We start from the raw sequence: 112,669 nt of genomic DNA on the forward strand, positions 1-112,669 counted from the left end.
CCTCCTTCACGACAGGACGCTGGAACTTGCAGTCGGCCGCGAACTGCAGCAGAGTGCGCGGCCCCTGATCGCCCCCGGAACTTCCCATGCGCCTCGGCATCGACTTCGGTACCAGCAACTCCGCCGCCGCCATCGTGCATGAGGGGAAACTGCTGCCGATCCGCTTCGGCGACGCCGAGCAGTTCCGCACCAGCGTGTACTTCCCCGGCGTGGTGCCCGACCCGGACGACTTCCAGCTCGACGACGGCCAGGAACACCAGCTGCAGCAGATGATCGACAGCGCCGCCCGCGCAGCGCGTGCCGCCGGCCAGGAACGCACGCCACAGGCGCTGCGCCGCGAAGCCCTGCGCGCGCTGCGCCGCGAGTGGATGGAAGCCCGTGCCGGCCAGGAACGCAGCGCCAGCGACCTGCTGCAGAACGCGGTCTACGGTGATGAGGCACTGGAAGCGTATTTCGAGGAACACGAAGGCAACCTGGTGCAGAGCCCGAAGTCGATGCTGGGCTACAACCTGCACCCGCGCGCCAGGCAGACCATCACCGGCATCGCCGCGCACATCCTTGAACACATCCGCCTGACCGCCAGCGCCCAGCTCGGCCGCCCGCTGCGTGCCGCCCTGCTCGGCCGCCCGGTGCAGTTCCGCAGTTCGATCGGCGCGGCCGGCAACGACCAGGCGCTGGACATCCTGCGCGAAGCCGCCACCCAGGCCGGCTTCGACCAGATCGATTTCCTCGAAGAACCGGCGGCGGCGGCCATGCACTACCACGCCGAAAGCCGCGAGCGGCACCAGGCGGTGATCGTCGACATCGGCGGCGGTACCACCGACATCGCGCATGCCGAAGTCGGCGGCGACGACGCACCGCGCATCCACCGCGCCTGGGGTATCGCCCGCGGCGGTACCGACATCGACCTGGCACTGAGCCTGTCCAGCTACATGCCGCTGTTCGGCCGCGGCATCACCCGCGTACCGGCCCACCACTATGTGGAAGCGGCCACCGTCCAGGACATGACCCGCCAGCGCGATTTCCGCCTGCACAAGTACGACCATGTGGACGCGCCCTGGGGCGACCGCCTGCAGGCCCTGCAGGACACCGGCAATACCGCGCGCCTGTACCGCGATGTCGAACGCGCCAAGATCGCCCTGAGTGCTGCCAGCGAGCACCGCAGCACGCTGGACTACATCGCCCGCGATCTGCATGCCGACAGCAGCGCCGACGGCCTGGCCGCCGCCGCACATGGGTACCTGGAGCAGATCCGCGAACTGCTGGCCCAGGTCCGCAGCGACATCGGTGGCGACCCGGATGCGGTGTTCCTGACCGGCGGCATGTCCCGTGCCGGCTACCTGCGCCAAGCCGTGGCCGAGGCCTTCCCGGGCGCCCGCATGGTCCACGGCGAACCCTCGCTGGGCGTGGTCCAGGGCCTTGCGCTGGCGGCAGCCAGCCAGGATTAACAAAACGTTACGCGGTCTAAGTTACTCTTGGTCGGCTAGAACCCTGCTGCACCTTCCACCGGCCACGCCGGTGCGTGTCTTCCGTGCAGCCCGGCCCGCCCTGCGGGCCTAGCGGCCATGCCTTCCTGGCTCGTTCATGGTCCGCGCACCACCGGAGCCGCCATCGAGACCCGCTTTGGGCACCCGCCAGGCCCCAGAGGCCTTACAACCTGACGCAGCACCTGCACCCATCGACTGCCGCCGTTGTGACGCGGTCTGTTGCCGGCTGCCCGTGCTGCTGCAGCCCGGCGACCACGTGCCTGGCCAGTTCCTTTCGCGCGACGCGCACGGCCGTGCCGTGATGGCACGCAACGAGGAAGGCTGGTGCGCGGCGATCGATCCCTATCACCTGCGCTGCACGATCTATTCGCAGCGCCCGGCGATCTGCCGCCAGTTTTCGATGGGCGGCGATGACTGCCGCCGCGAGCGGCAGGACTACCTGCGCCAGGCTGATGCCTGGTCGCTTTCCTCCCCTTCCACCTGACAGGAGCAACCATGCCCCGCAAGGCAAAGACCCCCGCGAAGGCCAGCAACAGCATCCGCAGCGAACGCAAGGGCGCGGCCGCCAGCACCGTGGTCAGCAGTGATTCGATCGCTTCGGACCTGGCTGCGTTCCGCAAGGCCGGTGGCAAGATCGAAGTCCTCGGCACCACCTGGGCGCTGAAGAAGGCCAGCTGACCCAGTACCGACCGCGGCGGCGCTGCCGCCGCGGCCTGCCGGACCGCGTTCAGCGATCCAGGCGTACCTGCACACTGCCCGAATGCGATTGGATGCGGATGTCACCATCACCGCCGCCCAGTCGCGTGTCGAGGTGGCTGCCCGGCCCGTAGCGCGGCCGCTCCACCTGCCCGGCATCGCTGTTGATCGAACCGCTGAAGCTGTTCACCGATAGCTGCGCCGACACCGTGCGCGGCAGGCTCAGCGTCACCGAGGCGCTCACCGATTCGACGTTGATGCGGCCACCCGGTGCCAACCCGGCCGCTGCCAGCTCGATGCTGCCCGACACGGTCTCCACCGCCAGCCGCTGCACGCGCCCGGCGTCCACCTCGACCCGGCCGGACACGGTCTGCGCACCGATATCACCGGATACGCCGCCACCGGCCTCGATCCGGCCACTGACCGTATTGACGTCAAGCTTCGGGGTCTGCAGGCGTGCACTGACACTGCCGCTGACCGTGTTGAGCTTGCTGTCGCCACTGCGCCCGGCCGCGCTCAGGCTGCCGCTGACCGTATCGGCCTGCAGGCGGCGCACGTCGATGCCGCTGATGTCCTGGCTGGCGCTGACCGTACTCAGCAGCAGTTCCACCGAGCGCGGCACATTCAGCACCAGGGTGGCGCCACCGTTGTTGTTGCGGCGCGGGTACTCGATCTCCCAGCGCACGCGGTTGGCGCTCTTCTCCTGGCGCAGCTGCAGGCCGTCACTGAGCGTGCCGGTGAGTTGCACATCGTTGCGGTCCCAGCCGCGCACGGTCACCTTGCCGGCGACGTTGCTCAGTTCGATGCGGCCGCCGGCGGCCAGCGTGTGGCGTTCGTCGATACGGGTGTCGGCCAGCGCCAGCGAGGGTGCCAGCAACAGCGCCACACAGCAGCAAATCAGGGTTCGGGTCATGGGGGTCTCCTCAGGTTGCCAGGCCGGACTCGGCGGCATAGGCCGCCTGCCGGGTCAGTTCCAGACGCAGCGCATAGGTGCGCTTGAGCTGGCCAAGCAGGTGCGGCGCACGTGGGTCCTGCGCCAGTGCGGCGCGGATCTGCGCCGCACTTTCATCGAGTTCGTGCAGGGCCGGCTGCCATTCCGGTGCGCGTCCATCGGGCAGCGAAGCGACGGCCTGCTGGTACTGCTCGGTCATCGCCGCGGCCTGCAGCTGCAATGCGGACGGCGCCGGCATGCCGGGTTGCGCATGGCGCCACGGCGCCACCGCATACACCGCCAGGCTGGCCGCCAGCGCCGCGCCCACCGGCAGCCACCAGCGCCGCCTCGGACGCATGGGCAGGGCCACCACATTGCCATCCGCTGCAGGTGCCGACGGTGGTTCACGCGGTGGCAGCCGGGCCGACAGGCGCTCCCAGCCATCGGCGGGCACGCTGCGTTCGCTGGACAGGGCACGCAGGCGTGCCAGCAGCGCGGAATCGGAATCGTGGTCGTGTGTCGTCATGTCATGTCTCCCAGCCGTGCACGCAACAAACCGCGCGCACGATGCAACTGTGCCTTGGAACTGCCGACAGCCATCTGCAGCTGCTCGGCGATTTCCTGGTGTTTCCAGCCTTCGATATCGTGCAGTACCAGTACCGCACGTGCCCGTGGTGGCAGCGTCGACAGCGCGCGCTCCAGGTCGCGCTCGGTGCCGGCACAGCGGTCATGCACCGCCAGTTCCTGCAGCCCGCCGTCGACCTCATCCAGACTGTCGTGGTCCTGCCCGGCCGCGCGCCCACGCAGTTCCATCAGGGCGGCATTGACGCCCAGCCGATGCAGCCAGGTCGACAGGCTGCTCTCGAAACGGAACCCCGGCAGCGCCCTCCAGGCCTGCAGGAAGGCTTCCTGCAACGCATCTTCGGCACGCGCCTGCTGCCCCCCACACAGCCGCCACAGCACGGCAAATACACGGGGCGCGTGGCGCCGGTACAGCAGTTCGTAGGCGGCGGTATCGCCAGCGGCCGCCGCCCGCACCAGGGCGGATTCGTCGACGGTGTCGTTGGCGGCAGGCGGCGCGGGCATGGTGGTGTCGAGCATATCGCTTGGATGCGCCGGCCCGGAAAAAGGTTTAGAGCCAGGCGATGATCGATTCCCTGCAACCTTTTCGGCGGCCGCTGCATCCATGCAAGGTCCTTCGTGAAAACGCCGTCCGGGAGTCCTGCCATGTCCAGCCCATCCTGCGCCGCCCTGCTGGTGATCGCCGCCTGCGTCCTGTTGCAGGTGCTGGGCCTGTCGCTGCAGCTTCGCCCCGACAACGGCCGCGCCTGCCTGCAGCAGCATCGCAAGGAGCTGGTCTGCCTGGCCTGGACGCCCACGGTCGAATCCGCCGCACGCGCCGGGTAACATCGGGGGCCGTTTCCCCCTCCGTAGTCGTCCCATGATGTTGTCGCTGAAGGACCACCTGCCGCCCTGGACCCACCCTTGGCTGAACTACGCCGGCGTTGCCCTGCAGATCGTGCTGGTGCTGCTGGTCGCCTGGCTGCTGCGGCTGCTCGCCCGTCGCCTGATCCGCCGCTTCGCCGAGCACTACACGCTGCCGCCGGAAATGGTGATGGGCGCACGCCGGATCACCAGCTTCGTGGTCTATTTCAGTGCGCTGCTGTACATCCTCAGCCTGCTCGGCGCGAAGCCGTCGGTGCTCTGGACCGCCTTCACCGGTTTCGCCGCGGTGGGCGCGGTGGCCTTCTTCGCGGCCTGGAGCGTGCTGTCCAACATCTTCTGCACGCTGCTGATCTTCACCACCCGTCCGTTCCGCCTGCACGACTACATCGAGGTGCTGGAGAACGGCGAGAAACCTGGGCTGAAGGGCCGGGTGATCGATGTGAACCTGATCTACACGACGCTGCAGGAAACCGGTGACGGCCACGAAGGCACGGTGCTGCAGCTGCCGAACAACCTGTTCTTCCAGCGCACGGTGCGTCGCTGGCGCGACCCGGCGCAGGCCCCCGGCGGGATCCAGGGCGACGGCTGAGGGGGGGGTTCTTTGCAGGGCTGCGCCCTGCACCCGCCGAGGCAACGTCAACGTCAAAGGCTGGCTTCCTGTGGGATGGCGGGGTGGGTCCGGTGGCGGGAGACGCCGTAAACCCGTCCATGGGGGCTTGGCCGCGGCATCCATGCCGCGGACACTCCCGCCACCGGACCCACCCCGCCTTCGACAGTTTCCCGCGATCTGCCGGAACGGCGTTCCGCTCTGGTGGGTGTCGACCTTGGTCGACACAGTAGAGCCGCGCCATGCGCGGATGATTCATTCGATATCTGACAGAAAAGTCGTGTCGACCAAGGTCGACACCTACCAACAGCCGCGCGTTCCAACGGCCGCCGTTGCCAACAGCGGCGTGAACCCGTCGAAGGTGGGGCGGTGTCGGAGTGCGGGGTGTCAGCCGCATGGGCCCGAGGCATGCCTCGGGCGGGTTGGGCAGGACGCCCAACCCCGGTCTTGCCGTGTGCGCAAGGAACGCGCACACGAGCAAGCGGCTGCCAAGCCTACATGGACGTACTTGCGGCGTCCCCGCACTCCGACACCGCCCCGCCAACCCGCGGAATGCCAGCTTTTGCTTTTGCTGTTGCTGTTGCCTTGGCTTGAAGCATCTGCGGGTGCAGGGCGCAGCCCTGCCGAACATCCCCTACCTCAGCTGGCTGTCCTTGCTGCCGCGCCGGTTGTAGCCGCTGTGCGCGTGTTCCTCATCATCCAGCGCCTGCTGGCAGGCCACGCACAGGCGTACCCCGGGCACGGCCTGACGCCGCGCCAACGGGATCGGCGCGTCGCATTCCTCACAGTGTTCCAGGCCCGGCCCCTGGCGCAGCTGGCGCCGCGCGCGGGCAATCGCATCATCAACGGTGGCGTCGATCTGGTCCTGGACCGCACCATCTCCCGCCCAACCGGTGGCCATGGCCATCCTCCGCAGGTGTGTCGCCTGATATGGGGACGATACACGCCGGCAAAAAGACAGGCCTTAATGTGGAGCCGAGCCGTGTTCGGCTGCTCTTCAGGAAGACGAACAGAACGCGGACGGGTTCGATCGACCCGATTGCGGCTTAATCCCCTCCGTCCCCTTTTTGCTTACCAGACCAGGTCATCCGGCACCTGGAACTGGGCGTAGTAGGCGTCGTCCTCGGCGTTGCCGGTGGAGATCTCGGCGGTCGAGCCCGGCTGGCCGTGGTCGACGATGATCGCTTCCGGGGCGCGTTCACGCACCTTCTCGGCGGCGGCTCGCGGCAGCAGCGCGTAGCCCTCGCCATGGGCAACGATGACCAGCACGCCCACCGACAGTGCCTTGCGCAGCTTGGGGTCGATCAGCAGGGTGCGGATCGCCGCGCCGTCGCTGAAGCGGTATTCGTCATCGCCCTTGTGGGGCACGGCGTGGGCGCTGATGATCTGCCTTGCCTGGGCCTTCTGTTCAGCCTGCCTGGCCTGGGCATTGCGCTCGGCGGCCAGTGCGCGGTCACGCTCGACCTTCTCGGCGCGGGCGCGTTCAGCTTCGCGCTGGACCTCGGCCGAGGTCGGTTCGGCCTTGCCCTGGCGGGCCTTGGCCTGCGCGCTCGCGGCGGCGCTGGCCTGCGACTTCTTGGCCAGGCCGGCCTTGAGCAATTGTTCCTGCAGCGCGTTGGGCTTTGCCATGGTCGATGCGTACCGCGTGTAATCTTGGAGGCTCCATTCTACCGACGCCCCGCCGCCCCTGCATGGCAGTGATGAAGTACCTCACCGGCTATCCCGAGCCCCTGGTCGCCCAGGTCAGCGAACTGCTGGCGCAGGGCAAGCTGGGGCCCTGGCTGCAGCAGCGCTACCCGGACCCGCACGAGGTGCGCAGCGACCGCCAGCTGTACGACTACACCCAGGAACTGAAAGACCGTTACCTGCGCAAGTCGGTGCCGCTCAACAAGGTCTGCTACGACAACACGCTGGAAGTGATCAAGCACGCGCTGGGCACCCACACCGCCATCTCCCGCGTACACGGCGGCCGCCTCAAGGCCAGCCGCGAGATCCGCATCGCCACCGTGTTCCGCCAGGCGCCGGCGGCATTCCTGCGCATGATCGTGGTGCATGAGCTGGCCCACCTGAAGGAAGCCGACCACAACAAGGCTTTCTACCAGCTGTGCCAGCACATGGAGCCGGACTACCTGCAGCTGGAATTCGACACCCGCCTGTACCTGACCGAACTGGCCAACCGCGGCCAGCGCTGATCGGCCGCAGCAGCTACACTGCGCGCCCCCTGCCCGACCTGACCGAACCGCCCGCCATGGAACCGATCCGTCTCGACAAACGCCTGTCCGCCCTGCTCGGCATCCCGCGCGGCGAAGCCCGGCGCTACATCGAGGGCGGCTGGGTCACGGTCGATGGCGAGGTGGTGGAACAGCCGCAGCGCCCGGTCGACGACAACGCCGTGATCGTGGTGGCCGAGCAGGCCAGCGATGACAAGGCCGAGCGGGTCAGCATGCTGCTGCACAAGCCGGCCGGCGTCGCCGCCGAGACCCTGTGCGCGCTGGTCAGCAGCGACAGCCGAAGCGAGCTTGATGCCAGCGGCATCCGTCCACTGCAGCGTCATTTCCATGGGCTGCAGCTGGCGGCATCGCTGCCGGCGGCCGACAGCGGCCTGGTGGTGGTCAGCCAGGACCCGGCCACCCTCGCCCATCTGCAGCGCAACCTGGGCCGCACCGAGCAGGAGTACCTCATCGAAGTGGCCGAAGGCGGCCCCGAGCGCGGTCCGTGGCTGCTGGCGCGGCTGCAGCACGAATCCGGCGGTGCCAAGGTCAGCTGGCAGAGCGAACAGCGCCTGCGCTTTGCCGGCAAGGGGCTGACCGCCAAGGGCCTGCGCGTGGCGGTGACCGCCGCCGGGCTGCAGGTCGCGGCCGTGCGTCGCCTGCGTATCGGCCGCGTGGCACTCGGGCCGCTGCCACCAGGCCAGTGGCGCTACCTGGGCAGTGACGAGCGGTTCTGACCGCATCCACGCATGGCATGACATTGCCTGAAGAAGCCATCCACGCACGGCGTGGATCCATTGCAGCGGGTCCTCCGGCTTTCATCCACGCATGGCGTCGATCTACCATCGGGGCATGAGTCCGCTCAAGCCCCTGTGGCGACGCCTGTTGCGTGTCGCTGCGATCATCATCGCCGCCTTGTTGCTGCTGGTCCTGTCCGGCCTGCTGCTGGCCGACCATCTCACGCCACAGGCACAGGGCGCGCCGTCGCACGTACTGCCACTGCAGCCGGCGCAGACCCGCATCGATCAGCAGATCGTGCCACTGCAGGAGGCCCATCCCGGCAAGTCCGGCGTGGCCTTCCTCAGCGATGGCATGGATGCGTTCGCGGCCCGCGCGATGATCACCGCGCACGCAGGACGCAGCCTGGACCTGCAGTACTACATCTGGCACGACGACCTGGTCGGCCACCTGATGGCCAAGGCGCTGTATGACGCCGCCGAACGCGGCGTGCGCGTGCGCATCCTGTTCGACGACATGAACGCCAGGGACAAGGATGCGCTGATGATGGCGCTCGATGCGCATCCCAACATCGAGATCCGCCTGTACAACCCGTTCCGCAACCGCAGTGGCATCGCACGCACGCTGGAGCTGGTGCAACGCGCCTTCAGCGTGAACCACCGCATGCACAACAAGAGCTGGATCGCCGATGGCCGCATCGCCATCGTCGGCGGGCGCAACATCGGCGAGGAATACTTCAGTGCACGCGACGATGTGAACTTCCAGGATCTTGACCTGGTGGTGGCCGGACCGGCCGTGCAGCAGGCCAACCGGATCTTCGACGATTACTGGAACAGCAGCACGGCCATTCCGATTTCCGCGCTGGCCTCCTACAGCGATGAACAGCTGCGGCAACTCGTGCGGCAGTCGGACCTGGATGCGCTGCATGCCAGGGCGCAGCCCTACCTGCAACGCGTGGCCGCATCGCGCGGCCTGCAGCGGCCTGCGCCGGAGCCCCTGCACTGGAGCGCGAACGTGCGCATCGCCTCCGATCCGCCGATGAAGCATCGCGACGATGATCGCCGCCACTGGCTGGTCAATACGCTCAGCGACGAGCTGGCAACCACCCGTCGCAGCGCACTGCTGATCTCGCCCTACTTCGTGCCAGGCAGCGATGGCGTGGAGGGCCTTTCGGGACTGGCCGCGCGCGGCGCCCAGGTGGGCGTGGTCACCAATTCGCTGGCCGCCAACGACGTGGCTGCGGTGCACGGCGGCTACATGGGCTACCGCGTACCCCTGCTGAAGGCCGGCGTGCAGCTGTACGAACTGAAGGCACACGGCCAGCCGGATACCAGCCTGTTCGGCAGCAGCGGGGCCAGCCTGCATACGAAGGCGTTCGTGGTCGATGACCGCCGCGGATTCGTCGGCTCGTTCAACCTCGATCCGCGCTCGGCCTACCTCAACACCGAAATGGGCGTGCTGTTCAACGATCCGGTGCTGGGTGCGCAGCTGCGCGACGAGTACCTGCGCCTGGCCAGCCCTGCGCACAGCTGGTGGCTGGCCCTGGGCCACGACGATGCGCTGCGCTGGCTGGAGCGGCAGCCGCCGCCGCACTGGGTGGAGGCCGAACCCGGGGCAAGCCTGGGCAAGCGCTGGACTGCACGGGTGATCAGCTGGCTGCCGGTGGAATCGCAGCTGTAGCGCTCAGGGCGACGGCGGTGCCTCCTGCCCGGCCTCATCGCGCGTTTCCACGCTGCGCCCGTGCAGGCGCCGCCAGATCCAGCGCAGGCTATGCGGGGGTGCCGACGGCAGTTGTTCGAGCAGGGCCAGCATGCGGTTCTGGCTGGCATGTCCGTGCCGGCACAGCAGGCTGGCAGCTGCGGCGGCGCTGGCCAGCCGCAGGCTGTCGGCCAGCGGTCCGTCCGCTTCCGGCGCCAGTGCCTGGTGCACCGGTTCGGGCAATTGCCAGGCCGCCGCCACGCGCTGTGCCAGCGGCAACGACCACTGTTGCAGCAGCTGCAGGGCCAGGGTCGGCTCCACGGTTTCGCCGCGTGCCTGCGCTTCCTGCAGCAGCTGGCGCATCACCAGCGCCGCGCCCAGCCCCTGCACCAGTCCCAGCCACTGCGCGGCGAAGGCATCGCCGAAGGTGACCGTGCGTGCGTGGTCGGCGGCCGCGCGCGAAGCCAGCAACGCATGTTCCCAGATGATCGTGCTGAACTGCGGGAACACCTCGCACTGCACCTGCATCACCGGCTGCACCAGCACCGCGCTGATGATCTGGCGCACGCCTTCGGTGCCGACCAGGGTCACCGCCCGCTGCAGGCTTTCCACGGGCCGCTCGTGCACCTTGTAGGCCGGGCTGTTGGCGATGCGCAGCAGGTTGCCGGTCAGCACCGGGTCCTGGCCGATGATCGCCGCCATCACCCGCGCCGAGGCCGCGTCGTCGTTGACGGTCTGGATCAGTTGCGGCAGCAGCTGCGGGCGGCGGGGCAGGTGCCGGGCCGCCCAGTCGCGATCCTGCAGCGCGCGCGCCACCGCCTCGCCCAGCGCCGGGTCCTGGACCGGCGTAGGCTCGCCGGCCAGCCGCGGATACAGCGCCAGCGCATGCAGGCCGCGCTGCAGGTGCTCGGCGATCTCACCCGGCGGCAGGGCCTCGCCCTGCAGGCTGGCCGCGGCGGCAGCCACCGCCTGCCGCGACGCTGCCGCCAACCGCGACGGCGCCGCTCCGGTCGAGCGCGCCAGCCACGCGCGCAGCGATCGCCACCAGGCCGGCGTCATCGCCGCCCGCCCTGTCGTTGTGCTGCCTTTGCCGTCACTGACCGTCCTGCCTCTTCACATGAATCCGGCGACCCGCCTTCGTCGCAGCATCGGCCGCGCTTTCATCTTCTTTAACCAGAAGCCCGCCGATGTCGACGGCAGCAGCCGGAGGAATGGACTAGAATGGCGCCGCGCGACCCGTCCCCCTGCACCGACGACGTCGCTTTTTTTGTTTTTGGGACCCTACCGTTCACTGGCCGTTCGCCGCAGTTCGCCGCTGTTCGCGCCATCGGAGATGCCATGCTATTCGAAACCCTCGCCACCACCGGCCATGAACAGGTGGTGTTCTGCCACAACCACGATGCCGGGCTGAAGGCGATCATCGCCATCCACAACACCACCCTGGGCCCGGCCCTGGGCGGCGTGCGCATGCGCCCCTACGCCAGCACCGACGAGGCGCTGGCCGACGTGCTGCGGTTGAGCCGGACGATGACCTACAAGAATGCGCTGGCCGGCCTCAATGTCGGTGGTGGCAAGGCGGTGATCATCGGCGACCCGAAGGTGGACAAGACCGAGGTGCTGTTCCGCGCCTTCGGCCGTTACGTCGATTCGCTGGGCGGGCGCTACATCACCGCCGAGGACGTCGGTACCGACGTCAACGACATGGAGAACATCTACCTGGAGAGCCAGTTCGTGACCGGCGTGCACCAGGTCCATGGCGGCTCCGGCGATCCGGCGCCGTTCACCGCCTACGGTGCGCTGCAGGCGCTGATGGCGGCGATGCGCTTCAAGTTCGGGCATGAAGAAGTAGGCAAGACCAGCATCGCGGTGCAGGGCCTGGGCCACATCGGCATGGAACTGGTGAAGCTGCTGCGCGACCGCGGCGCCAAGCTGTATGTCACCGATCTGGACAGCAGCCTGGTTGATCGTGCGGTCAGCGATTTCGGCGCCGAAGCGGTCAAGCCGGACGAGATCCACGAGGTCAACGCCGATGTGTTCGCGCCATGTGCGCTGGAAGGCGCGATCAATGCCGATACCCTGCCGCGGATCAAGGCCAAGATCATCTGTGGCACCGCCAACAACCAGCTGTCGAGCCTGGAAATCGGCGACGAGCTGCATGCGCGCGGCATCCTGTATGCGCCGGATTACGCGGTCAACGCCGGTGGCGTGATGAACGTGTCGCTGGAGATCGACGGCTACAACCGCGAACGCGCGATGCGCCTGATCCGCAGCATCTACCACAACCTCACCCGCATCTTCGAACTGTCGCAGCGCGAGAACATCGCGCCGCAGCGTGCCGCCGACCGCATCGCCGAAAGCCGCATCCTGTCGATCGGCAAGCTGAAGATGCCACTGGGCCGCAGCACCCCGCGCCTGGGCAACCTGCGCGGCGGCTGAGCCTGCGGAGGGTCGCGCCGGGCCTGGCCCGGCGCGAACGATCACTCAGAACCCGGTGCTGTAGCGCAGGGCCGCCTGCCGCGCGCCTTCGCCACCGACACGCTGGTCGAAGCCCAGGCTCAGGCGGCCATTGCGGCCCCACCACGATTCCAGCGCCACGCCGAACAGCGCACTTCCGCGTGACGTGTTCCAGCCCGCCAGTGGCGCCCAGGCGTCGACACCGACGAAACTGGCCTGCCAATCCGCATCGGCGCCATCGAGCCGCTGCTGCCACTCGGCATGGCCGCGCAGCGTCCATCGCCCCCATCCACGCTCACCGCGCACACCGGCCAGCATCTGGCTGCGCTGCACCCGGTTGGCATCGCCACGCAGGCCGAAGCCGAAGCCACCCAGCTCCTGGAAGGCGTCGGTCTCCACACGCGTGGTGCTGGCGCCCAGGTAAGGCGTCAGCGATGCAGCGGCGCGGCCGAAGCGATAGCCGCCTTCCACGCTGGCACTGCTGAAGCGCCCGCCGTAGCGCGCAGAGACCCCGTAGGCGCCGGCACCCAGCAGCAGCTGGCGATCCAGCGCACGGGTGAACTGACCGCTGCCGAACTGGGCCAGCGCATAGCCACGCCCCAGGTTCCAGCCGGCATACAACTGCGCCTGCGCCTGGCGATCACGACCGCGCTCTCCATCAAAACTGCTGCCACCGTTGCTGCGGGTCTCGCCGAAGGCCACGCCCATCAGCCCGTTGCTGCCCAAGGCCAGATCCTGGCCAGCCATCCAGCCGCGGCTGTCGGCGCTGTTGCCGGCGAAGCTGCCCTGCCCGGCCTCGCCCAAGGCGCTCTGCCAGGTGCCGCGCAGCCGCGGTGCGGCCTGCACCCGATCGAAACGTTCGGCGATCGCGCGGCGTGACATGTCGATGCTGTCGAACGTGGCCGCCTCGGCCCTCGCATGCGCCTGTCCCGACAGGCTCTGCAGGCTGGCGGCCAGGCCATCACGACCACCGCCGGTCCACTGCAGCGCGCCGGCCGCCGCGCCGAACGGCGAACCCTGCAGGCCGCTGCTGCGATCCAGCGCGTTGAACGCGCCGTCCAGGCGCTGCGCCGCAGCCTGCGCAGAGGCGCTCAGTCCACTGGCGGCAGAAGTGACACTGACCTGGGCCAGGTTCAACCAGGCCGTGGTGCTGTCATAGCCATAGCTGGTCTGCAGCAGTGACAGGCCCTGCAGGCCACTGGACGTAGCCGGTGCAGCAAAGGTGCCGCTGAGGCCGCCTGCGGCATGGATCAGATCCTGGCGACTGCCGTCGCGCGGCACATAGCCGGAGACGAAGCCATGCACGCGCACGCCGCCGTCGATCCTTGCGTTGCCGGTGACCTGCAGCGCATTGGCACCGAGCGCGATCATCAGCTGTGCGCCGGCCTGCTGCGTGTAGTCGCCTTCGATGGTAGCGGTGGTGTTGCCGGTGGTGAGGAACACACTGCTGCCATTGACGACGTTGCCGATCACCCGCGGCATGCCGCCATTGAACTGCAGGCCGGTCGAGTCCGGATCGGGCTGGCCCAGGATGGTCACGTTGGAACGGATGACACCGCCGTTCTGCAGCGACAGGATGCCGCGCTCGATGCGGGTGGCACCGGTGTAGCTGTTGTTGCCGCCCAGCACCAGGGTTCCACTGCCCTGCTTGACCAGGCCGCCACTGCCGACGATGTCGTTGCTCCACAGCGAGCCGGTCGAGGCCACATCCACATTGGCGACCACATCGCCCCAGTCGAAGCGCCCCGGGCCATTGACCGCTCGGCCGATGTCCAGCAGGCCATAGCCGAACACCGGGTCCACGCCGGGCGCGCCGATGTCCTTGGCGGTGCCCAGCAGGGTCTGCCGCACCAGGTCGTTGTTGAAGTACGGGAAACGCTGCCAGACCAGCGCCGCCGCACCGGAGATCAGCGGCGCGGCGAATGACGTGCCGTAGTTCCAGTAATAGCTGCCGCCGCTGGCGTCGGGATAGACCGCGCTGCCCGGCGCCGCCAGGCAGTAGCGGGCCGCCTGGCCGCAGGCATTGGCATAACTGGCCAGTGCGCCCGGCGTGTAGGGATCAACCGCGGTCGCCACCAGCCAGCCACGCTCCAGGTCGGCCGCCGGAAGCGTACCGGCCACGCCTTTCTGGCTGGGCAGCGCGGCCAGGCTGCTGGGTTCGGTGCGCGCATCATTGCCGGCTGCGAACACCACCAGGCCGCCGTGGTTGATGACAAACGGGCGGTATTCGGCCGCCACCTGCGCGGTGGTCGGCAGGTCGGTCCAGTACAGGCCGCCCCACGAATTGTTCATCACCTTCACGTTGTAGCTGATCAGGTCCTGGTGGACCTGCGCCACGCCGAGCGGACCGCTGAAGGCATTGCCGCGCCCACTGCCGTCATCGGTTGGCGGCGTGTCGGAAATGATCCGCGCGGATACGATCTGCGCCCCCGGCGCGATGCCGCCCGGCCACGTTCCCACCGCTGCACCAGCGGCCAGGCTGGCCACCGCCGTGCCATGGCCGACCACATCGTCGACCGCCAGATTGTTCCTGGCCGGATCGATGTAGTTGAGGTTGGCCAGCACCCGCCCGTTCAGCGCCACCGCATTGCGCTGCACCCCTGAATCAACGATGCCGATGCGCACGCCCTGCCCGGTCAGACCGGCCGCCTGTGCGGCCCGCGCGTTGGTGACTGACAGATGCGCATCGAAGGCCGGCTCCTGCGGCTTGGCCGGCGGCGGCGTCGTGGGGGGCGGGGTCGTGGGCGGCGGCGTGGTGGGCGGCGTGGTCGGCGGTGGATCGATGCGCACATTGCTGCCGCCTCCGCCTCCACCACATGCCGTCAGCGCCATGGCCAGCGCGGTACCCAGGGCAGACTTCACCATCGTCGTGCGTTCCATCGATTCCTTCCCATGAACGTTGGCCGGCCGTGATCCTGGCTGGCATGCGGCCGCGCCCAGCGACGGCCCTCCGCGACCCTCTATACTTGGGCCGACCCCCACGCAGTCTGCCGGGAAACCGGGGCGCTTCCAACGGCCTCCGGTCTCCTTTCCGAACATTGCTTACGCATCAACGAGATTGCCATGTCCAACATCGTCATCGCCGCCGCCAAGCGCACCGCCATCGGCTCCTTCCTCGGCCAGTTCAACGGCGTGCCGACCCCCACCCTGGGCGCGGCCGTCATCAGCGCCGCCCTGGAACAGTCGGGTGTTCCGGCCAGCGACGTCTCCGAGGTCCTCATGGGTTGCGTGCTGCCGGCCAACCTCGGCCAGGCGCCCGCCCGCCAGGCGGCGATCGCCGCCGGCATCCCGCTGTCGGTGGGCGCCACCACCCTCAACAAGGTGTGCGGCTCGGGCATGAAGACCATCATGCTCGGCCATGACCTGATCAAGGCCGGCTCGGCCAGCATCGTGGTGGCCGGCGGCATGGAATCGATGTCCAACGCGCCGCACATGCTGCCGAACTCGCGCACCGGCAACCGCTTCGGCAACTTCCAGGCGGTCGACCACATGGCCCACGACGGCCTGGTCAATGCCTACGATGGCAAGGCGATGGGCGAATTCGCCGAATGCGCCGTGGACAAGTACCAGTTCAGCCGCGAAGAGCAGGACGCCTACGCCATCGAATCGGTCAAGCGTGCGCAGGCTGCGCAGGCCAATGGCGCGTTCGCCGATGAAATCGTCGCGGTGAAGGTCGCTACCCGCAAGGGCGAGGTCGAGGTCGCCACCGACGAGCAGCCGGGCCGCTCGGACATCGCCAAGATCCCGACCCTGCGTCCGGCCTTCAAGAAGGACGGCAGCGTCACCGCCGCCAGCTCCTCCAGCATTTCCGATGGCGCGGCCGCTGTGGTCCTGCTGACCGAGGAAGATGCCGCCGCGCGTGGCATCACCCCGCTGGCCCGCATTGTCGGCCACGCCACCCACTCGCAGGAGCCGGAGTGGTTCACCACCGCACCGATCGGCGCGCTGCACACGCTGCTGGCCAAGACCGGCTGGTCGCTGGACCAGGTCGATCTGTTCGAAATCAACGAAGCCTTTGCCGTGGTGGCGATGGCGCCGATGCGTGAGCTGGGCATCCCGCACGACAAGCTCAACGTGAATGGCGGTGCCTGCGCCCTGGGCCATCCCATCGGTGCCTCGGGTGCACGCCTGGTGGTGACCCTGGTCAACGCGCTGCGCACACGCGGTGGCAAGCGCGGCATTGCCACCCTCTGCATCGGCGGCGGCGAAGCGACGGCAATTGCCATCGAATTGATTTAAAAAGATTTAACGATGATTTCGCAAAAATGAATGCGGGATCGCTTGACACCCAATATTGGCTTGTCATCATGTTGTCGGCGCGCAGCATGCGCGTTGCCTAATTCTAACGACGAGGATTTACACAATGAGCATCAACAAGCTGCTGGTCGCGATGTCCCTGGCTCTGGCCCTGGCCGCCTGCTCGAAGCAGGAAGCTGCCCAGGACGCCGCTGCTTCGGCCAACGAAGCCGCCACCGAAGCCCAGGCTGCTGCCGACCAGGCCGCCGCTGCTGGCGCCCAGACCGCCGACGCTGCCCAGCAGGCCGCTGACACCGCCGCCACCGCTGCTGACGCTTCGGCTGACGCCGCTGCCCAGGCTGGCGCTGCTGCCACCGACGCTGCTGCCGGCGCTGCTGCCGACGCTGCCAAGGCTGCCGAAGGCACCGCCGAGAAGGCCAAGGACGCTGCTGAAGAAGCCAAGAAGTAATAACTTCTTTCTTCACGCTGTTCTGGAAAAGCCGCTGGTTCGCCAGCGGCTTTTTCTTTGCGCCGATGCAGGCGGTTGAGCCAGTGCATCGCCACCCCGTCTTCACAACGGCATGAATAGGCTGGCGTCCCCATCCATTGCAGCACCGGAGACCGCCATGAAGATTCGTCCGATCACCACCACCCTGCTGGCTGCCTCCCTGCTGCTGGCGCTGGCCGCCTGCAAGGGCCCGGAAGCCGAACAGGCCAAGCAGGACGCACAGCAGGCCGCCGACAGCGCTGGCGCTGCCGCCCGTGACGCTGTCGACAAGGCCGCTGCCGCCACCCGCGAAGCCGCCGACAAGACCGCCGCCGCCTCCGAACAGGCCGCTGCCGATACCCAGCAGGCGCTGGACAAGGCCGCAGACGCCACCGCCAATGCCGCCGACAAGGCCAAGGACGCTGCCACCGACGCCGCGGCTCACGCCAGCGACGCTACCGCCAACGCCGCCCAGAAGGTCGCCGACAAGGCGCGCGATGTCGCCAATGACGCGAAGGCCAACGCCGCCAAGGAAGAAGCCAAGCACTGAGGCGTACCGGCAGCCGGGCATGCGCTCGGCGTCACAGGAAAAGCCGCGGCACTGCCGCGGCTTTTCTGCTTTCCGCTCTCTGCTCTTTCTGTTGATTCCGTGGTGGACGGTACGGAAACCTTCCGAGGCCGCGCGAGTGGGTTGCGCAGGGGTGTCCGCGGCATGGATGCCGCGGCCAAGGCCCCAAGGACGGGTTCACGGCGTACCCTGCGCAACCCACTCGCGCGGCCACCGCCGATATCAGCGCCCACCACGAGGGGCTCCGCCGTTGGCCGCCGCCTACGGCAACGCGCGCGCCAGCATCCCCGACAGATCCAGCCCCGCCGGCAGCGTCCCGAATGCCAGCCCATGCTCCCCTTGCAAACGACTACGCACGAATGCCTCGGCCATCGGACTGCGCGCACGCAACAGCAGCGCCGCCTGCAGCAGCAGCGCTGTGCGCTCGCAGAACATCCGCGCCTGCGATTCTTCCGGCGGCGGTGCCGCCGCCCAGCGCTGCAGGGCGGCCGCATAGCGCGCATCACGATCGGCCACCGCGGCCAGTTCACCGCGCAGCGCCACCATCGCCTCGGGCTCACGTGCCAGCGCGCGCAGCACGTCCAGGCACTGGATGTTGCCGCTGCCCTCCCAGATCGAATTCAACGGTGCCTGCCGGTACAGCCGCGGCAACATCGATTCCTCGACGTAGCCGGCGCCGCCCAGGCATTCCTGTGCTTCATTGACGAACGCGGCCGCACGCTTGCATACCCAATATTTGCCCAGGGCCGTGCCGAGCCGCGCCAGTGCCGCTTCATTGCCATCCACGCCGGCACGATCCACCGCGCGCGCGATACGCATCGACAACACCGTGGCCGCTTCCGACTCCAGCGCCAGATCGGCCAGCACGTTGGCCATCAGCGGGTGATCGACCAGCAGCGTGCCGAAGGTACGTCGATGGCGCGCATGGTGCAGGGCCTGTGCCAATGCCATGCGCATCTCCGCCGCAGCGCCCAGCATGCAATCCAGGCGGGTCATCATCACCATGCCGATGATGGTGGCCACACCGCGCCCCTCCTCGCCCACGCGCCACGCCTGTGCGCCACAGAACTCGACTTCGCTGGACGCATTGGCCCAGTCACCCAGCTTGTCCTTCAACCGCATCAACCGGAACGCATTGCGGTCGCCATCGGCCAACCGGCGCGGCATCAGCAGGCAGGTCAGCCCACCAGGCGCCTGTGCCAAAACCAGGAAGCCATCGCACATGGGTGCGGAGAAGAACCACTTGTGGCCGACCAGGCGATAGCGCTCGCCATCGACCGGTTCGGCGCGCGTGCTGTTGGCCCGCACGTCCGAGCCGCCCTGCTTCTCGGTCATGCCCATGCCCAGGGTGATGCCGGCCTTGTCCGCCACCGGCACGTCGCGTGGGTCGTAGACCGGCGCAGCGGCCTTGCGCGACCACTCGGCCAGATGCAGGTGCGGGCTCAGCACCGCCACTGCGGCGTGGGTCATGGTCAACGGGCAGCTGGTGCCCGCCTCGGCCTGGTGATGCAGGTAGCTCAGGGCCGCGCGCGCGACATGCGCACCGGGCTGCGGCTCGTGCCACGACAGTCCAGCCACGCCATGCCGCTTCGCCGTGCCCATCAGCTGGTGGTAGGCCGGATGGAACTCCACGGTATCGATGCGATGGCCCTGCGCATCATGCGTGCGCAGTCGTGGCCGATCACGATTGGCATCGAAGCCGAGACGGTACAGTTCGTCACCGGCCAGCGCGCCGTATACCGCCAGGCGCGGCGCGAAGCCGCCGGCGCCCTCCCGCTGCACCGCGTCCATCAACGCCACATCATCGGTCCACAGCTGTCGGCCGGCGAACGGTGGCGGCTGGTTCAGCACCACATGGGTTTCAAAGGGGGCATTGCTGCTGATGCTGGGTCCACTCATCCGGTCCGTCCTGGCGGCAAGAAGTGTGCGCTCCGATTGTGCCGCATCGCCTGCCAAGCCCGCGTTCAGGCCGGTTCTCACCCCGTGCACGAGGCAGCCGCCAAAGTTGCTGCATGACAGGCAACGACGATCTGGTGGTCCTGCGCCCGGAGGGGCTGTACTGCGCCGCCGGTGACTTCCACATCGATCCCTGGCGGCCGGTGCCGCGCGCGGTCATCACCCATGGCCATGGTGATCACGCGCGCCCGGGCATGGGTGAATACCACTGCAGCGAAGGGACTCTGCCGATCCTGCGCTGGCGCCTGGGTGACGTCCCGGTGCAGGCACATGCCGAGGGTGTGCCGTTCCGGCTGGGGCGGGTACAGGTATCGCTGCACCCGGCCGGGCATGTGCTGGGTTCGTCGCAGGTCCGTATCGATGACGGGCAGCAGGTCTGGGTGGCGTCCGGCGACTACAAGCGCCAGCCTGATCCGACCTGTACGCCGTTCGAAGTCGTGCCCTGCGATACCTTCATCACCGAGGCCACCTTCGCGCTGCCGATCTACCGTTGGCCGGACACGCCGGCAGTCGCTGCCGAGATCCTGGCGTGGCGCCGCGAATGCGAACAGCGTGGCGAGGCCGCGATCCTGCTGTGCTACGCACTGGGCAAGGCACAGCGGGTGCTGACCGAACTGTTGCCGCTGGATGATCGTCCGGCCTGGCTGCATGGCGCCATTGCCAACGGCGTAGCGGTCTACCGGCAGGCCGGCGTACCGATGCTGGAGACGCACACCGTCGCCGAGCTGGGCCGCCAGCCGGATGCAGCCGGCCAGTTGATCCTCGCGCCACCCTCGGCTGCGGGCACGCCGTGGATGCGTCGCTTCGGCCGCCATCAGCTGGGCTTCGCGTCCGGCTGGATGCAGCTGCGCGGCAATCGGCGCCGGCGCAATGTCGATCGAGGTTTCGTCATTTCCGACCATGCCGATTGGCCTGCGCTGCTGCAGACCATCGAACAGACCGGCGCGCAGCGGGTGATCGCCACCCATGGCAACACCGACGCGCTGATCCCCTTCCTGCGCGAGCGCGGGGTCGCTGCTGAAGCCTTCCGTACCGACTTCGGGAGCGAGGAATGAAAGCCTTCGCCGCGCTCTACCAGCGGCTGGACCGCAGCACCGCTACGCTGGACAAGCGTGCGGCGCTGGTCGATTACTTCCGCCAGGCACGTGCGCATGACGCGGCGTGGGCGCTGTACCTGCTCAGTGGCGGCAAGGTCGGCGGCGCGCGCAGGAAGATCGCGGCAAGCGGCGAACTTCGCGCCTGGATTGCCGAACAATCGGGTCTGCCACCGTGGCTGGTCGAAGATAGCTATGCGCAGGTCGGTGACCTGGCCGAAACACTTACCCTGCTGCTGGACGATCCCCCGCAACCTGCTGCCGACCGGCCCCTCGCCGATTGGATCGAACAGCACCTGCTGGTCGTGGCCAACCAGGCCGAGCCGGTACGCCGCGCGGCGGTGGTCACCGGCTGGCAGCAGCTGTGCAGCGGCGAACGGCTGGTGTTCAACAAGCTGCTGACCGGCGCACTGCGTGTCGGTGTTTCGCAGCGACTGGTGCAGCAGGCGCTTGCCGAATGGTCGGGCCTGGACATCGCACGCATCGCCCAGCGCATGCTCGGCGAATGGGTCCCCTCACCCGGGCTGCTGGACCAGCTGCTGTCACCGGACGAGCTGCCACTGGACCGGCAGCAGCCCTACCCGTTCTTCCTCGCCTCGCCCCTCGAAGGCGACCCGGAAGACCGTCTCGGCCCGATCGACGACTGGATGCTGGAATGGAAGTGGGACGGCATCCGCCTGCAGCTGCTGCGGCGGCGCGGCGAAACAGCCCTGTGGTCACGCGGCGAGGAACGGCTGGATGGTCGCTTCCCTGAGATCGAACAGGCTGCATTGGCCCTGCCCGATGGGTGCGTACTGGACGGCGAGCTGCTGGCCTGGGACGAGAGCGACGACCTGCCGCGCGCCTTCACTGCGCTGCAGACCCGCATCCAGCGTCGCAAGCCCGGTGCCGCCACGCTGCGCAACACGCCAGTGCGCGTGCTCGCCTATGACCTGCTTGAACTCGACGGAGAGGATCTGCGCGCGTTGCCGTTGCAGCAGCGACGCCTGCGGCTGGCAGAGGTCATCGGCGGGCTGGGCGATACCCGCATCCAGCTGTCGCCCGAGGTGGTGGCCGACGATTGGGCGCACGCCGCCGCGATGCGCGAGCTGGCGCGCGAACGCGGCGTGGAAGGATTGATGCTGAAACGACGTGGCTCGCCCTACCAGGCCGGGCGACGCCGCGGCGACTGGTGGAAATGGAAAGTCGACCCGCTCACGATCGATGCCGTGCTGCTGTACGCGCAGGCCGGACACGGCCGCCGCAGCACGCTGTACACCGACTACACGTTCGGGGTCTGGGATGGCGACACCCTGGTGCCGGTGGCGAAGGCTTACTCGGGCCTGGACGACAAGGAAATCCTCGCACTCGACCGCTGGATCCGCGCCAACACCCGCGAGCGCTTCGGACCTGTACGCAGCGTGCGCGCCGAACAGGTCTTTGAACTGGGCTTCGAAGCGGTCAACCAGAGTTCACGGCACAAGTCGGGCGTTGCCGTGCGCTTTCCGCGCATCCTGCGCTGGCGCCACGACAAGCCGGCCAGCGAGGCTGATCAGCTGGCCACGCTGCAGGCGCTGGCGCGATGACCCGCAGCCAGGCGCTGCGTCGGCTGGAGGACTGGTTCGCGGCCCGCGGCTGGCGCTCATTGCCGTTCCAGCGCGCGATGTGGCGGCACTACCTGGCCGGTGAATCGGGCGTGCTGCACACGCCCACCGGCAGCGGCAAGACGCTGGCCATGTTCGGTGGGCCGCTGCTGCAGGCGATGATCGACCCACCCGCATCGCCGCGGCGTGCCAGCGCGGTACGGCCGCTGCAGGTGCTGTGGGTGACGCCGTTGCGCGCACTGGCCAGCGACACCGCGCGCGCCCTTCAGGCGGTGGTCGACGGGCTGGGACTGGGATGGCGGGTGGGCCTGCGCAGCGGTGATGCCAGCAACCGCGAGCGGCGGCAGGCGCGCGAGGGCCGCGTCGACGTGCTGGTGACCACACCGGAATCATTGGCGCTTCTGCTGAGTTATCCGGATACGCTGCCGCGCATGCGCCAGCTGCGCTGCGTGGTGGTGGATGAGTGGCACGAACTGCTGGGCAACAAGCGGGGCGTCCTGCTGCAGCTGAACCTGGCCGTGCTGCGCGAGGCCGCGCCTGCACTGCAGCTGTGGGGGCTGTCGGCCACGCTGGGCAATCTGCAGGAGGCGCGCGACGTGCTGCTGCCTGGGCAGCCGGATGCACCGATCGTGCAGGGCGTACGCCCGCGCGCGATCACCGTTCGCAGCCTGCTGCCCGAGCCCGGCGAGCGCTTCCCGTGGGCCGGGCATCTCGGCCTGGCGCAGCTGCCGCGCGTACTGGAAGCGCTGATGCAGGCGCGCAGCAGCCTGCTGTTCACCAACACCCGCGCGCAGGCCGAACTCTGGCATCAGGCGCTGGCGGCAGTCTGGCCGGAAGACCCGGATACGCTGGCACTGCATCATGGCTCGCTGGATCCGGCGCTGCGCCAGCAGGTGGAAGATGGCCTGCGTGCGGGCACGTTGCGTTGCGTGGTCGCGACCTCCAGCCTCGACCTCGGCGTGGACTTCCCCGAGGTTGAACAGGTGCTGCAGCTGGGCAGCCCGAAGGGCGTGGCACGCCTGCGCCAACGCGCCGGACGCGCACGCCATCGACCCGGAGCCGGCGGCGCCATCCTCTGCATACCCAGCCACGCGCTGGAGCTGGCCGAGTACGCCGCCGTGCGCCGTGCACTGGCTGAGGGCGTGGTCGAGGCGCGCAGGCCACCGACACTGTCGCTGGATGTGCTGGCCCAGCATGCGGTCAGCCGCGCGTTGGCCGGCGGCTTCCACAGCGACGCGTTGCTGGCGCAGGTACAGCGCACCCACGCCTTTGCCACGCTCGGTGAAGAGCAGTGGCAGGCCGTGCTGACATTCATCGTGCAGGGTGGCCAGGCGCTGGCCCAGTACCCCGACTTCCACAAGGTGGTACGCGATGGCGACGGTTGCTATCGCATGCACGACCGTCGCCAGGCGCTGCGTCATCGGCTCTCGATCGGCACCATCAGCAGCGATGGCAGCGTGCGGGTACAGTTCCTGCGCGGCGGTGGCCTGGGCGCGGTCGAGGAACAGTTCGCCAGCCGCCTGCGCCGTGGAGATCGCTTCCAGTTCGCCGGGCGCCTGCTGGAGCTGGTGCAGCTGCGCGACATGACCGCCTTCGTGCGATTGGCACGCGGGCGCGGTGACGGCGTCGTGCCGCGCTGGCAGGGCGGCCAGTTGCCGCTGTCGATGGCGCTGGGCCGCGAACTGGAGTCGGTCCTGTCCGGCGCCGATGACAGTGCGGAATCACGATGGCTGGCTCCGCTGCTGGCCCTGCAGCAACGCATGTCGGCGCGGCCCGCGCCCGATCATCTGCTGGTGGAGGACGTACGCCGCCGCGACGGCCAGTTCCTGTTCGTCTATCCCTTTGCCGGCCGTCACGTACACGAGGCACTGGCGGCCCTGTTGGCGCTGCGTTGCACGCGCCTGCAGCGCAACAGCATCGGCTATGCGGTGAACGACCATGGCCTGGTGCTGGCACCGGCGCAGGCCATCGAGCTGGACACAGCGCAGTGGCGCACGCTGTTCACCGGTGATCGGTTGCTGGACGATCTGCGTGCAGCCGTGAACCTGGGCGAGCTGGCACGACGCCAGTTCCGCGGCATCGCGCGCGTGGCGGGCCTGCTGGTGCCCAGCCTGCCCGGCGGCATGCCGCGTTCGCTTCGCCAGCTGCAGGCCTCGGCGGGCCTGCTGTACGACGTGCTTCGCGAACACGATCCGGACCATCTGCTGCTGGCGCTGGCCGAACACGAGGTGCTGCATGACAGCCTGGACCTGCCTGGCCTGCAGCAGGTGCTGGCACGCATCAGTACGCAGGCGCTGTCGGTGCAGCGTCCGGCGTCGCTGACGCCACTGGGCTTTCCCTTGTGGGCCGAGCGTCTGCGCGGGCAGTTCAGCAACGAAGACTGGCGCACACGCGTGCAGCGCGCGGCACAGCAACTGGAACGCCGCCATGGCCGATGAACTGCCCGTGCAGCTTGCCGGTGAAACCATGGTTCTGATCGGCGCACGTGCGCTGTACTGGCCGGCGCGGCAGGCGCTGCTGATCGCCGACCTGCACCTCGGAAAGGCCGACGTGTTCCGTCGTGCCGGCATCGCCCTGCCCCGCGGCGGCACCGCCGACGACCTGCAACGCCTGCAGTCACTGCTGGACACGCGCGCCTGCCGCGAACTGTGGATTCTCGGCGACATCCTGCATGGGCCCGCGCATCGCGCGGCCTGGTACCAGCAATGGCTGGGCTGGCGCGAACGCAATGCCGGGCTGGACGTGCACGTACTGCGCGGCAATCACGATCGGCAGCTGCCGCACGCGCAGCTGCAGGTACAGATCCACGATGAGATCGGGCTGGCGCCGTTCCTGCTTCGCCATGAGCCGGTGCCGGACGCGGCAATGCACGTGATCGCAGGGCATCTGCACCCGCAGGTCGCACTGCCCTCGTTGCGGCGGCGATTTCCTGCATTCTGGCTGCGCGAGCGGATGACGATCCTGCCCGCGTTCTCCGCATTCACCGCTGGCATCGTGCCTGTGCCTATCCGCGGCGAGCAGATGATCGCCTGCGTCGACGGCGGCCTGGTGCAACTGCCCGCGCGCTGAATCAGGACGGTCGCAGGCCCAGCGCCGGCATCAGGCGGAAATCCGCCGTGTCATCGTCACGTCGTCGCGGCAGGGCCTGGATCGCCACCAGCATTTCCTGCGCGCAGGTACGGATGCGTGCATGGTGTTCCGGTGATGCATGGCTGATCAGGCTGCCGACATGGAACTCGAACACGTCCTCCAGTACGTCGGGCTGGTCCTCGTGCAGCATCTGCAACAGGCCGCGCAGCTTGCAGATTTCCGATTCCAGCTCTTCGACCGCGAACAACATGGCGTCCTCCTCTTCAACATCCGGCGGCACGTCCGGGCCGCAGCAGGCCGCAACGGCGGCGCCACCCGGGCCACGCGCGATGTTGATCACGGAAAGGAAAACGGGCGACGCGGCTGTCGCGTGCTCCCCTCTTGTCGCACAACCACGGTGAGGCAACCGTTAATTCACGTGACGGCCTACTTCACACGCCTGCGATTGCAGCGCCAGTGCGAGGCGTTTCGGCTGCGCTGCCCAGCGCCTTGATGAAGGCAGGATCCAGCGCGAGCGAACCGAACCAGCCATGCTGCGTGCCGCTCAGCACGCGCAGCATGTGGCTGCGACCGCCCGGCAGGCGCCCCATCGGACCGAGCAGCACATCACGCGCCTTCGCCCAGGCATCGCGGTCGGACTGGAACAACGGCGTCAGCCATCGGCTCCAGCGCTGGTACACCGCCACATGCGCGCGCCGCTGCGCCTGGTAGGCCAGCAGCGCGGCCGTGCCACCACCATGGATGCGCACCGCATCGCGCAGCGCCAGCGCATCGAGCAGCGCCATGTTCACGCCCTGCCCCAGCTGCGGACTCATCGCGTGCGCGGCATCACCGGCCAGCACCAGGCGCCCCTGGTGCCAGCGCGACATCACCGCATCGCGATAGACCGCGCGCGCCAGTTGGCCGGCATCACGCAGGTGGGCGAAGCGCGCAGCGGCCTGCGGCCACAGCGTGTGCAGTTCCTCCAGCCAGGACGGCATGCCATGGTTTTGCCAGCGCTCGAAATCGGTACGCGGCAGGCTCCAGAAAAAGCTCAGGCGCGGCGTGTCGTCACCCGGACAGGTGCCCACCGGCAGCAGACCGATCATCTTGCGCGCGGCCACGTAGCGCTGGCGCAACTCCTGCACGTGTGGCCAGTCTTCGGCCGGCAGCAGGCACCACAGCGCGCCCCACGGATACACGCGATCCAGCCCGGCACCCGTGGCAATGGTGCTGCGCAGCGTCGACGCTGCGCCATCCGCAGCCACCACCAGGTCGAACGGGCCATGCGTGCGGCCTTCGCCGTCGCGCAGGCGGCCCTGTTCGGCATCCACTCCGGTAATCGTGATGCCGGCATGCAATTGCCCTGCGCCGTCCCGCGCTTCATCCAGCAGCGAGAACAACGCGCCGCGCTGCATGCCCAGCCCATGCAGGCGCGCGTCCAGGCCGTCGTAGCGCATGTCCATCACCGCGCGCTCGCACGGCGTATCGCCGTACAGGCGGTGCACCGGTGCGGCATGCGCGCGCACGGCGTCGAGCAGGCCCATCTGCCACAGCACCTGCAGGCCACTGGGCTGCAGCAGGAAGCCTGCGCCGACCGGCCCAGGCGTGGGCACGCGCTCGAAAATGTCCACCTCATGACCATCACGGGTGAGCAGGATGGACAAGGCCTGTCCAGCGGTGCCGTAGCCAATCACGGCGATGCGCAGTCGTTCCTTCATGCCTGCATTGTGCCCGAGGCCGGCAGATGACGACCGGAATGTGGACAGCTGCGCAAAAAAAACCCCGCCGGAGCGGGGTTTTCAACGCACTGTCGAGTGGATCACTCGGCCGGCGTGATGTTCGAAGCCTGGGCACCCTTCGGGCCCTGGGTCACGTCATAGGTGACACGCTGGCCTTCCTGCAGGCTGCGGAAGCCCTTGGAGTTGATGGCGGAGAAGTGCGCGAACACGTCGGCGCTGCCATCCTCCGGCGAGATGAAGCCAAATCCCTTGGCGTCGTTGAACCACTTGACGGTACCGTTCGGCATGGTGATGCGAGACCTTATGCAATGAATGGGTGGTGTACGCTGAACCCGCGCACAAGCTGAGTATGCAAAGCTTGCTCAGGGAAGACAATCACCCCCGTGCCAATTCGCCCACCAGTTCCGGAAGTCCGTTGCTCGCCGCCTGCACGTTGGCCAGCACTTCGGCCATCGTAATCTCCTCGCCATCTCCACAGCCGGCGGCCCAGTTGGCGATGATGGCCAGGCAGGCGTAATCCAGCCCCAGCTCCCGTGCCAGTGCGGCTTCCGGCATGCCGGTCATGCCCACCAGGTCGCAGCCATCACGGCGCATGCGGGCGATTTCGGCGATGGTTTCCAAACGCGGGCCCTGCGTGGCGCCGTAGCAGCCGCCGTCATGGACCGTGACACCGGTCACTTTCGCGGCGGCCAGGATCTTGCTGCGCAGCATCGGCGTGTACGGATGGCCGAAATCGACGTGGACGACGTCGGTGCCTTCTTCTTCACAGATCGTGCTGATGCGGCCCCAGGTGTAGTCGATGATCTGGTCCGGGCAGGCCAGCACGCGCGGGCCGAAGTCCTCGGTGATGCCACCGACCGTGTTCAATGCCAGCACCCGCTGCGCGCCAAGCTGCTGCAGCGCCGCCAGGTTGGCGCGGTAGTTGATCTTGTGCGGCGGCAGCGAGTGGCCTTCACCATGCCGCGCCAGGAACGCCACGCGATGGCCGAGCAGCGTCCCCACGCGTACCGGGCCGGACGGGCGGCCGAAGCGGGTGTCGACCTCGTGGGTCTGCACGTCGTCGAGCTTGGCCAGGTTGTAGACACCGGTACCGCCGATCACGGCCAGGGCGATCTGTTGCATTCGAAGCACTCCATGAAAAGACGAACGCCGGCACCCGAGGATGCCGGCGGCAGAAGAACACGCGCCGCGGGCGGCGGCGGCGTTATTCCTTCATCGCGTAGATGGCCGGCACGCAGCGCAGGGTTTCGTTGACGTCCATGCCGAAGCCGAACACGTAGCGGTCCGGCAGTTCGATGCCGGCGTAGTCGGCGACCACGTCCGGCAGCGCGCGGTCGTGCTTCTTCACTGTCATCGCAGCGATGCGCACGTCGGTCGCGCCCTGCTCCAGGCACCAGGTGCGCACGCCCTGCAGGGTGTAGCCCTCGTCGAGGATGTCGTCGATCAGCAGCACGCGGCGGCCGAACAGCGAGGTGGCCGGCTTGTGCTTCCAGACCAGGTCGCCGCCGGTGGTTTCACCGCGGTAGCGGGTGGCGTGCAGGTAATCGAACTGCACGTCCTGGCCACGCGCGCCCAGTTCCAGCGCCAGCTGGCCGGCGAACGGCAGCGCGCCGTGCATGATCGACAGGAACAGCGGCACCTCGCCCTTGTAATCGCGCGCAATGGCGTCGGCGATACCAGCGATGGCCTTGTCGATGGTGGGACGGTCGACCAGCAGGTCAGCCTGGGCCAGGGCCTGGGAAATGGTGAGGTTGGGCATCAGACGGTTCTTCCAAGGGTTTCAAGCAGACGGGATTGGGTGTCGCCATGGCGGGCATCGGCCAGCAGGCCGTCCCAGCCGAGCGCGCCGCGGCCAAGCAGCCCCAGCAGCGCAGCAGTATTGAGGGAGCGTCCCTGCACGGCGTGCAGGGCTTCATCGACCAGTTCCGGGTGGCAGACCAGCACCACATCGCAACCGGCATCCAGGTGTGCATGCACGCGCGCCGGCACGCCGCCGGCGCTGTGCGAGGCGGCCATGCCGATATCGTCGGAGAACACCACGCCACGGAAGCCGAGCTCGCCGCGCAGGATGTCCTGGATCCAGCGCGGCGAATAGCCGGCCGGTTCCGGTGCCACCTGCGGGTAGATCACGTGCGCCATCATCACCGCATCGGCACCGGCGGCGATGCCGGCCTGGAACGGCACCAGGTCCTGCGCACGCAGCTCGTCCAGCGCGCGCGGATCGATCGCGGTGTCCACGTGGGTGTCTTCCAGCACCGTGCCGTGGCCAGGGAAATGCTTGAGCGTGGCCGCCATGCCAACGGCGTGCATGCCACGCACGTAGGCGGCGGTGAACGCGGCCACCACCTGCGGGTCTTCACTGAAGGCACGGTTGCCGATGGCACGGTTGCCACGGCCGAGGTCGACCACCGGCGCGAAGCTCAGGTCCACGCCGCTGGCGCGGACCTCGCTGGCCATCAGCCAGGCGTGCTGTTCGGCCAGCACCAGCGCTCGCTGCGGATCAGTCGCGTAAAGCGCGCCGATCTCCTGCAGCGGCGGCAGCTCGCTGTAGCCTTCACGGAAACGCTGCACACGGCCGCCTTCCTGGTCCACGCAGATCAGCTGTGGGCGCGGGGCGGCGGCGCGGATCGCCGCGCTCAGATCGGTCACCTGCTGGCGCGAGGCGAAGTTGCGCTTGAACAGCACCACCCCGGCCACGGCATCGTGCTGTAGCCAGTCACGTTCCTGGGCGGTCAGTTCGGTGCCGGCAACGCCGATCAGCAGCATGGTCGATCTCCACAACGCGCGCCCGCATGGCGCAGTGCCGCATTGTCGCAGAACCAGCCGACAGGCGCAGTGGTCGCGAAAAGGGGACGGAGGGGATTAAGCCGCAATCGGCCCTCACGAGCTGGAAACGACTTGATCCCCTCCGTCCCTTTTCGGGGCCGGTCAGACCTTGCAGCCGTCCGGGCCGCAGGCCTCGTCGCCCCCTGCCGGGGACGCGGATGCACCCTGCTCGGCCGCGATCTGGCGCAGCGCGTTGGCGAAGGCCTCCGGCGGCTGTGCGCCTGAAATGGCCCAGCGGCCGTCGATGACGAACGTCGGTACCGAGGAAATGCCCAGTGCATGGGCTTCCTGCAGCTTTGCCTCGACCTCCGCCAGGCCGCGGTCGGAGGCCAGCATCTGGGTGATCTCGCCCGCGTCGAGGCCACCGGCTACGCCAGCCTTGACCAGTACCGAGCTGTCGGCCAGGTTCTGGCCCTGCTCGAAATGGGCGCGGAACAACGCCTCGCCCACCGCGTCCTGCACCCCATGCTGGCCGGCCAGCCACAGCACCCGGTGGGCCGGCAGCGTGGTCACCCGCACCTGGCCCTGGCTGAAGTCCATCGGCAGGCCTTCGGCGCGCGCGGTGGTCTGGGTCTGGTTGAGGATCTGCTCAGTGCGCTCGACACCGCCGAACTTGCGCACATAGGCCTCGCGCAGCGGCACCGGCTTCGCATCCGCGTCCGGGTCCAGCTGGAACGGCTGCCAATGGATGTCGAGTTCAGGCGCGTCGGCGCCCAGCAACTGCACGCCCTGCTGGAAACGATGCTTGCCGATCCAGCACCAGGGGCAGACCACGTCGGAGTAGATGTCGATTCTCATCCCCACCACATGGGGGCCATGGCCTTCGAAAAAAGGGGACGGAGGGGATCAAGCCGCTTTCCGCACAGGCGGGGTAAAGTCGACTTAATCACCTCCGTCCCCTTTTGGGGGGGTCACCACTGTGAATAGGGGTGACTGGCGAGGGCGACGTTGTAGTAGCGGGCGTCGTCGGTCACTTCGGCACCCACCCAGTCCGGCAGGTCGATGACCTGGTCGGCGCTGTCCAGCTCGACCTCGGCCACGACCAGACCAGCGTTGTCGCCGAGGAACTCGTCCACTTCCCAGGTCAGCCCGGCGTGGTCCACCAGATGGCGACGCTTGTCGATCAGCCCGCCTACGCACAGTGCAAGCAGCGCGCGCGCGTCCTCCACCGGGATCGGGTAGTCGAATTCCTGCCGGGTATGGCCGATGGTGCGCGACTTCAGGTTCAGCGCGGCGCGGTCGCCCTCGATACGCACGCGCACCGAAGCGTTCTGGGTGCCACGGTCGAGCGCGCCCATGTCGTTGATGTAGCCCTGCGCCATCGGGATCACCCGGTGCGCGGCGATGCGCCAGTCATCGCTGCTGACGAGGAATTTGCGTTCGATTTCGATGCCCATCGCGCCATTATGCGCGATGGGCATGACAGCCCGTCAGCGCTTCTCGAACACCGCAATGCTTTCCACGTGTGCGGTGTGCGGGAACATGTCCATGGCACCGGCGCTGACCAGGGTGAAGCCCTGTTCGTTGACCAGGTAGCCGGCATCGCGCGCCAGCGAGCCCGGGTGGCAGCTGACATAGACGATGCGCTTGAACTGCTTCAGCGGCAGCTGCTGCAGCACTTCGATCGCACCCGAGCGCGGCGGGTCGAGCAGCAGCTTGTCGAAGCCCTGGCGCATCCACGCGGTGCTGCGCTGGTCCTGGGTCAGGTCGGCACTGAAGAACTGCGCGTTGGCCAGGCCGTTGCGCTCGGCATTCTCGCGGGCACGCGCGACCAGGCCGGCATCGCCTTCCACGCCGACCACTTCGCGTACGCGACGGGCCAGTGGCAGGGTGAAGTTGCCGAGGCCGCAGAACAGGTCCAGCACGCGCTCGTCCTCACCCGGTTCCAGCAGGTCCAGGGCGTGGGCGATCATCTTCTCGTTGAGCTTGGCATTGACCTGGATGAAGTCCAGCGGGCGGAATGCCAGCTCGACATCCCACGGTGCCAGCCGGAACGACAGCGGCACGCCCTGCCCGTCCAGCGGCTGCACGGTGTCCACGCCGCCGGACTGCAGGTAGATCACGAAGCCATGCTGCTGGCCAAAGGTGGCCCAGGCCGCGCGGTCGGCATCGCTGAGCGGCTGCAGGTGCCGCACGGTCAGGACCACGGCCTGGTCGCCAGCGATGAATTCGATCTGCGGGATATCACGCTTGCCATCGAGCGATTCGATGAAGGTGGACAGGGCCTCGACCTTGGTGCCGATCTCCGGAATCACGGTCAGGCACTGGCCGAGGTCGGCCACGAACCGCGGGTCCTGTTCACGGAAACCGACCAGGGTCTTGTCCTTCTTCTCCACCCGGCGCACCGAGAAGCGGCCCTTGCGGCGGTAGCCCCAGCTCTCGCCGACCAGCGGCGCCAGCACGGTGCCCGGCTTCACGTGGCCGATGCGCTCCAGGTTGTCCATCAGCACGCGCTGCTTGGCGACGATCTGCTGGTCTTCGTCCAGATGCTGCAGTACGCAACCAGCACAGGTACCGAAGTGCGGGCATTTGGGGGTGACACGCTGCGGCGAGGCCTGCAGCACTTCTACCGTGCGCGCCTCGTCGAAATGGCGGCTGCGGGCGGTCTGTTCCGCCATCACCACCTCGCCCGGCAAGGCGCCGCTGATGAAGGTGACCTTGCCGCCCTCGCCTTCACGGCGGGCGACGCCGCGGCCATCATGGCTGAGGTCGAGGATTTCGGTCTGGAACGGGGTACGGTCGATGCGGGAGCGGGATCGGGCCACGTGGCGACAGGCTGCGGGCAAAAATGGGGCCGTATTGTCGCAGATCCTGACCGGCAGGGCCCGGACCCGCTTGCGCCCGTCGCCGTCGTGCTTGATGATTGGACCAGCTGACATGGAGGCAGCCCTGATGCAGATGACCCCGCGGACCAGCCGGCCCCGCTTCCTGCTTGTCGAGGACGACATCATCAGCCGCGGTTTTTTCAAGGCGGCATTGGAAACGTTACCAGCGGATGTGGACACCGCAGACTCACTGGCCAGCGCGCTGGCCAGCGCCGAGCCCGGCGCGCATGACCTGTGGCTGATCGACGTCAATCTGCCCGATGGCAACGGCGCGCAGCTGCTGCGCGAACTGCGCCGCTCACACCCCGATACCCCGGCGTTGGCGCATACCGCCGACGGCGACACCTCCATTCATGCCCGCCTGCGCGAAGCCGGTTTCAGCGACACCCTGGTCAAACCGCTGGGCCGCGACCAGCTGCTGAAGGCGGTGCGCCGGGCCCTGGTGAACAGCCCGGCGGGCATCTTCGTGGCCCAGGCCCCGGCAGCGGTCGAGCTGCAGGTGCAGGACTGGGACGAGACCGCAGCACTGGCCGCACTGAATGGCCAGCGCAACCACCTGATCGCGCTGCGAGAACTGTTCCTGGCCGAGTTGCCCGGCGTGCGCGACGCGGTCGAGCAGGCGGTGCACCAGCATGACGAGCGGCAACTGCGCAGCCAGTTGCATCGGCTGCAGGCGAGTTGCGGCTTCGTGGGTGCGGCACGTCTGGGCCGGGCAGTGCGCCAGCTGCATCACGCGCCCGAGTCGGGGCAGGCCCAGGACGGGTTCCGCGCCGCAGTGGCTGCCCTGCTGCACTGAGGGGTGTTCGGCAGGGCTGCGCCCTGCACCTGCTCAATGCAACGGCAACGACCAGAGCAAGAGCGACATTCTGTGGGATGGCGGGGCGGTGTGGGTGGTCAGGACACGCCGTAAACCCGTCCCTGGGGGCTCGATGGCGCCATCCATGGCGCCAACGGTCCTGCCCACCCACACCGCCCCACCTCTGACAGATTCCGGCGGCTGTGGGTAGGTGTCGACCTTGGTCGACACGGTAGATCCACGCCATGCGTGGATGCTTTTCGATTCCAATTCGAAATATTCGATTCCGATGGAAATTCATCCACGCATTGCGTGGATCTACTGCAGATTGCGGAAATCTGTCGAAGGCGGGGTGGGTCCGGTTGCGGGGGCGTGAGCCGCATGGATGCGGCGACCGAGCTTACATGGACGTACTTGCAGCGGCCCCCGCAACCGGACCCACCCCGCCATCCCACCGAATGCACGCTGTTGCTGTTGCTGTTGCTGTTGCCTTGGCCTCGGCGGGTGCAGGGCTGCAAGCCCTGCCGGACACCTCTCAACGCCTGGGGGCGAGCTGCTCGAGCAGTTCCCAGGACTTCAGGCCTCGCGCCCCCAGATGATGGGCCAGTACCCGCCGCATCGGCAGGCGTAGGCTGGCCAGGTCGGCCGCGTCAGGCTCTTCATCGGCCGCGAGTGCCAGCAGCGCCGAGCCCGTGGCCGCCGCCTGGCGCTCGCCGCCACGCTCGCTCAGCAACCGTTGCGGCCCTTCCTGCGGGTCCAATGCATAGCGTGCAGCCGGGTCGATCGGCTGGCCGTCGCTGGCGCTGTCCAGTTCGAAACCCAGGCCCAGCGCGGACAGCAGCTCGCGTTCGAAGCGGCGCAACGTCCAGGCCAGACCCGCGCCCACCGCCAGCCGCGCGCGCGCTTCACCGTAGGCGAGGTACAGCTCCGGCAACGGGTCCTGGCGTGGCGCCAGGCGCAGGGTCAGTTCACTCAGGTAGAAACCAGCCAGCATTGCCTGGCCAACCAATCGCGGCGCGGCATCCAGTGCCTCCGCAGCGCGCAGCTGCGCCAGCTCGCCGCGCTGCTGGGCACTGAAACGGATCCACTGCAACGGCTGCAGGGCGGCGCGCAGCACCTGCCCCTTCGCCGTTGAAACACCGCGCGCGAGCAGGCCGATGCGGCCATGCTGCGCGCTCAATACCTCGACCAGCAGGCTGGTCTCGCGATAGGCCCGTGCATGCAGCACGAAGCCGGTGTCGTCCTCGATCATCATCGAAGCGACCGGGTCGGCTTACTCGTAGCCGAAGGCCTTCAGCGCGGCCTCGTCATCGGACCAGCCTTCACGCACGCGCACCCAGGTTTCCAGGAACACCTTGGCCCCGAACAGGCGCTCCATCTGCAGGCGGGACTTGGCACCGATCTCCTTCAGGCGCGCACCGCCCTTGCCGATCACGATGGCCTTCTGGCCTTCGCGCTCGACCCAGATCACCGCACCGATGCGCAGCAGGTTGCCGTCTTCGGTGAAGCGCTCGATCTCCACCGTGGTGGCGTACGGCAGTTCTTCGCCGAGCTGGCGCATCAGTTGCTCGCGCACCAGTTCGCCAGCCAGGAAACGCTGGCTGCGGTCGGTGATCTCGTCCTCGCCGAACATCGGCGGGGCTTCCGGCAGCAGCTTCAGCACGTCGCGCACCAGCGCTTCCAGGCCATTGCGCTTCTGCGCGGAGATCGGGTGCACGGCGGCGAAATCGCGGCCTTCGGTCACCTGCTGCAGGAACGGCAGCAGCGCGCCCTTTTCCTTCAGGCGATCGATCTTGTTGACCACCAGCACCACCGGGATGCCGGCATCGCGCAGCACGTTGAAGGCCAGGCTGTCTTCTTCGTCCCAGCGCCCGGCTTCGATCACCAGCAGGCCGGCGTCGACGCCTTCCAGCGAGCCACGCGCGGCGCGGTTCATCACCCGGTTCATCGCCCGCTTCTGCACCTTGTGCAGGCCGGGAGTATCAACCAGCACCAGCTGGCCTTCCGGATACGTGGCGATGCCCAGCAGGCGATGGCGCGTGGTCTGCGGGCGGTTGGAGACGATGCTGACCTTGGCGCCGACCAGGGCATTGGTCAGGGTCGACTTGCCCACGTTCGGGCGGCCGATGACGGCCACGCTGCCGCAATGATGGGGAGTTTGTTCGCTCACTTGGAATCCAGTTGTTCTAGGACGGCCGCAGCCGCCTGTTGTTCGGCAAGCCGCCGCGAGGCGCCTTCGCCCTCGGTGCTGGCGGCCGGGTCAGCTACGTTGCAGCGTACCCGGAAGTGTTTGGCGTGGTCGTCACCGGATTCTGACACCAGTTCGTACTGCGGCAACGCCTTCTGCCGGGCCTGCAGCCATTCCTGCAGGCGGGTCTTGGGGTCCTTCTCGGGCCGGCCGGAGGCCGGCAGTGCCTCGATCGAAGCGCTGAACCAGGGCAGTACCACCGCCCGGCAGGCCTCGAAGCCGGCATCCAGGTAGATCGCGGCCACCACGGCTTCCACCGCATCGGCCAGGATCGAGTCGCGGCGATGACCGCCGGACTTCATTTCGCCAGGGCCCAGCGTCAGCCGCTCGCCCAGCTCCAGGCTGCGCCCGATCACCGCCAGCGCGCCTTCACGCACCAGCTCGGCGCGGGCACGGGTCATCGCGCCTTCGTCGGCCTTGGGCCAGCGCCGGTACAACGCCTCGGCCGCCATCATGTTGACGATGCTGTCGCCGAGGAACTCCAGGCGCTCGTTGTGGGGCGCACCCGCACTGCGATGGGTCAGCGCCTGCTTGAGCAGGGCCGCATCGCGGAAGGGATGACCGATCAGGTCGCCACGTTGGATGAATTTACTGGGCACCGCTTCGTGTCAGGTCCTGGGAAGAATCAAAATTGCCAACCACATCGAGGTTGCCGATCAGCGGACGACGTACTTCGTAGTTGACCTTGAGGGTCCAGCCGTTGTCGCGACGATCGAACTTCACATTGGCCGGCTTCACGTTGTCCGAGTAGTTGATGTACAGGCGCTTGAAGAACAGGTCCTGGATGCGGGCCGGTTCCATGTTGCCCACGCCCGGCTCGTTGGCCAGGCTCTTCATCGCCGAGCGCACCGCGTAGTACTCCTGGTACATCGGGAACAGCTTCATGCCGATGTAGAGGAAGAAGCCAACCACGATCAGGACCGTCAGGAACGAGGTCAGGGTCATGCCGCGCTGCGTGTTCATCGTCTTCATTGCGTTCTCCCCAGATACGCGTTGGATGTGAAAATACTCGGTTGATGCCCGATCAGTTGATGCTCGAGCCGATCCGCGACGGCTCGAAGCCATCCTTGCAGAACCAGCCCTGGCAGTTCAGCCAGATCAGGAAGGCCTTGCCGCGCAGGTTTTCCTCCGGCAGCAGGCCCCAGAAACGGCCATCGTCGCTGTTGTCACGGTTGTCGCCCATCACCAGGTACTTGCCGGCCGGCACGGTCCACTGGCCCTGGCCACGCGGATAGTCGGTCTCCAGCACGGTGTGGGTGCGGCCCGGCAGGTGCTCGACCAGCAGGTTGGCGCCCTCGCCCTGGCCCTTGTGGCCGGCATAGATGCCCTTGTTGTCGTACTTCAGCGGCTCGCCGTTGAGGATCACGCCGTCGCCTTCGAAGACGATGGTGTCACCCGGCACGCCGATCACGCGCTTGATGAAGTTCTCGCCCTTGGCCGGGTCGTTGTCGCTGTGGCCGGGGAAGTGGAACACCACCACGTCGCCGCGCGACGGCTCGCCGAACGGCACGATCTTGGTGTTGCTGATCGGCAGGCGCAGGCCGTAGGAGAACTTGTTGACCAGGATGAAGTCGCCGATCAGCAGGTTCGGCATCATCGAGCTGGACGGGATCTTGTACGGCTCGGCGATGAAGCTGCGCACGATCAGCACGATCGCCAGCACCGGGAAGAACGCACGCGAGTAGTCCACCAGCACCGGCTCGGAATCGAGCAGGCCCGCGCGCTGGGCGCGGCGCTTGGCGAGGTACAGCTTGTCCGCGAGCAGGATCAGGCCCGAGGCCAGGGTCAGCACGACCAGGAGGATCTCAAACAGTTTCATTCAGGGTCCTTTGCAACGTCACCAGACGACCGGCCCGCAGGGGCCGGTGCGGGCTTACTTGTTGTCCATCTGCAGCACGGCCAGGAACGCTTCCTGCGGGATTTCCACGCGGCCGACCTGCTTCATGCGCTTCTTGCCTTCCTTCTGCTTTTCCAGAAGCTTCTTCTTGCGCGAAACGTCGCCACCATAGCACTTGGCCAGCACGTTCTTGCGCATGGCCTTGACCGTGGTACGGGCGATGATCTGCGAGCCGACCGCGGCCTGGATGGCCACGTCGAACATCTGGCGCGGGATCAGGTCCTTCATCTTCTCGCACAGCTCGCGGCCGCGGCGATCGGCATGGCTGCGGTGCACGATCAGCGACAACGCATCGACCTTGTCGCCGTTGATCAGCACGTCCACACGCACGAACGGGCCGGCGTCGAAACGCACGAAGTGGTAGTCCAGCGAGGCATAGCCACGGCTGACCGACTTCAGCTTGTCGAAGAAGTCCAGCACCACTTCGGCCATCGGCAGCTCGTAGCTGATCTGCACCTGGCTGCCCAGGTAGTTGATGCCGATCTGGCTGCCGCGCTTTTCCTCGCACAGCTTGATGATGTTGCCGATGTACTCCTCGGGGGTGAGCACGTTGGCACGGATGATCGGCTCGCGGATCTCCTCGACCTGGTTCACCGGCGGCAGCTTGGCCGGGTTGTCCATGTTGATGATCGAGCCATCGGTCTTCAGCACCTCATACACCACCGTCGGCGCGGTGCTGATCAGGTCCAGGTTGTATTCGCGCTCCAGGCGCTCCTGCACGATCTCCATGTGCAGCATGCCGAGGAAGCCGCAGCGGAAGCCGAAGCCCATCGCCTCGGAGCTTTCCGGCTCGAAACGCAGCGCGGCATCGTTCAGGCGCAGCTTGTCCAGCGCTTCGCGCAGGTCCGGGTAATCCTCGGCATCGACCGGGAACAGGCCAGCGAACACGCGCGGCTGCATTTCCTGGAAGCCCGGCAGCGGCTTCGGCGCCGGGTCGCCGGCCAGGGTCAGGGTGTCGCCGACCGGCGCGCCGTGCACGTCCTTGATGCTGGCGGTGACCCAGCCCACTTCACCGGCACGCAGCGCCGGCAGCACCTTGCGCTTCGGCGTGAACACGCCGACGTTGTCGACCTGGTGGTTGCGGCCGGTGGACATCACCTGCAGCTTGTCGCCGGGCTTGATCTCGCCCTGCATCACGCGCACCAGCGAGACCACGCCCAGGTAGTTGTCGAACCACGAGTCGATGATCAGCGCCTGCAGCTTCTCGGTGTCGCGCGGCGTCGGCGGCGGGATGCGGTGCACGATCGCTTCCAGCACGTCCTGCACGTTCAGGCCGGTCTTGGCGCTGACCGGCACGGCGTCGGAGGCGTCGATGCCGATCACGGCCTCGATTTCGGCCTTGGCGCGTTCGATGTCGGCGGTGGGCAGGTCGATCTTGTTGATCACCGGCACCACTTCCAGGCCCTGCTCCACCGCGGTGTAGCAGTTGGCCACCGACTGCGCTTCCACGCCCTGGGCGGCATCGACGACCAGCAGCGCGCCCTCGCAGGCGGCCAGCGAGCGGCTGACTTCATAGGAGAAGTCGACGTGGCCCGGGGTATCGATGAAATTCAGGTGGTAGGTCTGCCCGTCCTTGGCCAGGTACGGCAGCGACACCGACTGCGCCTTGATCGTGATGCCACGCTCGCGCTCGATCGGGTTGGAGTCGAGCACCTGCGCTTCCATCTCACGGGCCTGCAGGCCACCGCAGAGCTGGATGATGCGGTCGGCCAGCGTGGACTTGCCGTGGTCGACATGGGCAATGATGGAGAAGTTGCGGATGTTCCGCATCGAATCAGAAGACATAGGTGGCGGCGGCGCGCGGCGTCGTCAGGGTAACGGTCGATTATCGCATGCCCGGCGCCTCGCCGCGAAAACCGCCTCGTCGGGCCGGCCCGGAACGGCCGAAGCCCCGCCGGGGCGGGGCTTCGGGGCAGATGGCAGCCGCCGCCGCAGCGGCCCTGGCAGGCCTTACTGGCCGGCCTTCACCGCCACGAACGCGCTGTTGCCGTTGCCGGTACGCACCAGCAGCATCACCACATCGTCCTTCTTGTAGCTGGACAGCGCGCGGTTGAGGCCATCCACGCTGCCAACCGCGGTGCGCCCGACCTGCAGGATCACCATGCCCGGAGACAGGCCGGCATCACGCGCCGCCTGGCCCTTGACCCCGGTGATGCGCACGCCCTCGTTGCCGTCCAGGCCGAACTGCTTGCGCTGCGGCGCGGTCAGGTCGCTGACGTCCAGGCCCAGCAGGGCATTGGCCCCGGCCTGCGGCGCCGCATCGGGCTTGGCCGTGGCGGCGGCGCGGGCACTGCCCTGGCCATCTTCACTGAGCGCGGTGAGCGTTGCGCTGAGGTCGCGCGGCTTGCCATCGCGGATCACGCCGAGGGTGACCCGGCTGCCCGGCGCCATCGCACCGATCAGCGGCGGCAGGTCCGACCAGCTGTTGACCGGGCTGCCGTTGACCGAGCGCACCACGTCGCCGATCTGCACGCCGGCCTTTTCGGCCGCACTGCCGGGCACGATCTGGTTGACCAGTGCACCGCGGCTATCCGGCAGGCCCAGGCCCTGAGCCTTCAGCGAATCGATCGGTTCGACCACCGCGCCCAGCTGGCCACGGGTGACCTTGCCACTCTTCTTGATCTGCTCGACCGCGCTCATCGCCAGGTCGATCGGGATCGCGAAGCTGATGCCCATGTAGCCGCCGGAGGCGGAGAAGATCTGCGAGTTGATGCCGACCACTTCGCCGCGGGTGTTCAGCAGCGGGCCGCCGGAGTTGCCCTGGTTGATCGCCACGTCGGTCTGGATGAACGGTACGTAGCGCTGGTCGGCGCCACCGGTGCTGCGGCCCAGCGCACTGACGATGCCCGCGGTGACCGAGTGATCGAGACCGAACGGCGAGCCGATCGCGACAACCCACTGGCCCGGCTTCAGGGTGTTGGAATCCCCCACGCGCACGGTCGGCAGGTTCTTGCCGTCGATCTTCAGCAGGGCCACGTCGTACTGCTGGTCGCTGCCCACCACCTTGGCGTTGAACTCGCGGCTGTCGCCCAGCTTCACCTTCACCTCGCTGGCATCGGCCACCACGTGGTAATTGGTCAGCACATAACCGTCGGGCGAGATGATGAATCCCGAGCCCATGCCGCGGCCCTTGATGCTGGGACCGCCATCCTGCCCACCCGGGCCCTGCCCCGGCATCGGGAAGTCCGGGCCGAAGAAGCGGCGGAAGAACTCGGGCATGTCATCGTCGCCACCCATCGGGCCCCGCGAGGCCTGGCGGTTGTTGCGCACGATGGTGGTGTCGACGTTGACCACGCCCGGCCCGACCTGTTCGACCAGGTGGGTGAAGTCAGGCAGGCCGGTGACCAGCGGCTGCGCGGGCGCCCGCGGCGCCGCGGCCGGCGCGGGCTGGGTCTGCGCCACAGGCGCCGGCGCCTGTGCGCAGGCCATCAAGGGAAGGGTCAGGGCCAACAGGCCGATGGCCTGCGTGCGGAGTCGGGGAGTCATCGGACGGCAACCTCCGGATCGGGTGGAAAGAGGAATACGGGCCCCGCCGACGGCGGGGCGTGAAAGCGCCCGGCTCAGTCGCGCGGGCGCGGCGGCACCGGCAGGTCATCCTGCAGGCGCGGCTCGAACGGGTAGAACGCAGCACCACCGGCGTGGGCCGGGAAGCTGGCATTGAGCGCGCCACCGGCAGCGGGGGCCAGGCTGGAGCGGGGCCACGGCCGCGCCTGCAGTGCTCCCACCTCGCCAAACGGCAGGTTGCGGCTGGCGTTGGCCGGCACCGTCGGGGTCAGCGGCGCCTGCACGGAGGCCACCGCTCGCTGCGGGCTGTCATCACGCTGGGCGATGCGCGCGGCCTGCTGGCTGCGGGTCGCGCTGGCGCGACGGCTGTCCTGGCGGCGGCTGGCGGCGGCCATTGCCACCGCCGGCGCAGCCGCCACGGCCATAGCAGCGGTATCCACCGACGCCTCGGTGACCGGCGACTGGCCGCTCGGCGCAGGCGCCAGTTCAGCCTGGCTGGCGATCACCTGCGGTGCCAGCGGCTCGCCGGGGGCGGCCTCCTGCAGCTTCTCGCCGCCCATGAACAGGGCCACGGCAGCGACCGAGGCGGCCAGTGCGGCACCACCGCCCCAGGCCCGCCAACCGCTGCGACGCGCCTGGCGGCGCGGCTCGGCCTGCGGTGCCGGTTCGGCGGCGATGGCAGCGGACACGGCGGCACTGAAGCCGGCCGGGGCCAGCGCCGGGGCCTGCCCGCGCATCACGTCGCCCAGCAGCTGCCAGCGTTCCTGGCAGCCCGCCAGCTCCGGATCATGCTCCATGCGGCGCAACAGGAAGCGCGCTTCATCGGCGCCCAGCTCGCCGTCGACCAGGGCCGACAGCTGTTCGCGGTGGCGCTGGTCCAGGCGCTGCCCGGCAGGGGATTGATGGTTCTGCGATTCGTTGAACGGATTACTGGTCAGATTGCTGGTCATACGCGGCTCTTCTCACGGGTGGCGCTGCCGATGTCCAACAGCGGCCGGAGTTCGGTGTCGATCGCCTCGCGCGCCCGGAAGATCCGTGAACGCACGGTGCCGATCGGGCACCCCATCTTCTGCGCGATATCCTCGTAGCTCAGGCCTTCCACCTCGCGCAGGGTGATCGCCAACCGGAGTTCCTCCGGCAGCGCGTTGACGGCCTTCATCACCGTCTGTTCCAGCTCCTGGCGCATCAACTCGCGTTCGGGCGTGTCGGTGTCGCGCAGGCGCGTACCGCTGTCGAACTGTTCGGCGTCGCCGATGTCGATGTCATCGGTCGGCGGCCGTCGATTGTGTGAAGCCAGGTAGTTTTTGGCGGTATTCACGGCGATTCGATGCAACCAGGTTGAGAACTGGGCATCACCACGGAAACTTCCGATCGCGCGGTACGCACGGATGAAAGTGTCCTGGGCGACGTCCTGACATTCGCTCCAGTCGGCGATGTAGCGACCGACGAGGGCCACGACCCGATGCTGGTACTTGCGCACCAGGACATCGAACGCCGCGCTCTCACCGCGCTGCACACGCCGGACCAGTTCCAGATCCAGCTCCTGTGGTGTATCAACCTCGGCCATGAGGGGCCGCACTCCTGTCAGCCCAACCGACGTCGGGCAATGAGACTGCCAATCCCGGGAAAAGTTCAGTCGCCGATCACCTGGCGCCGCACCAGCTTTTAACCACCGTTCCGTTAGCGTCCCGGTCCACGGCCATGGATCCGGGGTCGCCACTCCCCTGCTATTGGGATTTGACGCGGGGGAAACAACCTCTGGATCATAGCCGCTTCTCCATACACAACCGGATGGAACGTCCATGCTCTCAGGCTTCGATGGTCTCCGCTTCAGCCACTGGCACCCCGAGATCCGCGACGACGGCGTGGTGGTTCTCTCCCTGGATCGTCAGGACAGCAGCGTCAACGCGATGTCGCAGGACGTGCTGCTGGAACTGGGCGACCTGCTTGAGCGCATCGCGCTGGACCCGCCGAAGGGCGTGGTGATCCAGTCGCTGAAGAAGGCCGGCTTCATCGCTGGCGCGGACCTGAAGGAATTCCAGGAATTCGACCGCCGCGGCACCGTCAACGATGCGATCCGCCGCGGCCAGGCCACCTACCAGAAGCTGGCCGAGCTGCCCTGCCCGACCGTGGCGGCCATCCACGGCCACTGCCTGGGCGGCGGTACCGAGCTGGCGCTGGCCTGCCGCTACCGCGTGGCCTCCAATGACAGCAGCACCCGCATCGGCCTGCCCGAGACCCAGCTGGGCATCTTCCCGGGCTGGGGCGGCAGCGCCCGCCTGCCGCAGCTGGTGGGCGCCCCGGCGGCAATGGACATGATGCTGACCGGCCGTACCCTGTCGGCCTCGGCCGCGCGTGGGATCGGCCTGGTCGACAAGGTGGTGGCCCCGGCGGTGGTGCTCGATACCGCCGTCGCGCTGGCGCTGTCCGGCACCACCCGTCCGTTCAAGCAGCGTGCGCTGGCCTGGGCCACCAATACCTGGCCGGCACGCCAGCTGCTGGCGCCGCAGATGGTCAAGCAGGTCGCGCGCAAGGCGAAGAAGGACCAGTACCCGGCGCCGTACGCGCTGATCAGCACCTGGCAGCGCAGCGGCGGCAAGCCGATCCAGGCGCGCCTGGATGCCGAACGCCGCGCCGTGGTGAAGCTGGCCAGCACGCCGACCGCGCGCAACCTGATCCGCATCTTCTTCCTGACCGAACGCCTGAAGGGCCTCGGCGGCGGCGATTCCGGCATCCGCCACGTGCACGTGGTCGGCGCCGGCGTGATGGGCGGCGACATCGCTGCGTGGGCCGCCTACAAGGGCTTCGAGGTGACGCTGCAGGACCGCGAGCAGCGCTTCATCGACCCGGCCATGGAGCGTGCGCAGGCACTGTTCGCCAAGAAGGTGCGCGACGACAGCAAGCGCCCGGCGGTGGCCGCGCGCCTGCGTGCCGACCTGGACGGCAACGGCGTGGCCGAGGCCGATCTGGTGATCGAGGCCATCATCGAGAACCCGGAGGCCAAGCGTGCGCTGTACCAGACGCTGGAGCCGAAGATGAAGCACGACGCGTTGCTGACCACCAACACCTCCTCGATTCCGCTGGTGGAACTGCGCGACCACATCCAGCGCCCGGCGCAGTTCGCCGGCCTGCACTACTTCAACCCGGTGGCGCAGATGCCGCTGGTGGAAATCATCCATCACGACGGCATGGCGCCGGAGACCGAGCGCCGCCTGGCCGCGTTCTGCAAGGCACTGGGCAAATTCCCGGTGCCGGTGGCCGGCAGCCCGGGCTTCCTGGTCAACCGCGTGCTGTTCCCGTACATGCTGGAAGCGGCCACCGCGTATGCCGAAGGCATTCCGGGCCCGGTGATCGACAAGGCCGCGGTGAAGTTCGGCATGCCGATGGGCCCGATCGAACTGATCGACACCGTTGGCCTGGACGTGGCCGCCGGTGTCGGCCGTGAACTGGCGCCGTTCCTCGGCCTGCAGATTCCGGCGGCGCTGCAGACGGTGGAACCGGACAAGCGCGGCAAGAAGGATGGCCAGGGCATCTACACCTGGGAGAACGGCAAGCCGAAGAAGCCGGACGTAGCCAGCGATTACCAGGCCCCGGCCGACCTGGAAGACCGCCTGATCCTGCCGCTGCTGAACGAAGCAGTGGCCTGCCTGCACGAAGGCGTGGTGGCCGATGCGGACCTGCTGGATGCCGGCGTGATCTTCGGTACCGGTTTCGCACCGTTCCGCGGCGGTCCGATCCAGCACATCCGTGCGGTGGGTGCCGATGCGATCGTCGAGCGGCTGAAGGCGTTGCAGCAGCGCCATGGCGATCGTTTCGCCCCGCGCCCGGGCTGGGACAACCCCGCCCTGCGCGAACCGGTGGTGTGAGTTGATCGGCCGGGCCTGCGGCCCGGCACCCGCTGGATCAAAGGCCAAAGCCAAAGCCAGAGCCGGAGCAACAGCCGGCTCTGGCTTTTCTGTTTGTTGGGCGGGGCGGTGTGGGCAGGCAGGACACGCCGTAAACCCATCCATGGGGGCTCGATGGCGCCATCCATGGCGCCAACGGTCCTGCCTGCCCACACCGCCCCACCCCTGACAGATTTCCGGTGACGGTGAGCGAACAGCGAACCCGGTGGGTGTCGACCTTGGTCGACACCTGGGCGGGGCGACCGGCGTTTGATTTTGATTTTGATTTTCTTTTTTTCTTCTCCGTGGCTGGACGCCCACGGAAACTGTCAGAGGCCGGGCGGGTGGGTTGCGCAGGACCGTTGGCGCCATGGATGGCGCCATCGAGCCCCCATGGATGGGTTTACGGCGTGTCCTGCGCAACCCACCCGCCCGGCCAAACACGAGATACGCATTGCGCGTCCAGCCACGAGGGGCTGCGCCGTTGGCTGGAACAACCTGTTACCCATACGGGGCATGCCCCCGTCACAGCTGCATGCGATGCTGACCACCTGATCCCTGCCAGCGAGAACGCCCGCATGACCACCATCATCGCCCCGCGCGTGCACGACATCGGCGGACTCGAAGTCCGTCGCGCCGTCCCGACCCTGCAGGCACGCAGCATCGGTTCGTTCGTGTTCGTCGACCAGATGGGCCCGGCACTGATGCATCCCGGTACGGCCATCGACGTGCGCCCGCACCCGCATATCGGCCTGGCCACCGTCACCTACCTGTGGTCGGGCGCCATCGGCCACCGCGACACGCTGGGCTCGGACCAGGTGATCCGCCCGGGCGACGTGAACTGGATGACTGCCGGCCGCGGCATCGCCCATTCCGAACGCACACCGCAGCCCGACCGTGATCACGACAACCCGATCCACGGCATGCAGACCTGGGTCGCATTGCCGAAGTCGCATGAAGAGATTGAACCGGCGTTCTACCACCACGCCGCTGCCACCCTGCCCGAGCAGCGCCGCAAGGGTGTCTGGCTGCGGGTCATCGCCGGCCGCGCCTACGGCGAAGAATCGCCGGTGAAGGTGTTCGCCGACACGCTCAACGTGGCGATCGACCTCGACCCGGATGCGGAGATCGATATCGACAATGGCCATCGCGAGCGCGCGCTGTACATCCTCGAAGGCGACGCGCAACTGGATGGCGTGGACGTGCCCGCCCAGCACCTGATCATTCCCGAGGCCGGCGCCGTCGGTCGCCTGCGCGCAAAAACCCCGGTGAAGGCGATGCTGTTCGGCGGTGAGCCGCTGGATGGCCCGCGCCACCTGTGGTGGAACTTCGTGTCCAGTTCGAAGGAGCGCATCGAGCAGGCCAAGCACGACTGGGAAGCCGGCCGCTTCGGCACCATCCCCGGCGACGACAAGGAGTTCATCCCGCTGCCGCAGTACTGAACATCGCGTGTTGCACACATCCGAAGGTGTATCCCTGCACCCGGCGTTGACGCTACAGTCACCCGCTGATCACTGAAGTGTGACATAAATCACACTTTCACCGTCAAAGGAGTGCAACACATGAGCATGGGTAAACGCTTGTCCGCCGAGTTCCTCGGCACGTTCTGGCTGGTTCTGGGTGGCTGCGGCAGCGCGGTGCTGGCCGCCAAGTTCGGCGGTGACGGCAATCCGCTGGGTATCGGATTCCTCGGCGTGGCGCTGGCCTTCGGCCTGACCGTGGTGACTGGCGCCTATGCGTTCGGCCACATCTCCGGCGCGCATTTCAATCCGGCGGTCAGCGTCGGTCTGTGGGCCGGTGGCCGCTTCCCGACCAAGGACCTGGTGCCCTACATCATCGCCCAGGTCGCTGGCGGCCTGCTGGCGGGCTTCATCCTGCTGCAGATCGCCTCCGGTGCCAGTGGCTTCGCCATTGATGGCAGCCAGGCCGGCGCATTTGCCAGCAACGGCTACGGTGCGCTGTCGCCCGGGGGCTACAGCGTGGCAGCCGCCTTCCTGTGCGAAGTGGTGCTCACTGCGGTGTTCCTGATCGTGATCATGGGGTCCACCCATGGCAAGGCACCGGCCGGCTTCGCGCCGCTGGCGATCGGCCTGTCGCTGACCCTGATCCACCTGATCAGCATCCCGGTGACCAACACCTCGGTGAACCCGGCCCGCTCCACTGCGGTGGCGTTCTTCGCCGGCAGCGGTGCGGTCAGCCAGCTGTGGCTGTTCTGGGTCGCCCCGCTGCTGGGCGGCGCGATCGGCGGCATCATCTACAAGTGGATCGGCAACGACCGCTGAGGCCTGTGCGGACCATTGCGGCCGACCATCGGCCGCAATGGTTACGCTTGTAACCGCAATTTGTGCGATCGCTCACGTTCCGTTAAGGTTGAGTTGACCGTCCGTGCACATGCCGGGCGGGGTGGCATCCGGGGATGGGATGCCAACGCCCCCATCCATCGGGCGGCGCCAAACGACACACCACCTTGGGGGATGCATGAAGTTCGCGCCTGTAGTGTTGTCGAGCCTGCTGTTCGCCGTGGCCCAGGCCGCCGCGCAGGCTCCCACCGAATGTCCTTCGCTGCCCGCCAGCAGCGGCCTGCAATGGCAGCAGCAGGCGCAGGCCGATTTCCTGGTCTGCCGCGCCAGCACCGGCGACGGCCGCGAAGTGCTGAGCCTGATGCTCAGTGCACGGGATCCGTCCATTCCACTGAACCGTTCGCTGCGCCAGGAAAAGGGCAGCTTCGGCGGTGAATCACTCTACTGGTACCAGCCCGACCTCGGCGGCCAGCAGCCGCCCGGCTATGCCGAGCGGCGGATCAGCGTGGTCAAGCTCGACAAAGGGCGTTACGCGCAGATTTCGCTGTATCCGGACAGCCCGCAGGAACTGGGCTCGCTGCAGCAGCTGGCGCAGGGCATGAGCCTGACGCCGTCGGCCGTGGCCGCCGGGCGCTGACCGTGATGGGGATGACTGCCTGGCAGCATCCCCGCAATGCGGCCCGATCACCGGGTAGTGCCAGCCGCTGGCCGGCACCCCGATCCGCCATGACCTCACGCAGTGGCCGGCCAGCGGCCGGCTCCCCCTCAGAACCTGCCTTCCTGGAAATCGACGAAGGCCTGCATCAGCTCCTGCCGCGTGTTCATCACGAACGGGCCGTGCCGCATCACCGGCTCGCGCAGCGGACGGCCGGCCACCAGGATCAACCGCGCGCCATCACGGCCGGCCGAGATGTGCAGCTGCTCGCCACCGCCCAGCACCGCCAGCTCCTGGCGCGCCACGTCACGCGCGGCGTCCTGCTCGCCTACCGTCAGCGCACCTTCGAATACATAGGCAAACGCGTTGTGCCCTTCCGGCAGTGCGTAGGTCCAGGCGCGATCGGGCGCCAGCGTGATGTCCAGGTAGAGCGGATCGGTGGCCGGCTGCACGATCGGCCCGCGGGTACCGTCGACGCTGCCGGCAATCACCTTCACCTCCACGCCGGCGGCCGGCTGCACCCGCGGAATGCGCTCGGGCGCGAACTCCTGGTACTTCGGGTCGGTCATCTTGTCCTTCGCCGGCAGATTCACCCACAGCTGGAAACCGCGCATCTGCCCGCTTTCCTGTTCGGGCATCTCCGAATGCACCAGGCCGCGCCCCGCCGTCATCCACTGCACGCTGCCCGGGGTCAGCAGGCCTTCGTTGCCGTGGTTGTCGCGATGCCGCATGCGCCCGTCGAGCATGTAGGTCACCGTCTCGAAACCACGGTGCGGATGCTCGGGGAAACCTGCGATGTAGTCCTCGGCGCGGTCGGTGCCGAATTCATCGAGCAGCAGGAACGGATCCAGGTCGGGCAGCGTCGGGCCGCCGATGACGCGGGTCAGGCGCACGCCGGCACCATCGGAGGTGGGCATGCCACGGATGGTGCGCAGTACGCGAACCGGTTCGGGAAAGCTCATGGCGACTCCTGTTGGATGGATGCCCCTGAAGATGGACGCCACACGGCCGTACGCCAATGGACGGCTCCGCAACCGATTGTTCCATCGCTGATGTTCGCTGCACGTCAGCATTCCCTTCGTACGACCAAAGTACTACCGCAGATTCGTCCTGTGCCAATTGACCGTGTCGAGGGCAAGCAGGACTCTTTGTCTGTCTTTCCGGGAGAGAGCACCTCATGAAAGGGTTTTCCAAACTGGGCTGGGCGGTACTCGCCCTGCTCGGCGCGTTCTGTCTGGGCACCGTGGCGCTGCGTCGCGGCGAACACATCAATGCCCTGTGGATCGTCGTCGCGGCGGTGTCGCTGTACCTCGTCGCCTATCGCTTCTACAGCCTGTTCATCGCCAACAAGGTGATGCAGCTCGATCCGACCCGGGCCACCCCGGCGGTGATCAACAACGATGGCCTGGATTACGTGCCGACCAACAAGCACGTGCTGTTCGGCCACCACTTCGCCGCCATCGCCGGCGCCGGCCCGCTGGTCGGCCCGGTGCTGGCCGCGCAGATGGGCTACCTGCCCGGCCTGCTGTGGCTGGTGGTGGGCGTCGTGCTGGCCGGTGCGGTGCAGGACTTCATGGTCCTGTTCCTGTCCAGCCGCCGCAACGGACGTTCGCTGGGTGACCTGGTGCGCGAGGAGATGGGCCAGGTGCCCGGCACCATCGCCCTGTTCGGCGCCTTCCTGATCATGATCATCATCCTGGCCGTGCTGGCGATGGTGGTGGTCAAGGCACTGGCCGAGAGCCCCTGGGGCATGTTCACGGTGATCGCAACGATGCCCATCGCGATCCTGATGGGCGTGTACATGCGCTACATCCGCCCCGGCAAGATCGGCGAGATCTCGATCGTTGGCCTGATCCTGCTGCTGGCCGCGATCTGGTTCGGCGGCAAGGTCGCGGCCGACCCGACCTGGGGCCCGGCGTTCACCTTCACCGGCACCCAGATCACCTGGATGCTGATCGGCTATGGCTTTGTCGCCTCGGTGCTGCCGGTGTGGCTGCTGCTGGCGCCGCGTGACTACCTGTCGACCTTCCTCAAGATCGGTACGATCATCGCGCTGGCCATCGGCATCCTCGTGGTGATGCCGGAACTGAAGATGCCGGCGCTGACCCAGTTCGCCGCCAGCGGTGACGGCCCGGTGTGGAAGGGCGGCATGTTCCCGTTCCTGTTCATCACCATCGCCTGCGGTGCGGTGTCCGGCTTCCATGCCCTGATTTCCTCCGGCACCACGCCGAAACTGCTGGCCAATGAAGCGCACATGCGCTACATCGGCTACGGCGGCATGCTGATGGAATCGTTCGTGGCCGTGATGGCACTGGTGGCGGCTTCGATCATCGATCCGGGCATCTACTTCGCGATGAACAGCCCGGCGGCGGTGATCGGCCCGGATGTGGCGTCGGCCGCGCACTACATCACCAATACCTGGGGCTTCACCATTACCCCGGAACAGCTGACCGCCACGGCAGCAGCAATCGGCGAGCCGACCATCCTGCACCGCGCCGGTGGCGCGCCAACACTGGCAGTGGGCATCGCACAGATCCTGCATCAGGCGATTCCAAGCAGCAGCGACGCAATGATGGCGTTCTGGTACCACTTCGCGATCCTGTTCGAAGCGCTGTTCATCCTGACTGCAGTGGACGCCGGCACCCGTGCCGGGCGCTTCATGCTGCAGGACCTGCTCGGCAACTTCGTGCCAGCGTTGAAGAAGACCGAGTCGTGGACCGCCAACATCATCGGCACCGCCGGCTGCGTGGCGCTGTGGGGCTACCTGCTGTACACCGGCGTGGTCGATCCGTTCGGTGGCATCCAGACGCTGTGGCCGCTGTTCGGCATCTCCAACCAGATGCTGGCCGGTATCGCGCTGATGCTGGGCACGGTGGTGCTGTTCAAGATGAAGCGTGACCGCTACGCGTGGGTCACTGCGGTGCCGGCGGTGTGGCTGCTGATCTGCACCACCTACGCCGGCTTCATCAAGATCTTCGACAGCAATCCGGCGCAGGGCTTCCTGGCACAGGCGCACAAGTTCCAGGCGGCGCTTGCCAGCGACACCATCACCGCGCCGGCCAAGTCGGTAGCGCAGATGAAGCAGATCGTGGTCAACGCCTACGTCAACACCGGGCTGACCGCGCTGTTCCTGCTGGTCGTGGGCGCGGTGCTGGTGTATTCGATCAAGACCATCCTGGCGGCGCGCCGCAACCCGCAGCGCAGCGACCGCGAGACCCCGTACGTGGCGCTGAAGCCGCATGAAATGGTGGATCTGTGATGAGCACGCAACTGGTTCCCGCCGGCCAGTACCAGGCGCACCGCCGCATCTGGCGGCGCCTGGTGCAGACCGCTCGGCTGTGCTGTGGCATTCCTGATTACGACAACTACGTCCGGCATATGCTGGAAAAGCATCCGGACCAGGAACCGATGGACTACAAGACGTTCTTCCGTGAGCGGCAGGAAGCGCGATATGGCGGCCGCAATGGCGGTCGCTGCTGTTGAAGTTGTGTGTGGGTGGCGGGCTTGCAGCCCGCCGCCCGCCGATTCAACTTCAACTGCAACTGCAAGAGCGTCGGCTCTGGGTTTCTGTTTGGTTGGCCGGGCGGTGTGGGCTTGCAGGACACGCCGTAAACCCTTCCATGGGGGCTCGATGGCGCCATCCATGGCGCCAACGGTCCTGCAAGCCCACACCGCCCCACCTCTGACAGATTGCCGGTGACGGCGAGACACATGCGGGGTCAGATCCGTTTCCCGAAGGAAACGGATCTGACCCCATTTTGTTTATCGATATCTGACAGATGTGCCGACCAACGGTCGGCACCCACCAACAGCCGCGTGAACCTGTCGAAGGCGGGGCACTGTGGGTGTGCGGGGTGTGAGCCGCATGGATGCGGCGACCAAGCCCCCATGGATGGGTTTACGGCGTCCCCGCACACCCACAGTGCCCCGCCAACCCACGGAATGCCGCTTCGGCTTTTGACGTTGACGTTGCTTCGGCGGGTGCAGGGCTGCAAGCCCTGCTGGCCTACTCCACCAGGGTAATGGGAGTGAGCGTGACCTTGGCGTTGTTCGCTGCTCCCATGCGATCGGTGTACGCCTGCCCACGTTGGACAAGATAGAAGCTGTCCAGGTAATCGATGTCGTTGGAGAACCACGACGACGGCATCGCCTTGAGAATCGCGCCGGCAATATCGGCAATGACCGCATACTCCGGTGCGAACGCACCCAGCGCTGCCTTCACACCGTTGCTCAGCGCCACCAGCAGGTCCTGGTAGTTGGTGTCACCGTCATCCTCGAACAACTGCACGTTGGCGGCGTTGAACCGATAGTTGCCCCACAGCACCAGCGCCTGCTGCGGCGTGTAGTCGGTCTTGTCATGGTCCAGGTAGGGCATGTCGACCGTGGCCATCTCCGGCTCCGCCTTGCCGATCTGCAGCCCGGACACCACCGCGAACACCTCCGCCGCGCCCAGTGCCCACGGCTCCTGGTCGTCGGCCAGGCGGATGCGGTCCAGCCGGGTGATGTCCAGTGATGCACGCGCGCCATCGGCCGACAGCTGGATGCGCTCGGGCGATTGCAGGCCCCGTGCCCGCAGGCCGGCGTTGACCAGCGCCATGCCCTCCTGCACCGAGCGGCGGGTATCGACATCGACGATCAAGACCGGGAATGCCGGTGCCTGCCTTGCGTCCAGCACATGCGCGCGGCCCCGCGCGTCGTAGGCCGTCAGCGTGGTCCAGTCACGATCATTGCCCCGTGGCAGGCTGGCCACCCACAACTGGCGCGGCGCGATGTCAGCCAGCGACTGGCCGTCCGGCACGTAAGCGCGCAGCTGCAGCAGCCCCTCGCCCTGCGCTGGCAAGCCCTTGGCCTGGCGCAGCTGCTGATCGTTGCTGGCCAGCGAGACGCTGGCCTGGGTGTGGACGCCCGGGTCGAAGCGCTCCATCACGGCATCCAGTGCCACACCCCGTTCCGGCGAAGTAGCCAGCGTGGTGCGTACGGCCTCGGCGAAGCCGGGTTGGGCAATCAATCCCGCCACCTCACGCGCACTGGCCTCGGTTACGGCCTGTATCTGAGCACCACGCGCGGCAGTATCGCTTTGCGCAGCTGCCCCGGCGCTGGCCAACAGCAGTGCCAGCAGCGTGGTCCCCCCAATCATCCGTCGATGCGTCATTCCAGCCCCCAGGCAACGTCGCTGCGGATGAGCGACAGGTGCTGTCTACGCTACGACGCTGCCACCATACGATCCGGTATGTACCGCACAGTTCCGCCTGCGGCCTGCAAAAAAGAGCCGAGCATCGGCTCGGCTCTACACGGGATCGCGATGCCAGGCGTGGCCCGGCTCAGCCGGTGGCCATCCACTTCAGGATCAAGCCGGTGACATACGCCAGGCCCGTACCGGTGGCATAGCCCACCGTGCCCAACAGCACGCCCACCGGGGCCAGCGTGGGGTGGAATGCCGCCGCCACCACGGGGGCCGATGCCGCCGCACCGATGTTGCCCTGCGAACCAATCGCGAAGAAGAACAACGGTGCGCGCAGCAGCTTGGCAACGATCCAGAGCACCAGCACGTGCGTGGCCATCCAGATCGCACCCAGCAGGAACAGCCACGGACGATCCAGCAGCGACAGCAGGTTCATCTGCATGCCGATGCAGGCGATCAGGAAGTACAGGAACACCGTGCCCAGCCGCGAGGCACCCGCCGCTTCCAGCCGGCGTGCGCGGGTGAAGCTCAGGCCCAGGCCCATTGCGGTGGACAGCAGGATCACCCACACGAACTGACTGTCCAGGCTGAACTGGCTGGCCCAGCTGACGTTGGCCTTGAACCAGCCCGACAACGGCGCCGCGATCGCATGGGCCAGGCCGACGCCGCCCAGCGCCACGCCGACGATCACCATCAGGTCGGTCATGCTGGGAATGCGCGCGTTCTGCGCCTCGTAGGCACTGATGCGGGCCTTCATCTCGTCGATGGCGCGGGTATCGGCACCGTTGCGGGTGTCGATCTGCTGCGCACGGTTGGCCAGGAACAGCAGGATCGCCATCCACAGGCTGGCGCAGGCCACATCGACCACCGCGAACTGCCCGAAGGTGGTGGCATCGGTACCGAACACTTCGCGCATGGCGACCATGTTGGCGCCGCCGCCGATCCAGCTGCCAGCCAGTGCGGCCATGCCGGCCCAGGTGTCGCCGGCCACGGTTTCCGGGTGGATCAGCTTCATCAGCTGGAACGAGACGATGGCGCCGAGCATGATGCCGGCGGTACCGGCACAGAACACGATCAGCAGTTTCGGACCGAGCTTGGCGATGCCCTTGAGATCGATCGACAGGGTCAGCAGGACCAGCGCGGCAGGCAGCAGCACATCACGTGCGACCGGGTTGTACAGCGAGGTGTTGTGGCCGTCGATGACACCGGCGGTGTTGTAGATGGCGGGGATGAAGTAGCACAGCAGCAGTGCCGGCACCCAGGCGAAGATCTTCTTCAGCAAGGGGGTCGGGCCGCTGGCAGCCCAGAAGATCAGGGCCAGGGTGGCGGCAATCAGGCCCAGTCCAACGATGTCGTTGCTGATCAGGGCAGTAGCGGGTTCGGTCGGCATGGGATCCTCTGTCGATCGAAAGAGCGGAAAAAAAAGCGCCGCATAAGGCGGCGCAGGTTGAGATTAACATTGTCTTCACGCTGGGTCATGCTGCAGTGCCGACCACGACCCCATCCCCTCCGGGAGCCTCCTCATGCAGCTCGGCGCTTTTTCGGTCAGCCTCTCGGTGAAGGACCTGGCCGCCTCCCGTGCGTTCTATGAAGCGCTGGGCTTCACGGTCACCGGTGGTGACCCGGCACAGAGCTGGCTGGTGTTGCGCAGCAACGGTACGGTGATCGGACTGTTCCAGGGCATGTTCGAGGGCAACCTGCTGACTTTCAATCCTGGCTGGGACCAGCACAAGCAGGAACTGCCCCACTTCCAGGACGTACGTGAACTCCAGGCCGAGCTGGACTCCAAGGGCATCGAGCTGGCAGTACGTACCGACCCTGAGGGCCAGGGTACCGGCTACCTGCAGCTGGCCGATCCTGATGGGAATGTGATCCTGATCGACCAGCACGTGGCGCGCCCGGAAAGGCGATAACACGTACAGCATGCCAACCAAGGTTGGCATCTACCACGACACAGGCCGCCCATTGCCTGGGTAGGCGTCGACCTTGGTCGACGTACAGCATGCCAACCAAGGTTGGCATCTACCACGACACAGGCCGCCCATTGCCTGGGTAGGCGTCGACCTTGGTCGACGTACGGCATGCCAACCAAGGCTGGCATCTACCACGACACAGGCCGCCCATTGCCTGGGTAGGCGTCGACCTTGGTCGACGTACGGCATGCCAACCAAGGCTGGCATCTACCACGACCCAGGCCGCCCATTGCCTGGGTAGGCGTCGACCTTGGTCGACGTACGGCATGCCAACCAAGGTTGGCATCTACCTGGACAGCCCGATCAGGTCGGTCGCGATGCGCTGAAATCCAGGGTGGCGCGCGTACCACGCGCTTCGCAGGGCTGCAGCCGCAGGGTCCAGCCCAGGTGCTCGCACAGGCGTGCGATCAGGTCCAGGCCGATGCCTCCACCGCGGTCGGCGCGGTCGCCTCGGGCCATGCGCGCGTGAATCGCGGCGATCTCCTCCGGGCTCATGCCGTGCCCCGGATCCTGCAGGGTAAGCACCGCCGAAGGACTGAGATGCAGTTCGATGTGCCCGCGCCCGCTGTTCTCGATGGCGTTGCGCAACAGGTTGCCGATCGCGGCCTGCACCACCGCCAGCGGCGCGACGATATCCACCGGCGCGGCCTGGATGCCGATGCTCAGGTCCTTGTCACCCAGCAGGTGACGATGGTCGTCGACAATCTCCGGCAGCAGCTGGTCCAGCGCGATGCGCTCGGCCCGTGCGGCCAACCGCGCCGGGTCACGCGCCAGTACCAGCAGCAGTTCGATCAGCTGTTCCACGTTCTGCGCCGTACGCAGCACCCGCTGCATCTGCTGGCGTGCCCGATCCGGCAGGCCCGGTTGTTCCAACGCCAGTTCCGCGGCGCCGGTCATTACCGCGATCGGCGTGCGCAGTTCATGGCTGGCGGTACTGATGAACACCCGCTCGCGCTCGACGAACTGCTCGTTGCGGTCCAGGTAGTCGTTCAACGCGTCAGCAATGGTATGCAGCTCGGAACTGCCGCGCGGGTCCACCTCGATGCGCTGCCCCTGCACGCCCGGCCGCAGCGCACCGATATGCCGGGCCAGCAGGCTCAGCGGACGCACCATCCGCTCCATGCCGAACGAAGCCATCAGCACGGTGACGAAGATCATGATCACCCCGGCCAGCATCACCCAGCGCGTCGCGAACTGTTCCAGGTCGTGGAAATCAGAGATGTCCAGCGCCAGCGCCACCCGCCCCATCGAGCCGGTGTCGCGCACCATCACCGCGGTCTGCCGCCCCTTGATCGGCACCCCATCGTGCAGGCCCGGGTGCAGCGTGCGCACGCTCTCGGGCATGTTGCCTTCATCGAAACGGAACAGGCTGAGCGTGTCCGAGTCCTGCCAGCGGTAATGCGGCTCGTGCTCGGTATGGTCGACGATGCTGTCCAGTTCGGAGTTGAGCAACGCGCGCCAGGCCGCATGCTCGGCGTGCTCGTGCACATAGTTGCCGACGCTGAACACCGCGACCGACAACAGTGCCAGGTAGCCCAGCAACCACCACACCACGCGCCGGTACAGCGGGCCCGGCTTACGCGCCTTCATCGTCTTCCCTGGCCGGATCGCTGGCCGAAGTCACGGCCAGCCGATAACCGACCCGCGGCAGCGTGTGGATCAGCTTGTCGGCAAACGGGCCATCGACGCTGCGGCGCAGTTCGTAGACATGCGAACGCAACAGGTCTCCATCCGGTGGCTCGTCGCCCCACAGCGCGAACTCCAGCTGCTGGCGGGTGACCGCACCGGGGCTGGCACGCATCAGCACTTCCAACAGCTTGCGGCAGGCCGGGTACAGATGCAGTACCTGGCTGCCGCGCTGCGCCTCCAGGGTGGCCAGGTCCAGCACCAGGTCGCCCACCTGCAGCCGCTTGCGCGGATTGCGGCCCTGCGCACGCAGCAGCAGCGCCTCCAGCCGCACCTCCAGCTCGGGAAGGGCGAACGGCTTGGTCAGGTAGTCGTCGGCACCAGCGCGGAAGCCGGCGATCTTGTCCGGCAGCTCGTCACGTGCGGTCAGCATGATCACCGGCACTTCCGAGGCATGCTCGGCGCGCAGGCGGCGCAGCACCTCCGGCCCCTCCATGCGCGGCAGCATCCAGTCCAGGATCACCGCATCGTAGGGGTGGCTGCCGGCCAGGTGCAGGCCAGTGATGCCATCCGGGGCCACGTCCAGCACATGCCCGCGCGACTCGAAATAGTCGAACAGGTTGGCCACCAGCTGGCGGTTGTCCTCGATCACCAACAGACGCATGCACGAAACATCCACGGAAGTTCGTAACATGGTAGCGCTGCCCATGTCGGAATGCGGTCGCCTTGGCCACCTCTGACGATTTTCCCACCCCCGCCGCCTCAGAATGGCTGTTTTGCTCCCGGAGCCCGCCGTGCCCGTAGCCCTGCCCCGTCGTTGGCGCCTGCCCCTGCTGTGGCTGCTGATCATTGCCGCGCTGGCGGCCGGTATCGGCATGCGCCAGCCGCAACCACCGGACGAGCCCCGCTTCGTGCTGGCTGCCCGCACCATGGTCGAGAGCGGGCAATGGCTGCTGCCCCACCGTGGCGTCGAGCTGTATGCGGAAAAGCCTCCGGTGTTCATGTGGCTGCAGGCGGCGGCCTACGAGGTGGTGGGCAGCTGGCAATGGTCGTTCCTGCTGCCCTCGCTGCTGGGCGCCCTGCTCAGCCTGTGGCTGGTCTCGGATCTGGCGCGACGCCTGTGGTCCCCCCGGCATTCGCTGTACGCCGTGGCTGCGTTGTTCTGCACCCTGCAGTTCGGCCTGATGGCCAAGCGCGCGCAGATCGACATGGTGCTGGTCGGCATGACCACGGTGGCCCTGTGGGGCCTGATGCGCCACCTGTGCGAGCGACGCAATCTGCCAGCCCTGTGGCTGGCCGGTTTCGCCGCCGGTGTCGGCACGGTGACCAAGGGCGTGGGTTTCCTGCCCCTGCTGATGGTGCTGCCCTGGTTCGGCTGGTGGCTGTACCAGCGTCGCCGCGGCCATGTGGTGGAGGGCCCGCACCCGGCCAGCCTGCTCTGGCTGATCCCGGCCTTCCTGCTGGGCGTCGGGGTGTGGCTGGCACCGCTGGGCTGGGCCCTGCTGCATGCGCCCAGCGCCGAGCTGCAGGCCTATGCGCATGAGCTGTTGTTCAAGCAGACCGGCACCCGCTACGCCAACGCCTGGCATCACCGCCAGCCCGTCTGGTACTACCTGCAGGTGATCCTCACCCTGTGGCTGCCGGGCAGCCTGCTGCTGCCGCTGCTGTTCAAGCCATGGTGGCGCCGCCTGCGCCGTGGCGACCGCCGGCAGTGGCTGCTGCTGGGCTGGGCGCTGCTGGTGCTGGTGTTCTTCAGTGCCAGCCCGGGCAAGCGCGAGGTCTATCTGCTGCCGATGCTGCCGGCCATGGCGCTGGCCGTCGCACCGCTGCTGCCAGGCCTGCTGCGCCGGCTGTGCGTGCGCCGCTACCTGTTCGGCTACAGCGTGGTGCTGATGCTGGCCACCGGCGTGCTCGGCGTGATGCTGATGACCGAACACCCGTGGGCCTTGGCGCAGCTGGAGCGCCGGGCCATGCCTGACACCCTGCTGCCGGTGCTCGGCGACGGTCTGCTGACCTTCGCCATCGCCCTTGCCACGTTGATCGTATGGCTGCGGGTACGGCGCGCTGCGACCCTGGTGCTGCTGACCCACGGCATGCTGTGGATGCTGTACGGGCTGGTGCTGATTCCGGCGCTGGATCCCTATGCCTCGGCCTCGGCGCTGATGCGCCGGGTCGGCACACGGATCGGCCCCGATGCCGAACTGGCGCTGGTGGCCTGGCGCGAACAGAACCTGCTGCAGGCCGACCGCCCGGTGCGCGAGTTCGGCTTCAAGCGCCCGTGGGCCGAGCAGTGGCACGATGCGGGCCCGTGGCTGGCCGAGGCGCCGGACAAGCGTTGGCTGCTGGTGCTGGACGATGCGATGAGCCCCTGCGTGGACCCGGCCAAGGTGATCGACATCGGCGTGGCAAACCGCAATCGCTGGCAGCTGCTTCCGGGTACCGCCTGGGACCCGCAATGCCATGCCGAGCGGGCCGGGTCGACCGCCGAAGAAGACTGAACGTTGGCTCGTGCCGGGCCAGCATTAACCCGGCACGAACGAGCGTCCGACCCTTCTCCGACATACAGGTGACGAGCATGGCCGCGGATTCCCGAACCGCCCTTTCCCAGCATGCCCGTCCGTCCCATTGATTCGGTAGCGCCGCTTGCGACATCGCCGCTGGCGTCAAGATTTGCCGTAACCCACCTCTGGCTGCCTGTCGCCATCGGCCTGCCCGTGTTCACGCTGCTGATGGGCTTCGGTGGCGATCAGTGGGTCGCCGACCACCTGTTCCGCCTTGAGGGTGGCCACTGGGCATTGCAGGACGCCTGGGTCACCCGCACGCTCGTCCACAAGGCCGGCAAGTGGATGAGCACGGCAGCCGCGCTGGTGGCGATCCTGTTGTGCTTCCACCATTGGCGCAAGGGCCGTGACCGGACCCTGCGCTGGGCGCTGCTCTATGTCGTTGTTGCCATGGCGTTGGGCACCGGAGTGATCTCCCTGCTGAAGTCGCTGGTGCCGATGGAATGCCCGTGGGACCTGCTGCGCTATGGCGGCCACCAGCCCTTCATCGGACTGTTCACCCTGCGCCCGGCCGGCATGGCACCGCAGGCGTGTTTCCCGGCCGGGCACGCCAGCGCGGGCTACGCCTGGCTTTGCCTGTACTTCTTCGCCCTGCTGTGGCGGCCGTCGTGGCGCTGGGCGGGGTTGTGGATCGGCCTGGGCAGCGGCCTGGTGTTCGGCATCAGCCAGCAGCTGCGCGGTGCGCACTTCCTTTCGCATGACGTTGCCACGGCCTTGACGTGCTGGCTGCTTTCGTTGGGCCTGTATGTCCTGATCCGCCGTCAGCTGGACCGTCCACACCGCCAGGAGGCAAACGCATGAGCGCATCGGTCCAACGCTCTACCCGCCTGCCGGCCCTGGCAAGCGTCCTCCGCTGGCGGCCGCAGCTGTCCACCGAAGCACTGATCGCGCTGACCAGCCTGTTCTTCGCGGTGGCCGGCAACGGCCTGTTCTGGCACAGCGCGATGGCCAGCCATCCGGGCAGCCTGCGCTACGCCCTTTCGCTGCTGCTGTTGCTGCTGGGTACGCACGGCGTACTGCTCGGCATCCTGGTCTGGCGCTGGAACGCCAAGGTGGTGATCAGCCTGCTGCTGCTGGTGACTGCATTCGCCGCGCACTACATGAGCCGTTACCACATCTACCTGGATGCGGACATGCTGCGCAACGTGCTGGCGACCGACCCCAAGGAAAGCCGCGAACTGATGACGGTGTCGCTGGTGTGGCCGGTGCTGCTGCTGGCGGTGCTGCCGATGGTGGTGCTGTGGCGGGTGCAGCTGCGCCGCCGCAGCTGGGGCCGCAGCCTGCTGTGGCGCCTCGGCTTCCTGGTGGTGGCCGCAGTGACCGCAGTCGGCGGCGCGTTGATCTCGTTCCAGGACGTCTCGGCGCTGATGCGCAACCAGCGTGAAGTGCGCTATCTCGCCACGCCGGCCAACGTGCTGCTGGGCATGCCGCGTGCACTGCGTGGCGACAATCCGGTGCAGCGCGCGCCGAAGCTGCCGATCGGCACCGACGCCAAGGCCACCCCGCGTGCACCGGCCAGCAAGCCGCGCCTGCTGGTGATCGTGATGGGCGAGACCGTGCGCGCGCAGAACTGGGGCCTCAACGGCGGCCGCAACACCACGCCGAAACTGGCGCAGGCGCCGGTGATCAACTTCCCGGACATGCACTCGTGCGGTACCAGCACCGAAGTCTCGCTGCCGTGCCTGTTCTCGCCGTGGGGCCGCCACGACTACGACGAGAAGAAGATCCGCGCGCACCAGTCGCTGCTGCATGTGCTGAACCGTGCTGGCATCGCACCGCTGTGGCGTGACAACCAGTCCGGCTGCAAGGGCGTGTGCGAAGGTCTGGACTTCCAGTCGTTGTCCGACGCGACCACGCCGGGGCTGTGTGCCGATGGCCGCTGCATGGACGAGATCCTGCTGCAGGACCTGGCCACCCAGGTGCGCGCCAAGCCCGGTGACCGGGTGGTGGTGCTGCACCAGCTGGGCAACCACGGCCCGGCCTACTTCGAGCGCTATCCGCCTGCATTCCGCCGCTTCACCCCGACCTGCGACACCCGCGACATCGGCCGCTGCTCGCGCGAGGAGATCACCAACAGCTACGACAATGCCGTGCTGTACACCGATCACTTCCTGAGCAAGACCATCGGCACGCTGCAGGGCCTGCAGGACTACGACACGGCGATGATCTACCTGTCCGACCACGGCGAGTCGCTGGGCGAGAAGGGCCTGTTCCTGCATGGCGTGCCCTACGCCATCGCCCCGGCCGAGCAGACCCGCGTGCCGATGACGATGTGGTTCTCGCCGGGCTTTGCCAGCAGCCGCGGTCTGGACCTGCAGTGCGTGCGCAAGCGTTCGGCGGCGTACACCGACCACGACAACCTGTTCCCGTCGGTGCTGGGCCTGATGCAGGTGAAGACCTCGCTGTACGAGCGCGAGCGCGACGTGTTCGCCAGCTGCGAAAGGTGAGGGTTGTTCGGCAGGGCTTGCAGCCCTGCACCTGCTCAATGCAAAGGCAACGGCCAAAGCAAGAGCGGCATTCCGTGGGTTGGCGGGGTGGGTCCGGTTGAGGGGACGCCGTGAACCCGTCCATGGGGGCTTGGTCGCGGCATCCATGCCGCTCACATCCCCTCAACCGGACCCACCCCGCCTTCGACAGTTTTCCGCGATCTGTTGGAACGGCAGTCTGCTCTGGTGGGTGTCGACCTTGGTCGACACGGTAGATCTGATTCAAATTTGATTATCGATACCTGCCAGATGTGTCGACCAAGGTCGACACCTACCAACAGCCGCCGGAATCTGTCAGAGGTGGGGCGGTGTGGGCTTGCAGAACCGTTGGCGCCATGGATGGCGCCATCGAGCCCCCATGGATGGGTTTACGGCGTGTCCTGCAAGCCCACACCGCCCCGCCATCCCACGGATAGCCCGCTTTTGATGTTGATGCTGATGTTGATGTTGCCGTTGCTTCTGCGGGTGCAGGGCGCAGCCCTGCCGAACCCTACCGACTTCCGCCACTTGCGGTGGCAGCGGCTGCCCACTAGCCTTCGGCCGTCGTTCACCACCCAAGGACCGCCCGTGAAACACCGCCATCTCCTGCTGGCCTCGGCGATCGCCGCCGCCACGCTGGCCCTGGTCGCCTGCAAGAAGGAACCGTCGCCCGGCACCGAGACCGCCAGCCCCAGCGCACCGGCCGGCGAAACCGCCGACCAGTTCGTGGCCCGCATCAATGCCGAATTCAAGGCCGCCTACCCGGAGATGACCTCGGCACAGTGGCTGTCCTCCACCTACATCAACAGCGATTCCGAACGCATCGCGGCCAAGGCCAACGAACGCTCGCTGACCCAGCTCAACAGCTGGATCGAGCAGGCCGCCAAGTTCGACGGCAAGCCGATGAGCGAGGACAGCAAGCGCGCGATCCACCTGCTGAAGCTGATGTCCTCGATGCCGGCGCCGCGTGACCCGGCCAAGCTGGCCGAGCTGACCCAGATCGCTACCCGCATGGAAGGCAGCTACGGGGCCGGCAAGTACTGCACCGATGCCAACGATCCGAACTCCTGCCGCCAGCTGGGCGAACTGGAGCAGGTGCTGGCGCGCAGCCGCGACTACGACAAGCAGCTCGATGCCTGGCAGGGCTGGCACAGCACCACCAAGAGCATGCGCGGCGATTACCAGAAGTTCGTCGGCCTGGTGAACGAAGGCGCCAAGGGCATGGGCTTCACCGATGCCGGGCAGATGTGGCGCAGCGGCTACGACATGCCGCCGGAGCAGATCGGCCCGGAAACCGACCGCCTGTGGGAACAGGTCAAGCCGATGTACGAGCAGCTGCACTGCTACGCACGCGGCAAGCTGGACAAGACCTATGGCAAGGACAAGGCGGAAGTGGGCAATGGCCTGATCGCCGCGCACCTGCTGGGCAACATGTGGCAGCAGGACTGGTCGAACCTGTGGGATCAGCTGGAACCGTACCCCGGTGCCGGCAGCCTGGACATCACCGCAGCGCTTGAAAAGCAGTACCAGAGCAACCTGAGCGCCGCGCTGGCCAAGGCCGGCAAGGATGCCAACGTGGCCGCGCAGTACAAGGCGCAGCGCGAGGCCGAACTGCGTACCGCCAGGCAGATGACCGAGCGCGCGCAGGACTTCTACGTGTCGCTGGGCATGCCCTCGCTGCCGCAGTCGTACTGGGAAAAGACCCAGTTCATCAAGCCCGATGACCGCGACGTGGTCTGCCACGCCAGCGCCTGGGACATGAACATGGAAGGCGATGTGCGCACCAAGATGTGCATCAAGCCGAACGAAGAGAACTTCACCACCATCTACCACGAGCTGGGCCACATCTATTACGACCTGGCCTACAACCCGCTGCCGCCGCTGTTCCAGGGCGGTGCCAACGATGGCTTCCATGAAGCGATCGGCGACACCATCGTGCTGGCGATGACCCCCAAGTACCTCAGCTCGATCGGCCTGGTCGATGCGCCGACCGAGAGTCGTGAGGCGGTCATCAACAACCAGATGCGCATGGCGCTGTCGGGCGTGTCGTTCCTGCCGTTCGGGCTGATGATCGACCGCTGGCGCTGGGGCGTGTTCGACGGTTCAATCACCGCCGACAACTACAACAAGGCGTGGTGGGACCTGAAGGCCAAGTACCAGGGCGTGGCCCCGGCCAGCCCCCGTGGCGAAGAGTTCTTCGACCCGGGCGCGAAGTACCACGTGCCGGGCAACACCCCGTACACCCGTTACTTCCTGGCGCGCATCCTGCAGTTCCAGTTCTACAAGGGCCTGTGCGATGCGGCCGGCTACAAGGGCCCGCTGCATGAGTGCACCTTCTACGGCAACAAGGAAGCCGGCCAGAAGTACTGGGCGATGCTGAGCAAGGGTGCCAGCCAGCCGTGGCAGGCCACGCTGAAGGAGCTGACCGGCAGCGACAAGCTCGATGCCGGCCCGATGATCGAGTACTTCAGCCCGGTCAACGAGTGGCTGAAGCAGCAGAACGAAGGCCAGATGTGCGGCTGGCAGGCCAACGCGGCCCCGGCGGCGAAATGAAAGAAGGGGCGGATCCGCAAGGATCCGCCCCTTTCTGGTAGTGCCGGCCGCTGGCCGGCAACTACGCGATGAAGACCCAACGGGCAGCCGGCCAGCGGCCGGCGCTACCGAAATGCCTGTCAGCTGTTCTTCTTCGCCGCCATCGCCGCGGCCAGCTCGGCCTTGAATTCCTCGAAGGTCTGGCCCTTCTCCTTCGCTTCGGCCTGCGCGGCATCGCGCAGCGCATCGGAGTACATCAGGCGCACCGGCGTGCCGTTGCGCTCGTGCAGTTCACCGGCCTGCATGATCAGCGCCAGCACCTGCGCAGCACTCTCGCTGTGGCCAGCGATGCGGCCGTCCATGCCCAGCACCCATTCGCCGTCGCGGCGCACGACCCCGGCCAGCAGGGTGCGCTGCGCGTCGCGCAGTTCGGCATGCGGCTCCACCGGCGAGGCCTGGGCTGCAACCTTGTTGGCGGCCTGCTTTTCCTGGCGACGGCGCTGGTCGCGGCGGGTCTTGGAGCTGGTGGACATGGTGCGGTACCGCGGCGAGGGGGGCGCAAGGATAGCGCACCCCGCCCGCCGGGCCACTTCACGCACGTTCGATCCTGCGCGATCAGTCCAGTACTTTGCCGTGCCGCCAGTAGCCCATGAAGGTGATCGAGCGGCGGTCCAGCCCGCAGTCGCGGACCAGATGCCGGCGGATCGCCATCACGGCCCCGGCCTCGCCCGCCACCCAGGCGTACAGCGGCCCGGCCACGCTGGCATCGGCCTGCTCCCAGAGGATCTGCGCATCGACGTCGATCTCCTCCAGCTCATCACCGGCGCCCACGCTCGAGGCCGCTGCCAGGCGTTGCTGCACCGCCTGCAGCAGGGGCTGCCCGTAGGCCGCCTGCCCGCGCGGCAGCCAGACCAGTTCGGCGCTGGCCGGCGCGGTCAGCGGCACCGCATCACCGGCCTGGGCGACTTCCAGCAGGGCCAGCGTGCGTGGCGGATCGGCCATGCCCGCCAGTTCCTCCAGGATGCCGGCCACGGCCGGCAACGCGGTCTCGTCGGCTACCAGCAGCACCTGGCCCACACCGGCCGGCGGCTTCCATTCCCAGCCTTCGCTGCTGTCGGCGCAGTCGGCATCCGGAGCGAGCAGCACCACACGGTCGCCCGGGCGTGCATGCATGGCCCAGCGCGAGGCGGGCCCGGTCACGCCGTGGATGACGAAATCGACGTCGACCTCGCCCTGCTCAGCGCGCAGCTGGCGGATGGTGTAGGTGCGCATCGGAGGGCGCTGGTCGTCAGGCAGGGCCCGGTAGCGCGGGTACCAGTCCTCGCCGCTGGGGACCTGCGGAAGGTCCTGGCCGGGCAAGGGGAAGAACACCTTGATGCGCTGGTCCGGGCCTTCGGTCTTCATCCGTGCCACGTCGGCACCGGTGAACACCATGCGGTCCAGCGAAGGGGAAAGCACGCGGCGCTCTTTCAGCGCCACCTCGAACAGGCGGTAGGTCTGCTGCGCAGCCATGGGGGAACCTCATGCAACGACATTGGATCGGCTGGCTGTCGTGCACCCCTGCACCGGCTGGCTGGAGTCCCCAGCCTAATCCGGTGGTGTTCGGTCGCAAGGGTTGCAGGCATCGCGCCCCGCCCTACCCCTGCGCGCTGCTCAATGGCCCGTGCAGGCTGCCTGCGCCACGCGTTCACGCTGGTGTTCCCAGTACCAGAACACGAATCCGACGGCGAAAAAGGCGGCCTGGCCCAGTGCCAGGTGCAACGGGCTGGCACTGAGCAGCGGCGATACCACGCCCGCCACCACGGTGCTGATCATCAGCTGCGCAAAGGCCTGCAGCGAAGACGCCAGACCACGCTGATGCGGGTACATGTCCAGCACCGCCAGCGCCAGGATCGGGAAGATCAGCGCCATGCCCATGCCACCCAGGAAAATCGGCAGCACCGCCCACGGCAGCACGAACTGCGGCGCCAGTGCCACGTAGCCGACGTTCAGCAGTACCGACAACGCGCAAAGCGCGAAACCGATGGCGACCTGGCGGGTGGGCGTGGTGTGCCCGGCCATGCGCCCCGACAGGAACGAGCCGGTGGTCATGCCGCCGATGGTAGGAATGAACAGCCAGGCGAATCCGCCCTCGCCCAGATGCAGATGCTGCATCACGAACACCGGCGCCGAGGAGATGTACAGGAAGATGCCGCCGAAGCCGATGCTGCCGGCCAGCGCCAGGCGCAGGAAGCGCGGGTTGAAGCCGATGCGCACGTAGTCGCGCATCAGCACCCGCGGCGACAGCGGCACCCGCGCCTCGACCGGATGCGTTTCCGGCAGGAAGCGTGCGGTGGCTGCCAGCAGCACCAGTGCGAACACCACCAGGAACCAGAAGATCAGTGGCCAGCCGGCGCCACTGAGCAGGATCCAGCCGCCGATGATCGGCGCGATCGCCGGGGCGATGCCGAACAGCATCGACACCTGGCTCATCAGCCGCTGCGCGTCATGCCCGTGGTAGAGGTCGCGGATCACCGCGCGGCCGACGATCATGCCGACACCCGCCGACAGGCCCTGCAGCGCGCGGAACGCCAGCAGCGTGGTCAGGTCGGTGGACAGCGCGCAGCCGACCGAGGCGCCGACAAACACCACCAGGCCGCCGAGGATCACCCGCTTGCGGCCCCAGGCATCGGACAGCGGGCCGTGCGCCAGGCTCATCAGGCCGTAGAACAGCAGGTACACGCTGATGGTCTGCTGCACCGCCACCTCGTCCACCGCCAGGCGCTGGGCCAGCTGCGGGAAGGCCGGGAAGATGGTGTCGATCGAGAACGGACCGAACATGGCCAGGCCGGCGAGCAGCAGGGCCATGCGGCGGGTGGAAGGAGCAACAGCGGCGGTCATGGGGAAGGCGTCCGGCAGGGCCATGCGCGGCACGCACGGCGGGCGCCGGTCCCCTGCAGCAGGGACGGCGCCAGATGAATTCGGGTATCCGCCCATCATAGGTGGGGATTGCGCCCGATGCCATGCAGCAGTGCACAAAACGTACGGACGGGCCATCGGCCATTCAGGCGCGGCCGCACCCGCCGGGGGCGGCCCACGGGCCCGCGACGGGCTATAATCGGCGGGCAACACGGTGGGAGAAGCGGAACACCGCTGCCGAAGGCGCAACGCCCGTAATCGCTCAGGCCCGATACCACCCGTAACACAACTCTGGAGAGACCGGTTCGATCCGGCGCCGAAGGGGCACGAAGCTGCGGCCAGCCGCACTTCCAAACTCTCAGGCAAAAGGACAGAGGGGCGCCCCGCAGACCGCCGACCGGCGGCTTGTGCCCGTGCGTGTGCCCTTTCCTGACGGATCCTTCGCCATGTCCCAGAACACCCCTTCCCTGCGTGAGCTCGAGCACCATTCCGCGTTCGTCGAGCGCCACATCGGCCCCAACGATGCCGAGATCGCGCAGATGCTCGACGTCGTCGGCCACGCGTCGCTGGATGCGATGACCGATGCCATCGTGCCGGCCAAGATCAAGTCGCCCGCACCGCTGGCACTGCCGGAATCGATGACCGAAGTGCAGGCACTGGCGAAGATCCGTGCGATCGCCGACAAGAACACCGTGCTGCGCAGCTTCATCGGCCAGGGCTACTACGGTACCCACACGCCGAACGTGATCCTGCGCAACATCCTGGAAAACCCGGCCTGGTACACCGCCTATACCCCGTACCAGGCGGAAATCTCGCAGGGCCGCATGGAAGCGCTGATCAACTTCCAGACCCTGTGCGCCGACCTGACCGGCATGGAAATCGCCAACGCCTCGCTGCTGGACGAAGCCACCGCCGCCGCCGAAGCGATGACCCTGGCCAAGCGTTCGGCCAAGTCGAAGTCGGACACCTTCTTCGTGCACGACGCCGTGCACCCGCAGACGCTGGAACTGCTGCGTACCCGCGCCGAGCCCATGGGCATCGTGCTGCGCGTGGGCACCCCGGCCGAAGCGCTGGAAGCGGAAGCCTTCGGCCTGCTGCTGCAGTACCCGGACACCTTCGGCCAGGTCGGCGACTACAAGGCGCTGGTCGATGCCGTGCACGCACGTGGCGGCCTGGTGGCCGTGGCCACCGACCTGCTGGCCCTGACCCTGCTGGCCGCCCCCGGCGAATGGGGCGCGGACATCGTGGTCGGCAACAGCCAGCGTTTCGGCGTGCCGTTCGGCTTCGGTGGCCCGCACGCCGCGTTCATGGCCTGCCGTGACGCCTACAAGCGTTCGATGCCGGGCCGCCTGATCGGCGTCTCGGTGGATGCGCAGGGCAACCCGGCCTATCGCCTGACCCTGCAGACCCGCGAGCAGCACATCCGCCGCGAGAAGGCCACCTCCAACATCTGCACCGCGCAGGTGCTGCTGGCGGTGATGGCGTCGATGTACGCCGTCTACCACGGCCCGGACGGCCTGACCCGCATCGCCCGCCGCACCCACCGCCTGGCCTCGATCCTGGCCGCGGCGCTGCGCACGGCCGGCGTGCAGGTCGGTGGCGACTTCTTCGACACCCTGCATGTCACCGGCGTGCACGCCGATGAGATCCACGCCAAGGCCCGCGCCGCCGGTTACAACCTGCGCGCGATCGACAGCGACTCGGTCGGCATCAGCCTGGACGAGACCGCCACCCGCGCCGACGTGGTCGCGCTGGCTGCCGTGTTCGGTGCGCAGGCCGACGTCGACGCACTCGATGCCAGCACCGCCGACGCGCTGCCGGCCGGCCTGCTGCGCCAGTCCGCGTTCCTGACCCACCCGGTGTTCAACACCCATCACAGCGAGCACGAACTGCTGCGCTACCTGCGCTCGCTGGCCGACAAGGACCTGGCGATGGATCGCACGATGATCCCGCTGGGCTCGTGCACGATGAAGCTCAACGCCACCGCCGAGATGATTCCGGTGACCTGGCCGGAGTTCTCGCAGATCCATCCGCTGGTGCCGGCCGACCAGGCGCTGGGCTACAAGGAACTGATCGACACGCTGGAAGCGATGCTGGTGGAGTGCACCGGTTACGACGCGGTCAGCCTGCAGCCGAACTCCGGCGCGCAGGGCGAGTACGCTGGCCTGCTGGCGATCCGCGCCTACCACCGCTCGCGCGGCGAAGGTCATCGCGATATCTGCCTGATTCCGGACTCGGCGCATGGCACCAACCCGGCGTCGGCGCAGATGTGCGGCATGAAGGTGGTGGTGACCAAGACCGACGCCAACGGCAACGTCGATGTCGAGGACATCCGCCTCAATGCCGAGAAGTACAGCGACCGCCTGGCCGCGATCATGATGACCTACCCGTCCACGCACGGCGTGTTCGAGGAAGAGGTGGTGGAGATCTGCGAGATCATCCACCAGCACGGCGGCCAGGTGTACACCGACGGTGCCAACATGAACGCCCTGGTCGGCGTGGCCAAGCCGGGCAAGTGGGGTTCGGACGTTTCGCACCTGAACCTGCACAAGACCTTCTGCATCCCGCACGGCGGTGGCGGCCCGGGCGTCGGCCCGTGCGCGGTCAAGGAGCACCTGGCCCCGTTCCTGCCGGGCAAGCTGGGTGACCACGGTCCGGTCGGCATGGTCAGTGCGGCCAGCTTCGGCAGCGCCTCGATCCTGCCGATCAGCTGGATGTACATCGCCATGATGGGCAGCGAAGGCCTGCGCAAGGCCACCCAGGTCGCGCAGCTCAACGCCAACTACATCGCCAAGCGCCTGGCCCCGCACTTCAAGACCCTGTACACCGGCCGCAATGGCCTGGTGGCGCACGAGTGCATCCTCGACGTGCGTCCGCTGGAAAAGACCAGCGGCATCGGTGCCGAGGACGTGGCCAAGCGCCTGATCGACTTCGGCTTCCACGCCCCGACCCTGAGCTTCCCGGTGGCCGGCACGCTGATGGTCGAACCGACCGAGAGCGAATCGCTGCACGAACTGGATCGCTTCATCAACGCGATGATCCAGATCCGCGAGGAAATCAGCGCGATCGAAGACGGCCGCCTGGACCGCGAGGACAACCCGCTGAAGAACGCACCGCACACGGCCACCGCGGTGACCGCCAGCGAGTGGACCCATGCCTACCCGCGCGAACTGGCCGCCTTCCCGCTGGCCAGCCTGAAGCAGGGCAAGTACTGGCCGCCGGTGGCGCGCGTGGACAACGTGTACGGCGACAAGAACGTGATGTGTGCCTGCATCCCGGTCGATGCCTACAAGGACGATGAAGTCGAGGCCTAAGCCTTCGATCCATCGGAAATGAAAACGGCCCGCGCATGCGGGCCGTTTTTTCAAGGGCGTGTGGACCAAGGTCCACACCCACAAAGATCCGATCACGGGTCCGGCATCTGCCCCAGGCTCAACTGCCAGGACACGCCGAAGCGGTCCTGGACCCAGCCATAGCGGTTGCTGAAATCGTAGTCACCCACCGGCATCAGCCAATGGCCGCCCTCGCCCAGCACGCGCGCCGCGCGCTCGAACTGCTCGGCGCCGGCACACTCGACGAACAGCGAAATCGAGGGCGAGAATGTGAAGTCGTGTACGTCCAGGCTGTCAAAACACAGGTAATGGGTGCCGCCGAGCAGGAAGATGGCCTGGCGGACCTGGCCAGGCACGCCGGCACCGGGCCCCTCCGGGTGGCGTTGCAGCGCCAGCAGCCGGAAATCGGCAAAGGCCTCGGCATACAGGGCCAGGGCGGCTTCGGCCTGGCCGGTGAACATCAGGAACGGACGGCTGCGCAGCATGCGGAACTCCTGTTCGACGGGCCGGTGACGGCCCACGCGATCAGCATCGCACGTCGGATGTGCAGCCCCCGTGGTAGTGCCGGCCGCTGGCCGGCAGCTTCCATCACGCCTCGCGCATCCGCCGCGCAATGGCGCTGCCAGCGGCGATGCTGGCGGTCAGTGCCACCATCGACAGGAACTGCAGGCGGGTGTGCGACTCACTCAGCAGCAGGCCGAAGATCAGCGCCAGGATCGCCAGCGCACAGCAGGTCAGCCATGGGAAACCGGCCATGCGGAACGGCAGGCGCGTGCCCAGGCGATCCGCGCGCCGACGCAGCACCAGCTGCGAGACCAGCGACAGCGTCCACACCAGCAGGCAGGTGGAACCGACGATGTTCAGCAGCACCGGCAGTACCCGGTCCGGGAACAGCAGTTCCATCACCGTGGCGGCAAAGCCGAACAGCACGCTGGCCAGCACGGCGATCACCGGCACCTGGCGCGGATCGGTCCAGCCGAGCACGGCCGGGGCTTCGCGGCGCTGCGCCAGCGAATACATCATGCGCGAGGCACCGTAGAGGTTGGCATTGAGCGCCGACAGCAGCGCGATCACCGCGATCAGGGTGATGGCGGTGCCCGCACCCGGAATACGGGCGATATCCAGCACCGCGGCGAACGGCGACTTCAGCGCCTCGCTGGTCCACGGCACCACGGCGATGATCACGCTCAGCGAGCCGATGTAGAACACCAGGATGCGCCAGGCCACGGTTCGGATCGCACGCGCGATGCTGCGCTCGGGGTCTTCGGTTTCAGCGGCGGCGACGGCCACGATCTCGGTGCCGCCGAAGGCGAACACCACCACCAGCAGCGCCGCACCGATACCGGCCAGGCCCTTCGGCGCAAAGCCGCCGTGGTCGGTGAAGTTGCTCAGGCCCGGTGAGGTCACCTGCGGCAGCCAGCCCATCAGCAGCGCCACACCAATGGCGATGAACGCCAGGATCGCCACCACCTTGAGGATCGCGAACCAGAACTCGAACTCGCCGAAGTTCTTCACCCCGAGCAGGTTGATTGCGGTGAAGAACAGCATGAACGCCAGCGCCGCCATCGGTACCGGTATCGCTGGCCACACCGTGGCCAGCAGGCCGGCCGCACCCACCGCCTCGGCGGCGATCACGATCACCAGCTGCACCCACCACAGCCAGCCGACGGTGGCGCCGGCCGTGGCGCCCATGGCGTCGGCGGCGTACACCGAGAACGCACCGCTGGTCGGTTTGGCCGCCGCCATCTCGCCCAGCGCGTTCATCACGATGATCACCAGCGCACCGGCCACCAGGTAGGACACCAGCACCGCCGGACCGGCCGCCTGCACACCCACGCCCGAGCCGAGGAACAATCCGGCGCCGATGGCGCTGCCCAGGCCCATCATGATCAGCTGGCGGGGCTTGAGCGAATGTCCGAGGCGGGACGGCGAAGCGGTCGGAATCGAATTGGGCATCGGCGGGGCTGGCGGCGGGCTACAGGGGCGACACCTTACCCTGTCCCATGCCCGCGGGGATAGGCACAGCGCAGCAGGCGGCTCAGGCCAGGGCGGGCTCGCCGACGTTCCCACCGATACGGGCCCGATAGGCACGCGGCGAGAAACCGGTTTCAGCCTTGAACTTGCGGGTGAACGCACTCTGGTCGCTGAAGCCGCAGGCCTGGCCGATGCAGGCGATGGTGTCGTCACCGTGCAGCAGGTGCATGGCCATCTGGATCCGCAGCCGGGTCAGCACCTGCTGCGGGGTCATCTGGAACACCTTGCGGAAGCTGCGCTCCAGCTTGGACAGCGAGAAGCCGGTGATATCCAGCAGGGTCTGCATGCGCACGTTCTCGGCGTAATGCGCATTGAGGTGGGCCAGGGCCAGCCGCAGCTGCTCGTACTGGGTGCCGAGGCTGTCCTTCTGGCCGAGGTCGCGGGAAATGCCGATCAGGCCCTCGATGGCCCCATCGACCAGCAGCGGGCGCTTGCAGGTCAGGCACCAGCCCGGTTCGCGGTTGGCGAACAGGTGCAGCTCCATCAGGTTCTCGATCACCTCGCCGGACAGCACGCGGGCGTCCTGGTCGACATAGTCCGCACTGAGCCCGGTCGGGTAGATCTCGGCCGCGGTGCGCCCGATCACATCCTTGCGCGCGCGCAGGCCCAGCCGCCGCAGCATGGTCTGGTTGACGTGGGTGTAACGCCCCTGGCGGTCCTTGATGAAGAACAGCACATCCGGGATGGCGTCGAACAGGGCTTCGATGTCGGCGGGTTCGACTCGCATGCGGCAAGCATAGCCGAGGCGGCCTTGCCGGTGCGATCACCCTTGCGGGACTTGTGCTTAACGCCGCCAGGGCCACCGTGGGGGCCAGCCCCCACCGGAGACCCTGCCATGCCACGCGGTGACAAATCCGCCTATACCGACAAGCAGAAGCGCCAGGCCGAGCACATCGAAGAGAGCGAGCGCCAGCGCGGTGCCAGCGAAGGCACGGCCGAGCGCATCGCCTGGGCCACGGTGAACAAGCAGGATGGGGGTGGCAAGCGCAGCGGCAGCGCGCGCAAGAGTGCCGGGAAGACTGCCAGCAAGGCCACAACGAAGAAGACCGCCGCAAAGAAGGCTCCCGCTCGCAAGGCAGCGGCAAAGAAGGCCAGCACCGCTGCTTCGCGCAGCGCGGCCGCGAAGAAGGCAGCCAAGACCCGTGCCGCGAAGAAGAGTGTGCGCAAAGCGGCGGCGAAGAAGGCGGCGCGCACCCGCGCCAGTGGCTGATCGCGAGCCATCCACCGGAACGCGGCCGCAGTGCCCTGCGGCCGCACAATTTCAACGGAAGTGACCTGCTCAGGCCGCGCGACGTGGCACGGCGGAAGCTGCTGCGCCTTCCACCTTGAACACCGACACCGACGTAGTCAGCGCATGCGCCTGTTCTTCCAGCGCGCGGCTGGCGGCGGTGGCTTCTTCCACCAGCGCAGCGTTCTGCTGGGTGACCTGATCCATCTGCACCACCACCTGGTTGACCTGCTCGATACCGGCGGCCTGCTCCTTGCTCGCCGCAGCGATGTCGCTCATCAGCTGCGTGGTGCGCGAACTGGCCTGGGCCACGCGTGCGATCGCAGCTTCGGATTCAACGGTCACTGCCAGGCCACTCTTCACCTTGGCGGCAGCATCTTCGATCAGTTCCTTGATCTCCTTGGCGGCGACACCGGCGCGCTGCGCGAGCGTGCGCACTTCGCTGGCGACCACGGCGAAGCCACGGCCCTGCTCGCCTGCGCGGGCGGCTTCGACTGCAGCGTTCAACGCGAGGATGTTGGTCTGGAACGCAATGCCATCGATCACCGTGGAGATTTCCGAGATGCGGGCCGACGACTGGTCGATCTCGCCCATCACCGACGCCATCTGTGCCATCGCCTGTTCGGTCTCGCGCACCGCAGCACCGGCGGCGTGTGCTTCGCTGTCGGCCTGGCGGGCCAGCTCGGCATTCTGGCGCACGGTCGAGGTCAGTTCCTCCATCGAGGCGGCAGCTTCTTCCAGATTGGCGGCCTGCTGCTCGGTGCGGCGCGACAGGTCGTTGTTGCCGGCGGCGAGTTCCTGCGCGGAGTTGTTGATGCTGTCGGCCGCCACCTGGATGCCACGCACGATGCCGGTCAGCTGTGCGGTGGTGGTGTTGGCATCGTCGCGCATGCGGGCGAACACGCCGTCGTAATCGCCGTCCATGCGTGCGGTCAGGTCGCCATGCGAGATCGCACGCAGCACGTCGGAGACATCGGCGATGCTGGCCTGCGAGCTGGCCATCATGCCGTTGAGGTGCTCAACCATCGCCTTGAACTGGTACTGGAATGCGGCGGCATCGCCGCGCATGCTGAAGTCACCGGCGCGCGCGGCGCGGGCCAGTTCATCGATCTGCGCGTTGATCGCCATCAGGCTCTGCTTCACGGCGGACAGGGTACGGGTCAGCGCGCCCTTCTCGCCCGGGTAGTCCGGCAGGTCGCGGCTGAGGTCGCCGATGGCGTAGCGCTGCATCACCTCGGCCATCAGCAGTTCCACCTGCACGTGCGATTCGACCAGGCTGTTGGTGGCCTGCACCATGCGCCCGAAATCACCCGGGAACGCGCTGGCATCCATGCGATAGCGGATCGCGCCCGCCTCATGCTGCTCGGCCATCTGCAGCTGCGCGCCGATCGCGGCCTGCACGCTCTGCCGCACGCTGGCCATCGCCAGGCCCAGCTGGGTCAATTCGTCACGACCGCCAAGCCGGAATTCCTGATCCAGCTCGCCCTTGGCCAAGCGCTCGGCCAGGTTCACTGCGCGCGCCAGCGGGCCGGTCAGGCTGCGGCCGATCATCACCGAGGCAGCGATGCCAACCAGCAATGCAACGCCGCCCAGCACCAGCAGCTGCAGCAGGCTGCGCTCACCCAGGCGGATCGCCTCGGCGGCTGCATCACGGCTTTCCTTCTCTTCGAAGTCCACGCCATCGGACAGCGCCTTGTTCCAGCCGTTGGCCGCTTCCTGCACCGGGCCCAGGGTCAGCGCCACCGCGCCGGGATAGTCACCCTGCTCCATCAGTTCGCTGGTCTGCTTGTTGAGCGGGCGGGCGATGGCGCGCTTGGCTGCGATGGTTTCAGCAATGGCCTTGCCGTCGGCATCGCTGGGCAGCGCCTGGTAGGCGGACCAGCTGGCCTCGTAGCGCTTGACCAGATCGGCAATGCGCTGCTCGTCGTGGCCACGGTCATCGCCCTGGCGGATCAGCATCTCGCGGCGCACCACCATCATCTGGTTGTTGGCATCGAGCATCTGCGACAGCAGGCGCACCTTGGCCACGCTGACATCGACCACCTGCTGCATTGCGCGCTTCTGCACGACGCTGGCGGTGGCACCCGTGGCCACCACGGCGGCGACCAGCAGCAGCAACAGGCCAAAGCCCAGCCCAAGACGCCAGGCGACCCTGACATTCCTCAAGTAGTTCATCGGTACATCCAAAACGGGGGGATGCGCCCGTATCGGCTGCGCTGCCGGCATTCTTTATCGGCAACACGCACGGGCGTCGGCAGCCGTTCACCTTGGTGAGGCCACGCACGGCGCTTCTGCGACAAAGGCCCGGGCCACGCCAGGGCTGCCCTGCTCATGCCGGCATCAGGTCGCTTTCACGGGGGCTGAGCAGCCTCTCCGGGCAGGGTAGAGCTGCCATCTGCCGGAGTCCTCCATGCCCGTATACCGCCCCGCCGTGCTCGCCCTGTCCTTGCTGGTGTCCCCCGCCTTCGCGCAGGTGCCGCCGCCGGCCCAGCTGCCGGAGCCCATTGCCGAGAAGGCCGGACCCGATACCGCGCCGCGCTCGCCGCTGCACGCCCAGGTGCTGCTGGATCGCGCGAATTTCTCGCCGGGCCAGATCGATGGGGAAGTGGGCAGCAACCAGCGCAGGGCGGTATCCGGCTTCCAGGCAGCGCGCGGGCTGACCGTGACGGGGGAACTGGACGACGCCACCTGGAAAGCGCTGCAGGCCGATACGGTTGGGCCGCTGGCCAGTTACACCCTGACCGCCGAGGATGTGGCCGGCCCGTTCCAGGCGATTCCCAAAGGGCCTGCCGCACAGGCCAAGTTGAAATCGCTGGGCTACGGCAGCGTGGCCGAAGCCCTCGGCGAGCGCTTCCACGCCTCGCCGGAACTGCTGAAGGTGCTCAACCCCGGCGTCGATCTGGCCAAGGCGGGCAGCCGCATCCAGGTCCCCAACATCGCCCCGGCCCCGCTGCCGAAGGCGGCCAAAGTGGTGGTCGACAAATCCGATTCCACGCTGCAGCTGCTGGATGCGCAAGGCAAGGTGATTGCGCAGGTACCGGTGTCCTCCGGCAGCCAGCATGACCCGCTGCCGATCGGTGAATGGAAGATCCTCGGCGTGTATCGCGATCCGCCCTTCCACTACAACCCGAAACTGTTCTGGGATGCGCGCAAGGGCGAGAAGAAGGCCACGCTGCCGCCGGGCCCGAACAATCCCGTGGGCCGGGTCTGGATCGATCTGTCCAAGCCGCACTATGGCCTGCACGGCACGCCCGAGCCCGGCCACGTCGGCAAGACCGAATCGCATGGCTGCGTGCGCATGACCAACTGGGATGCGCTGCGCGTAGCCGATGCCGTGGATACCTCGGTGGCAGTGGTGATGCAGGAGTGAGCCGATGCGTCTTTCGCAGCTGATTGTGCTGGGCGTGCTGCTGGGCCTGGGTGCAGGTTGGTGGTTGCGCCGGGATGTGACTCAACCGGTGGCCGTTGCCCAGCCTGCCCCGCAACCCACAGTGGCTGCAACGCCGGTGAAGGCGCCTGCAGCTCCGCAGGTGGATGCAGCGCCTTCCGCATCGGTGGCACCGTCGGCCAGCGCGAGCGGCACGCCAACCGGCCTGTTGCTGCCCGTACAGGGCATCGAAGCCTCGCAGCTGCGCGACACCTTCACCGATGCACGCAGCGAAGGGCGCGTACACGATGCCATCGACATCATGGCCGACGCCGGTACGCCGGTGCTGGCCGTGGCTGATGGCACAGTGGAAAAGCTGTTCGACAGCGAGCGCGGTGGCCTGACGATCTACCAGTTCGAACCCAGCGGACGCTGGTGCTACTACTACGCCCACCTGCAACGCTATGCCGATGGGCTGGCGGAAAAGAAGGTGATCAAGCGCGGGGAAGTGATCGGCTACGTCGGCAGCACCGGCAATGCCAGCGCCGAGGCCCCGCACCTGCATTTCGAGGTGCACGTGCTGGGCCCGGAGAAGCAATGGTGGAAGGGCGAGTCGATCAATCCGTACCCGTTGCTGCAGCCGGGGCGCTGACGCTTCGGCACTCGCTCCAGTCAGAGGCCTGAAGCAACACGCACCGCTTCGCAGGCGATGATGAGGTCTTCCACCAGACGCCCGCTGACATCCAGTTCGCCCTCGTACTCGGCCAGATTGCGCTGCTGGTGGCACTTGTCGAGTACGCGCCATACCTCCGGACCAACGCCCAGCGTGTGCTTGAGCGACTGGAACACGATGTAGCGGTTGCTGGGCCGGAACCCCTGCGCACGCAACGCAGCCAGACTCAACGCGTGCGCGGCGTTGTAGGCGAGATCGAAGCGGCTTTCCAGCGACAGGGTGCCATTGCGCGCATCGCGCAGCCGCGCAAGAGCCGAGCGCTGAAGCCCTTCGATCTCGCGCGGATCGGGTGGTTCGACGGTGAGCGGTTTACCCGGCCCGACCAGATTCTGCAATGGCGAGGTCATCCATTCCTCCAATCACCCAGACCTTGGGCTGTTCCAGTACGCGCTGCAGGAAGGCATTGCCCTTGCGCAGGCGATCATTCAGTTCGTCATGCGTGTACAGCGTGGGGTTCACCGGCCGGCCCAGGCGATCTTCCAGCGGATCGAGCACGGCCATCAAGTCAGCGTAGCCCAGCGTATCGGATATCAGCATCAGATCGATGTCGCTGTGCGCGCTGTCGGTGTGCTTGGCCACCGAACCGAAGACGAAGGCCAGCGCAATCTGATCCTGCAGCGGTTGCAGCGCCTCGCGCAGCGGCTGTGCGAGGCCGATGGTCTTGTGCACCAGCGACACCAGTTCGGCATGGATGGGCGAGCCGGCATACGCGCGATAGCGCTTCTGGTGACCGACCCTGCGTTGCTCGACCAGTCCACTTGCGACCAGCTTGGCCACTTCGCGCTGCACGGCGCCCGAGCCGGCACCGCTGCCGCTGATCAGCTCGGAGATGCTGAAATCGCGGCTGTCCTGCCCGAACAGCAGGGCCAGCACCCGTTGCTGGGTCTGGGTGAAGAGCGCGTCGGCCAGCCCGACAGGGCCGGCGGAAGACGGATTGGCGGCGGGGATACCCATATTGGGCATTATTATGCCCATATTGGGTATCTGGCAAGTGCACTGCCGGGCGTGGCCCGGCGCTACCCGGGTGGAGGACGGCGTCGCCAGCGCCGCAGCGCGATGCTGGCAGCCGCCAGTCCGCCACCGGCAATCAGTAAAAGGAGCGCCACCGGCGGCCAGAAGAAGAACGGCCACAGCCAGAGGTAGTCCAGGTCGGTCAGTTTCAGCACGTCCATCGGCGGCAGCAGGTCCACCGAGGCCGCACGGCCGGCCAGCGCCGGGTCGACCGCCAGCACGGTCAGCCGCAGCCAGGAACGGCCACGCGGCAATGCATCACCGCGGCCGTAGCCGAAATACGAGGCGGCGAAGCGGTCGGGCTCGACCGATTCCAGTGCACGAATGACCTCGGCCGTTGCCGAAGGTGAGCGCGTGTCCGCGCGGAACTCATTGCGATCGGTCGGGGTTTCCGCGCGCAGGCGCAGCTCGGGGTCAACCAAAGGATCGGCGCCGTCATCGGCATAGCGCAGTCGCAGGCGCAGCGGATCGTCGATGAAGCGATAGACCGTGATCTCGGCCGAGGCGCCCGGCTGCAGCACCAGTGGCAGGGTCTGCGTGCGCGAGGCCAGGTGGTTGGCGACCGCGCCCAGCAGCAGCACGATGCAGGCCAGCGCCCACAGGCTCCACAGCAGCCACAGGGCCACCCGTGCCACGGTCTCGCCTTTCATGCCGAACCCCCGGTCATCGCGCTGCATCCCTGCTGGCATTGGCCACAACGTAGCGCAGAACTGCACGTGACCACAGTGCCGGCGCAAAGCAGCGCGTGACCCCACCCGGTACCTCGCCCGGTGGCGAGGCTGGGCATCGCGCATGCGGAAGGAGTCAGGCCGGCCTGACTTCCCTGCACACCAGCTCGGCAAGTTCGCGGCAGGCGAAGAAAAGCCCTTCCACCACACCTTCGTCCAGGTGCCTGCGCGGCGTCGCCATGCTGGCGCAACGGTTGGCCGCATGCAGCATCTCCACCGCGGTGAGGATGCCCACGGCCGCACGGTCGATCCGCGCCAGGGACTGACGTCGTCCGTCGGACAGGGCCTCCTCCGGCCACAACATGCCATCGGAGCCTTCGCCATCACGGATGCGGGTGAGGCAGCCCTGGAACGTGCTGAGATCGTCGGCGGGATCCGCGTCGTCGTTGATGGGCTCAACAACATGGAACGGCGGGGTCTTGCGAGTGGTCATGGCGTCGGCTTCCCTTGGCTGTACGTAACAGCGCCACCGCGCGGAAGCGGGTGGCGGACGGTGCGGGTTGCAAACCGGGATAGATAGTTACCAATGACCGGCGGGTCCGAAGACCCCCACGCACCGCCCGCCATAAAGACCGACGGATTGCCAGCCGGCACCGCTTCAGGACGGTGCCGGCTGGCAAGCGTAAGTAACACCTATCTCGGGTTTGCACGCCCGGCCACCCTTTTCCGGTGGCGCGCCATGGTGTCTACGCCTGCACGATCGGCTCAATGAGAAAAATCCGAAAATTTCGGTTGAGTCGAGCGCACTCTGGGAATTCTTGCATGCGCGGGGAGCGGTGGATGCGACAGGAACAGGCGCAACTGTGCTGGTGCGCGGATGGAAGCGACGTGCGGTGACGCGAACAACTCTGACTTCAGAATGGCGCGTGACGTTTATCGCTTACGAGAAGTTGTATGCGGGGAGCATGAAGGATGTGTGGCTTGGAAGAATTTGACGTGGTCGGCCGAATTGGCGCGCTGAAAGCGACATGTTGGTGGCTTCAGTTCTGCCAGCCATGGGCTGGCACTACTGGAGCCCGCACGGGCCGCCGAAGATTGCTCCGGCCCAAAACAAAACGCCGCGACCCCACAGGGAGTCGCGGCGATCTTCTCTCAATTGAACAGCGTTATTGCGTCAGGCGAACGGATCCTGCAGGACCATGGTGTGGTCGCGGTCCGGGCCGGTGGAAACGATGCTGATCGGGCAACCGGCCAGTTCTTCCAGCGAACGCAGGTAAGCACGTGCGGCCGGCGGCAGCTCGTCCCAGTTGGTGATGCCGTGGGTGTTCTCGCTCCAGCCCGGGAACTCCAGGTAGACCGGGGTGCAGTCTTCCCAGCCCTGCGCGTCCAGCGGCGCGTACTCGGTGCGCTTGCCGTTGTATTCGTAGGCGATGCAGACCTTCAGCTTTTCCATGCCATCCAGCACGTCCAGCTTGGTGATGCACAGGCCGCTGATGCCGTTGATGGCCACGGCGCGCTTCAGCGCGACGATGTCCATCCAGCCACAACGACGCGGGCGACCGGTGGAGGCACCGTACTCGGCGCCACGGTCACGGATGCCCTGGCCGACTTCATCGTCCAGTTCGGTCGGGAACGGGCCACCGCCGACGCGGGTGGCGTAGGCCTTGGCGATGCCCAGCACGTAGTCGATCGAATCGGCGCCAACGCCCGAACCGGCCAGCGCGCCACCGACGGTGGTGTTGGAGCTGGTGACGTACGGGTAGGTGCCGTGGTCGATGTCCAGCAGCGCACCCTGCGCACCTTCGAACAGCACGCGCTTACCCTGCTTGCGCAGGTCGTGCAGGATGCCGGCCACGTCGGACTTCATCGGCTGCACGTACTCGCCGAAGGCCAGTGCTTCGTCGAAGGTCTTCTGGAAGTCGACCGCATCGGTGTTCAGATACTTGGTCAGCACGAAGTTGTGGTAATCCAGCGCGGTGCGCAGCAGTTCTTCCAGCTGCTTCGGGTAATGCAGGTCGGCGATGCGGATGCCGCGACGCGCCACCTTGTCTTCGTAGGCCGGGCCGATGCCACGGCCGGTGGTGCCGATCGCCTTGCCGCCGGCAGCGCGTTCGCGCGCCTGGTCCAGGGCGATGTGGTACGGCATGATCAGCGGCGCGGCGGGGGAGATCTTCAGGCGCGAACGCACTTCCACGCCGGAGGCTTCCAGCTCGGCGATTTCCTTCTGCAGCGCGGCCGGCGAGATCACCACGCCATTGCCGATCAGGCACAGCGCATCGTCACGCAGGATGCCCGACGGGATCAGGTGCAGGACGGTCTTCTTGCCATTGATGACCAGGGTGTGGCCGGCATTGTGGCCGCCCTGGAAGCGCACCACGGCGCCGATTTCCTCAGTGAGCAGATCGACGATCTTGCCCTTGCCTTCATCGCCCCACTGGGCACCCAACACTACGACAGACTGACCCATGACGGGCTCCTCGATTTGTTGCGGCCATCGGGGCCGCGGACGGGTAAACCGTGGCGGGGCTGGCCAGCACCTGGATGGCGGCTCCAAACGGGGAGCGCCGGCGATGGAAGGCCCAGACACGGAAAAAGCCGAACGGGGAGGCCCGTCCGGCTTTTGTGCATTATCCGGGTTTCCGGGGTCGGGTGCCACCTTTCCGACGGGCGGCTTCACCGGCCGGTCAGGCGCCTTCCCGGTGGTGCCGGCCGCTGGCCGGCGATCCCAGGTTACCGGCCAGCGGCCGGCACTACCCTATCAATGCCGGGCCCACCACAGCAGGCTCAGCCCGGCCAGCAGCACCAGCCCGCCGAAGCTGCGCAGGGCCGGGCTGGGCAGGTCCAGCAGGCGCTCGGCCATGCGCTTCCAGGCGAACGGGGCAACAAACAGGAACAGGCCTTCCAGCACCGCCACCAGGCAGACGGCGGCGAACAGATCTTTCATGGGGGGACTCCGGAAAAAGCACGGGGCCCGGCATCTGGCCGGGCCCCGTGGGGTAATGCCCTGAGACCTCAGCGGTCGTTCTTCAGGTACTGCAGGAACGGGTCGTTCTTGTCGAGCACGATCACGCCGTTGCCGTCGGTCATGGAGCCACGGTAGGCCTCCAGGCTGCGGTAGAACGCGTAGAACGACGGATCGGCCGAGCCGGCCTTGCCGTAGATGCGGGCCGCATCGGCATCGCCTTCACCGCGCAGGCGCTGTGCATCGCGCTCGGCCTCGGCGATCAGCACGGTGCTGTCACGGTCGGCCTGGGCGCGGATGGTCAGCGACTGTTCCTCGCCTTCCGCACGCAGCTTGGCCGCTTCCTGCTTGCGCTGCGCGCGCATGCGCTCGTACACGTCGTTGATCACCTGGCTGTCGGTCGGCAGGTCCACCTGCTTGATGCGCAGGTCGATCATCTGCATGCCCAGCCCGGCCACGGCTTCGTTGATCCCCTTCAGCTGCTCGGCGATCAGCTCGCTGCGGTCGCCGGAGACCAGCTGCTGCAGCGTGCGCGAGTTGATCTGGTTGCGCAGCGAGTCGGTGATGATCGGTGCCAGGCGGGCATTGGCGATGCGCGGATCGCCGCCGGTGGCACGGAAGTAGTCGCCCACGTTGGAGATGTAGCCGATGGCGAAGAAGTCGACGCTGACGTCCTTCTGCTCGGCGGTGAAGTAACGCGCCGGCGCGGTGTCGAGCACCTGGAAGCGGCGGTCGAAGACCTTCACCGTTTCCACCACCGGCACCTTGAAGTGCAGGCCCGGCTTGATGTCCGAACGCACCACCTTGCCCAGGTTCAGGACCATGGCGGTCTGGTCCTCGCGGACCACGTACACCGAGCCGAGCAGGCCCAGCGCCACCGCCACGATCACGGCGATCCAGATAGGACTCTTCATCGGCTGCCCTCCTCACGGCCGCTCGGTCGCCCGGTCGGGCGGCCCACCGGCCGGCCCGGATCACGGGAAGCTTCCGCCGCTGCACCCGGCAGCGACGGCATCACCACGTCCGGGTTCGCCACTGCGGCCGGGGCCGAGGTGCTGGGACGGGTATCGCCGGTCATCGGCACGTAGATCAGCTGGCGGCCATCGCCACCGATCACCTTGCGGTTCTCGCTCAGCACCTGCTGCACGGTCTCCAGCCACAGGCGCTTGCGGGTCACTTCCGGGGCGTCCTTGTACTGGGCCTGCAACAGGCTGAAGCGCTGCGCGTCACCCTCGGCCTTGGACACCACGGCCTGCTTGTAGCCTTCGGCAGTGGTACGGGCGCGCGAGGCCTGGCCTCGGGCTTCCGGCACGACCTTGGCGGCGTAGGCCTGGGCTTCGTTGATCAGGCGTTCCTTGACCTGCTGGGCGCCGTTGACCTCGTCGAAGGCCGGCTTCACTTCCTCCGGCGGACGGGCGTCCTGCAGGGTCAGGCCGGTCACGGTCAGGCCGGTCTTGAACGCCTTCAGCAGCGCCTGCAGGCGCTCTTCGGCGGCCACGGCCAGCGGGCCACGGTTGTTCAGCACGGCATTGAGGTCGGCGCGACCGACTTCCTCACGCACCGCGCTCTGCGCCGACTGCTCCAGCACCTGGTTGGCATCAACGGTGCCGAACAGGTACTGCTGCGGGTCGTCGATGCGGTACTGGACGTTCAGCGAGACGTTGACGATGTTCTCGTCACGGGTCAGCACCGGCACTTGGATCGAGAACGTCTTGATCTCGGTGGCATTGACCTTGGTGACCGATTCGATCGGCCACGGCAGCTTGAAGTTCGGGCCGGGCTGCAGGATGCGCGAGAACTGGCCGAAGCGCAGCACCACGCCACGCTGCTGTTCGCCGATCAGCTGGAAGCTGGAGAACAGCACCAGCAGCACCACGGCCGCGACGATCCAACGCACGATGCCGCCGTCGAACAGGTCCTTCAGCGGCCCGGGCAGTCCCCCCCAGCCACCACCATTGCCACCGCCGCGCGACCCGAACGGCCCGCGTCGATTGTCCTCGGGGCCTTGTCCGCCCTTGTTGCCGCCGGGTGTATTCCAGGCCATGCACGCTCCATCAAGATGTGGGCTGCGGCGCGGGCCCTTCCCGCGGCGCCAGCCGTGAAACCATTACCGATCATACAAGATGGGGCGGATCGGCAGGATCGAAAGGGGGGCAACGGGGTAAGGTGGCGTTTTCCTCGAAGTCAGGCAGCGCCGATGGCCCCCACCACCCCGTTCACCGCCTTCCGCATCGAAAACGACGGCGCCGGCTACCGCAGTGGCCTGGCCCAGCTCAGGGTGGACGACCTCAACCCTGGACAGGTGCTGATCCGCGCCCACTGGTCCTCGGTCAACTACAAGGACGCCCTGGCCGGCACCGGCAAGGGGAAGATCCTGCGCCGCTTCCCGCTGGTGGGCGGCATCGACGTGGCCGGCACCGTGGTCGCCAGCACCGACCCGGACTGGCGTGAAGGCGACGCGGTACTGGCCACCGGCTGCGGCCTCAGCGAGACCCGCGACGGCGGCTACAGCCAGTACGTGCGGCTGGAGTCGCGCGCGGTGATCGCGCAGCCGGCCGGGCTGAGCCCGCGCGAGGCGATGGTGCTGGGCACCGCCGGCTTCACCGCGGCGCTGGCGCTGCTGCGCATGCAGGACAACCGGCAGACCCCGGACCTCGGCCCGCTGGCGGTCACCGGCGCCAGCGGTGGCGTCGGTGCGCTGGCGCTTTCGATCTTCAGCCGTGCCGGCTACAGCGTGCACGCGGTCAGCGGCAAGCCGGACCAGGCCGACTTCCTGCGCGGCATCGGTGCCAGCGAGGTGCTGCCGCGCGCGGCGCTGGCCGACCCCGGCCCGCTGCAGTCGGCGCGCTTCGGCGGTGGCCTCGACAACGCCGGTGGCCCGATGCTGGCCAGCCTGCTGGCGCAGACCGTGCCCTATGGCAGCGTGGTCAGCGCCGGCCTGGCCGCCAGCCCGACGCTGGACATGACGGTGATGCCGTTCATCCTGCGCGGCGTGTCGCTTCTGGGCGTGTCCTCGGCGAACGCACCACGCGCGCTGCGCGAGGAAGTGTGGGCACGCCTGGGCAGCGAGTGGAAGCCGCAGCACCTGGACCGCATCTGCACCGCCGAGGTCGGCCTCGATGGCCTGCCAGCGGTGTTCGCACGGATGCTGGCCGGCGGCTCGCTGGGCCGCACCGTGGTGCGGATCGACTGAACGTCGCAGGCAGGCGACGGACGGCAGACGTGGCCCTCCCGCCGGTAATGTGCCCGCACTACACTGCGGGCATTACATGGGGAACAACATGGCACGCATTCTGATTGTCGACGACTCACCGTCGCAGCTGTTGGGGATACAGCGCATCGTCGAGAAGCTCGGGCACCAGATCCTGACCGCCACCGATGGCGCCGCCGGGGTCGAAACCGCCAAGGCCGAGCTGCCCGACCTGGTCCTGATGGACGTGGTGATGCCCAACCTCAACGGCTTCCAGGCCACCCGCACCCTCGCCCGCGACGAGGCCACCCGGCACATCCCGGTGATCCTGGTGACCACCAAGGACCAGGACACCGACCGCATGTGGGGCATGCGCCAGGGCGCCAAGGCCTACATCACCAAGCCGTTCTCGGAAGACGAACTCTCCGAGGTGCTGGAGCGGGTGTTCGCCGGGCAGGGCTGAAGCCTGCTCCGGTGGGTGCCAACCTTGGTTGGCACGCTTTTGCTTGGTGGGTGCCGGCCAGCGGCCGGCACTACCTTCAAATGCTTTCGCCAAAGGCCTTGGCCAGGTTCCGGTAGGCCTTCTTCTGCGCCTCGTCGGTCGCCGCCGGGGCCACGATCTCGATCTCGACGATCTGGTCGCCGTCCGGATTGCCCGGCAGGCCGCGCCCGCGCAGGCGCAGCTTGCGGCCGGCATCGGAATCGGCCGGGATCTTCAGCTCCACCGCACCGCCCAGGGTCGGTACGCTGATGCTGGTGCCCAGCGCGGCCTGCCATGGCGTGACCGGCAGCGTGTAGAGGATGTTGCGGCCATCGACCTCGAACTGCGGGTGCGCGGCGTACTCCACTTCCAGCAGCAGGTTGCCACCGTGGTTGCCCTGCCCTGCCAGGCGGATCACCTGGCCCGGGCGGATGCCCTTGGGCACGCGCACGTCCAGCTGCTTGCCGTTGACGGTGATGCGCAGGCTGTCGCCGTTGTAGGCCGCCTCCAGCGGAACCGACAGCTTGGCGCGGGTATCACGGTTGGGCGCATGCCCCTGGCTGCTGAAGCCAGGCCCCGGGCCGGCGCCGCCACGCTGGCGTGCGAACAGGCTCTCGAAGAAGTCGCTGAAGCCGCCATTGGGGCCGCCACCGCCGAACACTTCCTCGAAATTGAAGCCACCGGCGCCGCCATAGTTCGGCGGCACGTTGAATTCCTCGCCCGGGCGGTAGCCCTGCGCGCGCAGCTGGTCATAGGCCGCGCGCTTCTCGGGATCGCGCAGCGCCTCGTAGGCCTCGTTGACCGCCTTGAACTTGTCTTCGGCCCCGGCCTCCTTGCTGACGTCCGGGTGGTACTTGCGTGCCAGCCGGCGATAGGCGGTCTTGATCTCTGCCTCGCCCGCGCTCGGTTCCACCCCCAGGGTGGCGTAGTAATCCTTGAATTCCATCCAGCTACCTCGATTCGCTTCGGCCGCGCCGGTGGCGCCGCCCCGGGTTCATTCTACGCGCCGGCGATGCTACGCCGCCCATCGTGCGGCCGCGGTGAGGCCGACTGATCCTGCGCAATGCGGCTGCCATCCCGATGCCCCAGGCTGTGGCTGGAAGCCCCCGCCGCAACGCCTGAAGATGGGGCCTGCACACGGGTTTTCCAATGTCTTGACGCCCCTGTCCCATCCGGCCCACTAGCCTGCCCCTGCAAGGAGTTCACCATGACCATCCACGTTGGCGACCGCATCCCGGAAGTGACCCTCAAGCGCATCCGTGAGGGCATCGAAACGCTCGATACGCATTCGCTGTTCGACGCACGCAAGGTGGTGCTGTTTGCCGTGCCCGGTGCATTCACCCCGACCTGTTCGGCCCGCCACCTGCCCGGCTACGTCGAAAAGTTCGAGGCGTTCCGCCAGCGCGGCATCGACGTCTACTGCATGGCGGTCAACGACCCCTTCGTGATGAAGGCCTGGGCCGCCGACCAAAGCGTGCCCGATGGCCTGCTGATGCTGTCCGATGGCAATGCCGAACTGACCCGCGCGCTCGGCCTGGAACTCGATGCCAGCGCCTCGGGCATGGGCATCCGCTCGCGCCGCTTCGCGCTGTACGTGGTCGACGGCGTAGTGCGCGCAGCCTGGATCGAACAGCCCGGCCAGTTCGAAGTCTCTTCAGCCGAGTACGTGCTGGAGCACCTGCCCACCTGACTACCAACCGCAAGAGGAACCGGCCAGCCATGTCCAGCAAGCCAGCCAAAGCCCCCAAGCCCGCCGCGAAGATTCCCGGCATCAGCGACCGCAAGACCCTGCGTGACCGCGCCCGGCGCAACATCGAGGATGGTGCGATCACCGACAGCTACAGCGCCGACCGCAAGGTGGTGATCAAGCTGCTCAACGATGCCCTGGCCACCGAGTATGTGTGCGTGCTGCGCTACTACCGGCACTACTTCATGGCCAAGGGCATGCTGGCCGACGCGGTGAAAGCAGAGTTCCTCGAGCATGCACAGCAGGAACAGGCTCATGCCGGCAAGCTGGCCGAGCGCATCGTCCAGCTCGGCGGCGAGCCCGATTTCAACCCCGATACCCTTACCGCGCGTTCGCATGCCGAGTACAAGGAAGGCAGCGACCTGCGCGACATGGTCCGTGAAAACCTGGTGGCCGAGCGCATCGCCATCGACAGCTACCGCGAGATGATCAACTTCATCGGCGATCGCGATACCACCACCAAACGCATCCTCGAAGAGATCCTGGCGCAGGAAGAGGAACACGCCGACGAATTCGCCGACCTGCTGGATGGGTGGATCGGCGAATGATCTGGTAGATGCCCACCTTGGGGGGCGCCTTTGCCGCGTGCCAACCCAGGTTGGCACCTACCAGAGCACGACGATGTCGTTGGCGCTGGACCGAGCGCCGACCAAGGTCGGCACCTACCGGAGGACGTTGAATCGCACCTGCGTCCATGCCCCATCGGCCGCCAACGCGGTCAGGGTATGTGCCCCCGGTTCGGCAAACTCACGCTGCATCAGCTGCGCGCCACGGGTCTGTGCGATCCAGCGTCCATCCAGCAGCCAGTCCACCGCCTGCTCGCTGCCCAGTGCGCGCAGCTGCAGGCGCACGCCATGCTCCGCATTCGGCGCGCGCGCCAGCGTGGCGCCATCGTTGAGCCCGTCGATGTGCAGTGCGACGCTGGCCTCGCGGCCATCATCCCGGCAATCCGGCGACAGCGGCGGCAGCTGCGAGGCCTCGCGCGTGGCCTTGGACAGCCAGGGCGACAGCAACGCCGGCCAGCGCGCGATCTCACGCGCCACTTCTTCATGGGACGCGCTGCAATCGGCGGATACACGCAGGCCGCTGCGGGCATCGGCCAGGTAGCGCTGTCGGCCCGGCTGCCAGCGCCGTGCTTCGCGCTCGGGGAAGGTTGGCGGTGCGGCGCCCTCAAGCAGGTACGCCGGCATCCGCCGCTGGCAGAGTGCGGCCGGCAGGCCTTCGGCCCGCTCGCCGGTCGGCCAGCAGATGTCTTCCTGGCTGACGCTGGCCGGCATCGGTGCGGCAGCCGAGTCACCGCGCTGGCGCGGCAGGCTGTCCACTACCTCGAACATCAGCGGCAGAGCGGTGACCGCGCCGTACTGGCCGGGAAGCGGCGTGCCGTCCGGACGCCCCACCCACACGCCCACGGTGTAGTGGCGGGTGCTGCCGATCGCCCACGCATCGCGGTAGCCATAACTGGTGCCGGTCTTCCAGGCCACGCGCGGGCGGCCACCGACGTCGAAGGTGCCGACGCTGTAGCCCGGGCGCGGATTCGATTCCAGCATCTCGCGCACGATCCAGCTGGCCCCCGGCGAGGCCAGGCGGCGCTCGATCATCGGCTCGTCATCGGTGTAACGCACGCGGCCGGCGATGCCGTTGCGGTTCAGCGCAGCAAACGCGCCGACCAGATCCTCCAGGCGCGCGCCGGTGCCGCCCAGGATCAACGACAGGTTGGGCGTGCTGCCGGGCGGGAAACGCAGCTGGATGCCGGCGTGTGACAGGCGCGCGGCAAAGCGCGCCGCGCCGACCCGCTGCAGCAGGTCCACCGAAGGCACGTTCAGCGACAGCCGCAACGCGCTGGCGGCGCCGATCGGCCCGTTGAACGCCATGTCGAAGTTGCCGGGGCGGTAGCTGCCGAAACTCTGCGGTGCGTCGACCAGCAGGCTTTCCGAATGGATCAGGCCATCATCCAGCGCCATCGCGTACAGGAACGGCTTGAGCGTGGAGCCCGGCGAGCGCCACGCCTGCACCATGTCCACGTGGCCCAGTCGCTGGCGGTCGCCGAACGCCAGGGTGCCGACATAGGCGCGCGCCTGCAGGGTCTGGTTGTCGACCACCAGCAGCGCGGCCGATGTACGTTCCGGCAGCGTCGAGAAATAGCTGGCCACGCGTTCTTCCAGCGTGCGTTGCAGACCGATGTCGATGCTGCTCTGGATGCGTGCCTGGCCCGGATGCGCCGAATGCAGGCGCTGCGCCAGCAGCGCGGCGTGCAGCGGCGGCCGCAGCGAGCGTGCCACCACGTTCTCGATGCGCGCGTCCTCCACCTCGTCCGGCGTCCACGCACCCAGTTCGGCCATGCGTGACAACACCTTGTCGCGCGCCTTCTGCGCCGCTTCCGGGTGGCGGTCCGGGCGCAGCCGGCTCGGCGCCTGCGGCAGCACCGCCAGCAGCGCGGCCTCGGCGTGCGACAGCTGCGCCGCCGGCTTGCCCAGGTAGGCCCAGCTGGCCGCTTCCACGCCCTCGATGGTGCCGCCGTAAGGCGCCCGCTCCAGGTACAGGGCCAGGATCTGCCGCTTGCTCAGGTGCGCTTCCAGCTGCACCGCGCGCAGCATCTGCTTGAGCTTGCCCCACGGCGTGCGCGTGTGCGGGTCGAGGATGCGTGCGACCTGCATGGTCAGGGTCGAACCGCCGGACACGATGCGGCCGCCGCGCAGCAGCTGGCCACTGGCACGCAGGATCGCCAGCGGGTTGATGCCCGGATGCTGCCAGAACCAGCGGTCTTCGTAGGTCAGCAACGCCTGCAGGTACAACGGCGAGACGCTGTCGATCGACGCCGGATAGCGCCACACGCCTTCGGCATCGGCGAATGCGCGCAGCGGCGTGCCGTCGGCAGCCACCACCAGGGTGCTGGTATCGCGCTGCTTCGGCAGCGGTGGCGGGAAGGCGACATCCAGCACCAGCAGTAGCGTCAGCATGGCCGCCGTGCCCCATCGCAGCCACGGCCACAGCGGCCGCAGCCGGCGGCGCAGGGCCGCCAGCCGGGTCGTCATCGTGCGTTTCATTGCAGGCTGCCAGTGGGACGGGCCGCGCCGTCGCGGCCCGTCCGCGCGGTCACGGCTGCACCACCGTGATCGTGGTCGGGTTGCTGCGGCCGACGCCACGCAGCTGCGGGCGGTACATGTCCTCCACCAGCGGCGGCGGCACCGAGTAGGTACCCGGGGTCACCGCACGCACCAGGTAGAACACGCTGGCCTTGCTGCCACGCGAGAGCTTCAGCGCGGCCACATAGCGGTCGTCGCGGAACTCTTCGTGCTTGGTGTCGGCCGCTTCACCACGGTCGCTGATGGTGATGCCATCGACCACCACATCGGCCCACTGCTTGGCGTCGCCCAGGTTGAAGTTCTCGATTTCCAGGCCCGCCGGCAGCAGGTCGGTCAGCAACGCATCGGGCATCGTGGTGTCGGCGGTGACGGTGACACGCACGATGAGCGCTTCGCCTTCCTTCAGCGGACGCGGCGACCACGGCTTGCCATCGGTGCCGTAGTAGCTGCGCTCGATGCCGAGCACGCTGTTGTCTGGTGCCGGCGCACTGCGCGGGATACCCGCCACGTCGATGCTGGCGAACATCGGCGGCTGGCCCTGCGGGGTGAAGCGCACGCCACTGGCCAATTCGCTGGCGCTGAAGTTGCGGCCGAACAGCTTGCGTTCGCTGATCGCTTCGGTCGTGCCGCCGATCACCAGCTCACCGGCCACCAGCGCCTTCTGGTTGGCAGCCAGGGCCTTGCCGAGGCGGGCGATGGCCACCTGCTCCTGCGTGCTGAGCCACATCCAGCCGGCATTGCGGCGGGCATCCAGGCCACGGCCCAGATCCACCGCACGTGCATCCCAGGCCGGCTTGGCCAGCTTGTTCTCGTGGGTCAGCGCGATCATCAGCGCGTCATCACGGATCGCGCTGCCGTAGTCACCGAAGTACGACGGGCGTTCGCTGCTGGATTTGGCGAAGGCTGCGGCCAGCGCGGCCTGGCCACGCTTGGCATCGCCCTGCAACGACAGCGCCACGCCCAGGTGGACCAGCGACAGGCCGCCGACCGCCTTGCTGCGCTCGTTGTCGTACAGCGTGCGCAGGGTACCCAGCGGCGCACGGTTGACCCGGGCCAGCACATAGCCCGAATACGCCTGGTTGGCGAACTTCAGCTTCTCGCGGTCGTCCTGGCCGTAGAACTGATTGCCACCGGACAGCAGGTCCTCGCTGAGGCGGTTGAGCGCCTTCTGCAGCACGTTGTCGGGCACCGCGAAGCCGGCATCCTTGGCGTCGAGCAGGAACTCGGTGATGTAAGGGGTCAGCCACGGGTTCACGTAGCCATCGTCACCCCACATCGAGAAGTTGCCGTTGGCCACCTGCATCGACGCCAGGCGGCCGAACGCGCCTTCCATGCGCTCGCGGCGGGTCTTGGCGTCCAGGCCGTCGGCGCCAAGCATCGACGACGTGGCCTGATCCAGGATCAGCGCGGCGTAGCCCTTGCTGGTGGTCTGCTCGGCACAGCCATACGGGTAGTTCAACGCGCCCTGCAGCGCACTGGCGAACGGGATCGGTGGCAGGGGGCTGACCAGCAGGCGCGCATTCACCGACTCGGACATCAGGCCATCGGTCAAGCTGTTGTCGAGGCTGACCGCAGCCAGCGGATCGAGCGTGCGCACCTGCGAACGCAGCACCTGCGGCCAGGCCGCACGCACCGGCAGGTCATAGCGGCGATCGGCCTTGAAGCCGTTGCCGTCCACGCGTACCCGCACCCTGGCCACGCTGTGGCCCTCGCGTGCCGACAGCGGGAAGCTCAGCGTGGTCTTGGCATCGGCATTCAACTGCACGCTGCGGCTGCCCTCGCCCAGGTTCAGCGGGCCCTCGCTTTCCACCTTCACGTTGAACTGGCCGGGCTTGCCGGTGAAGTTCTGCACGTCCAGGGTCACGGTGCTGCGGTCGCCCGGCGCCAGCACGCGCGGCATGCTGGCCTCGGCCAGGATCGGCGCACGCACCACGGTTTCCACGTCACGCTTGCCGTACTGGTCATCGCTGTAGACCAGTGCCGACACGCGCAGGGTGCCGTTGAAGTCCGGCACCTTCAGGCGGATGCGGGCGATGCCCTTGGCATCGAGCTGCACCGGGCCGGAGAACAGGTCCACGGTCTGCACGCGCGCGGTGGGGCGCTTGGCCTGCGGCAATGCCTGCAGGGCCATGTCACCGCCGAACTTCAGCTTGCCGGCGCCACCGTCGAAGCTCTCGATCACCCGGCTGTAGATGTCGTAGGCATCAATGCCGAGGCGACGCTGCGCGAAGAAGTGCGCGCCGGCATCCGGCACCGGGAAGCGGGTGATGTTGAGGATGCCCACGTCCACCGCCGACACGGTGACGTGTGCGGTCTTGCCCGCCAGCTGCGGTGCGCTGACCGTTACCGGCAGGTCCTGCTCCGGGCGCATCTGCTTGGGCGCGACCAGGCCGACGGCCACGGTGCGGCCCTTGCGGTCCATCGGCACATGCACCACGCCCACGGCACGGGCCGGGGTGATCTTGCTCGGCGCACTGCCGCCACGGAACACCAGCGCGGTGATGTAGACGTCGTGCCGCTCCCAGTCGGCGGTGACCGGAATCTTGAAGGTCGAACCCGGCTTGGCCTCGATGTCCTGCACGTACAGCATGCGGTCGGTCTCGACCATCAGGATGCCCTTGCCAGCGTGCGGCGGGGTCACCGTCACTTCCAGCGTGTCACCGGCCTTGTAGCCGGTCTTGTCCAGGCCCAGCTTGACCTTGTCCGGGCGTGCGTCCAGGCCGCGGTTGTCATCGCCCCAGCTCCAGCCGGCGCGGAACGGGTAGCGGCTGGTCAGGCCGGTGGACGGATCGAACACGTCCACCCGGTATTCGCCCCACTCCACCGGGAAATCGAAGGCGACCGCGCTGCTGCCGGCATCGACGGTACGGGTTTCCTTGTTCTCGAAGCGGCGGGTGAAATCGTAGTCCCAGCGGTTGTCGTTGAAGGTCCAGTGATAATCGCGCAGTTCGCGCACCAGGGTGATCTTCAGGCCCTTGGCCGGCTGTGGGTTACCGGCGGCGTCCACGCGCATCAGCTCGAAGCGCGCATTGCCGTTGGAATCGGCGCCATCATCGGGGTTGAACAGCGGGCGCACGCCGACCAGCGCATTGGCTGGCCACATCACCCGCTTCAGGGTACGGGTGACCGTGCGGCCACCGGTTTCATACAGGCTTCCGGACAGCACCACCGCGATCGGCGCCTTGGCCTTGGCCGCCTCTTCCGGCAATGCCACGTCCTCGCGCAGCTGGCCATTGGCCGGCAGCGTGGTATCGATCACGTCCTTGGCTTCGCGCGGCAGCTGCAGGGTCGGGTCGCCGAAGAAGTAGCCCGGCAGGCCGTCCACCGGCTTCTGTTCGGCCGCCACCGCCATGCGCGCGGTGAAGCGGTTGCCATCGGCCGGCGCGCCATACAGGTACGCGCCATTGGCCTGCAGGCGCAGCTCTTCGCCCGGCTTCAGGGTCTTCTGTGCGCTGTCCAGGTCCAGTTTCATGCGCTCGGGCAGGAACTCCTCGATGCGCAGGGTCATGCCCTGGATCGCTTCCTTGCTGGCCGGGTCGGTGCGGAACTCGACCTGCCAGCGCCCGGTCGGCGCCTCGGCCGGAATCACCTGTTCGAAGTTGATGTAGCCCTGGTCGCCCGGCTGCAGGCGGGTCTCGCGGAAGGTCTTGCCGTCGGGCTGCTTCAGGCGCAGGAACACCGGTTGCGCCTTGACCGGCTTGCCGTCGTTGTCGCGCAGCAGCGCGGACAGGCGCACGGTTTCGCCCGGGCGATACAGGTCACGGCCCGACCATGCGTAGACGTCGAACCACGCGTTGTCACGGCCGGCCACGGCGAACTCGCTCAGGTCCAGCGCCGGCTGATTGAACGGCAGGAAGCTGGTGTCCTTGCCACTGCTGGCGACCAGCACGTGGGTCGCATCCAGGGTGTAGTTCAGCAGCGCATTGCCGTTGCCGTCGGTGCTGCCCTTCAGCACCACCTCGCCCTTGGCATCGAGCACGCGCAGGTCGATGCCCTTCAGCGGCGCGCCGTCCTTCAGGCCAGCGGTGTGCACGAACAGCTTGTCCTTGTAGGCACGCGTATGCAGGCCGATGTCACTGACCGAGAAGAACGCGGTATCGAACTCGCCTTCATAGTCACCGGTGCGCTTGAGCAGGGCGAAATACAGGCCCGGCTCCTGCAGTTCCTTGATGTCCTGGGTCGGCAGGTAGGTCAGCACCCGCTCGTTCTGCTTGCCACCGAGGATGAAGCGGTTGACGTAGACCGGTTCGGCCAGCTTGTTGATCGGGCTGCGCTCGTAGTCGCTGCTCAGTTCCCAGCTGCCACGGCGGCCGCCGCGCTGGTACTGGCTGAAGAAGGTCGGCAGGTCCTTCTCGCGCACGCGCAGGAACTCGACGTCGACCTCCGGCACGTTCACCGAGACCACCGGCAGGCCGCGGCTGTCCTTGGCCGGCAGCACGCTGCCCTGCGAGGCGAAGCCGACCACCGGCTTCAGCTCGCCGCTGAACACCTTCTGCTTCAGTTCCTTGCCCAGGCGGCTGCCATCGGCGGCCAGCAGGTCGGCCGAGACCACCAGGCTGAACTCCTTGCCGGCCTCGACGAACGGGTAGCGCAGGGTCAGGCCGTCGTCGGACAGCGTCCAGCTGCTGTCATCGGTGCCGACCTTCTCCTCGAAGCGCACCAGCTTGTCGAAGTCCTGGGTGCCGACCAGCGGGCGCGAGAACTCCAGCGCCAATGACAGGCCGTCAATCTTCTGGTCCGGGTAGGCGCGCAGCAGGGTGAATTCCTTCACCTGCTCGGACTTGGTGGTGATGGCTTCGCCGCTGGCCTTGGGCAGCTGCCCGTTGTCATTGCGACAACCGGCCAGCCCCAGCAACAGGCCTCCTGCCAGTACCGCCGCCGCCCATCCCCACCGCTTCCGCCGTGCCGGACCGCTCATGTCGTCACTCCTTGATCGAGGCGGCCATTATAGGCGCGCCGCGTCAAGGTGTTGACGCGAATCCGGCAATTGCCCGGGGCGGGCAGTGCCGGCCGCTGACCGGCAGGACCGGTAGCCGCCAACCTTGGTTGGCAGCATTGGCCCCGTGCCAACCAAGGTTGGCACCCACCAACGCGCCCCTACCCCGGCAGGTACAGGTCCACGTAGTCGGTCACCGGCATCGCCGCCAGCGCCACCGGGTCCAGCGACGCGGCCAGGATGCGCTGCTGCTGGGTGGTCGGGAAGCGGTGGGCCAGGTGCCGGCGGAATTTGTCCATCAGCAGCGGAATGCCTTCCTCGCGGCGCCGGGCATGGCCCAGCGGGTACTCCACCAGCACCTCCGGCAGTTCGCTGCCATCGGTGAAACGCACGCTCAGGCCGTTGGCGATGCTGCGCTTGTCCGGGTCCAGGTAATCGGCGCTGAGCCGAGGGTCTTCATGGCAGGCCATCTTCGCGCGCAGCGCGTCGATGTGCGGATCGGCGGCAACGTCGTCCTCGTAGTCCTCGGCCACCAGCCGCCCATGCAGCAGCGCGATGGCGACCATGTACTGCACGCAGTGGTCGCGGTCGGCCGGATTGTGCAGCGGGCCCTGCTTGTCGATGATGCGGATGCAGGCTTCCTGGGTGCGGATCGCGATGTGCGCGATGTCTTCGACCCGGCGCCCCATCGCGCGCAGCTGCTGGTGCAGCGCGATCGCGGCCTCGACCGCGGTCTGGCCGTGGAACTCGGCCGGGTAGCTGATCTTGAACAGCACGTTCTCCATCACATAGCTGCCCAGCGGCCGCCCCAGCGTCAGCTGCTGGCCGTGCATCGACACTGCCTCAAAGCCCCAGGTCGGCGCGCTCAGCACACTGGGGTAGCCCATTTCGCCACTGGCCGCCATCAAGGCGAGGCGCACGCCACGACTGGTCGCATCGCCGGCCGCCCAGCTCTTGCGCGAGCCGGTGTTGGGCGCATGACGATAGGTGCGCAGCGCCTGGCCATCGACCCAGGCCAGCGACAGGGCATTGAGCATGCGTTCGCGATCCAGCCCGAGCAGGTGCGCGACCACCGCCGTGGTGGCCACCTTGACCAGCACCACATGGTCCAGCCCGACCCGGTTGAACGAATTCTGCAGGGCCAGCACGCCCTGGATCTCATGCGCCTTGATCATCGCCAGCAGCACGTCGTGCAGGGTCGGCGGCGGGCGACGCAGGGCCTGTGCGTTTCGCCCCAGCCAGTCACAGACGGCGAGGATGCCGCCGAGGTTGTCCGAGGGATGACCCCATTCGGCGGCCAGCCAGGTGTCGTTGAAATCCAGCCAGCGCACCATCGCGCCGAGGTTGAAGGCGGCCTGCACCGGGTCCAGCACGTAGTGCGTACCCGGCACGCGCGCACCGTTGACCACGCTGATGCCCGGCACCAGCGGCCCGAGCAGCTTGCTGCAGGCCGGGAAAGACAACGCTTCCAGCCCGCAGCCCAGCGTATCGAGCAGGCAGTGATGCGCGGTCTGGAACGCCAGCGGTGAGTCGATGCGCGCGTCGCGCACGTAGTCGACAATGTCCACCAGCAGCGGATCCCACGCTGCACGTTCGTTGGATGGCGGGGCGTTGCTGGACATCGTCGATCTCCTCGTTGCGGTGCACGGTTGCCCGTGCACCATGCCAACCAAGGTTGGCAGCTACCAGAGCACTATTCGGCCGGCACCCGCACCTTGCCTTCCATCAATACGCGGGCACTGCGGCTCATGATGGCCTTGGTCACCGTCCACTGGCCGTCAACGCGTCCGGCCTGCGCACCCACGCGCAGCGTGCCGGAGGGATGGCCGAAGGTCACCGCCTCGCGTTCGCCGCCACCGGCGGCACGATTGACCAGGGTGCCTGGAATCGCCGCCGCGGTGCCGATCGCCACGGCCGCGGTACCCATCATCGCGTGGTGCAGCTTGCCCATCGACAGCGCGCGCGCGTGCAGGTCGATGGCCGAGGCCGCAATGGCCTTGCCGCTGGACGACACGTAGTCCTGTGCCGGCGCCACGAAGGCCACCTTCGGCGTGTGCTGGCGGGTGGCGGCGTCTTCCAGTTTCGAGATCATGCCCATGCGCAGCGCGCCATGCGCACGGATGGTTTCGAACTTCTGCAATGCTGCCTTGTCTTCGTTGATCGCCGGCTGCAGCTCGGTGCCGGTGTAGCCCAGATCGGCGGCGTTGAGGAAGATGGTCGGAATACCGGCGGTGATCATCGTCACCTCGAAGCTGCCCACACCGGGTACGTCGAGGGTGTCCACCAGATTGCCGGTGGGGAACATCGCGCCGGCATCGCCGTCGTCGGAGGGATCGATGAATTCGAGCTGGATCTCGGCGGCCGGGAAGGTCACGCCGTCCAGCTCGAAATCACCGGTCTCCTGCACCTGGCCATCGCGCATCGGTACGTGGGCGATGATGGTCTTGCCGATGTTGGCCTGCCAGATGCGCACGGTGCACAGGCCGTCATGCGGCACGCGGGCCGGATCGATCAAGCCGTTGGCAATCGCGAACGGGCCGACCGCGGTGCTGAGATTGCCGCAGTTGCCGCTCCAGTCGACGAAGGCGGTATCGATCGAGACCTGGCCGTACAGATAATCCACGTCGTGGTCAGGCACCGAAGCGGCGGAAATGATCACGCACTTGCTGGTACTGGAGGTGGCACCGCCCATTCCGTCGGTCTGCTTGCCATACGGATCGGGCGAGCCGATCACGCGCATCAGCAGTGCGTCGCGCGCAGCGCCCGGCACCTGCGCGGCCTCGGGCAGGTCCTGCAGGCGGAAGAACACGCCCTTGCTGGTGCCGCCGCGCATGTAGGTGGCGGGAATACGGAGTTGGGGAAGGAAGGTCATGGGTCAGTATCCTGGTTGCGACGAACCAATATCGAGGTTGAGCTCCTCGTCTTCGAACAGTGCTTCCATGCCCCGCGAAGCATTCCAGATGCGCACGATGGAAACGTGCGCAGGTAGCTCCACGTAGTAGACCAGGTAGCCGTCGAAGCGACGAACCGGATGAAAACGCAATGGCGCTGGCAGCGAGGGCAACAGACCCGCATGCAGTGCGGAACCGGCACCGGGGTGGGCCTCGATCAGCTTTACAACAGATTCCACCGCATCGATGAAGCCGATTTCCAGCACTTCCCCGCCTTGATCTGCATACCAGCCTGCTGCCTGGTCAAGATCTCGAACCGCTGCAGGGAACCAATGCGAGGGTTTCACTTGCGGTTCCGTGCACGCTCACGCAGCTTGTCGAAGTGATCCGGCGGCTGAGGCGCCGAAGGCCCCGACGCCAGCCCCTCTGCAATCAGCTGCTTGAGCAGCTCTTCAGCCTTGATGCGCTGACGCTGGCGGATCAGGTCACGCACATAATCCGACGTACTGGAGTAGCCGCCTTCGCGCACTTCTTCGTCCACGAACTGCTTGAGCGGATCGGTCAGCGAAATGTTCATGGTGGCCATGAAACCCTCCATTGGCAGTTTTTGCCAAGTCAGTGTGCGCCCTGCCTAGGTGTCGGACAAGCCCGCCCCCGGTCTCTGGGGGCAGGCATTCAGCCCGGCATCACGCCACCTTGGCGCCTTCCAGGAAGTCCTGGGCGAAGCGCTGCAGCACGCCGCCGGCCTCGTAGATCGCCACTTCCTCGTCGCTGTCCAGGCGGCAGGTGACCGGCACGATCACCTGCTGGCCATCGCGGCGATGGATGACCAGGGTCAGCTCGGCGCGCGGGGTGCGCGCGCCGACCACGTCGAAGGTTTCAGTCCCATCGATGCCCAGGGTCAGGCGGGTGGTGCCCGGCTTGAACTCCAGCGGCAGCACGCCCATGCCGATCAGGTTGGTACGGTGAATCCGCTCGAAGCCCTCGGCCACGATCGCTTCCACGCCAGCCAGGCGCACGCCCTTGGCAGCCCAGTCACGCGAGCTGCCCTGGCCGTAGTCGGCACCGGCGATGATGACCAGCGGCTGCTTGCGGTCCATGTAGGTTTCGATCGCTTCCCACATGCGCATGACCTTGCCTTCCGGCTCCACGCGCGCCAGCGAACCCTGCTTCACGCTGCCGTCGTCGTTGCGCACCATCTCGTTGAACAGCTTCGGATTGGCGAACGTGGCGCGCTGCGCGGTCAGGTGGTCGCCGCGGTGGGTGGCGTACGAATTGAAGTCTTCTTCCGGCAGACCCATCTTCGCCAGGTATTCACCAGCGGCACTCGACGCCATGATCGCGTTGGACGGCGACAGGTGGTCGGTGGTGATGTTATCCGGCAGCACCGCCAGCGCACGCATGCCGGCCAGCGTGCGTTCGCCTGCCAGTGCGCCCTCCCAGTACGGCGGACGACGGATATAGGTGCTCTGCGGGCGCCAGTCGTACAGCGGGCTGACCGCTGCGCCGTGCTCCACGCGCAGGTTGAACATCGGGTTGTAGACCTTACGGAACTGCTCGGGCTTCACCGAAGCCTTCACCACCGCGTCGATCTCGGCGTCGCTCGGCCAGATGTCCTTCAGGCGCACTTCGTTGCCGTCGGCATCCACGCCCAGCACGTCCTTCTCGATATCGAAGCGGACGGTACCGGCGATGGCGTAGGCGATCACCAGCGGCGGCGAAGCCAGGAAGGCCTGCTTGGCGTACGGATGGATGCGGCCATCGAAGTTGCGGTTGCCCGACAGCACAGCCGTGGCGTACAGGTCACGGTCGATGATCTCTTGCTGGATCTTCGGGTCCAGCGCGCCACTCATGCCGTTGCAGGTGGTGCAGGCAAACGCCACGATGCCGAAGCCCAGCTGTTCCAGGTCCGGCAGCAGGCCGGACTCTTCCAGGTACAGCTGCACGGCCTTGGAACCCGGCGCCAGCGACGACTTCACCCACGGCTTGCGCTGCAGGCCACGCGCGTTGGCGTTGCGCGCCAGCAGTGCGGCGGCGATCACGTTGCGCGGATTGGATGTGTTGGTGCAGCTGGTGATGGCGGCGATGATCACCGCGCCATCGGGCATCAGGCCCTGCGCCTGCTCGGCCTTGCCCGCTTCCAGCTTGGCTTCGTCGGCAATGCCGCGCTCGGCCAGCTCGGCGGTGGCCACGCGCTTGTGCGGGTTCGACGGGCCAGCCATGTTGCGCACCACGCTGGACAAGTCGAAGCGCAGCACGCGCTCGTACTGTGCGGTGGCCAGATCGCCTGCCCACAGGCCGGTGGTGCGTGCGTAGTTTTCCACCAGCGCCACCTGCGACTCCTCGCGGCCGGTCAGGCGCAGGTAGTCGATGGTCTGCGCGTCGATGTAGAACATCGCGGCGGTGGCGCCGTATTCCGGGCACATGTTTGAGATGGTGGCGCGGTCACCGATGGTCAGTGCGGCAGCACCTTCGCCGAAGAATTCCAGCCACGCACCGACCACGCGTTCCTTGCGCAGGAACTCGGTCAGGGCCAGCACCACGTCGGTGGCAGTGATGCCCGGCTGCGGGCGACCACTCAGTTCGACGCCGACGGTATCGGGCAGGCGCATCCACGAGGCGCGGCCCAGCATCACGTTCTCCGCTTCCAGGCCGCCCACACCGATGGCGATCACGCCCAGCGCATCCACGTGCGGGGTGTGGCTGTCGGTGCCCACGCAGGTATCGGGGAAGGCCACGCCGTCCTGCACGTAGACCACCGGCGACATCTTCTCCAGGTTGATCTGGTGCATGATACCGTTGCCCGGCGGAATCACGTCCACGTTCTGGAACGCCAGCTTGGTCCAGTCGATGAAGTGGAAACGGTCTTCGTTGCGGCGATCCTCGATGGCGCGGTTCTTCTCGAACGCCTGCGGGTCATATCCACCGCATTCCACCGCCAGCGAGTGATCAACGATCAGCTGCACCGGCACCACCGGATTGACCTTGGCCGGGTCGCCGCCCTTGTCGGCGATCGCATCACGCAGGCCGGCAAGATCCACCAGCGCGGTCTGGCCGAGGATGTCATGGCACACCACGCGGGCCGGGAACCACGGGAAATCGAGGTCGCGACGGCGCTCGATCAGCTGCTTCAACGAATCACTGAGCGTGTCCGGATCGCAGCGGCGCACCAGATTCTCGGCCAGCACGCGCGAGGTGTACGGCAGGGTGGCATAGGCGCCAGGCTGGATCGCATCGACGGCGGCACGCGCATCGAAATAGTCCAGCGTGCTGCCGGGGAGGGTCTTGCGGTAATCGGTATTCATGGGCTGGCGGAGTACTTGAGGCGGGCCGGGTGCCGGCGGTGCGGCGGCGAAAGCATCCGGCCGGCGCAGGGCCGGCCGGATGGGTACAGCAGGTGGATCAGACGCGCTTGTCGATGGCGACGAAGTCGCGGTCTTCCGGGCCGATGTAGTTGGCGCTCGGGCGGATGATCTTGCCGTCGATGCGCTGCTCGACGATGTGCGCGCTCCAGCCGGCGGTGCGGGCGATCACGAACAGGGGGGTGAACATGGCGGTCGGCACGCCCATCATGTGGTAGCTGACGGCGCTGAACCAGTCCAGGTTCGGGAACATCTTCTTGATGTCCCACATCACCGATTCCAGGCGCTCGGCGATGTCGTACATCTTCATGCTCGACTGTTCCTCGGACAGCTCGCGGGCCACGTCCTTGATCACCTTGTTGCGCGGATCGGAGACGGTATAGACCGGGTGGCCGAAACCGATCACCACTTCCTTGCGCTCGACGCGGGCCTTGATGTCTTCCTCGGCCTCATCGGGGGTGTCGTAGCGCTTCTGCACTTCGAACGCCACTTCGTTGGCGCCGCCATGCTTCGGGCCGCGCAGCGCGCCGATGCCACCGCAGATCGCGCTGTACATGTCGCTGCCGGTGCCGGCGATGACGCGGCAGGTGAAGGTCGAGGCGTTGAACTCGTGCTCGGCGTACAGGATCAGCGAGGTGTGCATCGCCTTCACCCACGAATCCTGCGGCTTCTCGCCATGCAGCAGGTGCAGGAAGTGGCCACCGATCGAGTCATCGTCGGTTTCCACGTCGATGGCGCGGCCGTTGTGGCTCCAGTGGTACCAGTACAGCAGCATCGAACCGAGGCAGGCCATCAGCTTGTCGGCGATGTCACGCGCGCCCGGATGGTTGTGGTCGTCCTTCTCCGGTGCCACGCAGCCGAGCACCGACACGCCGGTGCGCATCACGTCCATCGGGTGCGCGGACGGCGGCAGTTCCTCCAGCGCGGCCTTCACCGCAGCCGGAATGCCGCGCAGCGACTTCAGCTTGGCCTTGTACGAAACCAGCTCGGCGCGGGTCGGCAGCTTGCCATGCACCAGCAGGTAGGCGATTTCCTCGAACTCGCTGGTGTTGGCCAGGTCCAGGATGTCGTAGCCGCGGTAGTGCAGGTCATTGCCGCTGCGGCCGACGCTGCACAGCGCGGTGTTGCCGGCGGCGGTGCCGGACAGGGCGACGGACTTCTTCGGCTTGAAGGTCGGGGTTGCGGTCGTATCGTTCATGTTTTCCCTCCGAAAACTGATGGTGCAGGGTACTGCTTATTTCTTGGCGGCGAACAGGGCATCGAGCTGCTGCTCGAAGGCGTGGTAGCCGATGCGGTCGTAGAGTTCCTCGCGGGTCTGCATGGTCTCCACCACGTTGCGCTGGTGGCCATCGCGGCGGACCGCCTGGTAGACGTTCTCGGCGGCCTTGTTGGCGGCACGGAACGCCGACAGCGGGAACAACTGGATGGCCACGCCGGCCGAGGCCAGTTCATCGCGACTGAACAGCGGGGTGGCGCCGAATTCGGTGATGTTGGCCAGCACCGGCACCTTCACCGCGTCGACGAAGCGACGGTAGGTGTCCAGGTCGTAGGCGGCCTCGGCGAAGATGCCATCGGCACCGGCCTCGACACAGGCGATGGCGCGCTCGATGGCCTTGTCCACGCCGTCCACCTGGATGGCGTCGGTACGTGCGATCAGGAAGAAGTCCGGATCGGTCTTGGCGTCAGCTGCGGCCTTCACGCGGTCGACCATTTCACCCTGCGACACGATCTCCTTGCCCGGGCGGTGGCCGCAGCGCTTGGCGCCGACCTGGTCTTCGATATGACAGGCCGCGGCGCCGGCCTTGATCAGCGACTTCACGGTGCGCGCGATGTTGAACGCGCTCGGGCCGAAGCCGGTGTCGATGTCGACCATCAGCGGCAGATCGCAGACGTCGGTGATGCGGCGCACGTCCACCAGCACGTCTTCCAGGGTGTTGATGCCCAGGTCCGGCAGGCCCAGCGAGCCGGCGGCAACGCCGCCACCGGACAGGTAGATGGCGCGGAAGCCGGCGCGCTTGGCCAGCAGGGCATGGTTGGCGTTGATCGCGCCGATCACCTGCAGCGGCGATTCGGCAGCCAGCGCCTCACGGAAGCGGGCACCGGCGGAGAAAGGAGTGGAAGCAGTCATGCGGCAATCCAGGTTGAAGAACGGGGAGGTAGGCGCAAGCACCATGCCAAGCTGCAAGCGATTGATTTCACGGGGATGACCGGCCCGCAAACATGAAACATATGAAACATTGAAACAGATGTATCATGAAACACCCTGTCCGCTCTCACCGCCATGTACCTGCCCCGTTCCCCGCTGCGCCATGCCGACACCGACCCCGGCCGTCCGGTGATCTGGACGGTCAGCGTCTCGCGCCTGACCGGCCTGCTCGGCGACGTCATCCCCGAGTTCGACCGCCGTGCGCGCATCGAGCAGATCAACCTCGGCTTCGAGGAGGCGGTGGACGTGATCGGCCAGCGCCTGCGCCGTGAACACTGCGACGTGGTGATTGCCGGCGGCTCCAACGCCGCCTGGCTGCGCGGCCGGCTCGACCTGCCGCTGGTGCCGATCCAGGCCAACGGCTTCGACCTGATGGAGGCACTGGCGCGTGCACGGCGCATCGCCAGCCGTATCGGCCTGGTCACCCACGCCAGTGACGTACCGGTGTTCAGCAACTTCCAGCAGAGCTTCGGCCTGGATATCGAGCATCGCCGCTTCGTCACCCGCGAGGACGCGCGCGACTGCATCGCCGACCTGCGCGCCAACGGCATCGAGGTGATTGTCGGCACCGGCATGGCCATCGACCACGCCGAACAGGCTGGGCTGCCCGGCGTGCTGCTGTACTCCGCCGATTCGGTACGACAGGCATTCGAGCACGCACTGGAACTGACCCAGACCCTGGCCCGCTCCGCTGGCCATCGGCCGGCCCCGCGCCGTCGCGCGGCACCGCGCAGCGAAGCGCATGAGCTGCTCGGCGACAGCGAGGCAATGGCACAGGTGCGCGCGCAGATCGCGTTGTACGCGCCGCACGACAGCACCGTGCTGGTCACCGGCGAAACCGGCACCGGCAAGGAACTGGTGGCACGCCAGCTGCATGCGGCCAGTGGCCGTCGTGGACGCTTCGTTGCACTGAACTGCGGTGCGATCAGCGAATCATTGCTGGAAGCCGAGCTGTTCGGTTACAGCGATGGCGCCTTCACTGGCGCGCGGCGGGGTGGCCGTGTCGGCCTGGTCGAGGCGGCCGACGGCGGCACCCTGTTCCTGGATGAAATCGGCGAGCTGCCCCTGCCGTTGCAGACCCGCCTGCTGCGGGTTCTGGAAGAACGCGAAGTACTGCGCGTGGGCGCCACCGAACCGACCCCGGTCGATCTGCGCGTGGTCGCCGCCACCCTGCAGTCGCTGGAACAGCGCGCGGCGGCCGGCAGCTTCCGCCGCGACCTGTATTACCGGCTGGCCGCGCTGCGCATCGCCCTGCCCTCGCTGCGAGCCCGGCGCAGTGACATTGCGCTGCTGACGCAGCACTTTTTCCGCCAGCTGCGCGGCATCGACGCGCCGCTGGCCGAGGACGCGATGACCCTGCTGACCTCCGCCGAATGGCCCGGCAACGTGCGAGAGCTTCGCAACCTGGTGGATCGCCTGCGCATCCACTGGCAGCCGGGCGAGGGATTGATCAACACCGCGCGGTTGATGCAGCTGGCACCGGAGCTGATGCGCGAGGGCACCCCTGCCCTGCCGGTGGAGAGCAACGGCAAGCGCCCGCCGCGTGCGCAGCTGGAAGCGCTGCTGCAGGAACACCGCAATGACCGCGAAGGCATGGCGCAGGCACTGGGCGTGTCACGCACCACGTTGTGGCGCTGGCTGCGCGCAGAAGGGCTGTAGCGTCGAGCTTGCTCGACTGCTTTTCCCCAGTCGAGCATGGCTCGACTCTACAGATGGCGCGAGCGCACCCAGCGCGCCTCGATGGCGAAGCGGCCACTGCCCACTGCCGCTATCCACAGCAGCAGCACACCCAGCGGCACTTCGCTCAGGTAGAAGAACCAGCTCAGCCAATCGGGCACGCTCAGCCCGGCCGGAATGCGCGCAATGCCATCGGTCAGCGCGGCCACCGCACAGATCGCGGCCAGCAGCAGTGACGACGGGCGACTGAGCAGGCCCAACACCAGCAGGCCACCCGCAATCCACTCAATTGCGCCGAGCACCGGCGCACTGAGCAAAGGGAATGGGATACCCGCATCGACCAGCGTATGCACCATCCGCTCGCGTCCCGCATCGGTGAACACCTTGTTCCAGCCGGACACGCAGAACATCACCCCGGCGACGATGCGGGCGAGCAGCAGCAGGGCTGCTTCCACGCCACGCCGCGGTGATGGCACGGCAAAAAGGCAACGCCAGGACGGCATGGCAACTCCGGAAGTCGAGGACATTCGTCGGAGTGTGCCGGTTGCTGACCTGCTCGCAGATGAAGCTGACCCGTCCGTTCGCGACAACCCGCTCCTGTAGAGTCGAGCCATGCTCGACTGCCTTGCGCGCCGGAGCAACAGCAGTCGAGCATGGCTCGACGCTACAAAAAACTTGCGTCAGCAAGCAGCAGCTCGATTTCCTCCACCTGCACCATTGGCACCTGCCACGGGTGATGCGGCACGATTCCCTGTTCGAAGATGCGCTGCAGCCGCTGCGGATTCCGAGGCAGACAGAATTCCAGGCGCACGCTGTCGACCACCTCGGTGCGACCCGCCTCACCCTGCACGGGCGACGCACCCACGCGCGGACGGAACTGTTCGAACCCCGGCGTCGACCACCACATCCCGTGCTCGTAGTCGCCGGCCGCCAGCGCGTCCACCGCGAGGATGCCCTGCTTCACCGCATCCAGTGCCGCCGACGGCACGAACACCACCACGCGGTACAGCGGCAGGCGTTGCATCAGCCCGCCTTACGGGTACAGCAGCCGCTTGCTCCAGCGCCCTTCGGCACCGGCTTCGTAGCACCAGCGCTCGTGCAGGCGGAACTGCGCGCCGTACCAGAATTCGATGCGGTCAGGCACCACACGCAGGCCGCTCCAGCCTTCCGGGCGCGGCACGTCCTTGCCCTCGAAGCGGGCTTCGATCTCGGCCACGCGCGCGTCGAATTCCTCACGCGTCGCCAGCGTCTTCGACTGTTGCGAAGCCCACGCGCCGATCTGGCTCATGCGCGGGCGGCTGGCGAAATAGGCATCGGCCTCGGCGTCGGCGACCTGCTCGACACGGCCTTCGATGCGCACCTGGATGCCGGCTTCGCGCAGGCTGCGCCACAGGAACAGCAGCGCGGCCTGCGGATTGGCCTGCAGCTCCTGGCCCTTGTGGCTGTCCAGGTGGGTGTAGAACACGAAGCCGCGCTCGTCGAACGCCTTCAGCAGCACGGTGCGCGCCGAAGGCCGGCCGTTGACATCGGCAGTGGCCACGGTCATCGCGTTAGGCTCGACCTCGCGGCTCTGTTTGGCCTCTTCGAACAGGCCGGCAAACGTGGACAGGGCTTCGGCGTACAGGTCGCTCATGATTGCGTTCTTCTCACACGGTTTGGGCTATTGTGGCGGCATGGTCGCTGCTGCGTATATGCCCCAGGTGAAAGGATTCCCCGAAACATTGGCCGAGCAGGTTCTGGACGATGTGCTGGGCAGCGGCACGGCGGTTCCAGTATTGGCGATCAGCGGCCTGCAGGGGAGCGGCAAATCGACGCTGGCCGCGCAGGTGGTGGCCCGCGCCCAGGCGCGCGGCCTGAACGCGGCCACGCTGTCGATCGATGATGTCTACCTCACCCGGGCGCAGCGCCAGCGGCTGGCCCGCCAGGTACACCCGCTGCTGATCACCCGTGGCCCGCCCGGCACCCACGATCTGCCACTGGCCCACGCCGTGCTCGACGCCGTGGCTGCGCGCCAGCCCTTCGCGATGCCACGCTTCGACAAGCTGGCCGATGAGCGCCTGCCCGAGGCGCAGTGGCCACGCCTGCAACAACCGCTGGACCTGCTGGTATTCGAAGGCTGGTTCCTCGGTACGCCCGCGCAGGATGACGACGCGCTGGACGCGCCACTGAATGCACTGGAACGCGAGGCCGACACCGATGGCCGCTGGCGGCGATGGTGCAACCAGGCGCTGGCCCGCGACTACCCGGCGCTGTGGCAGCGGTGCGACCGCCTGTGGTTCCTGCAGCCACCGGACTTCTCGGTAGTGCCGCGCTGGCGCTGGCAGCAGGAACAGAACCTACAGGCCGCACAGCCGGGCCGGCACGGAATGAGCCGGCCTCAGCTGGAGCGCTTCGTGCAGTACTACGAACGGGTCAGCCGGCAGGCGCTGCAGGCCCTGCCCGCCCTGGCCGACCACGTGGTGGTGCTGGACGGCCAGCGCCAGGTCCAGGGCGTGCGCTGAGGCCACCTACTCCACCAGGAACGTCACCCGCAGGTTGACCCGCCATTCGGTGATCTCGCCGCTGCCGTTGGTGACCACCTTGGTCTCGTTCACCCAGGCGCCCTGGATGCCCTTGACCGTCTCGGAAACCTTCTTCAGCCCGCTGCGCACGGCATCCTCCACGCTCTTCGGCGAGGAGGCGGTGATTTCAATGACCTTGGCGACCGTCATGGCCTGTACTCCGGCTGGCGCGGGAGACCCCGCAGGAATGCCCACCCTGACGTGAAGAACGTAAAGGCCGGGGCACGGAGGTGTTAGCATCAGAGGGCATGAATCCTGCTCCGAACCTGATCCTGATCGGCCCGATGGGCGCCGGCAAAACCTGCATCGGCCGCCGCCTGGCCGAGCGCTTCACGCTGGACTTCGTCGATGTCGACCAGGCCATCGTCGATGCCGCCGGCGCCAGCATCCCCACCATTTTCGAGCATTCGGGCGAAGCCGGCTTCCGCAGCCATGAACGCGAGGCCCTGGCACGCGTGCTGGAAGGCCGCGGCCAGCTGGTCTCCACCGGCGGCGGTGCGGTGCTGGACCCCGGCAACCGTGCGCTGATCGCCCGGCGCGGCTTCGTGGTCTACTTGCGGGTCAGCGTGGCCGCGCAGCTGGACCGCCTGGCCCGCGACAAGGGCCGGCCGCTGCTGCAGCGTCCGGACCGCGAGCAGGTGCTGCACGATCTGGCCGCACACCGCGACCCGCTGTACCGCGAACTGGCCGACCTCACCCTCGATACCGACCCGTATACCGCTGCCGACGCGACCGCCCAGCTGGTGGTCAAGCTGGCCACGCAATGGCAGCGCCAGGACCTGACCGCATGACTTCCCCCGCACTGCTGCAGGTCGCCGTTGGCGGCGACCGCCCCTACACCATCACCATCGGCGCTGGCGCCCAGGCCGACGGCGCCGCGCTGGCCTCGCATGTGCGCGGCCGCCACGTGCTGCTGCTCAGCGACAGTGAAGTCGCGCCGCGCTATCTGGCCTCGGTGAAGCAGACGCTGCTGGCGGCACGCCCCGACCTGATCATCGGCGAGCACGTGCTGGCTGCGGGCGAAGCCTCCAAGACCCTGGCCGAATTCGGCCGCGCCATCGAAGCACTGGCCGCGTTGGGTGCCACCCGCGATGCCTGCGTATTCGCGCTCGGCGGCGGCGTGGTCGGTGACCTCGCCGGTTTCGCGGCGGCGTGCTGGATGCGTGGCGTGGACTGCGTGCAGTTGCCGACCACCCTGCTGGCGATGGTCGACTCGTCGGTGGGCGGCAAGACCGCGGTGGACATTCCGGCCGGCAAGAATCTGGTCGGCGCCTTCCATCCGCCACGCGCGGTGATCGCCGATACCCGCGTGCTGGCCACCCTGCCACCACGCGAACTGCGTGCCGGCCTGGCCGAAGTGGTGAAGTACGGTGCGCTGGGCGATGCCGCCTTCTTCGACTGGCTGCAGCACCATGCCGAGGCGCTGGTCGCTGGCGAAGACGGCGTGCTGTCCGAAGCGATCGCACGCAGCTGCCGGCACAAGGCCGCGATTGTCGAACGCGATCCGTTCGAGAAGGGCGAGCGCGCCCTGCTCAACCTCGGCCACACCTTCGGCCATGCCATCGAGACCGAACAGGGCTACTCGGCCCCGGGCCGTGATGCGCTGAACCACGGCGAAGCGGTGGCAGTGGGCATGGTGCTGGCGGCGAAGCTGTCCACCGACCTGGGCCTGGCCGACGACGCCGATCGCGCGCGCCTGCAGGCACTGCTTGAACGCCTCGGCCTGCCGGTGGCAATTCCGGCCGGGCTGGACCCGCAGGCCCTGCTCGGCCGCATGCGGCTGGACAAGAAGAATGTGGCCGGGCGCCTGCGCCTGGTGCTGTGGCGCGGCATGGGCCGGGCCGAAGTGGTGCCGGACGTGGATGAGGCAGCGGTGCTGAAGGTGCTGTCGGTCCGGTAATGCCGGCCGCTGGTCGGCAATCCTGCCGCGCAACCCGGTAGTGCCGGCCGCTGGCCGGCTTCCACGTTGCTGACGTTGCCGGCCAGCGGCCGGCACTACGGCGTTGCGACAGGGGTCACCCGTGCCCCGCTACAATCAGCGCCATGCACGTCTATCTGCAACATCCCGATGCCGGTGCGCAGGCACCGCGCTTCCTGCGCCTGAGCCTGCAGCCGGACCTGTTCGGCGGTTGGGAACTGCTGCGCGAGAGCGGTCGCATCGGTGGCCGCTCGCAGCTTCGGCGCGAGCTGTTCCTGCAGGCCGATGAAGCACGCCATGCCTTCGAGAAGGCCCGTGATGCCGAACTGCATCGCGGCTTCCAGATCCTTTCGCACGGCGACTGACGCCGCTGCCAACTTTCGCCCAAGGAATGCCCATCGTGACCAGCCCTCTCCGCAACGATCGCCTGCTGCGCGCCCTGCGCCGCGAACCGGTGGACTGCACCCCCGTCTGGCTGATGCGCCAGGCCGGCCGCTACCTGCCGGAGTACCGTGCGACCCGGGCCAAGGCCGGCAGCTTCCTGGCCATGGCCAAGACCCCGGAGATCGCCTGCGAAGTCACTCTGCAGCCGCTGCGCCGCTTCCCGCTGGACGCGGCGATCCTGTTCTCGGACATCCTCACCATTCCCGATGCGATGGGCCTGGAGCTGTATTTCGTCGAAGGCGAAGGCCCGAAATTCCGCCACCCGGTGCGCGATGAAGCCGCCATCGCCAGGCTGGCAGTGCCGGACATGGAACAGGACCTGGGCTATGTGATGGACGCGGTGCGGCTGATCCGCCGCGAGTTGGACGGCCAGGTGCCGCTGATCGGCTTCTCCGGCAGCCCGTGGACGCTGGCCTGCTACATGGTGGAAGGCGGCGGCAGCAAGGACTTCTCGCGCATCAAGGCCATGGCGCTGAACCACCCGCAGGCCCTGCACCGCCTGCTGGAAGTGACCACCGATGCGGTGATCGCCTACCTCGGCGCGCAGCGCGCGGCCGGTGCGCAGGCCCTGCAGGTGTTCGACACCTGGGGCGGCGTGCTGTCGCCGGCGATGTACCGCGAGTTCTCGCTGCGCTACCTGCAGCGGATTGCCCAGGGCCTGGACCGTGGCGAAGGCAGCGAGCGTACGCCGCTGATCCTGTTCGGCAAGGGCACCGGCCTGCACCTGGAAGCGCTGTCGCAGACCGGCGCCGATGCGCTCGGCCTGGACTGGACGCTGGACCTGGACGAGGCCCTGCGCCGCACCGGCGGCCGCGTTGCCCTGCAGGGCAACCTCGACCCGACCACGCTGTACGCCTCGCCCGATGCCATCGCCGCAGCCGCCGCGCGCGTGCTCGACACCTACGCCGCCGGCAACGGCGGTTCGCGCGAGGGCCATGTGTTCAACCTCGGCCACGGCATGTCTCCGGACATGGACCCGGCGCACGTGCAGGTACTGGTCGACGCGGTGCATGCGCACAGCCAGCGCTGAGCATTGCGCAGGCAACCACGGCGCGATGTTGATCGCGCCGTGACCCGCATTGCGCGATCATGGCGTCCCCCACGCTGCACCGGCCGCACGCCATGTCCACATCGTCATCGAACTACACCCGCCACCGCCCCCTGCTGTGGCTGGTGTCGCTGGCGATCTTCATGCAGATGCTGGATTCGACCATCGTCAACACCGCCTTGCCGGCGATGGCTGCCAGCCTGGGCGAAAGCCCGCTGCAGATGCAGTCGGTGGTGTTCAGCTACGCGCTGGCTGTAGCCACCTTCATTCCCGCCTCCGGCTGGATCGCCGACCGCTATGGCACGCGGCGCACCTTCCTGGTGGCGATCATCCTGTTCACTCTCGGTTCGCTGGCCTGCGCGCTGGCCCAGCACCTGCACCAGCTGGTCGGTGCGCGCGTGCTGCAGGGCATCGGCGGCGCGATGCTGCTGCCGGTCGGTCGGCTGGCGGTGATGCGTTCGGTATCGCGCGAGGATTTCCTGCGCGCGATGAGCTTCATCGCCATTCCGGCCCTGATCGGCCCGTTGATCGGCCCGACCCTGGGCGGCTGGCTGGTCGAGATCGCGTCCTGGCACTGGGTGTTCCTGATCAACCTGCCGATCGGCGTGATCGGATT

Annotated in this window: 103 protein-coding genes and 1 riboswitch (1 of these 104 running past the window's edge); of the genes, 43 read left to right on the forward strand and 60 right to left on the reverse strand. The window is 67.5% G+C overall.

Going from position 1 to position 112,669, the window contains the following annotated elements; all coding sequences use genetic code 11:
- Positions 1-86: 86 nt before the first annotated feature.
- The 3 genes from AC5P7U_RS00505 (at position 87) to AC5P7U_RS00515 (ending at position 2,165) form a co-directional block, all read left to right on the forward strand.
- Positions 87-1,448 carry an Hsp70 family protein gene (locus tag AC5P7U_RS00505; RefSeq protein WP_006462283.1) on the forward strand — a complete coding sequence of 454 codons (1,362 nt, stop codon included), beginning with the start codon at positions 87-89 and terminating at the stop codon, positions 1,446-1,448.
- 229 nt (positions 1,449-1,677) lie between these two features.
- Positions 1,678-1,971, forward strand: a complete 294-nt coding sequence (locus tag AC5P7U_RS00510) for a YkgJ family cysteine cluster protein (protein ID WP_080357208.1) — start codon at positions 1,678-1,680, stop codon at positions 1,969-1,971.
- An 11-nt stretch (positions 1,972-1,982) separates the two neighbouring features.
- Positions 1,983-2,165, forward strand: a complete 183-nt coding sequence (locus AC5P7U_RS00515) for a hypothetical protein (RefSeq protein WP_005410566.1) — start codon at positions 1,983-1,985, stop codon at positions 2,163-2,165.
- 49 nt (positions 2,166-2,214) lie between these two features.
- Here AC5P7U_RS00515 and AC5P7U_RS00520 read toward each other — a convergent pair whose 3' ends face one another.
- The 3 genes from AC5P7U_RS00520 to AC5P7U_RS00530 are packed head-to-tail and all read right to left on the reverse strand — an operon-like array spanning position 2,215 to position 4,215.
- Complete coding sequence (locus AC5P7U_RS00520; protein WP_197564719.1) at positions 2,215-3,096, reverse strand: DUF4097 family beta strand repeat-containing protein; 882 nt, start codon at positions 3,094-3,096, stop codon at positions 2,215-2,217.
- 10 nt (positions 3,097-3,106) lie between these two features.
- Entirely contained in the window at positions 3,107-3,640 is a 534-nt protein-coding gene (locus AC5P7U_RS00525) for a hypothetical protein (protein WP_164242758.1), read from the reverse strand.
- Entirely contained in the window at positions 3,637-4,215 is a 579-nt protein-coding gene (locus AC5P7U_RS00530; protein ID WP_197564718.1) for an RNA polymerase sigma factor, read from the reverse strand. The genes AC5P7U_RS00525 and AC5P7U_RS00530 overlap by 4 nt, the downstream gene beginning before the upstream one ends.
- Positions 4,216-4,341: 126 nt before the next feature.
- On the opposite strand from AC5P7U_RS00530, the gene AC5P7U_RS00535 reads away from it, so the two are divergent.
- Positions 4,342-4,521: a hypothetical protein gene (locus tag AC5P7U_RS00535; protein WP_008268616.1), complete on the forward strand. Its 180-nt coding sequence runs from the start codon at positions 4,342-4,344 to the stop codon at positions 4,519-4,521.
- Positions 4,522-4,555: 34 nt separating this feature from the next.
- Positions 4,556-5,149: a mechanosensitive ion channel family protein gene (locus AC5P7U_RS00540; RefSeq protein ID WP_006462204.1), complete on the forward strand. Its 594-nt coding sequence runs from the start codon at positions 4,556-4,558 to the stop codon at positions 5,147-5,149.
- Between the two features lie 652 nt (positions 5,150-5,801).
- Here AC5P7U_RS00540 and AC5P7U_RS00545 read toward each other — a convergent pair.
- Entirely contained in the window at positions 5,802-6,068 is a 267-nt protein-coding gene (locus AC5P7U_RS00545; protein ID WP_006460850.1) for a DksA/TraR family C4-type zinc finger protein, read from the reverse strand.
- Positions 6,069-6,238: 170 nt separating this feature from the next.
- Entirely contained in the window at positions 6,239-6,796 is a 558-nt protein-coding gene (locus tag AC5P7U_RS00550; protein ID WP_006460852.1) for a DUF2058 domain-containing protein, read from the reverse strand.
- A 62-nt stretch (positions 6,797-6,858) separates the two neighbouring features.
- Here AC5P7U_RS00550 and AC5P7U_RS00555 point away from each other — a divergent pair, with 62 nt between their 5' ends.
- From AC5P7U_RS00555 to AC5P7U_RS00565, 3 genes are all read left to right on the forward strand, one after another.
- Complete coding sequence (locus tag AC5P7U_RS00555) at positions 6,859-7,359, forward strand: M48 metallopeptidase family protein (RefSeq protein WP_049456100.1); 501 nt, start codon at positions 6,859-6,861, stop codon at positions 7,357-7,359.
- 56 nt (positions 7,360-7,415) lie between these two features.
- The gene (locus AC5P7U_RS00560; RefSeq protein ID WP_008265276.1) at positions 7,416-8,114 is read left to right on the forward strand and encodes an RNA pseudouridine synthase; all 699 of its coding nucleotides are present in this window, start codon (positions 7,416-7,418) and stop codon (positions 8,112-8,114) included.
- 91 nt (positions 8,115-8,205) lie between these two features.
- The gene (locus AC5P7U_RS00565; protein WP_197565059.1) at positions 8,206-9,795 is read left to right on the forward strand and encodes a phospholipase D-like domain-containing protein; all 1,590 of its coding nucleotides are present in this window, start codon (positions 8,206-8,208) and stop codon (positions 9,793-9,795) included.
- A gap of 3 nt (positions 9,796-9,798) precedes the next feature.
- Here the strand turns inward: AC5P7U_RS00565 and AC5P7U_RS00570 are convergent, their stop codons facing one another.
- A complete protein-coding gene (locus tag AC5P7U_RS00570; RefSeq protein ID WP_495220716.1) occupies positions 9,799-10,872 on the reverse strand; it encodes an HDOD domain-containing protein in 1,074 nt (357 codons plus the stop codon).
- 279 nt (positions 10,873-11,151) lie between these two features.
- On the opposite strand from AC5P7U_RS00570, the gene AC5P7U_RS00575 reads away from it, so the two are divergent.
- The gene (locus AC5P7U_RS00575; protein WP_049456104.1) at positions 11,152-12,249 is read left to right on the forward strand and encodes a Glu/Leu/Phe/Val dehydrogenase dimerization domain-containing protein; all 1,098 of its coding nucleotides are present in this window, start codon (positions 11,152-11,154) and stop codon (positions 12,247-12,249) included.
- Positions 12,250-12,294: 45 nt separating this feature from the next.
- Here AC5P7U_RS00575 and AC5P7U_RS00580 read toward each other — a convergent pair whose 3' ends face one another.
- On the reverse strand, positions 12,295-15,147 hold the full coding sequence (locus AC5P7U_RS00580) for a S8 family serine peptidase (protein ID WP_197564534.1): 2,853 nt from the start codon (positions 15,145-15,147) through the stop codon (positions 12,295-12,297).
- Between the two features lie 183 nt (positions 15,148-15,330).
- Between AC5P7U_RS00580 and AC5P7U_RS00585 the strand changes: the two genes are divergently transcribed.
- The 3 genes from AC5P7U_RS00585 to AC5P7U_RS00595 all read left to right on the forward strand — a co-directional run bounded on the left by AC5P7U_RS00585 (position 15,331) and on the right by AC5P7U_RS00595 (position 17,540).
- Entirely contained in the window at positions 15,331-16,506 is a 1,176-nt protein-coding gene (locus tag AC5P7U_RS00585) for a thiolase family protein (RefSeq protein WP_008265500.1), read from the forward strand.
- A gap of 124 nt (positions 16,507-16,630) precedes the next feature.
- A complete protein-coding gene (locus AC5P7U_RS00590; RefSeq protein ID WP_006461107.1) occupies positions 16,631-16,972 on the forward strand; it encodes a hypothetical protein in 342 nt (113 codons plus the stop codon).
- Between the two features lie 157 nt (positions 16,973-17,129).
- On the forward strand, positions 17,130-17,540 hold the full coding sequence (locus tag AC5P7U_RS00595) for a hypothetical protein (RefSeq protein WP_006461120.1): 411 nt from the start codon (positions 17,130-17,132) through the stop codon (positions 17,538-17,540).
- A gap of 279 nt (positions 17,541-17,819) precedes the next feature.
- Here AC5P7U_RS00595 and AC5P7U_RS00600 read toward each other — a convergent pair whose 3' ends face one another.
- A complete protein-coding gene (locus AC5P7U_RS00600) occupies positions 17,820-19,457 on the reverse strand; it encodes an acyl-CoA dehydrogenase family protein (RefSeq protein ID WP_197564533.1) in 1,638 nt (545 codons plus the stop codon).
- A 113-nt stretch (positions 19,458-19,570) separates the two neighbouring features.
- Between AC5P7U_RS00600 and AC5P7U_RS00605 the strand changes: the two genes are divergently transcribed.
- Genes AC5P7U_RS00605 through pdeM form a run of 4 tightly spaced genes read left to right on the forward strand, consistent with a single transcriptional unit; the run spans position 19,571 to position 25,260 of the window.
- Positions 19,571-20,569 carry a ligase-associated DNA damage response exonuclease gene (locus AC5P7U_RS00605; RefSeq protein ID WP_197564532.1) on the forward strand — a complete coding sequence of 333 codons (999 nt, stop codon included), beginning with the start codon at positions 19,571-19,573 and terminating at the stop codon, positions 20,567-20,569.
- Positions 20,566-22,173, forward strand: coding sequence for an ATP-dependent DNA ligase (locus AC5P7U_RS00610; RefSeq protein ID WP_197564531.1), 1,608 nt, complete (start codon positions 20,566-20,568; stop codon positions 22,171-22,173). The genes AC5P7U_RS00605 and AC5P7U_RS00610 overlap by 4 nt, the downstream gene beginning before the upstream one ends.
- Positions 22,170-24,629, forward strand: a complete 2,460-nt coding sequence (locus AC5P7U_RS00615; protein WP_197564530.1) for a ligase-associated DNA damage response DEXH box helicase — start codon at positions 22,170-22,172, stop codon at positions 24,627-24,629. Before AC5P7U_RS00610 ends, AC5P7U_RS00615 begins: the two co-directional genes overlap by 4 nt.
- Positions 24,619-25,260 (forward strand): ligase-associated DNA damage response endonuclease PdeM, encoded by a 642-nt coding sequence (gene pdeM / locus AC5P7U_RS00620; protein ID WP_197564529.1) that lies wholly within the window; start codon positions 24,619-24,621, stop codon positions 25,258-25,260. The genes AC5P7U_RS00615 and pdeM overlap by 11 nt, the downstream gene beginning before the upstream one ends.
- Before the next feature lies 1 nt (position 25,261).
- Here the strand turns inward: pdeM and AC5P7U_RS00625 are convergent, their stop codons facing one another.
- From AC5P7U_RS00625 to rlmD, 9 genes are all read right to left on the reverse strand, one after another.
- Positions 25,262-25,531, reverse strand: a complete 270-nt coding sequence (locus AC5P7U_RS00625) for a hypothetical protein (protein WP_197564528.1) — start codon at positions 25,529-25,531, stop codon at positions 25,262-25,264.
- Between the two features lie 181 nt (positions 25,532-25,712).
- Positions 25,713-26,981: an FAD-dependent monooxygenase gene (locus AC5P7U_RS00630; RefSeq protein ID WP_197564527.1), complete on the reverse strand. Its 1,269-nt coding sequence runs from the start codon at positions 26,979-26,981 to the stop codon at positions 25,713-25,715.
- 101 nt (positions 26,982-27,082) lie between these two features.
- Complete coding sequence (locus AC5P7U_RS00635; RefSeq protein WP_005410590.1) at positions 27,083-27,289, reverse strand: cold-shock protein; 207 nt, start codon at positions 27,287-27,289, stop codon at positions 27,083-27,085.
- Between the two features lie 88 nt (positions 27,290-27,377).
- Entirely contained in the window at positions 27,378-28,124 is a 747-nt protein-coding gene (locus AC5P7U_RS00640; RefSeq protein WP_006461208.1) for an S-methyl-5'-thioinosine phosphorylase, read from the reverse strand.
- Between the two features lie 82 nt (positions 28,125-28,206).
- A complete protein-coding gene (locus tag AC5P7U_RS00645; RefSeq protein WP_006461210.1) occupies positions 28,207-28,761 on the reverse strand; it encodes a hypoxanthine-guanine phosphoribosyltransferase in 555 nt (184 codons plus the stop codon).
- Positions 28,761-29,768: a beta-N-acetylhexosaminidase gene (nagZ, locus tag AC5P7U_RS00650; protein WP_006461212.1), complete on the reverse strand. Its 1,008-nt coding sequence runs from the start codon at positions 29,766-29,768 to the stop codon at positions 28,761-28,763. Before nagZ ends, AC5P7U_RS00645 begins: the two co-directional genes overlap by 1 nt.
- Positions 29,769-29,930: 162 nt before the next feature.
- Positions 29,931-30,626: a DsbA family oxidoreductase gene (locus tag AC5P7U_RS00655; RefSeq protein WP_006461214.1), complete on the reverse strand. Its 696-nt coding sequence runs from the start codon at positions 30,624-30,626 to the stop codon at positions 29,931-29,933.
- Between the two features lie 113 nt (positions 30,627-30,739).
- Positions 30,740-31,225, reverse strand: a complete 486-nt coding sequence (locus AC5P7U_RS00660; RefSeq protein ID WP_197564535.1) for a CYTH domain-containing protein — start codon at positions 31,223-31,225, stop codon at positions 30,740-30,742.
- Positions 31,226-31,258: 33 nt separating this feature from the next.
- Entirely contained in the window at positions 31,259-32,593 is a 1,335-nt protein-coding gene (gene rlmD, locus AC5P7U_RS00665; RefSeq protein ID WP_197564526.1) for a 23S rRNA (uracil(1939)-C(5))-methyltransferase RlmD, read from the reverse strand.
- A 127-nt stretch (positions 32,594-32,720) separates the two neighbouring features.
- Here rlmD and AC5P7U_RS00670 point away from each other — a divergent pair, with 127 nt between their 5' ends.
- Positions 32,721-33,449: a response regulator gene (locus AC5P7U_RS00670; RefSeq protein ID WP_040009454.1), complete on the forward strand. Its 729-nt coding sequence runs from the start codon at positions 32,721-32,723 to the stop codon at positions 33,447-33,449.
- Between the two features lie 535 nt (positions 33,450-33,984).
- Here the strand turns inward: AC5P7U_RS00670 and recO are convergent.
- From recO to rpoE, 9 genes are all read right to left on the reverse strand, one after another.
- Positions 33,985-34,704 carry a DNA repair protein RecO gene (gene recO, locus AC5P7U_RS00675; protein ID WP_197564754.1) on the reverse strand — a complete coding sequence of 240 codons (720 nt, stop codon included), beginning with the start codon at positions 34,702-34,704 and terminating at the stop codon, positions 33,985-33,987.
- A gap of 18 nt (positions 34,705-34,722) precedes the next feature.
- Positions 34,723-35,619: a GTPase Era gene (era, locus tag AC5P7U_RS00680; RefSeq protein ID WP_005410599.1), complete on the reverse strand. Its 897-nt coding sequence runs from the start codon at positions 35,617-35,619 to the stop codon at positions 34,723-34,725.
- Positions 35,616-36,296 carry a ribonuclease III gene (gene rnc / locus AC5P7U_RS00685; RefSeq protein ID WP_008267764.1) on the reverse strand — a complete coding sequence of 227 codons (681 nt, stop codon included), beginning with the start codon at positions 36,294-36,296 and terminating at the stop codon, positions 35,616-35,618. Before rnc ends, era begins: the two co-directional genes overlap by 4 nt.
- Entirely contained in the window at positions 36,286-36,669 is a 384-nt protein-coding gene (locus AC5P7U_RS00690; RefSeq protein ID WP_006462472.1) for a DUF4845 domain-containing protein, read from the reverse strand. Before AC5P7U_RS00690 ends, rnc begins: the two co-directional genes overlap by 11 nt.
- A 52-nt stretch (positions 36,670-36,721) precedes the next feature.
- Positions 36,722-37,516: a signal peptidase I gene (gene lepB, locus AC5P7U_RS00695; protein WP_006462474.1), complete on the reverse strand. Its 795-nt coding sequence runs from the start codon at positions 37,514-37,516 to the stop codon at positions 36,722-36,724.
- Positions 37,517-37,570: 54 nt separating this feature from the next.
- Complete coding sequence (lepA, locus tag AC5P7U_RS00700; RefSeq protein WP_040007303.1) at positions 37,571-39,364, reverse strand: translation elongation factor 4; 1,794 nt, start codon at positions 39,362-39,364, stop codon at positions 37,571-37,573.
- A 180-nt stretch (positions 39,365-39,544) separates the two neighbouring features.
- Entirely contained in the window at positions 39,545-41,080 is a 1,536-nt protein-coding gene (locus AC5P7U_RS00705) for a DegQ family serine endoprotease (RefSeq protein ID WP_197564753.1), read from the reverse strand.
- A 74-nt stretch (positions 41,081-41,154) separates the two neighbouring features.
- Positions 41,155-42,036: a sigma-E factor negative regulatory protein gene (locus AC5P7U_RS00710; protein WP_197564755.1), complete on the reverse strand. Its 882-nt coding sequence runs from the start codon at positions 42,034-42,036 to the stop codon at positions 41,155-41,157.
- Positions 42,037-42,044: 8 nt separating this feature from the next.
- Positions 42,045-42,665 carry an RNA polymerase sigma factor RpoE gene (gene rpoE, locus AC5P7U_RS00715; RefSeq protein WP_006462516.1) on the reverse strand — a complete coding sequence of 207 codons (621 nt, stop codon included), beginning with the start codon at positions 42,663-42,665 and terminating at the stop codon, positions 42,045-42,047.
- Positions 42,666-42,900: 235 nt separating this feature from the next.
- Here rpoE and AC5P7U_RS00720 point away from each other — a divergent pair, with 235 nt between their 5' ends.
- The 4 genes from AC5P7U_RS00720 to AC5P7U_RS00735 all read left to right on the forward strand — a co-directional run bounded on the left by AC5P7U_RS00720 (position 42,901) and on the right by AC5P7U_RS00735 (position 47,919).
- Positions 42,901-44,964 carry a 3-hydroxyacyl-CoA dehydrogenase NAD-binding domain-containing protein gene (locus AC5P7U_RS00720; protein WP_006462517.1) on the forward strand — a complete coding sequence of 688 codons (2,064 nt, stop codon included), beginning with the start codon at positions 42,901-42,903 and terminating at the stop codon, positions 44,962-44,964.
- Between the two features lie 596 nt (positions 44,965-45,560).
- Positions 45,561-46,424 (forward strand): pirin family protein, encoded by an 864-nt coding sequence (locus tag AC5P7U_RS00725; RefSeq protein ID WP_049457548.1) that lies wholly within the window; start codon positions 45,561-45,563, stop codon positions 46,422-46,424.
- Between the two features lie 120 nt (positions 46,425-46,544).
- Positions 46,545-47,264: an aquaporin Z gene (gene aqpZ, locus AC5P7U_RS00730; protein WP_006462519.1), complete on the forward strand. Its 720-nt coding sequence runs from the start codon at positions 46,545-46,547 to the stop codon at positions 47,262-47,264.
- A gap of 196 nt (positions 47,265-47,460) precedes the next feature.
- Entirely contained in the window at positions 47,461-47,919 is a 459-nt protein-coding gene (locus AC5P7U_RS00735) for a hypothetical protein (protein WP_008266318.1), read from the forward strand.
- A gap of 128 nt (positions 47,920-48,047) precedes the next feature.
- Here the strand turns inward: AC5P7U_RS00735 and AC5P7U_RS00740 are convergent, their stop codons facing one another.
- Positions 48,048-48,899 (reverse strand): pirin family protein, encoded by an 852-nt coding sequence (locus AC5P7U_RS00740; RefSeq protein WP_197564732.1) that lies wholly within the window; start codon positions 48,897-48,899, stop codon positions 48,048-48,050.
- A 215-nt stretch (positions 48,900-49,114) separates the two neighbouring features.
- Here AC5P7U_RS00740 and AC5P7U_RS00745 point away from each other — a divergent pair, with 215 nt between their 5' ends.
- Both AC5P7U_RS00745 and AC5P7U_RS00750 read left to right on the forward strand, forming a co-directional pair.
- Positions 49,115-51,196, forward strand: coding sequence for a carbon starvation CstA family protein (locus AC5P7U_RS00745; RefSeq protein ID WP_006462520.1), 2,082 nt, complete (start codon positions 49,115-49,117; stop codon positions 51,194-51,196).
- Positions 51,196-51,420 carry a YbdD/YjiX family protein gene (locus tag AC5P7U_RS00750; RefSeq protein WP_005410613.1) on the forward strand — a complete coding sequence of 75 codons (225 nt, stop codon included), beginning with the start codon at positions 51,196-51,198 and terminating at the stop codon, positions 51,418-51,420. The genes AC5P7U_RS00745 and AC5P7U_RS00750 overlap by 1 nt, the downstream gene beginning before the upstream one ends.
- Before the next feature lie 523 nt (positions 51,421-51,943).
- Here AC5P7U_RS00750 and AC5P7U_RS00755 read toward each other — a convergent pair.
- Both AC5P7U_RS00755 and AC5P7U_RS00760 read right to left on the reverse strand, forming a co-directional pair.
- On the reverse strand, positions 51,944-52,945 hold the full coding sequence (locus AC5P7U_RS00755; RefSeq protein WP_308309350.1) for a DUF3103 family protein: 1,002 nt from the start codon (positions 52,943-52,945) through the stop codon (positions 51,944-51,946).
- A 313-nt stretch (positions 52,946-53,258) separates the two neighbouring features.
- Positions 53,259-54,509, reverse strand: coding sequence for a DUF819 family protein (locus AC5P7U_RS00760; protein WP_006462580.1), 1,251 nt, complete (start codon positions 54,507-54,509; stop codon positions 53,259-53,261).
- Positions 54,510-54,642: 133 nt separating this feature from the next.
- Between AC5P7U_RS00760 and AC5P7U_RS00765 the strand changes: the two genes are divergently transcribed.
- Positions 54,643-55,032 carry a VOC family protein gene (locus tag AC5P7U_RS00765; RefSeq protein ID WP_308309351.1) on the forward strand — a complete coding sequence of 130 codons (390 nt, stop codon included), beginning with the start codon at positions 54,643-54,645 and terminating at the stop codon, positions 55,030-55,032.
- 363 nt (positions 55,033-55,395) lie between these two features.
- On the opposite strand, the gene AC5P7U_RS00770 is transcribed toward AC5P7U_RS00765, so the two are convergent.
- Both AC5P7U_RS00770 and AC5P7U_RS00775 read right to left on the reverse strand, forming a co-directional pair.
- A complete protein-coding gene (locus tag AC5P7U_RS00770) occupies positions 55,396-56,682 on the reverse strand; it encodes a sensor histidine kinase (RefSeq protein ID WP_495220717.1) in 1,287 nt (428 codons plus the stop codon).
- Positions 56,669-57,382 carry a response regulator transcription factor gene (locus AC5P7U_RS00775; RefSeq protein ID WP_053511933.1) on the reverse strand — a complete coding sequence of 238 codons (714 nt, stop codon included), beginning with the start codon at positions 57,380-57,382 and terminating at the stop codon, positions 56,669-56,671. Before AC5P7U_RS00775 ends, AC5P7U_RS00770 begins: the two co-directional genes overlap by 14 nt.
- 103 nt (positions 57,383-57,485) lie before the next feature.
- Here AC5P7U_RS00775 and AC5P7U_RS00780 point away from each other — a divergent pair, with 103 nt between their 5' ends.
- The 4 genes from AC5P7U_RS00780 to AC5P7U_RS00795 all read left to right on the forward strand — a co-directional run bounded on the left by AC5P7U_RS00780 (position 57,486) and on the right by AC5P7U_RS00795 (position 64,297).
- Complete coding sequence (locus AC5P7U_RS00780; protein WP_414555928.1) at positions 57,486-59,216, forward strand: ArnT family glycosyltransferase; 1,731 nt, start codon at positions 57,486-57,488, stop codon at positions 59,214-59,216.
- Positions 59,217-59,327: 111 nt separating this feature from the next.
- Positions 59,328-60,080, forward strand: a complete 753-nt coding sequence (locus tag AC5P7U_RS00785; RefSeq protein ID WP_006462794.1) for a phosphatase PAP2 family protein — start codon at positions 59,328-59,330, stop codon at positions 60,078-60,080.
- Positions 60,077-61,726, forward strand: a complete 1,650-nt coding sequence (locus AC5P7U_RS00790; RefSeq protein ID WP_495220718.1) for a phosphoethanolamine transferase — start codon at positions 60,077-60,079, stop codon at positions 61,724-61,726. Before AC5P7U_RS00785 ends, AC5P7U_RS00790 begins: the two co-directional genes overlap by 4 nt.
- 606 nt (positions 61,727-62,332) lie before the next feature.
- Complete coding sequence (locus tag AC5P7U_RS00795; RefSeq protein ID WP_495220719.1) at positions 62,333-64,297, forward strand: M2 family metallopeptidase; 1,965 nt, start codon at positions 62,333-62,335, stop codon at positions 64,295-64,297.
- A gap of 119 nt (positions 64,298-64,416) precedes the next feature.
- On the opposite strand, the gene AC5P7U_RS00800 is transcribed toward AC5P7U_RS00795, so the two are convergent.
- From AC5P7U_RS00800 to AC5P7U_RS00810, 3 genes are all read right to left on the reverse strand, one after another.
- Positions 64,417-64,809 carry a hypothetical protein gene (locus tag AC5P7U_RS00800; RefSeq protein ID WP_053450494.1) on the reverse strand — a complete coding sequence of 131 codons (393 nt, stop codon included), beginning with the start codon at positions 64,807-64,809 and terminating at the stop codon, positions 64,417-64,419.
- Positions 64,810-64,891: 82 nt separating this feature from the next.
- A complete protein-coding gene (locus tag AC5P7U_RS00805; RefSeq protein ID WP_495220720.1) occupies positions 64,892-65,788 on the reverse strand; it encodes a siderophore-interacting protein in 897 nt (298 codons plus the stop codon).
- A 141-nt stretch (positions 65,789-65,929) separates the two neighbouring features.
- Positions 65,930-67,156 (reverse strand): multidrug effflux MFS transporter, encoded by a 1,227-nt coding sequence (locus AC5P7U_RS00810; RefSeq protein ID WP_197564679.1) that lies wholly within the window; start codon positions 67,154-67,156, stop codon positions 65,930-65,932.
- Between the two features lie 299 nt (positions 67,157-67,455).
- Positions 67,456-67,558: riboswitch (glycine riboswitch) on the forward strand.
- Between the two features lie 62 nt (positions 67,559-67,620).
- Here AC5P7U_RS00810 and gcvP point away from each other — a divergent pair.
- On the forward strand, positions 67,621-70,488 hold the full coding sequence (gene gcvP / locus AC5P7U_RS00815) for an aminomethyl-transferring glycine dehydrogenase (protein WP_495220721.1): 2,868 nt from the start codon (positions 67,621-67,623) through the stop codon (positions 70,486-70,488).
- A 92-nt stretch (positions 70,489-70,580) separates the two neighbouring features.
- Here the strand turns inward: gcvP and AC5P7U_RS00820 are convergent, their stop codons facing one another.
- The 3 genes from AC5P7U_RS00820 to AC5P7U_RS00830 form a co-directional block, all read right to left on the reverse strand.
- On the reverse strand, positions 70,581-70,991 hold the full coding sequence (locus tag AC5P7U_RS00820; RefSeq protein WP_133935319.1) for a VOC family protein: 411 nt from the start codon (positions 70,989-70,991) through the stop codon (positions 70,581-70,583).
- A gap of 103 nt (positions 70,992-71,094) precedes the next feature.
- Entirely contained in the window at positions 71,095-72,462 is a 1,368-nt protein-coding gene (locus AC5P7U_RS00825) for an amino acid permease (protein ID WP_312561634.1), read from the reverse strand.
- A gap of 82 nt (positions 72,463-72,544) precedes the next feature.
- Positions 72,545-73,267 carry a helix-turn-helix transcriptional regulator gene (locus AC5P7U_RS00830; protein WP_481458144.1) on the reverse strand — a complete coding sequence of 241 codons (723 nt, stop codon included), beginning with the start codon at positions 73,265-73,267 and terminating at the stop codon, positions 72,545-72,547.
- 108 nt (positions 73,268-73,375) lie between these two features.
- Between AC5P7U_RS00830 and AC5P7U_RS00835 the strand changes: the two genes are divergently transcribed.
- Positions 73,376-73,750 (forward strand): hypothetical protein, encoded by a 375-nt coding sequence (locus tag AC5P7U_RS00835; protein WP_006463166.1) that lies wholly within the window; start codon positions 73,376-73,378, stop codon positions 73,748-73,750.
- Between the two features lie 69 nt (positions 73,751-73,819).
- Here AC5P7U_RS00835 and AC5P7U_RS00840 read toward each other — a convergent pair whose 3' ends face one another.
- Positions 73,820-75,943 carry a methyl-accepting chemotaxis protein gene (locus tag AC5P7U_RS00840; protein WP_495220722.1) on the reverse strand — a complete coding sequence of 708 codons (2,124 nt, stop codon included), beginning with the start codon at positions 75,941-75,943 and terminating at the stop codon, positions 73,820-73,822.
- Positions 75,944-76,178: 235 nt separating this feature from the next.
- On the opposite strand from AC5P7U_RS00840, the gene AC5P7U_RS00845 reads away from it, so the two are divergent.
- Positions 76,179-77,138 carry a L,D-transpeptidase family protein gene (locus tag AC5P7U_RS00845; protein ID WP_197564674.1) on the forward strand — a complete coding sequence of 320 codons (960 nt, stop codon included), beginning with the start codon at positions 76,179-76,181 and terminating at the stop codon, positions 77,136-77,138.
- Positions 77,139-77,142: 4 nt separating this feature from the next.
- Positions 77,143-77,787 carry a M23 family metallopeptidase gene (locus AC5P7U_RS00850; protein WP_495220723.1) on the forward strand — a complete coding sequence of 215 codons (645 nt, stop codon included), beginning with the start codon at positions 77,143-77,145 and terminating at the stop codon, positions 77,785-77,787.
- 20 nt (positions 77,788-77,807) lie between these two features.
- Here the strand turns inward: AC5P7U_RS00850 and AC5P7U_RS00855 are convergent, their stop codons facing one another.
- From AC5P7U_RS00855 to hflK, 8 genes are all read right to left on the reverse strand, one after another.
- Entirely contained in the window at positions 77,808-78,215 is a 408-nt protein-coding gene (locus tag AC5P7U_RS00855) for a hypothetical protein (RefSeq protein ID WP_006463191.1), read from the reverse strand.
- Positions 78,178-78,822, reverse strand: a complete 645-nt coding sequence (locus AC5P7U_RS00860; protein ID WP_414540704.1) for a transcriptional regulator — start codon at positions 78,820-78,822, stop codon at positions 78,178-78,180. Before AC5P7U_RS00860 ends, AC5P7U_RS00855 begins: the two co-directional genes overlap by 38 nt.
- Before the next feature lie 62 nt (positions 78,823-78,884).
- Complete coding sequence (locus AC5P7U_RS00865) at positions 78,885-79,529, reverse strand: hypothetical protein (RefSeq protein WP_197564671.1); 645 nt, start codon at positions 79,527-79,529, stop codon at positions 78,885-78,887.
- Positions 79,530-79,683: 154 nt separating this feature from the next.
- Complete coding sequence (locus tag AC5P7U_RS00870; protein ID WP_008266984.1) at positions 79,684-80,040, reverse strand: hypothetical protein; 357 nt, start codon at positions 80,038-80,040, stop codon at positions 79,684-79,686.
- A 681-nt stretch (positions 80,041-80,721) separates the two neighbouring features.
- Complete coding sequence (locus AC5P7U_RS00875) at positions 80,722-82,014, reverse strand: adenylosuccinate synthase (RefSeq protein WP_006463282.1); 1,293 nt, start codon at positions 82,012-82,014, stop codon at positions 80,722-80,724.
- A gap of 291 nt (positions 82,015-82,305) precedes the next feature.
- Positions 82,306-82,491, reverse strand: a complete 186-nt coding sequence (locus AC5P7U_RS00880; protein ID WP_005410640.1) for a DUF2065 domain-containing protein — start codon at positions 82,489-82,491, stop codon at positions 82,306-82,308.
- A 68-nt stretch (positions 82,492-82,559) separates the two neighbouring features.
- Positions 82,560-83,423, reverse strand: a complete 864-nt coding sequence (hflC, locus tag AC5P7U_RS00885; protein ID WP_006463283.1) for a protease modulator HflC — start codon at positions 83,421-83,423, stop codon at positions 82,560-82,562.
- Complete coding sequence (gene hflK, locus AC5P7U_RS00890; RefSeq protein WP_053510401.1) at positions 83,420-84,553, reverse strand: FtsH protease activity modulator HflK; 1,134 nt, start codon at positions 84,551-84,553, stop codon at positions 83,420-83,422. The genes hflC and hflK overlap by 4 nt, the downstream gene beginning before the upstream one ends.
- A 153-nt stretch (positions 84,554-84,706) precedes the next feature.
- Here hflK and AC5P7U_RS00895 point away from each other — a divergent pair, with 153 nt between their 5' ends.
- Both AC5P7U_RS00895 and pilH read left to right on the forward strand, forming a co-directional pair.
- Positions 84,707-85,702 carry a YhdH/YhfP family quinone oxidoreductase gene (locus tag AC5P7U_RS00895; RefSeq protein ID WP_197564196.1) on the forward strand — a complete coding sequence of 332 codons (996 nt, stop codon included), beginning with the start codon at positions 84,707-84,709 and terminating at the stop codon, positions 85,700-85,702.
- Positions 85,703-85,790: 88 nt separating this feature from the next.
- Positions 85,791-86,162 (forward strand): twitching motility response regulator PilH, encoded by a 372-nt coding sequence (gene pilH / locus AC5P7U_RS00900; protein WP_005410644.1) that lies wholly within the window; start codon positions 85,791-85,793, stop codon positions 86,160-86,162.
- A gap of 76 nt (positions 86,163-86,238) precedes the next feature.
- Here pilH and AC5P7U_RS00905 read toward each other — a convergent pair whose 3' ends face one another.
- Positions 86,239-87,126 carry a DnaJ C-terminal domain-containing protein gene (locus tag AC5P7U_RS00905; protein ID WP_006463346.1) on the reverse strand — a complete coding sequence of 296 codons (888 nt, stop codon included), beginning with the start codon at positions 87,124-87,126 and terminating at the stop codon, positions 86,239-86,241.
- A gap of 261 nt (positions 87,127-87,387) precedes the next feature.
- On the opposite strand from AC5P7U_RS00905, the gene AC5P7U_RS00910 reads away from it, so the two are divergent.
- Positions 87,388-87,870 (forward strand): peroxiredoxin, encoded by a 483-nt coding sequence (locus AC5P7U_RS00910; RefSeq protein WP_008267565.1) that lies wholly within the window; start codon positions 87,388-87,390, stop codon positions 87,868-87,870.
- A gap of 29 nt (positions 87,871-87,899) precedes the next feature.
- Complete coding sequence (locus tag AC5P7U_RS00915) at positions 87,900-88,475, forward strand: ferritin-like domain-containing protein (RefSeq protein ID WP_006463374.1); 576 nt, start codon at positions 87,900-87,902, stop codon at positions 88,473-88,475.
- Between the two features lie 114 nt (positions 88,476-88,589).
- On the opposite strand, the gene pbpC is transcribed toward AC5P7U_RS00915, so the two are convergent.
- The 9 genes from pbpC to prpB form a co-directional block, all read right to left on the reverse strand.
- Positions 88,590-90,971 carry a penicillin-binding protein 1C gene (gene pbpC, locus AC5P7U_RS00920; RefSeq protein ID WP_197564197.1) on the reverse strand — a complete coding sequence of 794 codons (2,382 nt, stop codon included), beginning with the start codon at positions 90,969-90,971 and terminating at the stop codon, positions 88,590-88,592.
- A gap of 49 nt (positions 90,972-91,020) precedes the next feature.
- Entirely contained in the window at positions 91,021-95,928 is a 4,908-nt protein-coding gene (locus AC5P7U_RS00925) for an alpha-2-macroglobulin family protein (RefSeq protein ID WP_495220724.1), read from the reverse strand.
- Positions 95,929-96,107: 179 nt separating this feature from the next.
- Positions 96,108-97,568: a bifunctional 2-methylcitrate dehydratase/aconitate hydratase gene (locus AC5P7U_RS00930; RefSeq protein WP_006463483.1), complete on the reverse strand. Its 1,461-nt coding sequence runs from the start codon at positions 97,566-97,568 to the stop codon at positions 96,108-96,110.
- Positions 97,569-97,639: 71 nt separating this feature from the next.
- Entirely contained in the window at positions 97,640-98,818 is a 1,179-nt protein-coding gene (prpF, locus tag AC5P7U_RS00935) for a 2-methylaconitate cis-trans isomerase PrpF (RefSeq protein WP_197564199.1), read from the reverse strand.
- 3 nt (positions 98,819-98,821) lie between these two features.
- Complete coding sequence (locus tag AC5P7U_RS00940) at positions 98,822-99,184, reverse strand: type II toxin-antitoxin system RelE/ParE family toxin (protein ID WP_006463488.1); 363 nt, start codon at positions 99,182-99,184, stop codon at positions 98,822-98,824.
- Entirely contained in the window at positions 99,181-99,423 is a 243-nt protein-coding gene (locus AC5P7U_RS00945; RefSeq protein ID WP_006463489.1) for a type II toxin-antitoxin system ParD family antitoxin, read from the reverse strand. The genes AC5P7U_RS00940 and AC5P7U_RS00945 overlap by 4 nt, the downstream gene beginning before the upstream one ends.
- 100 nt (positions 99,424-99,523) lie before the next feature.
- The gene (gene acnD / locus AC5P7U_RS00950; RefSeq protein ID WP_197564200.1) at positions 99,524-102,142 is read right to left on the reverse strand and encodes a Fe/S-dependent 2-methylisocitrate dehydratase AcnD; all 2,619 of its coding nucleotides are present in this window, start codon (positions 102,140-102,142) and stop codon (positions 99,524-99,526) included.
- 97 nt (positions 102,143-102,239) lie between these two features.
- Positions 102,240-103,397, reverse strand: a complete 1,158-nt coding sequence (prpC, locus tag AC5P7U_RS00955) for a bifunctional 2-methylcitrate synthase/citrate synthase (protein WP_154349497.1) — start codon at positions 103,395-103,397, stop codon at positions 102,240-102,242.
- A 36-nt stretch (positions 103,398-103,433) separates the two neighbouring features.
- Positions 103,434-104,327: a methylisocitrate lyase gene (gene prpB, locus AC5P7U_RS00960; RefSeq protein WP_010482769.1), complete on the reverse strand. Its 894-nt coding sequence runs from the start codon at positions 104,325-104,327 to the stop codon at positions 103,434-103,436.
- A gap of 153 nt (positions 104,328-104,480) precedes the next feature.
- Here prpB and prpR point away from each other — a divergent pair, with 153 nt between their 5' ends.
- Complete coding sequence (gene prpR, locus AC5P7U_RS00965) at positions 104,481-106,064, forward strand: propionate catabolism operon regulatory protein PrpR (RefSeq protein WP_006463679.1); 1,584 nt, start codon at positions 104,481-104,483, stop codon at positions 106,062-106,064.
- A 47-nt stretch (positions 106,065-106,111) separates the two neighbouring features.
- Here prpR and AC5P7U_RS00970 read toward each other — a convergent pair whose 3' ends face one another.
- From AC5P7U_RS00970 to pdxH, 3 genes are all read right to left on the reverse strand, one after another.
- Positions 106,112-106,585 (reverse strand): DoxX family protein, encoded by a 474-nt coding sequence (locus tag AC5P7U_RS00970; RefSeq protein WP_495220725.1) that lies wholly within the window; start codon positions 106,583-106,585, stop codon positions 106,112-106,114.
- A gap of 161 nt (positions 106,586-106,746) precedes the next feature.
- On the reverse strand, positions 106,747-107,106 hold the full coding sequence (locus AC5P7U_RS00975; RefSeq protein ID WP_006463683.1) for a YqfO family protein: 360 nt from the start codon (positions 107,104-107,106) through the stop codon (positions 106,747-106,749).
- Between the two features lie 9 nt (positions 107,107-107,115).
- Positions 107,116-107,715: a pyridoxamine 5'-phosphate oxidase gene (pdxH, locus tag AC5P7U_RS00980; protein ID WP_049457955.1), complete on the reverse strand. Its 600-nt coding sequence runs from the start codon at positions 107,713-107,715 to the stop codon at positions 107,116-107,118.
- 40 nt (positions 107,716-107,755) lie between these two features.
- Between pdxH and AC5P7U_RS00985 the strand changes: the two genes are divergently transcribed.
- Positions 107,756-108,583 carry a kinase gene (locus AC5P7U_RS00985; protein ID WP_414554949.1) on the forward strand — a complete coding sequence of 276 codons (828 nt, stop codon included), beginning with the start codon at positions 107,756-107,758 and terminating at the stop codon, positions 108,581-108,583.
- 6 nt (positions 108,584-108,589) lie between these two features.
- Here the strand turns inward: AC5P7U_RS00985 and AC5P7U_RS00990 are convergent, their stop codons facing one another.
- Positions 108,590-108,793, reverse strand: a complete 204-nt coding sequence (locus tag AC5P7U_RS00990; RefSeq protein ID WP_005410663.1) for a dodecin family protein — start codon at positions 108,791-108,793, stop codon at positions 108,590-108,592.
- 98 nt (positions 108,794-108,891) lie between these two features.
- On the opposite strand from AC5P7U_RS00990, the gene AC5P7U_RS00995 reads away from it, so the two are divergent.
- The 5 genes from AC5P7U_RS00995 to mdtD all read left to right on the forward strand — a co-directional run.
- The gene (locus tag AC5P7U_RS00995; RefSeq protein ID WP_053512073.1) at positions 108,892-109,434 is read left to right on the forward strand and encodes a shikimate kinase; all 543 of its coding nucleotides are present in this window, start codon (positions 108,892-108,894) and stop codon (positions 109,432-109,434) included.
- Positions 109,431-110,543, forward strand: coding sequence for a 3-dehydroquinate synthase (gene aroB, locus AC5P7U_RS01000; RefSeq protein WP_006463692.1), 1,113 nt, complete (start codon positions 109,431-109,433; stop codon positions 110,541-110,543). Before AC5P7U_RS00995 ends, aroB begins: the two co-directional genes overlap by 4 nt.
- A gap of 143 nt (positions 110,544-110,686) precedes the next feature.
- Complete coding sequence (locus AC5P7U_RS01005) at positions 110,687-110,926, forward strand: WGR domain-containing protein (RefSeq protein WP_006463695.1); 240 nt, start codon at positions 110,687-110,689, stop codon at positions 110,924-110,926.
- A gap of 26 nt (positions 110,927-110,952) precedes the next feature.
- Entirely contained in the window at positions 110,953-112,035 is a 1,083-nt protein-coding gene (hemE, locus tag AC5P7U_RS01010) for a uroporphyrinogen decarboxylase (protein ID WP_495220726.1), read from the forward strand.
- 92 nt (positions 112,036-112,127) lie between these two features.
- On the forward strand, positions 112,128-112,669 hold the 5' end (the start) of the coding sequence (gene mdtD, locus AC5P7U_RS01015; RefSeq protein WP_495220727.1) for a multidrug transporter subunit MdtD. The gene runs 868 nt beyond the window's last position; 542 of the gene's 1,410 nt are visible here — the first part of the coding sequence; it begins with the start codon at positions 112,128-112,130; its stop codon lies off the right edge, out of view.

This window comes from Stenotrophomonas sp. YJH_SMC_57 (genome assembly GCF_059369755.1).

Excerpts from the sequence above, each read along its gene's own strand:
- AC5P7U_RS00845 (WP_197564674.1), top strand. The coding sequence starts at position 76,179 with ATGCCCGTATACCGCCCCGCCGTGCTCGCCCTGTCCTTGCTGGTGTCC.
- AC5P7U_RS00810 (WP_197564679.1), bottom strand. The coding sequence starts at position 67,156 with ATGACCGCCGCTGTTGCTCCTTCCACCCGCCGCATGGCCCTGCTGCTC.
- AC5P7U_RS00975 (WP_006463683.1), bottom strand. The coding sequence starts at position 107,106 with ATGCAACGCCTGCCGCTGTACCGCGTGGTGGTGTTCGTGCCGTCGGCG.
- AC5P7U_RS00670 (WP_040009454.1), top strand. The coding sequence starts at position 32,721 with ATGCAGATGACCCCGCGGACCAGCCGGCCCCGCTTCCTGCTTGTCGAG.
- AC5P7U_RS00775 (WP_053511933.1), bottom strand. The coding sequence starts at position 57,382 with ATGCGTCTGTTGGTGATCGAGGACAACCGCCAGCTGGTGGCCAACCTG.
- AC5P7U_RS00865 (WP_197564671.1), bottom strand. The coding sequence starts at position 79,529 with ATGAAAGGCGAGACCGTGGCACGGGTGGCCCTGTGGCTGCTGTGGAGC.
- AC5P7U_RS00840 (WP_495220722.1), bottom strand. The coding sequence starts at position 75,943 with ATGAACTACTTGAGGAATGTCAGGGTCGCCTGGCGTCTTGGGCTGGGC.
- AC5P7U_RS00625 (WP_197564528.1), bottom strand. The coding sequence starts at position 25,531 with ATGTTGTTCGCGGTCGAAGAGCTGGAATCGGAAATCTGCAAGCTGCGC.
- AC5P7U_RS00545 (WP_006460850.1), bottom strand. The coding sequence starts at position 6,068 with ATGGCCACCGGTTGGGCGGGAGATGGTGCGGTCCAGGACCAGATCGAC.
- AC5P7U_RS00505 (WP_006462283.1), top strand. The coding sequence starts at position 87 with ATGCGCCTCGGCATCGACTTCGGTACCAGCAACTCCGCCGCCGCCATC.
- pbpC (WP_197564197.1), bottom strand. The coding sequence starts at position 90,971 with ATGAAACGCACGATGACGACCCGGCTGGCGGCCCTGCGCCGCCGGCTG.
- AC5P7U_RS00735 (WP_008266318.1), top strand. The coding sequence starts at position 47,461 with ATGAAGTTCGCGCCTGTAGTGTTGTCGAGCCTGCTGTTCGCCGTGGCC.
- AC5P7U_RS00800 (WP_053450494.1), bottom strand. The coding sequence starts at position 64,809 with ATGTCCACCAGCTCCAAGACCCGCCGCGACCAGCGCCGTCGCCAGGAA.
- AC5P7U_RS00595 (WP_006461120.1), top strand. The coding sequence starts at position 17,130 with ATGAAGATTCGTCCGATCACCACCACCCTGCTGGCTGCCTCCCTGCTG.
- AC5P7U_RS00640 (WP_006461208.1), bottom strand. The coding sequence starts at position 28,124 with ATGCAACAGATCGCCCTGGCCGTGATCGGCGGTACCGGTGTCTACAAC.
- AC5P7U_RS00690 (WP_006462472.1), bottom strand. The coding sequence starts at position 36,669 with ATGAAGACGATGAACACGCAGCGCGGCATGACCCTGACCTCGTTCCTG.
- AC5P7U_RS00655 (WP_006461214.1), bottom strand. The coding sequence starts at position 30,626 with ATGAGAATCGACATCTACTCCGACGTGGTCTGCCCCTGGTGCTGGATC.
- gcvP (WP_495220721.1), top strand. The coding sequence starts at position 67,621 with ATGTCCCAGAACACCCCTTCCCTGCGTGAGCTCGAGCACCATTCCGCG.
- recO (WP_197564754.1), bottom strand. The coding sequence starts at position 34,704 with ATGATGATCGAGGACGACACCGGCTTCGTGCTGCATGCACGGGCCTAT.
- AC5P7U_RS00745 (WP_006462520.1), top strand. The coding sequence starts at position 49,115 with ATGAAAGGGTTTTCCAAACTGGGCTGGGCGGTACTCGCCCTGCTCGGC.
- AC5P7U_RS00630 (WP_197564527.1), bottom strand. The coding sequence starts at position 26,981 with ATGAAGGAACGACTGCGCATCGCCGTGATTGGCTACGGCACCGCTGGA.
- rpoE (WP_006462516.1), bottom strand. The coding sequence starts at position 42,665 with ATGGCCGAGGTTGATACACCACAGGAGCTGGATCTGGAACTGGTCCGG.
- prpB (WP_010482769.1), bottom strand. The coding sequence starts at position 104,327 with ATGACTGCTTCCACTCCTTTCTCCGCCGGTGCCCGCTTCCGTGAGGCG.
- prpF (WP_197564199.1), bottom strand. The coding sequence starts at position 98,818 with ATGACCTTCCTTCCCCAACTCCGTATTCCCGCCACCTACATGCGCGGC.
- AC5P7U_RS00590 (WP_006461107.1), top strand. The coding sequence starts at position 16,631 with ATGAGCATCAACAAGCTGCTGGTCGCGATGTCCCTGGCTCTGGCCCTG.
- AC5P7U_RS00535 (WP_008268616.1), top strand. The coding sequence starts at position 4,342 with ATGTCCAGCCCATCCTGCGCCGCCCTGCTGGTGATCGCCGCCTGCGTC.
- AC5P7U_RS00550 (WP_006460852.1), bottom strand. The coding sequence starts at position 6,796 with ATGGCAAAGCCCAACGCGCTGCAGGAACAATTGCTCAAGGCCGGCCTG.
- hflK (WP_053510401.1), bottom strand. The coding sequence starts at position 84,553 with ATGGCCTGGAATACACCCGGCGGCAACAAGGGCGGACAAGGCCCCGAG.
- nagZ (WP_006461212.1), bottom strand. The coding sequence starts at position 29,768 with ATGCTGCTGATCGGCGTTGCCGGCACCGAACTGACCGCCCAGGAACGT.
- AC5P7U_RS00580 (WP_197564534.1), bottom strand. The coding sequence starts at position 15,147 with ATGGAACGCACGACGATGGTGAAGTCTGCCCTGGGTACCGCGCTGGCC.
- AC5P7U_RS00825 (WP_312561634.1), bottom strand. The coding sequence starts at position 72,462 with ATGCCCAATTCGATTCCGACCGCTTCGCCGTCCCGCCTCGGACATTCG.
- AC5P7U_RS00575 (WP_049456104.1), top strand. The coding sequence starts at position 11,152 with ATGCTATTCGAAACCCTCGCCACCACCGGCCATGAACAGGTGGTGTTC.
- pdeM (WP_197564529.1), top strand. The coding sequence starts at position 24,619 with ATGGCCGATGAACTGCCCGTGCAGCTTGCCGGTGAAACCATGGTTCTG.
- AC5P7U_RS00835 (WP_006463166.1), top strand. The coding sequence starts at position 73,376 with ATGCCACGCGGTGACAAATCCGCCTATACCGACAAGCAGAAGCGCCAG.
- AC5P7U_RS00820 (WP_133935319.1), bottom strand. The coding sequence starts at position 70,991 with ATGCTGCGCAGCCGTCCGTTCCTGATGTTCACCGGCCAGGCCGAAGCC.
- AC5P7U_RS00725 (WP_049457548.1), top strand. The coding sequence starts at position 45,561 with ATGACCACCATCATCGCCCCGCGCGTGCACGACATCGGCGGACTCGAA.
- AC5P7U_RS00880 (WP_005410640.1), bottom strand. The coding sequence starts at position 82,491 with ATGAAAGATCTGTTCGCCGCCGTCTGCCTGGTGGCGGTGCTGGAAGGC.
- AC5P7U_RS00530 (WP_197564718.1), bottom strand. The coding sequence starts at position 4,215 with ATGCTCGACACCACCATGCCCGCGCCGCCTGCCGCCAACGACACCGTC.
- aroB (WP_006463692.1), top strand. The coding sequence starts at position 109,431 with ATGACTTCCCCCGCACTGCTGCAGGTCGCCGTTGGCGGCGACCGCCCC.
- AC5P7U_RS00740 (WP_197564732.1), bottom strand. The coding sequence starts at position 48,899 with ATGAGCTTTCCCGAACCGGTTCGCGTACTGCGCACCATCCGTGGCATG.
- AC5P7U_RS00615 (WP_197564530.1), top strand. The coding sequence starts at position 22,170 with ATGACCCGCAGCCAGGCGCTGCGTCGGCTGGAGGACTGGTTCGCGGCC.
- AC5P7U_RS00765 (WP_308309351.1), top strand. The coding sequence starts at position 54,643 with ATGCAGCTCGGCGCTTTTTCGGTCAGCCTCTCGGTGAAGGACCTGGCC.
- AC5P7U_RS00985 (WP_414554949.1), top strand. The coding sequence starts at position 107,756 with ATGGTCGCTGCTGCGTATATGCCCCAGGTGAAAGGATTCCCCGAAACA.
- lepA (WP_040007303.1), bottom strand. The coding sequence starts at position 39,364 with ATGCGGAACATCCGCAACTTCTCCATCATTGCCCATGTCGACCACGGC.
- AC5P7U_RS00995 (WP_053512073.1), top strand. The coding sequence starts at position 108,892 with ATGAATCCTGCTCCGAACCTGATCCTGATCGGCCCGATGGGCGCCGGC.
- AC5P7U_RS00520 (WP_197564719.1), bottom strand. The coding sequence starts at position 3,096 with ATGACCCGAACCCTGATTTGCTGCTGTGTGGCGCTGTTGCTGGCACCC.
- AC5P7U_RS00570 (WP_495220716.1), bottom strand. The coding sequence starts at position 10,872 with ATGACGCCGGCCTGGTGGCGATCGCTGCGCGCGTGGCTGGCGCGCTCG.
- AC5P7U_RS00895 (WP_197564196.1), top strand. The coding sequence starts at position 84,707 with ATGGCCCCCACCACCCCGTTCACCGCCTTCCGCATCGAAAACGACGGC.
- AC5P7U_RS00850 (WP_495220723.1), top strand. The coding sequence starts at position 77,143 with ATGCGTCTTTCGCAGCTGATTGTGCTGGGCGTGCTGCTGGGCCTGGGT.
- AC5P7U_RS00805 (WP_495220720.1), bottom strand. The coding sequence starts at position 65,788 with ATGGCTGCGCAGCAGACCTACCGCCTGTTCGAGGTGGCGCTGAAAGAG.
- AC5P7U_RS00600 (WP_197564533.1), bottom strand. The coding sequence starts at position 19,457 with ATGAGTGGACCCAGCATCAGCAGCAATGCCCCCTTTGAAACCCATGTG.
- AC5P7U_RS00760 (WP_006462580.1), bottom strand. The coding sequence starts at position 54,509 with ATGCCGACCGAACCCGCTACTGCCCTGATCAGCAACGACATCGTTGGA.
- AC5P7U_RS00705 (WP_197564753.1), bottom strand. The coding sequence starts at position 41,080 with ATGACTCCCCGACTCCGCACGCAGGCCATCGGCCTGTTGGCCCTGACC.
- AC5P7U_RS00560 (WP_008265276.1), top strand. The coding sequence starts at position 7,416 with ATGGAACCGATCCGTCTCGACAAACGCCTGTCCGCCCTGCTCGGCATC.
- pdxH (WP_049457955.1), bottom strand. The coding sequence starts at position 107,715 with ATGAGCGACCTGTACGCCGAAGCCCTGTCCACGTTTGCCGGCCTGTTC.
- AC5P7U_RS00915 (WP_006463374.1), top strand. The coding sequence starts at position 87,900 with ATGTCCAGCAAGCCAGCCAAAGCCCCCAAGCCCGCCGCGAAGATTCCC.
- AC5P7U_RS00830 (WP_481458144.1), bottom strand. The coding sequence starts at position 73,267 with ATGCGAGTCGAACCCGCCGACATCGAAGCCCTGTTCGACGCCATCCCG.
- AC5P7U_RS00750 (WP_005410613.1), top strand. The coding sequence starts at position 51,196 with ATGAGCACGCAACTGGTTCCCGCCGGCCAGTACCAGGCGCACCGCCGC.
- AC5P7U_RS00540 (WP_006462204.1), top strand. The coding sequence starts at position 4,556 with ATGATGTTGTCGCTGAAGGACCACCTGCCGCCCTGGACCCACCCTTGG.
- AC5P7U_RS00905 (WP_006463346.1), bottom strand. The coding sequence starts at position 87,126 with ATGGAATTCAAGGATTACTACGCCACCCTGGGGGTGGAACCGAGCGCG.
- AC5P7U_RS00770 (WP_495220717.1), bottom strand. The coding sequence starts at position 56,682 with ATGAAGGCGCGTAAGCCGGGCCCGCTGTACCGGCGCGTGGTGTGGTGG.
- AC5P7U_RS00785 (WP_006462794.1), top strand. The coding sequence starts at position 59,328 with ATGCCCGTCCGTCCCATTGATTCGGTAGCGCCGCTTGCGACATCGCCG.
- AC5P7U_RS00855 (WP_006463191.1), bottom strand. The coding sequence starts at position 78,215 with ATGACCTCGCCATTGCAGAATCTGGTCGGGCCGGGTAAACCGCTCACC.
- prpR (WP_006463679.1), top strand. The coding sequence starts at position 104,481 with ATGTACCTGCCCCGTTCCCCGCTGCGCCATGCCGACACCGACCCCGGC.
- AC5P7U_RS00930 (WP_006463483.1), bottom strand. The coding sequence starts at position 97,568 with ATGTCCAGCAACGCCCCGCCATCCAACGAACGTGCAGCGTGGGATCCG.
- pilH (WP_005410644.1), top strand. The coding sequence starts at position 85,791 with ATGGCACGCATTCTGATTGTCGACGACTCACCGTCGCAGCTGTTGGGG.
- AC5P7U_RS00910 (WP_008267565.1), top strand. The coding sequence starts at position 87,388 with ATGACCATCCACGTTGGCGACCGCATCCCGGAAGTGACCCTCAAGCGC.
- lepB (WP_006462474.1), bottom strand. The coding sequence starts at position 37,516 with ATGAAACTGTTTGAGATCCTCCTGGTCGTGCTGACCCTGGCCTCGGGC.
- AC5P7U_RS00870 (WP_008266984.1), bottom strand. The coding sequence starts at position 80,040 with ATGACCACTCGCAAGACCCCGCCGTTCCATGTTGTTGAGCCCATCAAC.
- AC5P7U_RS00555 (WP_049456100.1), top strand. The coding sequence starts at position 6,859 with ATGGCAGTGATGAAGTACCTCACCGGCTATCCCGAGCCCCTGGTCGCC.
- AC5P7U_RS00720 (WP_006462517.1), top strand. The coding sequence starts at position 42,901 with ATGCTCTCAGGCTTCGATGGTCTCCGCTTCAGCCACTGGCACCCCGAG.
- AC5P7U_RS00635 (WP_005410590.1), bottom strand. The coding sequence starts at position 27,289 with ATGCCGAACGGTACCGTCAAGTGGTTCAACGACGCCAAGGGATTTGGC.
- AC5P7U_RS00990 (WP_005410663.1), bottom strand. The coding sequence starts at position 108,793 with ATGACGGTCGCCAAGGTCATTGAAATCACCGCCTCCTCGCCGAAGAGC.
- AC5P7U_RS00515 (WP_005410566.1), top strand. The coding sequence starts at position 1,983 with ATGCCCCGCAAGGCAAAGACCCCCGCGAAGGCCAGCAACAGCATCCGC.
- hflC (WP_006463283.1), bottom strand. The coding sequence starts at position 83,423 with ATGAAGAGTCCTATCTGGATCGCCGTGATCGTGGCGGTGGCGCTGGGC.
- AC5P7U_RS00525 (WP_164242758.1), bottom strand. The coding sequence starts at position 3,640 with ATGACGACACACGACCACGATTCCGATTCCGCGCTGCTGGCACGCCTG.
- hemE (WP_495220726.1), top strand. The coding sequence starts at position 110,953 with ATGCCCATCGTGACCAGCCCTCTCCGCAACGATCGCCTGCTGCGCGCC.
- AC5P7U_RS00585 (WP_008265500.1), top strand. The coding sequence starts at position 15,331 with ATGTCCAACATCGTCATCGCCGCCGCCAAGCGCACCGCCATCGGCTCC.
- AC5P7U_RS00970 (WP_495220725.1), bottom strand. The coding sequence starts at position 106,585 with ATGCCGTCCTGGCGTTGCCTTTTTGCCGTGCCATCACCGCGGCGTGGC.
- prpC (WP_154349497.1), bottom strand. The coding sequence starts at position 103,397 with ATGAACGATACGACCGCAACCCCGACCTTCAAGCCGAAGAAGTCCGTC.
- AC5P7U_RS00660 (WP_197564535.1), bottom strand. The coding sequence starts at position 31,225 with ATGGGCATCGAAATCGAACGCAAATTCCTCGTCAGCAGCGATGACTGG.
- AC5P7U_RS00780 (WP_414555928.1), top strand. The coding sequence starts at position 57,486 with ATGGCTGTTTTGCTCCCGGAGCCCGCCGTGCCCGTAGCCCTGCCCCGT.
- AC5P7U_RS01005 (WP_006463695.1), top strand. The coding sequence starts at position 110,687 with ATGCACGTCTATCTGCAACATCCCGATGCCGGTGCGCAGGCACCGCGC.
- AC5P7U_RS00605 (WP_197564532.1), top strand. The coding sequence starts at position 19,571 with ATGACAGGCAACGACGATCTGGTGGTCCTGCGCCCGGAGGGGCTGTAC.
- aqpZ (WP_006462519.1), top strand. The coding sequence starts at position 46,545 with ATGAGCATGGGTAAACGCTTGTCCGCCGAGTTCCTCGGCACGTTCTGG.
- AC5P7U_RS00790 (WP_495220718.1), top strand. The coding sequence starts at position 60,077 with ATGAGCGCATCGGTCCAACGCTCTACCCGCCTGCCGGCCCTGGCAAGC.
- AC5P7U_RS00945 (WP_006463489.1), bottom strand. The coding sequence starts at position 99,423 with ATGGCCACCATGAACATTTCGCTGACCGATCCGCTCAAGCAGTTCGTG.
- AC5P7U_RS00860 (WP_414540704.1), bottom strand. The coding sequence starts at position 78,822 with ATGGGTATCCCCGCCGCCAATCCGTCTTCCGCCGGCCCTGTCGGGCTG.
- acnD (WP_197564200.1), bottom strand. The coding sequence starts at position 102,142 with ATGAATACCGATTACCGCAAGACCCTCCCCGGCAGCACGCTGGACTAT.
- AC5P7U_RS00875 (WP_006463282.1), bottom strand. The coding sequence starts at position 82,014 with ATGGGTCAGTCTGTCGTAGTGTTGGGTGCCCAGTGGGGCGATGAAGGC.
- AC5P7U_RS00925 (WP_495220724.1), bottom strand. The coding sequence starts at position 95,928 with ATGAGCGGTCCGGCACGGCGGAAGCGGTGGGGATGGGCGGCGGCGGTA.
- AC5P7U_RS00645 (WP_006461210.1), bottom strand. The coding sequence starts at position 28,761 with ATGCCCAACCTCACCATTTCCCAGGCCCTGGCCCAGGCTGACCTGCTG.
- AC5P7U_RS00610 (WP_197564531.1), top strand. The coding sequence starts at position 20,566 with ATGAAAGCCTTCGCCGCGCTCTACCAGCGGCTGGACCGCAGCACCGCT.
- AC5P7U_RS00565 (WP_197565059.1), top strand. The coding sequence starts at position 8,206 with ATGGCGTCGATCTACCATCGGGGCATGAGTCCGCTCAAGCCCCTGTGG.